We start from the raw sequence: 114656 nt of genomic DNA, 5'->3' as shown, positions 1-114656 counted from the left end.
TGGCTGCATGCGGGGATGATGGTGCAGCGCATATCGTCAAGGGCGCATCGACGACCTATGAACTGGCCTGGGCGGCAATCGGCGCTGGCATCAGCCTTGCAGAGCAGGTGGAGCGCAATGGCAAGGGCGAAGCCGTCGATATCGACGCTGCGCTAGCTGCGGGTCGCGTCGGCCTGCCGATCACCCATTCCGATCCGGCTCATCTGATCGTTGCAGGCACTGGCCTCACGCATCTTGGCTCCGCCGATGGTCGCGACAAGATGCACAAGGCGGCGCAGGCTGCCGAAAAGCCGACCGATTCGATGCGCATGTTCCTGATGGGCGTCGAAGGCGGCAAGCCGAAGCCCGGCGAAACCGGCGTTCAGCCGGAATGGTTCTACAAGGGTGATGGTTCCGCGCTGGTCGCGACCGGCGGCGAACTGGTGTCACCTTCCTTCGCCGAAGATGGCGGCGAAGAGCCGGAGCTTGCAGGCATTTATCTGATCGGCCCGGATGGTCAGCCGCATCGTCTCGGCTTCTGCCTCGCCAATGAATTTTCCGACCATGTGACCGAAAAGCAGAATTATCTCTGGCTCGCCCATTCCAAGCTGCGTCAGGCGTCGCTTGGACCGGAGCTTTATGTCGGCGCGCTGCCGGATCATGTGGAAGGCGTGTCGCGCATTCGGCGCGGTAATGAGGTGGTCTTCGAAAAGCCGTTCCTGTCGGGTGAAGCGAACATGTCGCACACCATCGCCAATCTGGAACATCATCACTTCAAATATGAGCTTTTCCGCCGCCCGGGCGATATTCACGTGCATTTTTTCGGCACGGCGACCCTGTCCTTCTCGGAAGGCGTGAAGACGCAAACGGGCGACCAGTTCGAGATTTCGGCCAAGCCGTTCCGTTATCCGCTGGTCAACAAGCTTGCCGAGGCGACAAAGACACAGGCTGCGGCGGAGAAAATCGCCGTCAGCGCATTGTGAGTGACAAGATGCCAGCTTCGTCCAACATCGCTTTAGCAATTGTCGGTCTTGGCAAGATTGCGCGCGACCAGCATCTCCCGTCCATCGAGGCGGTTAACGGGATTGCGCTAGCCGCTGTCGCCAGCCGCAATGCCGGGCTGGATAGTGTGCCGTCTTTCACGGATATCGACCAGCTATTGGCATCCGGTGTCGCCATCGACGCCGTGTCGCTGTGTACCCCGCCGCAGGGCCGTTTCGCTCAGGCCTATGCCGCGCTGAAGGCCCGCAAGCATGTGATGCTGGAAAAGCCTCCGGGTGCGACCATTTCCGAAGTGCAGGCGCTGGACCGTCTGGCCAAGGCGGAAGGGTTGACGCTTTATGCCACCTGGCATTCGCGCGAAGCCGCAGCGGTGGAACCGGCCCGTGATTTTCTGAAAGATGCGGTGATCCGTTCGGTCGCCGTTGCATGGAAGGAAGATGTGCGCCATTGGCATCCCGGCCAGCAATGGATCTGGGAGCCGGGCGGGCTCGGCGTGTTCGATCCTGGCATCAATGCGCTTTCCATCGTGACGCACATTCTGCCAGAGCGCTTTTTCCTCACGCAGTCGGACCTGTATTTCCCTGAAAATCGCGCAGCGCCGATTGCGGCTGACCTTCAGTTTCAGACGGAAAGCGGTATTCCGGTTTCGTTCGAGCTGGATTGGCGGCAGACCGGACCGCAGACCTGGGACATTCGTGTTGAAACCGACAAGGGCACGCTTTTGCTCACCCATGGCGGCAGCCGCCTGACCATTGCGGGCACGGAAAAAATGGCCGAGCCGGACCGCGAATATCAGCGCCTTTACAAGCATTTTGTGCAATTGATCGGCGAGGGGCGTTCGGATGTCGATCTCGCTCCGCTGACCCACGTCGCCGACGCCTTCCTGTTTGGAAAGCGGCACGCGGTTGAAGCTTTCGAAGATTAGGAAACGAGGTCGCCACGCGGCCTCTTACCCAGCAGGACAAAGACATGAACAAGCCCGTCACTCCGAAAACGCCAAAGTTCCGCTCGCGCGCATGGTTCGACAATCCTGACAATGTCGACATGACGGCGCTCTATCTTGAGCGCTACATGAATTATGGCCTGAGCCAGGAAGAATTGCAGTCGGGCCGTCCGATCATCGGCATCGCGCAGACGGGTTCGGACCTGTCGCCCTGCAACCGTCACCATCTGGAACTGGCCAATCGCGTTCGCGAAGGCGTGCGTGAGGCGGGCGGCATCGTCATCGAATTCCCTGTTCATCCAATCCAGGAAACCGGCAAGCGTCCGACCGCCGGTCTGGACCGTAACCTTGCCTATCTCGGCCTCGTGGAAGTGCTTTACGGCTATCCGCTCGACGGCGTTGTGTTGACGATTGGCTGCGACAAGACCACGCCTGCCTGCCTCATGGCTGCTGCGACCGTCAATATTCCGGCGATTGCGCTTTCGGTCGGCCCGATGCTCAATGGCTGGTTCCGTGGCGAACGCACGGGTTCGGGCACCATCGTCTGGAAGGCGCGTGAACTTCTGGCCAAGGGCGAGATCGACTATGCAGGCTTTATCAAGCTGGTTGCGTCTTCGGCACCATCGACCGGCTATTGCAACACGATGGGCACGGCCACCACGATGAACTCGCTTGCAGAAGCGCTGGGCATGCAGCTTCCGGGTTCCGCCGCTATTCCGGCGCCGTATCGTGACCGTCAGGAAGTGGCCTATCTGACTGGCCGCCGTATCGTCGAGATGGTCTATGAAGACCTCAAGCCTTCGGACGTTTTGACCAAGGACGCTTTTGTCAACGCCATCCGCGTCAATTCCGCCATTGGCGGTTCGACCAATGCGCCGATCCATCTGAACGCGCTCGCCCGCCATGTCGGCGTTGAGCTGACCGTGGACGACTGGCAGAAATACGGCGAGGAAATCCCGCTTCTGGTCAATCTCCAGCCAGCCGGTGAATATCTCGGCGAAGATTATTACCATGCTGGTGGTGTGCCAGCGGTCGTCAACCAGCTGATGGGGCAGGGCCTCATCAATGAGGATGCACTGACCGTCAACGGCAAGACCATTGGCGAAAACTGCAAGAACGCCACCATTGAAGACAGCAATGTCATCAAGACCTATGATCAGCCGCTGAAGAAGCATGCCGGTTTCCGCGTGCTGCGCGGCAACCTGTTCTCGTCGGCGATCATGAAGCTCAGCGTTATTTCGGACGAGTTCCGCAATCGCTACCTCTCCGACAGCAAGGACCCGAATGCCTTTGAAGGCAAGGCGGTCGTGTTCGACGGACCGGAAGATTACCATCACCGCATCGACGATCCGTCGCTGGAAATCGACGAGCATACGGTTCTGTTCATGCGCGGCGCTGGCCCTATCGGCTATCCGGGTGCAGCGGAAGTGGTCAATATGCGCGCACCGGATTACCTTCTGAAGAAGGGCATCAGCTCGCTGCCATGCATTGGCGACGGTCGCCAGTCGGGTACGTCGGGTTCGCCGTCGATCCTCAATGCCTCGCCGGAAGCTGCTGCTGGTGGCGGTCTGGCAATTCTCAAGACCGGCGACCGCGTGCGCATCGATCTTGGTCGCGGCACGGCTGATATTCTGATTTCGAATGAAGAACTGGCAGAGCGTCACAAGGCCTTGGAAGCCGCTGGCGGCTTCAAATATCCAGAAAGCCAGACGCCCTGGCAGGAAATCCAGCGTGCCGTTGTCGGCCAGATGGAAACCGGTGCAGTTCTCGAAAACGCGATCAAGTATCAGGATATCGCGCATACGCGCGGCCTGCCGCGTGACAACCACTAGAGCGGTTCCGGTTAAAATGGAATCGTGGAACCGCTCTATCTATTTGTTTTTACGCATTATCCTACGCAAAACCGCTACGCACTTTTGCTGGAAATGCTTTGAGGCTCGCCCATAATGGCTGTTGATAAAAAGCCTTTTGCTGCCGTCGCCGACTGGGGCACCACCCGGTTGCGGCTCTGGACGCTGGATGCGGACGGTGCCGTGCTGGGTGAAAGCCGGGGCGATGACGGTTTGCTGCGGGCAAAAGAAGGCGGTTTCGAGCCAACGCTCGAACGGCATCTGGCCACGCTCGGCGCGCCTGCCGATCTGCCGGTGGTGATCTGCGGCATGGCCGGTTCGCGGACCGGCTGGATCGAAGCACCCTATATGAGCCTGCCTGCCGGGCTGGACGGCATTGTGAAGGCTGCGGTGCGCGTGCCTGCGCGCCGTCACGTCATCATGCTGCCGGGCGTTGCGCGACGGGACGAAGCTGCTCCCGACGTCATGCGCGGCGAAGAGACAAAACTGCTCGGTCTGGTGCATGGGGGCACGCATGATGCCGTTGTCGTCATGCCCGGCACCCATGCCAAATGGGTGCTGATTGCCGATGGTGGTCTCGCCGATTACCGGACCTTCATGACGGGCGAATTGTTCGCTCTCCTGAAAGACAAGTCGGTGCTGGCCGGGGCGCTCGAAGGCGCTGGTGAGGTCGATCCGGACGGAGCAGCTTTTGCGGCTGGCGTCAGAGCCTCGCTCGAAACGCCGGAACTGATCGCCAATGCGCTGTTTTCGGTTCGCGCGGGCTGGCTCGTGCATGACCGCAAGCCGACCGACCAGCTGGCGCGGCTTTCCGGCCTGTTGATCGGGCTGGAAGTTGCGGGCGGGCGCACGCTTTACGGCAAGCCGCAGCAGGTGCTGCTGCTCTCGGACGGCATGATGGGTGCACTTTATGCCAGCGCGCTTGAAATTGCCGGGCTGACGGTCAAGCGCGTCGAGGCGGACGAACTGGTGCGCGATGGCCTGTTCATGGCGGCAAAGCACGCTTTTGCGGGAGGTGCCCAATGAGCGCGCGCGTTGCATGGCCGAAACTGCGCTATCCGCTGGTCGCGATCCTGCGCGGCATTCGCCCGGAGGAAAGCGAAGCAATCGTCGAGGCGCTGATCGAAACGGGCTTTGAAGCCATCGAAATCCCGCTCAATTCGCCCGATCCGTTCGTGTCGATTGGCAAGGCTGCGAAGCTTGCGCCTGCCAATGTGCTGATCGGTGCCGGCACTGTTTTGAGCGTCGAGGATGTCGACCGGCTGCACGATGTCGGCGGCAGGCTGATGGTCAGCCCCAATGTCGAGCCGGATGTCATTCGCCGCGCGGGCGGCCATGGCATGGTGACGATGCCGGGCGTGTTCACGCCGACGGAAGCCTTTGCGGCAATCCGTGCAGGGGCATCGGCGCTGAAATTCTTTCCGGCCAGCGTGCTGGGCGCAGACGGAATCAAGGCGGTTTCCGCCGTCCTGCCGAAGGATATTCCGTTTGGCGCCGTGGGCGGCGTATCGGAAAGCGATTTCGCAACCTATGTCGCGGCAGGCGTAAGCTGTTTTGGCCTTGGATCGAGCCTTTACAAAGCTGGTTTCACGGTGGCCGATGTGCGTGAGCGCGCCAAGCGCGCTGTTGCCGCATGGGAGGCAATTGCGGGCTGAAGGAGGCACGCAATTTGTTTGGGTTTAGGCATTTCCGAATAGGGGTTAAACCGTGTTCGGAAATGGTCTTGGAGGCATTCCGCAAACTGCTGGCCAACAATTTGGGCGGGGAGCGGGAGTTTGGGAGAACGGCAGGCTTCGTGGAGAAGTCTGTCCCAATTTTTGGGAGTGTAACAATGGCAGGCATGAAAACTCTAACCCTGGCAGTCGCGATGGCCGCGCTTGCCTTCACGGGCATCGCCCGCGCCGAAGACAAAGGTCTTGTGGCAGTCGCCATGCCGACGAAGTCGTCGGCTCGCTGGATCGCGGATGGCGACAACATGGTCAAGGTTCTGAAGGAACGCGGTTATCAGACCGATCTTCAGTATGCTGAAGACGATGTGCCGAACCAGCTGGCGCAGATCGAAAACATGGTGACCAAAGGCGCCAAGGTTCTCGTTGTCGCGTCCATCGACGGCACCACGCTGTCGGACGTGCTGGCCAAGGCGCATGATGCAGGCATCAAGGTCATCGCTTATGACCGCCTGATCCGTGATACGCCGAATGTCGATTACTATGCGACCTTCGACAATTTCCAGGTTGGCGTGCTGCAGGCACAGTCGATTGAAACGGCGCTGGACCTCAAGAACAAGCCGGGCCCGTTCAATATCGAACTCTTCGGCGGCTCGCCGGACGATAACAACGCCTACTTCTTCTACAACGGCGCCATGTCCGTATTCCAGCCTTACATCGACAGCGGCAAGGTTGTCGTTGCCAGCGGCCAGACCGGCATGGACAAGGTTGCAACGCTGCGTTGGGACGGTGCCACCGCTCAGGCCCGCATGGATTCCATCCTGTCCGCCTATTATTCGGACAAGCGCGTCGATGCAGTTCTGTCGCCTTATGACGGCATCTCCATCGGTATCCTGTCGTCGCTGAAGGGCGTCGGCTATGGCAGCGGCGACATGCCAATGCCAATCGTTTCCGGTCAGGACGCCGAAGTGCCTTCGGTCAAGTCGATCCTCGCCGGCGAACAGACCGCGACGATCTTCAAGGACACCCGCGAACTGGCCAAGGTCACCGTCGACATGGTTGACGCGCTGATGAGCGGCAAGGAACCGCAGGTCAACGACACCAAGACCTATGACAATGGCGTCAAGGTTGTACCGGCCTATCTTCTGAAGCCGGTCATCGTCGACAAGTCGAACTGGAAGCAGGTTCTGGTCGATAGCGGTTACTACAAGGAAGACCAGATCAAGTAATCTGGGCTTCTAAGGGATGGCGAGCGCGCCCGATGCTGCGGCTTGGCGGCGCGTTCGACAACCCTTGCATATGCGCGGTTTCGGGCCGAAAATCCGGCGGTTTTCCGGCTTCGTCCGAAACAGCATCGAATTTCTGTAATGCCATTGCTAATCCCAAGCTTACCTCAGTTTTCAACTGGGGTAGGCCGTAAGATTGACAGCGTTGTCTTTTTTAGCGTGTGCTTTGAGGCGCGTTCTAAAACAAGGCTTTAGCCTGGACGCAATGGCATTCGGAAATCCTGCGCCATCGATCGAAGCAACCGCAACGGCGCTTGGGATGGGCAGGTTCAACAGGGTTTGGAGCGTCGTGTTGAGCATCCGGAGGGATGCGAGGCGCTCTGTCGGGAGTGAGCGATGAATGTAGCCAATCCTGTCCCGCTTGAAGAGCAGGGAGGCCAGCTGAATGGGGCTGGCAAACCTATTCTTGAAATGCGCGGCATCAGCAAATCCTTCGGGGTCGTGAAGGCGTTGAGCGACGTCAATTTCACGGTCATGCCGGGGGAGATTCACGCATTTGTCGGCGAAAACGGCGCTGGCAAATCCACGCTCATGAAGGTGCTGTCGGGGGTCTATCCTCATGGCAGCTATGAAGGCTCGATCTTCTTCGACGGAGAAGAACGGCAGTTTCGCGACATCAACGATTCCGAAGCGCTCGGCATCGTCATCATCCATCAGGAACTGGCGCTGATCCCGCTGATGTCGATTGCGGAAAATATTTTCCTAGTCAATCCACCGGCGAGCCGTGGCGTCATTGACCGCAGTGCCGTGCATATGCGCACGCGGGAACTTTTGAAGAAAGTCGGCCTGTCGGAATCGCCCGATACGCTGATCACCGATATTGGTATCGGCAAGCAGCAGCTGGTGGAAATCGCCAAGGCCTTGTCAAAGCGCGTGCGCTTGCTGATCCTAGATGAGCCGACGGCCAGCCTGAACGAAACGGACAGTGCAGCGCTTCTGACGCTCCTGAAGGAGTTTCGTGCGCAGGGCATCACGTCGATCCTGATCTCGCACAAGCTCAATGAAATTCGCGAAGTCGCAGACAAGATCACCGTGTTGCGCGACGGCAAGGCTGTGGCGACGCTCGATTGTCATGAGGGCGAGGTCGAGGAAGACGATATCATCCGCAAGATGGTCGATCGCGATCTGGAAAGCCGCTATCCAAAGCGTGACCCGAAGATCGGGGACGTGATTTTGGAGGTCGACAACTGGTCGGTCTATCATCCGCTGCATCCGGAGCGGCATTCGGTCAAGAACGTGTCGTTCAAGGTCAAGGCGGGCGAAATCGTCGGCATTGCAGGCCTGATGGGTGCCGGCCGCACCGAATTTGCCATGAGCCTGTTCGGGCGCTCCTGGGGCACCAATATCACTGGCGATGCGCGCATTAACGGCAAGGCCGCAGATATTTCCACGGTGGCGCGGGCGATCAAGTCCGGGCTTGCCTATGTGACTGAGGATCGCAAGAAGCTCGGCCTCGTTCTGGGTGAAAACATTGCGCGCAACGTTTCGCTGGCCAATCTGCGTGGCGTTAGCCCGAAGGGCGTCATCGACGATATTCGCGAAATGAAGGTTGCCAGCGACTATCGCAACCAGATGAGCATTCGCAGCCACAATGTCTTTCAGCAGACCGGCACGCTTTCGGGCGGCAACCAGCAGAAGGTCGTGCTGTCGAAATGGCTGTTCACCGGACCGGATGTGCTGATCCTCGACGAGCCGACGCGCGGCATCGATGTCGGCGCGAAATACGACATTTACACCATCATCAATTCACTGGCGGAGAGCGGCAAGGGCGTGGTCGTCATTTCTTCGGAAATGCCGGAACTGATCGGCATCTGCGACCGCATCGTCGTCATGCATGAAGGCGCTTTCGTCGGCGAAGTCGCGGGCGAAGAGGCAACGCAGGAAAACATCATGCGCGCCATCATGCGGAACAAGGGAAAACGGCAATGAGCGAGAATATTATCGGAAGCAGCCAGACAAGCAGCGTGGGGCGTTATCTCAAGAACAATCTGCGCGAATCCGGGATGCTGCTCTCGCTCGTCGCGATCATGATCTTTTTCCAGATTGTCACGGGCGGCGTGCTGATGAAGCCGCTGAACCTGACCAATCTGGTCTTGCAGAACAGCTATATCGTCATCATGGCGCTCGGCATGCTGCTGATCATCGTGACCGGCCATATCGACCTGTCGGTCGGGTCGGTCTGCGGTTTCATCGGTGCACTGGCGGCGGTGATGATGGTGCATTGGGGCATCCCGTTCCCCATTGCCGCCATTCTCTGCCTGCTGGCAGGCGGTATAATCGGCGCGTTGCAGGGCTTCTGGGTCGCCTATTTCAACATACCGTCCTTCATTGTGACGCTGGCGGGCATGCTGGTGTTCAAGGGCCTGATGCTGGCCGTGCTCGGCGGCCAGTCGGTCGGCCCGTTCCCGGTCGTGTTCCAGAAGCTCTCATCGGGCTTCATTCCGGAAATTTTCGGCACCACGGCAGGCGGCGTTTATCTGACATCGCTGATCATCGGCGTGCTTCTGGCCGGTTTCATGATCTGGCAGAATGTGAAGTCGCGTCAGCGCCATATCGCGCATGAAGTGGAAACGGAGCCGTTTGGCCTGTTTGTCATCAAGAACATTCTGTTCTTTGCGGCTATTGCCTATCTGTCGCTCCTGATTTCCATGCATCGCGGCCTGCCGAATGTGTTGATCATCATGGCGGTGCTGATTGCGGCCTATGCGTTTCTCACCAACCGCACAGTGATCGGTCGCCAGATTTATGCGGTCGGCGGCAACCGTCATGCGGCCAAGCTTTCCGGTGTGAAAACCGAACGGCTGACCTTCCTCGCTTTCGTCAATATGGGCGTGCTGGCAGCTCTCGCCGGTCTGGTTTTCGCGGCGCGCCTGAATACGGCAACGCCCAAGGCCGGTATCGGCTTCGAGCTGGACGTGATCGCAGCCTGCTTCATCGGCGGTGCATCGGCTTATGGCGGTGTGGGCCGCGTGACGGGTGCAGTGATCGGCGCGCTTATCATGGGCGTCATGAATAACGGCATGTCGATCCTCGGCATCGGTATCGACTATCAGCAGGTCATCAAGGGTATCGTGCTGCTGGGTGCTGTCTGTATCGACGTCTACAACCAGAAGCGCTGATTATTTTGGCTCTGACGGCCTGCAAATGGCGTTGTTTTGCGCTTCCGGTGCTCACGTACCTTTAAGTACGCTGCGCGCCGGTTCTCAAACTCCACCATTTTCGGCTCGCCATAACCAAAATATGCCTCATGCTTCGCCGTCGGGGGGCGGGTGAAGCTCCAGGCCGCGCCGGAAGCAATTCCGGCGCGGTTCTGTTTTATTAGATCGCCGTGCGGCGGGCGTGGTCGAGATAAATCTCGCGCAGGCGTTGGGCGACCGGACCGGGCTTTCCCGTGCCAATGGTCTTGTCGTCGATGACCGTGATCGGAGTGACGAATGTGCCAGCGCTCGTAAGGAAGGCTTCCTTGGCCGCGTAGGCTTCGTCGATGGTGAAGAGGCGCTCTTCCAGCTTCATGCCGGTCTCGGCAATCAGTTGCAGCAGCGACAGGCGTGTGCAGCCGGGCAGGATGGCGTTGCTGTTGGGGCGCGTGACGACGACATCGTCGTTGGTGACAATATAGGCCGTGGACGATGCGCCTTCGGTGACATAGCCGTCCTCGATCATCCAGGCTTCGTCGCAACCGGCATTCTTGGCGATTTCCTTGGCCAGCGCTTGCGGCAGCAGGCACACCGTCTTGATATCGCGGCGCTTCCAGCGCAGATCATCCAGCGAGAGTACGCGCGCGCCGGTTTTCAGCGCGGGCTTGTCGAGCAGATTGGCTTCCTGCGTGAACAGAACGACCGATGGCTTGATACCTTTACCCGGCACAAAGTCGCGGTCGCGGCCATCGCCGCGGGTGATCTGGAGATAGACCATGCCTTCAACCAGATTGTTGCGGCGCACCAGCTCGCGCTCAATCGTGACAATCTCGTCTTCGCTCAACGGCATCGGAATCCCGATCTCACCGGTGGAACGGCGTAGGCGTGTCATATGCGGGCCGCTGTCGATCAACTTGCCTTCCAGCACAGCTGTCACTTCATAAATGCCGTCGCCGAAAAGGAAGCCTCGGTCGAAAATGGAAATGCGGGCATCGCGCGCGGCAACATAGTCACCGTTGACGTAGACAATACGGTTCTCGAGGTCTTCTGCTGTAACGGCCATGGTGGAATCTGTCCTGAAAAGAAAGGGCCGCGACGAATGTCGCAGCCCTTTCATAATTCACCCGATATTCTCAAGAAACCGTTATTTTCAGGCAGCCTGCCTGGCTGCTTCAATGGCTTCGCTGCGGATTTCTTCCGTCAGTTTGAGGCGCAGTTCGGAAAATTCCGGGCTTGCCTTGACGTGGTAGGAACGCGGATGCGCGATATCGACCGGCGTGATCGATTTGATCTTGCCCGGACGTGCGGTCATCGTGACCACGCGCGTGGCCATGAAGATTGCTTCTTCGATATCGTGCGTGACGAAAATCACAGTCTTGTGCTCGCGTTCCCAGATGCCCAGCAGCAGTTCCTGCATCAGGCCGCGTGTCTGGTTGTCGAGTGCGCCGAACGGCTCGTCGAGCAACAGGATTTTCGGATCGTTGGCCAGTGCGCGGGCAATGGCCGTGCGCTGCTGCATGCCGCCCGAAAGCTGCTTCGGCCAGTGATTTTCAAAGCCGCGCAGCCCCACCTTGTCGATATAGCTGTCGACGATTTCGCGGGCTTGCTTTTCCGGCATGCCCTTTTCACGCAGACCGAAGCCGACATTCTGACGAATGGTGAGCCATGGAAACAGCGTATAGGACTGGAACACCATGCCGCGATCAGCACCGGGGCCGGTGACCGGCTTTCCTTCCAGCGTCACTGTGCCCGTCGTCGGCTTGTCGAGACCGGCAATGATGCGCAGAAGCGTGGACTTGCCGCAGCCTGAAGGGCCGAGAATGGTGACGAAGTCGTTCTTCGGGATGATGAGATCGGTTGCTTGCAGCGCCAGCGTCGGCTTGCCGCCGTGCACGCCGGGGAAGGTGCGGCTGACGCCCTTAACAACCAGTTCCTGATCGGTCTTGGCAGCCATTACGCGAACCTCCATGCAAAGAGCCAGCGGTTGAAATATTTGAAGGCGAGGTCGGAAATCAGGCCGATCACGCCGATGATGATGATGCCGAAAATGATCTGGCCGGTGGCCATCAGCGCCTGACTGTTGATGATCATATAGCCGATGCCCGACGATGCGCCGATGAGTTCGGCGACGATCACATAGGTCCATGCCCAGCCGAGCACGAGACGCAGGGTTTCGGCAATATCCGGTGCGCTGGCAGGCGCGAGTACGCGGCGGATGATGCCGCTGTTGGACGCGCCCAGCGTATAGGCGGCTTCCACCAGATCGCGGCGTGTATTGGCGACGATGCCTGCGATCATCAGGATGATCTGGAACACGGCGCCGATGAAGATGACGAGCAGCTTCTGCGTTTCGCCGATGCCAGCCCAGAGGATCAGGAGCGGCACGAAAGCGGAAGCGGGCAGATAGCGCGCAAAGGAGACGAAAGGCTCCAGCAGCGCTTCGATGGGCTTGTAAGCGCCCATGGCCACACCGACCGGAATGGCAACGATGCTTGCCAGCACGAAGCCGCCCAGCACGCGCCAGACCGTCATGCCGATATCGGACAGGAAGCCCTGATTGGCGATGAGGTCATAGCCGTCCTTCACCATGGTGATGGGATCGGCAAGGAAGGTTGCGGAGACAAAGCCGCCAAGCGTGGCAATGCCCCAGAACACAAAAAATAGAATGAAAAACAGGATGCCCAGTAAGATCCGGGTCGTGTTGCCTATCGGCTGCAAAGGCTGCATGACATTGTCCGTTCAGTCGCGCGCCCGTCTTCGAAGAGAGACGGAAGGGGAGAGGTCGGTCCGGGCGTCGCCGCCCGGAACAGCACTCACTATCTGTTCTGAACACTTTGCCCGAAAGGTGTTTCAAACGTTTCGGGCAGTGTTCCAGAAAGCGATCTTACTTGATGAAGCTCGTATCCACGATCTCTTCGAGGTTCGGCTTCGTCTTGATCACACCAGCCTGCAACAGCAGATCAGCCGCTTCGGCGTTGAATTCTTTGAATTCGCTGTCGAAGAACTTGTGGTTGGCGGCCTTGTCCTGCCAGCGCAGATATTCAGCGGATTCGCCAAATTCCTTGCCCGACTGCTTCACGTCCTTGCCCATGATTTCATAGGCCTTGTCCTTGTCGGCGGCGATCATATCCAGCGCTTCGAAATAGCTGTCGGCAAGCGCCTTGGCTGCTTCCGGGTTCTTTTCGAGGAAGGCTGGGGTGCAGCCGACCGTGTCCATGATTGCCGGGTAGTCGAGCGTGGTAGCGAGGATCTTGCCCTTGTCAGGCGCAGCGCGCACGGTCGACAGATAAGGCTCATAGGTCATGGCGGCGTCGTTCTGGCCAGCGACAAAAGCCTGTGCTGCCGGTCCTGGCTCCATGTTGACGACCTTTACGTCCTTCATCGTCATGCCGTTCTTGGCGAGCATGAAAGCCAGCAGGAAGTAAGGCGAGGTGCCCGGCGCGGAGGCGGCAACCGTCTTGCCCTTCAGATCGGCGAAGGAGTTGACGTCGGCGCGAACTGCAATGCCGTCAGCACCATAGGACTTGTCCATCTGGAAAATCTGCTTGGACTTCACGCCCACTGCGTTCCAGACGATCCAGGTTTCGACAGTGGTGGCGGCGCACTGAATGTCGCCCGATGCCAGCGCCAGATGGCGGCTTGCCTGCGGGATTTTGTTCAGCGTGACGTCCAGTCCGTGCTTTTTGAAAATGCCGGCTTCCTTGGCCAGCGTCAGCGGCGCGAAGCCGGTCCAACCCGACAGGCCGATGGAAACGGCGGTCTCAGCCTGAGCAGCTGAGGCAAAGGCGAATGCTGCGAGCGCAACACCTGCAAACCACGATTTTTTCATGAATAGTACCCCTTTTATGTGTTTATAAGCCTATACATATCGATCTCAGCAAATTAGCAGGACCGTTTTTCCTGTCCAGAGAGGCCGACAAAGATTTCTTTGCGGGCATTTCTGGCGGGAATTTATTTAAGCAACTGATTCAATTGCGATAATTGTTATCAGGAACAGGTCTCCCTTACCCTTAAGTTCAACGGAATTTGTGACAGGCGCAGACAGGATCGCTGCATCATGCGGACCGAGATGCGCGAGTCCGGCGTCGGTGTGGAGTGCAAATTCTCCTTCTGCACAGAAAATAAGCAGTGTTTGGCCCTTGGTCCCCGGTTCCAAGGTCGCGGCAGCATTGCTCCCGGTGATGCGGCGGACGCGATGCGTATAGCGCGTGCGTCGGGTCATGACATTGAGGTCGGTGATGGCGGAGCCGATCAGGCGCGCAGCCGAATGGCTGTCTGCCGCAAAGGCCAAGGGTGCACTGTCGCGGGTGAGGGTGCTCTCCTCTCCTTCGACATCGAGCACAATGCCATCGCCTTCCAGCACCGACAAGGTGCGGTCGATGCCGGGAAAGACGGAAAACGGGCCGTCACTTGCGACGGTCGCCATGGAGATGCGCCAGTCGAAATCATCGACTGACGCGCCTTGCGGGTGGACGGCGATCTCAACCGTCACGCCGCCGCCGTTTTTCCACGGCATGCGGCGATGATTTTCGGCTTTGAGAAGAGTGACGGCCATTCGACCTCAGTTCCCCAGAATGCCGGGCAGGCGCAGGCCCTGCTGCTTGGCCCAATCGAGCGCTTCTTCATAGCCCGCATCGGCGTGGCGCATGACGCCGGTGGCCGGGTCGTTCCACAAAACGCGCTCCAAACGGCGGTCGGCATCTTCCGTACCGTCACAGCAGATGACCATGCCCGCATGCTGGCTGAAGCCCATGCCGACGCCGCCGCCGTGATGCAGCGACACCCATGTCGCGCCGGAAGCGGTGTTGAGTAGGGCGTTGAGGAGCGGCCAGTCGGACACGGCATCCGAACCGTCCTTCATGGCTTCCGTTTCGCGGTTCGGCGAGGCGACGGAGCCGCTGTCGAGATGGTCGCGACCGATGACGATAGGCGCTTTCAGCTCGCCATTGCGGACCATTTCGTTGAAGGCGAGTCCGAGGCGATGGCGGTCGCCAAGGCCGACCCAACAGATGCGCGCGGGCAGGCCCTGAAACGCGATGCGTTCTTTCGCCATGTCGAGCCAGTTGTGCAGATGCTTGTTGTCCGGCAGCAGTTCCTTCACCTTGGCATCGGTCTTCGCGATATCTTCCGGATCGCCGGAAAGGGCCGCCCAACGGAACGGGCCGATGCCGCGGCAGAACAGCGGACGAATATAGGCAGGCACGAAGCCGGGGAAGGCAAACGCGTCTTCAAGGCCTTCTTCCAGTGCCATCTGGCGGATATTGTTGCCATAGTCGAGGGTCGGGATGCCCATGTTCCAGAAATCGACCATCGCCTGCACATGCAGCTTCATCGAAGCGCGCGCGGCTTTTTCGACAGCTTTCGGATCGCTTTCCTGCTTGGCGCGCCATTCGGCGACGGTCCAGCCGAGCGGCAGATAGCCATGCACCGGATCATGCGCGGAGGTCTGGTCGGTCACGATGTCCGGTTTCACGCCACGCTTGACGAGTTCCGGGAAGATTTCAGCCGCATTGCCGATCAGGGCGATGGACTTTGCCTCGCCTGCCTTGGTCCAGGCATCGATCCTGGCCAGCGCTTCGTCGAGGCTGTGGGTCTTCTCATCGACATAACGGGTGCGCAGACGGAAATCGGCGCGGGTTTCGTCGCATTCCACGGCGAGGCAGCAGGCGCCAGCCATGACTGCGGCCAGAGGCTGCGCACCGCCCATGCCGCCGAGGCCGCCGGTCAGAATCCACTTGCCGGTGAGGTTGCCGTCAAAATGCTGGCGACCGGCTTCGACGAAGGTTTCGTAAGTGCCCTGAACGATGCCCTGCGCGCCGATATAGATCCACGAACCGGCGGTCATCTGGCCGTACATGGCGAGACCCTTCTTATCCAGTTCGTTGAAATGATCCCAGGTCGCCCAATGCGGCACGAGATTGGAATTGGCAATCAGAACACGCGGCGCATCCTTGTGGGTGCGGAAAACGCCAACCGGCTTGCCCGACTGCACGAGCAGGGTTTCGTCTTCATTGAGCGTCTTGAGGGTCGCAACGATGCGGTCGAAATCGTCCCATGTGCGGGCAGCGCGGCCAATGCCGCCATAGACCACCAGCTCATGCGGACGCTCGGCCACATCAGGGTCGAGATTGTTCATCAGCATGCGCAGCGGCGCTTCGGTCAGCCAGCTCTTGGCATTGAGTTCGTCTCCGCGCGGCGCTCGGACTTCGCGCTCGTTATGGCGTGGGTTCGACATGGTGTTCTCCTCAGGATTTCAGGTCGCGCGCAAGCTTTTCCAGCCGCTGCAAAAGGGTTTTGAGATGGACGCGCAGCTTGTCAGCCTTGGCCTCGTCATAGGCGAAGGGAACGGCTTCGGTCGCAAGATGGGTTGATTGGGCAAGCTCCATCTGGATGGCGTGGACTCCGGTTTCAGGCCTGCCGTAATGGCGCGTCGTCCAGCCGCCCTTGAAGCGGCCATTGAGGATCGACGTGTAACCTTGTGCCCCGGCGGTCACTTCGACAGCTGTGGCCTCGATCTTCGGATCGCAGGTCTTGCCCATATCCGTGCCGATGTTGAAATCGGGCAATTTGCCTTCAAACAGGAACGGAATATGCGAGCGGATCGAATGGCAGTCATAGAGGATGGCAACGCCGTGGATCGCCTTCACACGTTCGATTTCGGCAGCCATTGCCTCGTGATAGGGCTTGTGAAAACGCGCCGTGCGCTCGGCAATATCGGCCTCGGTCGGTGCCTCTCCATCCTTCCAGATCGAAAGCCCGTCAAAGTCGGTTTCCGGGATCAGCGCCGTCGTGTTTTGACCCGGATAGAGGCTTGCGCCCGCCGGATCGCGATTGGCGTCTATGCAATAGCGATGGAAGGTTGCACGCACCATGGTCGCGCCGTCGATGAGGCCGTCATAAAGCTTGTGAATGTGCCAGTCGGTATCGGCAAGAATTTTGCCAGTGTCGTTGAGACGCGCCCAGATATCCTGCGGCACATCGGTTCCGGTGTGCGGCAGGCCGATAATGACCGGCGATGTTCCCTGACGAACTTCAAACGGGCTCATGATCACGCCTCCAGCGCAGGTAGGATGCCGCTCGAAACCGCACCGGCAAGCGCACCGTCAGCCACCAGATCGGCGGCATTCTTGAGGTCGTCGGCCATATAGCGGTCGTCTTCCAGTGTCGGCACGCGCCCGCGCAACACGGCAATGACCTTGGCCAGTTCCGGGCTGGTGGTCAGTGGCTCGCGCAGCTCGACGCCCAGTCCGCCGGTCAAAGCCTCGATGCCGATGATGGCATTGAGATTGGCTGTCATCTGCAACAGGCGGCGCGCACCATGGCAGGCCATGGACACATGGTCTTCCTGATTTGCAGAGGTTGGCGTGGAATCGACGGACGCCGGATGCGCCATCTGCTTGTTTTCACTCATCAGCGCGGCAGAGGTGACTTCCGCAATCATCAGACCGGAATTCAGTCCCGGCTTGCGGGCAAGGAAGGCGGGCAGGCCGAAGGACAGCGCCGGATCGACCAGCAGCGCGATGCGGCGCTGGGCGATTGCGCCGATTTCACAGACGGCAAGCGCAATCTGGTCGGCGGCAAAGGCGACAGGCTCGGCGTGGAAATTGCCGCCCGATACGGCGCGTCCGTCCGAGAGAACCAGCGGATTGTCGGTAACCGCATTGGCTTCGATTTCCAGCGTGCGGGCGGCCTGTCGCAGAATGTCGAGGCAAGCGCCATCGACCTGCGGCTGGCAGCGGATGCAATAGGGGTCCTGGACGCGCTGATCGCCTTCAAGATGGCTCTGGCGAATGACCGAGCCTTCGAGCAGGGCGCGCAATGCACGACCGGCATCGATCTGGCCCTTATGGCCGCGCAGCGTGTGAATTTCCTCGTGGAAGGGCGCATCCGATCCCATGGCGGCATCGGTGGACAATGCGCCGGTGATCAGAGCCGTCTGCGCTGCGCGATGGGCGCGGAAAAGCCCGGCCAGTGCGAGGGCCGTCGATGTCTGCGTGCCGTTGATCAGCGCCAGCCCTTCCTTGGCTGCAAGCACGACCGGCTTCAGCCCAGCCTTTTCCAGCGCCTTTGCGCCGGAGAGGCGTTCACCCTGATAGAAGGCTTCGCCTTCGCCGATCATGGCCGCAGTCATATGGGCCAACGGCGCAAGGTCGCCCGACGCACCGACGGAACCCTTTTCCGGGATCATCGGGATCACGCCTTTTGCCAGCATGTCTTCGAGAAGCGTGATGACTTCAAGCCGCACGCCGGACGCGCCGCGACCGAGCGAGATCAGCTTCAGCGCCATGACGAGGCGTACGATATTGTCCGGCAGTGCGTCGCCGACGCCGCAGCAATGCGACAGGATCAGGTTGCGCTGGAGCGTGGCGACATCGCCGGGCGCAATGCGGATCGAGGCGAGTTTGCCGAAGCCGGTATTGATGCCGTAAACCGGCTCGTCGCCTGCTGCGATTTCTGCAATGCGCGCGGCTGCCTTTTCGACACCGGCATGAAATGCGGGGTCGATGCGGACGGGAACCGCATCGCGATAGATCGTTTCCAGCGTTTCAAGCGGAACAGAACCGGGCTTGAGGATAATGGTCATGAAAGGCTCCGTTGGGTTCCCGTATGGGCCATGCCCATACGGACGATATTGAAGCGCATCCCGAAAAGTGTGAAACGGTTTTCGGAAAAGATGCGCGTTAAAACAAAGAACTAGAGCGCCGATCTGATATAATCAGATCGAAATGCGCTCTAAATTTGGCCTTTGAAAACCCGCTTCCACAGCGGGTTGAAGCCGATACGGTAGACGAGTTCGGCGGGGCGCTCGACGTTCCAGATGGCCAGATCGGCATCCTTGCCAACTTCCAGCGTGCCGGTCTGGTCGAGAATGCCAAGGGCACGCGCGGCTTCACGGGTGACGCCCGCGATGCACTCGTCAACCGTCATGCGGAAGAGCGTTGCGCCCATATTCATGGTGAGCAAAAGCGAGGTCAGCGGCGATGTGCCCGGATTGTTGTCGGTGGCAAGCGCCATCTTCGTGCCCGCAGCGCGGAAGGCCTCGACCGGCGGCTTCTGCGTTTCGCGGATGAAGTAGTAAGCGCCGGGAAGCAGCACAGCCACTGTTCCGGCCTTGGCCATGGCGGCAGCACCTTCCGCATCGGTATATTCGAGGTGATCGGCGGACAATGCGCCATAGGACGCGGCGAGGGCTGCGCCATGCAGATTGGAAAGCTGGTCGGCGTGAAGCTTGACCGCGATGCCATGCGCCTTGGCTGCATCGAACACGCGGGCGATTTCATCCGGCAGGAAAGCGATGCCCTCGCAGAAACCATCCACCGCATCGGCCAGATGCTCGGCTGCAATGGCGGGCAGCATGTCATCGACGATCTTGTCGACATAGGCCGTCTTGTCGCCATTCATTTCCGGCGGCAGTGCGTGTGCACCTAGGAAAGTGGTGCGGATTGCCACGTCGCGTTCGTCGCCGAGCCGACGGGCGGCTTTCAGCGACTTGATTTCGCTGTCGCGGTCGAGACCGTAACCGGATTTGACCTCAACGGTGGTGACGCCTTCGGCAATCAGCGCATCGAGACGGGGCAGGGTTTCGCGCACCAGATCATCTTCGCTGGCAGCGCGCAGGTTCTTGACCGAGGAAACAATGCCGCCACCAGCCCGCGCGACTTCTTCATAGGAAGCGCCCTGCAAGCGCAACTCGAATTCGTGGGCGCGATTTCCGGCATGAACGAGATGGGTGTGGCAATCGACGAGGCCCGGCGTGATCAGCCGGTTTTCGCAATCGATTCTATTATAAGAGGCATAGGCATCGGGCAGAGCGGATTGCGGGCCGACATAGGCGATCAAGCCGTCCTTGACCGCAAGCGCCGCATTCTCGATGAGACCGAGACCGCCCGCGTCTTCGTCCAGCGTGGCAATGCGCGCATTGATAAAAACGATGCTTGAATTCTTGAGCATGAGCGTTTTCTCGCTTCCCCTGTTTTTTGATAATGTATATACATATTAGTGAAACAGCCAAGAGAAAAAATGCGCAGACAAGCGATCTGTTGAAAGATGGCATTCTAGCGCGAAAACTGTTCAACGGCTTTCGCGTTAAAATGCCCAAAACAATGAGCCAGTCTGTGCGGGAACATTCGAGGAGAACCGATCCATGTCAGCTGTCACGCCCGAACTGCGTTTTATCCATGCCGGTCAGGCGCTTCTCGACAATGGCTGGGCCGAGAATGTCCGCATTGGCATTGCCGGTGGAAAGATAGCCTCGCTGGAGGTGGATAAGGCTGCCGGGGCAGGGGATGAGCGCCACGCGGCGATTGTTGCAGGTGTGCCGAACCTGCACAGCCATGCGTTCCAGTATGGGATGGCCGGGCTCGCCGAAAAGCGCGGACCGTCTGCCGATTCGTTCTGGAGCTGGCGCGAGATCATGTACAAGTTTGCGCTCACCATGTCGCCTGAGCAGGCTGAAGCGGTGGCTCTGCGGCTTTATGTCGACATGCTGGAGGCCGGGTTCACCCGCGTCGGCGAGTTTCATTATCTGCACCATGATCGCGACGGCACGCCCTATGCCAATCTCTCCGAAATGGCTGACCGCATTGTCGCTGCCGCAAAGGCGGCGGGCATCGGCCTGACGCTGCTTCCGGTTTTCTATGCGCATTCGGGTTTCGGCGGCAGCGCGCCCAATGAAGGCCAGCGCCGTTTCATCAATGATCCGGACCGCTTTGCGCGGCTGATCGAAGGCTGCAAACAGGCACTGTCGGATTTCGACGGCGCGGTTTTAGGCGTCGCGCCGCACAGCCTGCGCGCGGTGACGCCGGATGAACTCAATCTGGTGACGAAGCTTCTGCCCGAGACGCCGGTGCATATCCATGTGGCTGAGCAGGTGAAGGAAGTGGAAGACAGCATCGCCTGGTCGGGCAAGCGTCCGGTCGAGTGGCTTCTCGATAATCAGGACCTGTCGTCGCGCTGGTGCCTGATCCACGCAACCCATATGACGGACGACGAAACCCGACGCATGGCCAGGGCCGGGGCGATTGCCGGTCTTTGCCCTGTGACGGAAGCCAATCTCGGCGACGGAACCTTCAATGCAACGGTGTTTGCGGAAGCGGGTGGCCAATTCGGCGTCGGTTCGGATTCGAATGTGCTGATTGGCATTGGCGATGAATTGCGCCAGCTGGAATATTCGCAGCGCCTCCATCATCGCGCCCGCAATGTGCTGGCCGAGAGTGAAGCTTCCACGGGACGCGCCTTGTTTGATGGTGCTGTGCGCGGCGGCAACATCGCGATGGGGCGCGCCGATGACGGGTTGAAGCCTGGTGCTTCGGCGGATCTTGTCGCGCTGGATACCGAACGTCTGCCGCACGCCAAGGGCGATGCCGTGCTGGATGGCTGGATTTTTGCCGGTCGCGCGCGGATCAACGATGTGTGGGTACGCGGCGTGAAACAGGTGCAGGACGGACGTCACCGCTTGCGCGATCAGGCCGAGCGTGCTTTCCAGAAGGCAATAGGCGAGTTGCTCGCCTGACGCATTTCCGGCAAAAGCGGGAAAACAGGGGAGAAGAGCATGGCGGATGACGGTTCAGCGACAAAAGACGGTCCGGTGCTTTCACTGCATCAGCGTATTTTGGACGATATTGAATCGCGCATCCTGTCGGGGGAATGGGCGCCGGGGCACCGTATCCCGTTCGAGCACGAGCTGACCGAACAATATGGCTGTTCGCGCATGACGGTGAACAAGGCGCTGACCCAGCTTGCCAAGGCTGGGCTGATTGAGCGCAAGCGCAAGTCCGGCAGCTTCGTTTCGTTCCCGCGTTCGCAGGCCGCCATTCTCGAAATTCATGATATTCGCGATGAGGTTGCGGCGCTCGGCGCACCATACCGGTTTGAACTGCTCAAGCGCTGGGACCGTCTGAGCGGGCCAGCCGATGCGCAGAAGATCGATATTCCGCGTCACACGCAGATCATTGATCTGGTCTGCCGCCATCACGCCGGACAGCGGGTTTTCGCGCTGGAAGAGCGCATCATCAATCTGGCTGCTGTGCCGGATGCGGCAGCGGCGGATTTTTCCGAACATTCGCCCGGTCCGTGGCTCGTGGCCTGCGTGCCCTGGAGCAGCGCACAGCACTCCATTCGCGCCACAGCGGCGACGCCGGAAAATGCTGCATTGCTCGATATTGCGCCGGGATCGCCCTGTCTGGTCGTCGAACGCCAGACATGGAATGCCGATCTGCCGGTAACGCATGTGCGCTTCACCTATCCCGGCGATAGCCACGCGCTGGTGGCCAGGTTCACGCCGTCGCAGGGATAATCCCAAAAAAGAAAAAAGCCGCCGCAATGGGAGCGGCGGCCAAGAGGCGGCGTGATCTGGGTGGTGATCACACCGCGGATTGGGTCGAAATTTTATGCGGCGCGCTTCAGGGCGTCGCGGATAACCGAAACGATCGTGTCGATCTGTTCCTTTTCCACGATCAGCGGCGGCGACAGTGCAATCACATCGCCTGTGACGCGGATCAGCAGGCCCTTCTTGAAGCAATCCACAAAGACGTCATAGGCGCGTGCGCCCGGTGCGTCCTTGCGCGACGACAATTCAATAGCGCCGACCAGACCGAGATTGCGGATGTCGACGACATTCGGCGCATCTTTCAGCGAATGCAGTGCTTCCTGCCAATGATCAGCAAGCTGTGCGCCACGGGTCAGCAGGCCCTCTTCGGCGTAGACTTCCAGTGTGGCAAGGCCAGCGGCACAAGCGACCGGATGGCCGGAATAGGTGTAGCCGTGGAACAGTTCGATGGCGTTTTCCGGGCCGGTCATCAGGCCGTCATAGACCTTGCGCGCGGCGAAGACTGCGCCCATCGGAATTGCACCGTTGGTCAGGCCCTTGGCGGTGGTGACGAGGTCTGGAACAACGCCGAAATAATCGACTGCAAACGGCGTGCCGAGACGACCGAAACCGGTGATGACTTCGTCGAAGATCAGCAGGATGCCGTATTTGTCGGCGGTGGCGCGGATGCGCTCCAGATAGCCCTTCGGCGGCAGAACGACGCCAGCCGAACCGGACATCGGCTCGATGATGACAGCGGCGATCTTTTCAGCGCCGTGCAGCTGAACCAGACGTTCCAGATCATCCGCCAGTTCAATGCCATGCGCAGGCAGGCCCTTCGAGAAGGCATTGCGCTCGATGTCGAGCGTGTGGCGCATATGATCGGCAGGGATCTGCGGGAAGACGCGGCGATTGTTGACCAGACCGCCAACTGAAATGCCGCCGAAACCAACGCCGTGATAGCCCTTCTCGCGACCCAGCACCATGGTGCGGGTACCCTGACCGATTGCGCGCTGATAGGCGATGGCGATCTTCAGCGCCGTATCGACCGATTCCGAACCAGAATTGGTGAAGAACACGCGGTCGAGCTGCGCAGCCGGACCACCCGGCGCGATGGCAGCGAGCTTTTCGGCAAAGTCGAATGCAATATTGTGGCCCATCTGGAAGGTGGGCGCGAAATCCATCGTGGAAATCTGGCGCTCAACGGCTTCGGTAATCCGCTTGCGGCCATGACCGGCATTGCAGCACCACAGACCAGCCGTCCCGTCGAGAACCTGATGGCCGTCGGTGTCGGTGTAATACATACCCGATGCGCTGGCGAGCAGGCGCGGAGCGGCCTTGAACTGCCGGTTTGCGGTGAACGGCATCCAGAAGTTTTCAAGGCTGGGCGCGTTGGTTTTGGTGAGCATGGTAACCTCCTATTTTCAGGCAGGAGGACACGCTTTGCGAAGGGCAACAAGCCCTTTTCTTCAAATGTTTAAGCTATTGATTTTATGGCGTTGATTTTGGAAAATTATGCTATATCGAACATCATAAACAGAAGGGGAATGTCCGATGAGTATCGATATCGGCGGAAGGTTGCGCTATGTGCGCATGCGGCAGAATCTGTCGCAGCGCGAGCTTGCAAAAAGGGCTGGCGTGACCAACTCGACCATATCGCTGATCGAGGCCAATCAGTCCAATCCGTCGGTCGGTGCGCTCAAGCGTATTCTCGATGGTATTCCGATCGGCATGGCCGAGTTTTTCGCGCTGGAGCCGGATACGCCGCACAAGGTATTCTATCAGGCGGAAGAGCTGGTGGAAATCGGCAAAGGTCCCATTTCCTATCGGCAGGTGGGCGACCACTTGTTTGCGCGCTCGTTGCAGATGTTGAAGGAGCGCTATGAGCCAGGCTCCGACACGGGCAAGGTGCTGCTGATGCATGAGGGCGAGGAGGGCGGTATCGTCATCTCGGGCCGCATCGAGGTGACAGTCGGCAGCGACCGGCGCATATTGGGGCCGGGTGACGCCTATTATTTTTCCTCAAAACTGCCGCATCGCTTTCGTTGCATCGGGCCAACAGCCTGCGAGGTGGTCAGCGCCTGCACGCCGCCGAGTTTCTGACGGCGCGCAGGAGAACGGTATTTAATTGTAGCGCGAGATACCGAGATCGTCGGCGCGGATATCCGGCTTGTTGCCGCTGACCAGATCGGCCAGAAGCTTGCCCGACCCGCAGGACATGGTCCAGCCCAGCGTGCCGTGACCGGCATTGATGAACACATTGTCGTAACGGGTTCCGCCGATGATCGGCGTGGAATCCGGCGTCATCGGGCGCAGACCCGACCAGAAGGTCGCAGCCTTGAGGTCGCCGCCGGGGAACAGATCGCTGACCGACAGGTCAAGCGTTGCGCGGCGGGCCGCCGGAAGATCCTTGGTGAAGCCGGACACTTCCGCCATGCCGCCGACGCGGATACGGTCACCCAAGCGGGTGATGGCGATCTTGTAGCTTTCGTCCAGAACCGTCGAGACCGGCGCGCGGTCCTCATCGATGATCGGTGCGGTGATCGAATAGCCCTTCACCGGATAGATCGGCGCATTGAGGCCAAGCGATTTGACGAGCGCAGGCGTATAGCTGCCGAGCGCAACCACATAACGGTCTGCCGTGAGAATGCCGTCTGAGGTTTCCACGCCGGAAACGCGACCTCCGGACAGAACCAGCGACTTGATATTCACGCCGAAGCGGAATTTGACGCCCATGCCTTCGGCAATCTTGGCCAGCGCATTGGTGAACTTGAAGCAGTCGCCGGTTTCGTCATGGGGCAGGCGAAGGCCGCCGACAAACTTGTCCTTCACGCGGGCCAGCGCCGGTTCAACCTTGGCGCAGTCGTCACGGTCGAGCACTTCGAACGGCACGCCGTCCTGGCGCAGCACTTCGATATCCTTGCCGATGCCATCGAGCTGATATTGCTCGCGGAAGAGCTGCAAGGTGCCCTGCGTGCGCTGGTCATATTCGATGCCGGTATCCTTGCGCAGATCGACAAGAACATCGCGGCTATATTCCGCCACGCGGACCATGCGGGTCTTGTTGACCTTGTAACGGCTGTCCGTGCAGTTGGCGAGCATCTGCGTCAGCCAGACATACTGCTTGGGATCGGATGTCGGGCGGATGATCAGCGGCGCATGCTTCTGGAACAGCCACTTTGCGGCTTTCAGCGGAATGCCGGGAGCCGCCCATGGCGAGGCATAGCCGGGCGAAACCTGACCGGCATTGGCGAAGCTGGTTTCCAGCGCCGGACCTTCCTCGCGGTCAATGACCGTCACTTCATGACCAAGCTTGGCCAGATAGTAAGCCGTTGTGACGCCGATGACGCCGCTGCCGAGTACGGTAATCTGCATGTTCGCCTCTTTTTTGTTATGCATTTTGGCTCGAACGCGCGCTATCCACGTAGAAACGGGCATAGCGGTTGCCGAGCGCTGTCAGAATTTCATAAGGGATCGTGTCACATTGGCTCGCCACGTCTTCCAGACGCTGATGCGGGCCGATCAGTTCCACGAGACTGCCAAGCTTGAGCGTGCCTTCCGGCAGCGCGCTGACATCAAGCGTGATGGAATCCATCGAAACACGTCCGACGATGGGCAGGCGGGTTTCGCCGTAAAAGGCCGAACCCTTGTTGCTGAGCGCGCGGAACCAGCCATCGGCATAGCCCACTGCGATGGTGGCGATCCGCATGGGCCCCTCGGCGATATAGGTGCCGCCATAACCGATGGCCGCACCTTTTTCCACGTCGCGCACCTGAATGACGCGCGCCGACAGCGTCAGCACCGGAACGATCGCGCTTTTGGGTCCGACGCCATAAAGCGCGACACCGGGGCGCGCGAGGTCGAAATAATAGGATTTGTCGAGAAAACTGCCGCCCGAATTGGCAAAGGCGACGGGCAGTTTCGGCAGGCGGGCCAGTGCGGCGCGCATGGCGGCAAGCTGGCTCGCATTGGCCGGGTTTGCCGGTTCATCGCCGCTCGCCAGATGGCTGATGATAAACCGCACATCAATGCCATCGAGCAGCGCAAGATTGTCGGCCAGCCGGTCCAGTTCCCTGGCTGAAAGGCCAAGACGCGACATGCCGGTATCGACTTGCAGCAGCGCTGGCAGTTTCTTGCCGCTGCTGGCCGCCAGATTGGCCCAGTTTTCCACTTGTTCCAGAGAATTGAGCACCGGCACAATGCCTTCGCGGGCGCAGGCGGCTTCTGTGCCGGGTTGCAGGCCGTTCAGCACATAAAGCGTCGCATCGGCGTTCAGCACAGGCCGCAGCGCGATGGCTTCGCTCAGATGCGCTACGAAGAAGTCCCGGCAGCCCGCTTCGTAAAAGGCGGGCGCAACGCGGTGTGCGCCAAGGCCATAGGCATCGGCTTTGACGACCGCTGCCGCGCGGGTCGGCGCGATATGCTGCGCAACGGCGGAATAATTGTGCCGCAGCGCCGCAAGATCGATGGTCAACAAGCCGCCTGCGGCGAGATCGCTTTGCTCTTTCGAAAAATGCATCGACATATCAACCATATCCATTGCGCAACGTTTATTGCCCCATACCCCCGGATGCGTTGCCGTATCCAAACGGGCATCGAGATATATTAATCGAAGACTATTCGAATGTTTTTGCTATCTGTCGCAGATTATGCGAATTTTGGCACATCCTGCGCACGTTTTAGCTTTTCATTCGAAGAATATGCATGGCGACACTCGACAGTATAGACCGAAACATCATTCGTTGTCTGCGCCGCGACGGGCGCATGACCAACAGCCAGCTTGCCGCCGAAGTGGGGCTGTCCCAGTCCGCCTGTCTGCGAAGGGTGCAGATTTTGGAGGAAGGCGGCGTCATCCGTGGCTATACGGCCATCGTCGGCTCATCGGGCGGTGACGAGCGACTGGTCGCCATTGTACGCATCACGCTCGACCGGCAGACCGAAGAATATCTCAACCGCTTTGAAGAAGCCGTGCGGCGGCATCCGGAAGTGCAGGAATGCTATCTGATGACGGGGGATGCAGATTATATTCTGCGCGTCGAAGCTGAAAACGCGGCGGCTTATGAAATCATTCACAAGGAAATCCTGTCGCGCCTGCCGGGCGTGGCGCGCATCCATTCCAGCTTCGCCATTCGCACGGTGCTGCTCTCGAAAGCGCCGTCATCGCGTGCGTAACAAGCAAAAGCCCGGCAGTGCCGGGCTTTTTCAACGCATGTGCTGATCATGTAGATCAGAAATTGACCGAATGCAGGACCGATGCGTCGATCGTGTTGATATCGCGCTTGCCGCATAGCGCCATGGTGACGTCGAGTTCCTTGCGGATGATCTCAAGCGCCAGCGTGACGCCTTCCTTGCCCATGGCGCCGAGGCCGTAGAGGAAGGGGCGACCGATGAAGACGCCCTGTGCGCCGAGCGCGCGGGCCTTCAGCACGTCCTGACCGGAACGAATGCCGCCATCAACATGCACTTCGATCTGATCACCCACGGCGTCGACAATCGGCTTCAGCATGGAAATGGATGACGGTGCGCCGTCGAGCTGGCGACCGCCATGGTTGGACACGATGATGGCATCTGCGCCGGTCTTGGCGGCCATCTTCGCATCTTCCACATCAAGGATACCCTTGAGGATCAGCTTGCCGCCCCATTGTTCCTTGATCCAGGCCACATCGCTCCAGTTCATCTGCGGGTCGAACTGTTCCGCAGTCCAGGAGGAAAGCGAGGAAAGATCGGTCACGTTTTTGGCGTGGCCGGCAATGTTGCGGAAGGTGCGGCGTTGCGTGCCCATCATGCCCAGGCACCAGCCGGGACGGGTCGCCATCTGCCAGATATGCTTCGGGGTGAACTTTGGCGGGGCGGACAGACCGTTGCGGATATCCTTGTGGCGCTGGCCGAGGATTTGCAGGTCGAGCGTCAGCACGAGGGCCGAGCAGCCTGCGGCCTTGGCGCGGCCAATCAGGTTCTTCACGAAGTCGCGGTCCTTCATCACATAAAGCTGGAACCAGAACGGCTTCTTCGTCACCGAGGCAACGTCCTCGATGGAGCAGATGCTCATCGTGGAGAGCGTGAAGGGCACGCCGAAAGCCTCAGCAGCCTGAGCGGCCAGCATTTCGCCATCGGCGTGCTGCATGCCGGTGAGGCCTGTCGGTGCGAGCGCGACCGGCATGGCCACATCCTGACCGATCATGGTCGTTGCGAGCGAACGGTTGGTCATGTCGACCAGCACGCGCTGGCGCAGCTTGATCTTCTTGAAGTCGTCCTCGTTGGCACGATAGGTCGACTCAGTCCAGGCGCCCGAATCCGCATAATCGAAAAACATTTTCGGGACGCGGCGCTGGGCGAGCCGCTTCAGATCGGCGATTTCAACGATGTTGGACATTACTCTTGCCCCTTGTGGTAAGTTTTCTTGACCACTCGCATGAAGGATCGCGCGACTGAAATCAAGTGCGAAGCTACAAAACACCGACATCAACTGGTCGTCAATTGAAGGTGATGGCTATTTTGCTTATGCTAATGCTCTGCGTAATACGTTCGCAATGGAACAAGGATTGAGACATGAGCAAGGATGGCAAGGGTTCCAAAACTGGTTTCATCGGCAAAAGCTCAAGTGCTGCCGGTGGCTGGGGGGCTCTGAAGAGCTGCGGCAAGCAGCTTCTGGCCAGCGGCGCGCCGCTGACGGGCGCGCGTGCCTTGCTCAAGGCCAATCAGCCTGATGGTTTCGACTGCCCCGGTTGCGCCTGGGGCGATCCGGAACATGGTTCGTCCTTTGAGTTCTGCGAAAACGGCGTCAAGGCGGTGGCCTGGGAGGCGACCGACCGGCGTACCACGCCCGCTTTCTTCCGGGATCATACGGTTTCGCAATTGCGCAAATGGACCGATTACGATCTGGAAAATACTGGCCGTCTGACGCATCCGCTTCGCTACAATGCGGCGACCGACAAATATGAGGCGGTTGAATGGGATGTGGCTCTGGAGCGCATTGGCGCGCTTCTGCGTGAGTTCGATCATCCCAACCGGGTTGAGTTCTACACGTCGGGCCGCGCTTCCAACGAGGCTGCCTTTCTCTACCAGCTTTTCGTGCGTGCCTATGGCACCAATAATTTCCCCGATTGCTCTAATATGTGCCACGAAGCCAGCGGTGTGGCGCTGAAACAATCGGTCGGCGTCGGCAAGGGCACGGTGCTGCTTGAGGATTTCGAACAGGCCGATGCGATTTTCGTCGTCGGGCAGAACCCCGGCACCAATCATCCGCGTATGCTGGGCGATTTGCGCCGTGCCGCCGAACGCGGCGCGCGCATCGCGGTGTTCAATCCGATCCGCGAGCGCGGGCTGGAGCGTTTTGCCGATCCGCAGAACAAGCTCGAAATGCTCCATGGCGGCAGCGAGGCGATTGCCAGCGATTATTTCCAGCCGCGTCTGGGCGGTGATCTGGCGGCGTTTCGCGGCATGGCAAAGGCGGTATTCGCGGCGGACGACGCAGCGCTTGCCGCAGGTGAGCCATCCATTCTCGCCCGGGATTTTCTGAGCGCCCATACCGCCGAACTCGAAGCCTATCGCGCTGCCGTGGATGCCACGACGTGGGAGGAGATCGAAGATCAGTCCGGTCTGTTGCGGCAGTCTCTGGAGCGGGCCGCGCAGATCTATATGGATGCAGAGCGCGTGATCTGCACCTGGGCCATGGGCGTGACCCAGCATCGCCATTCGGTGATCACCATTCGCGAGATCACCAATTTCATGCTGCTGCGCGGCAATATCGGCAGGCCGGGCGCTGGCCTGTGCCCGGTGCGCGGCCATTCCAATGTGCAGGGCGACCGCACGGTTGGCATTAACGAAAATCCGCCGCGCGCATTTCTCGATGCGCTGGAAAAGGAATTCGGTTTCGATGTGCCGCGTGAGCCGGGCCATAATGTCATCGGTGCCATTGGTGCCATGCTGGACGGCACGGCACAGGCCTTTATTGGCCTCGGCGGCAATTTTGCCCGCGCGACGCCGGACAGCCCGATCATCGCAAAAGCGCTGTCGAGCCAGCGTCTGACCGTGCATATCGCAACCAAGCTCAACCATTCGCATCTGGTGCCGGGGCAGGATTCGTTCATTCTGCCATGTCTCGGACGCACCGAGATCGATCTGAATTCCAAGGGCGTTGCCCAGATCGTCACGGTCGAAGATTCCATGAGCATGGTGCATGGATCGGGCGGCATCAACTCGCCAGCCTCGCCGCATCTGCGGTCGGAAGTGGCGATCATTGCTGGCATGGCCAATGCGACGCTCGGCCCCAAGCCTGTCAACTGGCTGGAAATGGCCGACGATTACGACCTGATCCGCGACCGCATTGCGCGGGTGCTGCCTGATTTCTACGACTTCAACAAGCGTGTGCGCGTGCCGCGTGGTTTCCATCTGCGCAACACGGCGCGTGAGCTGGAATGGAATACGACGAACGGCAAGGCCACGTTCTGGACCGGTGCGCTGCCGGAAGCCATCGAGCACCAGCAGGCACGCGGGCGTCCGGGTCGTTATGTGTTGCAGACTTTCCGCAGCCATGACCAGTACAACACGACCATCTACGGCATGGATGACCGCTATCGCGGCGTCTATGGCGAGCGGCAGGTCGTGTTCATGAACCCGCTCGACATGGCGGATATCGGTGTCGAAGCGGGCGACCGCGCCGATATTGTCGGCGACTTTGTCGATGGTCTGGAACGCGTCGCACGCGACTTCCGTTTTGTGCCCTATGACATTCCGCGCGGCTGTATCGCTGGCTATTATCCGGAGATGAATGTGCTCGTGCCGATTGGCAGCTCCGGCGACGAGAGCTTTACGCCGACCTCAAAATCGGTGATCGTCTCGTTCCGACCGGTACAGCCCGTCGCTGCTTGATGGAAGAAACAGCTGCCGAATATATGGCGCTTGTCGAGAGGCTGGTGGCCACTTCGGAAAATCTTTCCCCATTTAGCGCAGGCATTATTGCTGCGCTGACGCTGGGCGTTGCGTCCGACAGCCGGGCTTTCGCCCGGGTGCTGGGGATCGAGCATGCACTGGTGCTGCGTGAGGTGAACCTGCTTGGCGCAGACGGCGGCTATCTCCAGATCACGCAGCGCGATCCGCGCACCCAGCGCACGCGCTATGAACTTAGCCCCGCCGGTCAGCAGTTGGTTGAGAGAATCTAGAACCAATCCGCTTCCAATTTGAGCCGTCACTTGGTTGCGTCCCGCCGGGCGCGGCCCTGTTGCGCCCATGGACTGGCAAAAATCGTCAGCTGCAACGGGCGCTTGCGTATTTCATAAAAACATCACTTGCTATTGGTTCTATATAGGTTCTATCATACTCGTCATGAATAGAACCACCTTGATCACTTCCATTGAAGAGCGCGGCCTGCACGATCCGCAGCGGACGGGGCCGCTTTATCGCAATCTGGCGCGTATTCTCGGTGAACTGATTGAAGAGGGAAAGCTGGCACCTGCTGTCGGGTTGCCACCGGAGCGTGATCTGGCCGAGGAGCTTGGGCTTGGGCGCATCACGGTGCGCAACGCCTATAAGGAATTGCTGGCGCAAGGCGCGGTTGAATCCCGGCGTGGCAGCGGTACATTTGTTGCAGAGCGTCCGGCGCGCATCAGCCAGCATCTGTGGCGGCTGACATCGTTTTCGGAAGACATGCTTTCGCGTGGCAAGGAGCCGGGCGCGCGCGTGGTGACGAACCGTATCGACAAACCATCGCCAGACGAAGCCTTCCGGCTCGGCGTCGGCGTGGATACGTCCATTGTGCGGCTCGACCGTTTGCGCCTCGCCGATGGCGTGCCGATGGCTTTTGAGCGCGCCGTGGTGCCGCGTCATTATCTGGATACGGATCGCGTCGATGAAGCGTCGCTTTACGGTGCGCTGGCGCGGCGTGGTTACAAGCCGGTGCGCGCCTTGCAGCGACTGACCGCCGTTACACTCGATCCCGGCACGGCGCGCCTTCTTGGCGTGCATCGCGGCGCTCCGGCGCTTTTGATTGAACGCATCTCGCATCTCGATGACGACCGTATCGTCGAATACACCCGCTCGCATTATCGCGCCGACGCTTATGACTTCGTCGCTGAACTGAAAATTGGAGAATGATCATGGTGAACCAACCATCCCTCATGTTGCAGGAAACCGAGCAATCGCCTGCGGTGGTTGCAACGCTTCTGGAAAAGGAAGCCGGTACGCTGGCCGAGATCGCAAAGATTTTCGCGAAGAATGAACCGGCGGTCATCACGACAGCGGCGCGCGGTTCTTCCGATCACGCGGCGACATTCTTCAAATATCTGATGGAAATCACCATGGGCATTCCGGTCGCCTCCATCGGGCCTTCGGTTGCTTCCGTCTACGGCTCGAAGCTGAAGCTTGCCGGCGGCGTGCATTTCACCGTTTCGCAGTCTGGCGCCAGCCCCGACATCGTGGCGGCGCAGGCCGCTGCCAAAAAGGGCGGTGCGACGACAATTGCCGTGGTCAATGTGGTGGACAGCCCCCTTGCGAAAGAGGCGGATCTGGTTCTCGCGCTGAATGCAGGCGAGGAGAAGAGCGTCGCGGCCACAAAGTCTTTCATTGCAGCAGTGGCTGCCCTGTCAGGTGTGGTGGCTGCCGCCAGCGGCGATGCCGATTTGCGCGCCGGTTTGCAGCGTCTGCCGGAAGCGCTCGCCGCAACCCGCCCGGATGGGCGCGAAGCCGTGGAAAACCTCCTGTTCAATGCGCGCTCGCTTTATACCGGCGGTCGCGGCACGGCCTATGCCATTGCACTGGAATCAGCCCTGAAGGCCAAGGAAACCGCCAATATCCATGCCGAGGCTTTTTCGCTGGCCGAGCTGATGCACGGTCCGATGCGACTGGTTGAGGAGGGGTTCCCGATCCTGTCCTTCCTGCCGCGCGACGAAGCTTTCGACACCAATATTCAGGCCCTGAAGCGGCTGCATTCCTTCGGTGCGAGCATCGTGACACTGTCCGATGCCGAAACGCCGGGCTTCCGCCTACCATCGGCCAGCACGGGCAGCCCGCATCTTGATCCGCTGGTCTCGCTCATCAATTACTACCGCGTCATTGAAGCGGTGACGCGCCGCAAGGGTTTTGATCCCGACAAGCCGCGCAATCTCAACAAGGTCACGGTGACGGTATGACGAAAAAATCAGCAATCGCGGGGGCGCGGATTTTCGATGGCGACCGGTTTCATGACCAGTCTGCCCTTGTTTTCAGCGACGGCAAGGTTGAAGCCATTGTGCCGGAAGCGGCACTTGGCGAGGCCCATCAGGTCGAGCGCCTGAAGGGCGGCGTCATTGCGCCGGGTTTCATCGATGCGCAGGTGAATGGCGGCGGCGGGCGTATGCTCAATGATCAGCCGACGCCGGAAACTATGTTCGTGATTGCCGAAGGTCACCGTAAATACGGTACGACCAGCCTTTTGCCGACGCTCATTACCGATACGACGATTGTGCGTGACCGCGCCATTGAGGCGGCAGTCGAAGCGGTGAAAGCCGACAAGGGCGTCGCGGGCCTGCATCTTGAAGGGCCGCATCTGGCGCCTGCGCGCAAGGGTGCGCATCTGGCCGAGCTGATGCGTCCGGTCGATGACGCTGATATCGCGCTTTATATCCACACGGCGGAGCAGATCGGCACCTTGCTTGTGACCGTCGCTGCCGAACAGGTCACGCCCGAACAGGTGCGCCGTTTGAGCGATGCCGGTGTTGTGGTCAGCATTGGCCACAGCGACACGGCGGCGGAAGAAGCCTTCAAGCGCTTTGACGCCGGTGCGCGCAGCGTGACCCATCTCTTCAACGCCATGAGCCAGATCGGCCATCGCGCGCCGGGTCTGGCAGGCGCAGCGCTCGATCATCCGGATATCTGGTGTGGGATCGTTGCCGATGGTCATCATGTCGATCCAATGGCGCTGCGTCTGGCGCTGCGCGCCAAGCGCGGCGACGCCCATCTTTTCTTTGTGACGGATGCGATGTCGCTGGTTGGCTCCAATGCGGAGAGTTTTGAAATCAATGGTCGCGCCGTGCACCGCGTGCCAGGCGGCATCTGCTCCAAGCTGATCCTGTCCGATGGCACTATCGCCGGTTCCGACCTCGATATGGCCTCGGCGGTGCGCTTTGGCGTGGCCGAACTGGAGTTGACGCTGGCCGAAGCCCTGCGCATGGCGAGCCTTTATCCGGCACGGTATTTGCGGCTTGCAGATCGCGGATTGCTGCGTCCGGGCATGCGTATGGATGCCGTGCATCTCGATGACGGATTGTTTGCGAAAACAACCTGGCGCTCCGGCGTGAAACGGGCTGCGGGGTGAGGGGAAAGCAGATGACAGCTATTACTGACCGCTATTTCAACGATCTGATTGCCCGTTTGGCCACTCTGCGTGACCGTCTGGCCGAACCGATGGAAAAGGCAGCCGACCTGATTGCCGCCGCCGCGCGCGCTGACCGTCGGGTCTATGTGTTCGGAACCGGCCATTCCCACATGATGGCGGAAGAGTTGCATTATCGCGCCGGTGGTCTGGCGATCACCGTGCCGATCCTCTGCGGCGCGATCATGCTGCAGGATGGGGCGGTTGCCAGCTCGCATTTCGAGCGGATCGAAGGCGCGGTGCTGCCGATCCTCGACCGCTACGGCATTCAGGAAGGCGACGTGTTGATCGTCGTGTCCAATTCCGGCGTCAATGCTGCGCCAATCGAAGCGGCGCGCTATGCCCACGAGAAGGGGGCGGCGGTGATTGCGGTCACGTCGGTCACCTATTCCAGTGCGATTGCCAAGGGACGCACGCAACTGCTTTCACTTGCCGATGTCGTTCTCGACAATGATGCGCCTGCGGGCGATGCCGTGCTGGAAGTGGAAGGCAGCGCCCTGAAGGTGGGGCCGGTTTCCACCGCGCTTGGCGTGACGATCCTGAATGCGATCTTTGCCGATGTCGCATCCCGCCTGGTGGATGATGGCAGCGCGCCGGTCTATCTCAGCGCCAATATGCCGGGCTCCGGTGACGTCAACCGGGAACTGGTCGCGCGGTATCGGGATCGCAATCCGCATCTTTGATCAAATAAGAGCAATCTTTCTTCCAAAGTTGCTTGATAGCGCAATCCGGTCAGTGCATTACGCATTCTGGCATGGCGGAGACCGCATCGTGAACTAGTTTCAAGGCGCGCGCTTTGGCCCGCGCCTTCGAAAACTGAGGAAGTCCGATGCATAATTTTGTCCTGACCGTCACCTGCAAGTCCACCCGCGGCATCGTTGCTGCAATTTCGGGTTACCTTGCGGCCAAGGGTTGCAACATCATTGATAGCGCCCAGTTCGACGATCTCGATACGGGTCGTTTCTTCATGCGCGTCAGTTTCATTTCGGAAGAAGGCGTAGCGCTCGAGACCCTCAGCGAAGGCTTCCAGCCCATTGCGGCCCCGTTCGACATGGATTTCGATTTCCACGACAACGCCAAGCGCACCAAGACGCTTTTGATGGTCTCGCGCTTCGGCCATTGCCTCAATGATCTGCTTTATCGCTGGAAGATCGGCGCACTGCCGATCGATATTGTCGGCGTGGTGTCGAACCATTTCGATTACCAGAAGGTTGTCGTGAACCATGACATCCCCTTCCATCATGTGGCCGTCACCAAGGCCAACAAGCCGGAAGCCGAACAGCGCCTGATGGATATCGTCAACGATACCGGCACGGAGCTGGTCGTTCTTGCGCGTTATATGCAGGTTCTGTCCGACCAGCTTTGCAAGCAGATGTCCGGCAAGATCATCAATATCCACCACTCGTTCCTGCCGTCCTTCAAAGGCGCGAACCCATACAAGCAGGCCTATGAGCGCGGCGTGAAGCTGATTGGCGCTACGGCGCATTACGTCACCGCCGACCTCGACGAAGGCCCGATCATCGAGCAGGATGTGGCGCGCATCACGCATGCGCAGAGCGCCGCCGATTATGTTTCCATCGGTCGCGACGTCGAGGCACAGGTGCTGGCCCGCGCGGTCCACGCGCACATCCACCACCGTTCGTTCCTCAATGGCAACCGCACCGTGGTCTTCCCGGCTAGCCCCGGCTCGTTCGCCTCCGAACGCATGGGCTGATATTGCCGCTCTGGCGGCCTGCAAATCGCGCCTTGTTGCGCTTCCGGTGCTCACGTACTTAAGTACGCTGCGCGCCGGTTCTCAAAAGCCACGATTTTCGGCTCGCCATAACGACAATCTCGCTAATCGCCGATGCCCAGCTAATAAAGAACCCCGCTTTTGCGGGGTTACTTTGGCCCTTTATCAAACTGGTCGATTCCCGATGAGAAAATCCCGTGTAAACGTCAACAGTTTCGAATGGTCCTTTGATTGCGGCGGAGCTGAGTGGCGTAGGCACGTCTAAGTTCTTCGCGCTCTTGAATGCTATGCGCGCTCTGGATTTCCAGTATAGCTTGCCTCTGAGCGTAAGTATGATCTAACGTAAAAATGAAATATTATTATTCTGATGTGATCGTCATATCCATACTTTATGTTATAGTTTAATGATGTATTTTATATATATGCAAAATCGCCTCCATTTTTATGCAATAGTTATTTTATATTGTTTTTGGTAATTTTTTATTATCAAAAATAACGGAGATTGCTATGCGTAAATATTGTGTAATAGCCATTATCGCCTGTTCTATTTTCTCCATTGGGACTGCTTACGCTGGAAATGCCGCAATGAAGCAGAATGTGTCTTTAGACAAATCTGTCGTTAATCAATCAATATATAACGTAAATAAAGAGACTAGGAAGAAACCACTTTTTTCAAAGAATAATCAAAAAGTTGCCGGAGCATCTTGTATTTATCCAACGGGCATGGCGTGCGAACGAAGCTGCGCTAGCGACGGTGAAGGGCTGTGTATCAAATGCTCTAATGGTTATTACGGCTGTGTTAGGCTTTGAGAACGGAGTCAGAATAAAGCGTTTAACTGAAAAACCCCGCTTTCGCGGGGTTTTCTTTTGACCGTTATTCAAGATCAGTCGATGTCGAAGGAAACCCCCTGTGCAAGCGGCAGAGCCTTCGAATAGTTGATGGTGTTGGTTGCGCGGCGCATATAGCCCTTCCACGCATCCGAACCAGATTCACGGCCGCCGCCGGTTTCCTTTTCGCCGCCGAATGCACCGCCGATTTCGGCGCCCGAAGTGCCGATATTGACGTTGGCGATGCCGCAATCCGAACCTTCAGCCGAGAGGAAGCGTTCTGCTTCCTGCAGGTTCAGCGTGAAGATCGAGGACGACAGGCCTGCGCCGACTTCGTTATGGCTCGCCAGAACGTCGTCGAAGTCGGAATACTTCATCACATAAAGGATCGGTGCGAAGGTTTCTTCGAGAACCGGACCTTCCTGCTTTGGCATTTCGACGATGGCCGGACGCACGTAGTAAGCGTTTTCATGGCCGCTATCGACGCGCTCGCCACCCTGAACCTTGCCGCCATGGGCGGAAGCTTCCTTGAGGGCCTTCTGCATGTTGTCGAAGGCAACCTTGTCGATCAACGGACCGACCAGAGCAGTGGTTTCAAGCGGCGAGCCGACGGAAACGCTGGCATAGGCCTTCTGCAGGCGCGGGACGAGAGCGTCATAAACGCTTTCATGAACGAACAGGCGACGCAGCGTCGTGCAGCGCTGGCCAGCGGTGCCCATGGCGCCGAAAGCAATTGCGCGCAGAGCCATGTCGAGATCGGCCGACGGGCAGACGATACCGGCATTGTTGCCGCCGAGTTCGAGGATCGCGCGAGCGAAACGCTTGGCAAGACGCGGACCAACTTCGCGGCCCATGCGGGTCGAGCCGGTGGCCGAGAGAACCGGAACCTTCGGGCTGTCCACGAGGACTTCGCCGATTTCGCGGTCGCCGAGCAGTACCTGCGAGAGGCCTTCCGGCGCATCGCCGAAGCGCTTCAGGGCACGCTGGAAGATCGCATCGCAGGCGAGAGCCGTGAGGAGGGTCTTTTCAGACGGCTTCCAGACAACCGAGTTGCCGCAAACGATGGCGAGGGCGGCGTTCCACGACCAGACGGCCACGGGGAAGTTGAAGGCGGAGATGACGCCGACAACGCCGAGCGGATGCCAGGTTTCCATCATGCGATGGCCAGCGCGTTCGGTGGCAATCGTCAAGCCGTAGAGCTGGCGCGACAGACCGACAGCGAAATCGCAGATGTCGATCATTTCCTGGACTTCGCCGAGGCCTTCCGAAGTGATCTTGCCAGCTTCGATCGAAACGAGGCGGCCGAGATCTTCCTTGGAAGCGCGCAGTTCTTCGCCCAGAAGACGGATCAGTTCGCCGCGCTTCGGTGCCGGAACGTTGCGCCAGGCGCGAAAGGCTTCATCGCCCTTGTCGATGATCTTGGCAGCGTCGTCCTTGCTGTGGGTCTTGACCGATGCGATCTGCTCGCCCGAGACCGGGCTGAAACCAGCAAAGTTGCCTGCGGTGTAAACGGCAGCGTCAACACCGAGCTTGGCGAGAAGCTCTGCGGCTTCCTTCTTCACGTCGACTTTTCTGACAGCGGTGTTCATAGCTTTCCTCTCTATGTCTTAACTTTACTCTGCCGCTTCAAGGCCGCCGAGGCGGGCCTGTAGGGCTTCGATGGATTCACGTTCGATACGGGCGTAATGCTCGAATTCGTTGAGAACCTTGGCGCCAAGGTCTTCTTCAAAGCGCTTCTGGTTCGGGCTTTCCACGAATTCCTGCGTGTCGTCATCGCCCAGATTAGACTGGAATATACCGGCAGCGCTGACCGGCAGGAAGTCTTCATAGGTCAGCGGGTCGAACTGAACCGCACCAGCGGCTACAAGAAGCTCGATATCGGTGTTCGGCTTGAGGCTTGCAAGCTTTGCGGCATCCTTGACCGAATAGGCGAAGTAGCCGAGGCCCGCTTCACGAATGCCAGCCCATGTATCCGGGAAAGCCGCGAATGTGTCGCTTAGCGCCTTCACATAGGTGCTTGCATTGGAGCCATCCGGGGCCGGACGGGCAATAGCGCGGGTGTCGTTGAGAAGCTTGTCGTAAAGGCCGCGCCCCTTTGGCGTCAGGGCAATGCCGCGTTGTTCAATTTCACCGAAACGGGCGGTGTGCGAACCGGGGGTCCACTGACCGTCGCTGCCGATGAAGGATACTTCTTCTTCCAGCGCCTTGAACGAGGTCTGGCGCAGGAGGATCGGGCACTTGCGGGTTGGCGGGCCTTCGACAACAGCCTTCGGATTGATGCCGCGTTCCGGCATCTGCTCCTGCACGGCATCAATGTCGAGCGTGCGCGGCGTCAGATGGTTGATGTGCGGGCCCTTGAACGAAACAACGTCGGCAATCAGGCGGTGTGCATCATGCAGGCGATGGTAAAGCTCGGCCGAGACATTGGCGTGATCATGCCAGCGGAAGGTTTCCAGCACTTCAGCCACGAAAGCCGTCGCGTCGGCATCATTGAGGCCGCCTTCGGCTTCGGCTTTAGCAACCAGAGCAACGGCGCCTGCGGTGAAGATGTTGCGCTTGGCCAGAACTTCTTCCGATTCTGCACGCAGCTTCTCGTCGGCGATGAGGTCGAGACGAAGAAGCGAGGTGAAGACGCGGAACGGGTTGTGCTTCAGCGCGGCATCGTCAATCGGACGGAAAGCGGTGGAATGCACAGGAACGCCGGCGGCGCTCAGGTCGTAATAGCCGACCGGGAACATGCCCATCACCGCGAAGACGCGGCGCATCATGGAAAGTTCAGCAGCGGTGCCGAGGCGGATAGCGCCATGACGCTCTTCGGAAATACGCTCCAGTGAGTCGGTTTCCGTCAGGCGTTCGTGCAGATGGCTGTCGTCCGCCAGAACCTTGGCGTTCACATCTGCGACGAGTTCCATCAGCGTGCCATAGGCAGGCACTTCTTCCCTGTACATGCCGGACATCGCAGCCGAAAAGGCGGAGCGAATGGCGTCTGGCGATACGAATTTCTGCGCGTTCATGGCGTATGCTTCCGTGGAACTTGGATCGTCTTTGTAGGGGTCATATTCAGCATTGCGAAAACATGACGGGATTATGATGAAAATGTATCATATCAGCCGCTTTCCGGTTATGATTGCGCCGAAAGCAACTATGTTAATGCGAGATTGGAATGAAGCTAAGCAGGAGACTGATTCCGGACATCGCCACTTTGCAAGCCTTTGAATGTGCTGCACGGCATGGCAGCTTCACCCAGGCGGCCAATGAACTCAATCTCACCCAGAGCGCCGTCAGCCGTCAGATCAAGGATCTGGAAAGCCAGCTCGGCGTGCTTTTGTTCGAGCGTATCCGCCAGCGCATTCTCCTGTCCGATGCGGGGCGCAAGTTTCTGCCGGAAGTCCGGCGTCTTCTCAACCAGACCGAAGATACGATGTTGCGCGCCATGGCTTCGGCGCAGTCCACATCGTCGTTCAGCGTCGCGACCTTGCCGACATTCGGCACGCGCTGGCTGATGCCGCGTATTCCCGATTTTGTCGAGAAACATCCGGGCATTGCCATCAATGTGGCGTCGCGTTCGGGCGTTTTTGATTTCGAGGAACAGCCGCACGATCTTGCCATCCACTATGGGCAACCGGTCTGGGCGCACGCAACCTGCACTTTTCTGTGCAGCGAGGTGATCGTGCCCGTCGCAAGCCCACGCCTGCTGGAAGCGCGCCATCCTTCCGCGCCGGAAGATCTGGAAAGCGAGCCGCTTCTGCATCTCGCGACACGTCCGAAAATGTGGGCGCAATGGTTTGAGAGCTGCGGCGTCGAGGGGCAGTCCGCCTATCGGGGGCACCGTTTCGATCAGTTCTCGATGGTGATCGGGGCGGCGCTGGCCGGTCTCGGCTTTGCGCTTCTGCCGCTTTATCTGATCGAGCAGGAACTGCGCGATGGCGATCTGGTGCTGCTTTTCGAAAAGCCCATGCGTACCGAGAATGACTATTACCTTGTCGTGCCGGAAGGAAAACTGGAGAATCCGCTGACCCAGGTGTTCTGCCAGTGGATTGCCGGGCAGGTGGGTAACACGGACTATTCGGCACTGGTTCATTCCAAACCGGAATGAATTGTTGCGCAATTAGCGCTGTCCATCCGGCTTTCGCGGCGTGAAATAGAACTAATCCGGCACGCGATGTGCCTTCCACTATACGAAATGGTTGTTGCTCAAAATGTTGAACGATCCGCGCTCTCATGGTCTTTGGGAAAAGACCGCTCCGGCTGCTCCGAAGACCACGTCGCTGCAAGGTGACCTGACAGCGGACGTGGTGATTGTGGGCGGCGGTTTCTCCGGTCTTTCCACGGCTTTGCATCTGGCGGAAAAGGGCGTGAAGGCGATCGTCCTTGAAGGCATCGAGATCGGCTTTGGCGGTTCGGGGCGCAATGTGGGTCTGGTCAATGCCGGCATGTGGGTGATGCCCGATGATCTGCCGGGTGTTCTCGGCGAAAAATACGGTGCGCGTCTGCTCGATGTTCTGGGCAATGGTCCGAAGCTGGTTTTCGAAATCATTGAGAAAAACAAGATTGCCTGTGAAGTCGAAAAGCAGGGCACGCTGCATTGCGCCGTTGGCGCGAAGGGCCTGAAGGAACTGGAAGACCGCTGTGAGCAATGGGCGCGTCGTGGCGCCAATGTGAAGCTGCTGGACGCCAGGGAGACGGAAGCCAAGGTCGGCACCAAGGCCTATGCGGGTTCGCTGCTCGATCTGCGCGCCGGTACAATCCAGCCGCTGGCCTATGTGCGCGGTCTGGCCCATGCGGCAGTTGGTGCAGGCGCACAGATTTTCACGGGCAGCCCGGTAGTTGGCGCCAGCGAGCAGAACGGCAAGTGGACCGTCAAGACCGCCAAGGGTTCGGTCACGGCTGACTGGGTGGTCGTCGCTACCAATGCCTACACCAATGTGCCATGGGCTGAAGTCCGCGCCGAACTGGTGCATCTGCCCTATTTCAATTTTGCAACCACGCCGCTCTCCGACAATCTGAAAAAGAGCATTCTGCCGGAACGTCAGGGCGCGTGGGACACGAAGGAAGTTCTGTCGTCCTTCCGTTTCGATCAACAGGGTCGTCTGGTGTTCGGCAGCGTTGGTGCCTTGCGCAATACGGGCGCTTCCGTACACAAGGCCTGGGCGAAGAAGTCGCTCAAGCGCCTGTTCCCGCAGATCGGCAATGTCGAGTTTGAAGCGGAATGGTATGGCAAGATCGGCATGACCAATGACAGCCTGCCGAAGTTCCATCGTCTGGCCCGCAATGTGGTCGGCTTCTCCGGCTATAATGGTCGCGGCATTGTCCCGGGCACCGTGTTCGGCAAAATCCTGTCGCAGCTCGTTTCGGGCGAAATCAAGGAAGACGATCTGCCACTGCCGGTCAGCGATCCCAAGGCGCAGAATTTCCGTGGTGTTCGCGAAGCTTACTACGAAGCAGGCGCGCAGATCGCCCATGTGGCGGAAATGGTAATCTGATTTTTTGCGCCCCGGCGGCTTGTCATAAAACCGCAGCGCAAATCCTCTATTGCGATGCGCATCGTCTCCAGTTTGGAGGGATGCGGATCGCTGATGGCCATGAACATTCAATGCCTTATAAGCCTTCCGATGGACGTGATTCCGCCGGAAGGCTTTTTGCTTTCCAAGCATTTCCAGCAAAAGTGCGAAGCGGTTTTGCGTCGGACAATGCGTAAAGACAAATAACTGGAGCGGTTCCGACGATTTGCTAAAACAGGATCCGCTTCATGTTCCAAACCGCAGGATGTTTGACAGGTGCACCATGAATGGAAATGATCGTGCCTATCGCCATAACAGTATCTGCGCGCTATCAGTTCGCACGCGGCAGGGCTGCGCTGGCATTGCCGGCCATGCTGGCGAGCATTACACCGAAATTCGAGGAGCAAACCCCATGAACAAGATGCTGAAGCGGGCCGTCGCCGTACCTGCGCTTCTTGCTCTATCCATCGCTGTGGCACAGGCCGACACGCTGACGCTTTATACCTCGCAGCCCGAAGCGGATGCGACCAAGACCGTCGAGGCTTTCCGCAAAGCCAATCCGGAAACGGAAGTGCAGATTTTCCGCTCCGGCACCAGCGAACTCCTCACCAAGCTTGCCGCTGAATTTTCCGCCGGTGCGCCGCAGCCAGACGTGCTGCTGATTGCCGATGCGGTGACCATGGAAGGCCTGAAGAAGGACAAGCGCCTGCTCGCCTATCCGGAAGCCAAGGTCGACGGTTTTGCAGCCGACGCCTATGACGCCGACAAGACCTATTTCGGCTCCAAGCTGATCACTACCGGCATTGCCTACAATACCGGCGCGTCGCAGAAGCCGGAACATTGGGCCGATCTCGCCAAGGCCGATTATAAGGGCCAGGTGGTCATGCCGAGCCCGCTTTATTCGGGTGCTGCGGCCTATCTGCTGAGCGGCTTTGCGCTCAACAAGGATCTGGGCTGGGATTACTTCAAGAATCTCAAGGCCAATGAACTGGCAAGCGTGAAGGGCAACGGCGCTGTGCTGAAGTCTGTTGCCAGCGGTGAAAAGCCTTACGGCATCCTCGTTGACTTCATGGCGCTCAACGCCAAGGCCAAGGGCTCGCCGGTCGAGTTCGTGTTCCCGTCGGAAGGCGTGCCTGCCGTAACCGAGCCGGTCGCCATCATGGCCACCGCCAAGAATGTCGATGGTGCCAAGAAGTTCGTTGACTTCATCCTCTCCGACGACGGTCAGAAGCTCGCGCTGGATCAGGGTTATCTGCCTGCCAAGGAAGGCGTTGGCCGTCCGGCCTGGCTGCCGGAAGGCACCAAGATCAACATCATGTCTATCGACACCCAGAAGGTTCTCGATCAGACTGACGCCGACAAGAAGCAGTTCTCCGAGCTGTTTGGCGGATAAGGCATTTCGATGCGTATCATGAAAGACCTTCAGGGCCGCGATGCGGCCCTGATTGTTGGCGTAACACTGATCGTGGCGGTTCTGTCGCTTCTGCCGATGGGCCGACTGCTGGTGGAACTCGTTGCGCCGCAGGGGCAGTTTTCGACATCGGTTCTGGTTGAGACGCTAGGCAGCCAGTCGACATGGGTTGCGACATGGCATTCCCTGCAAATCGGCGTTGGCGGCACGTTGCTGGCACTTGCCTTCGGCATTGCTGCGGCCTTGCTGGTCGGCCTCACCAATATGCGCGGCCGCAATGTCTTCGTGCTTTTCTATGTAACGCCGCTGTTGATCGCACCGCAGGTAACGGCGCTGGCCTGGCTCCAGCTGTTCGGGCCGTCGAGCCAGTTTCTGAAACTCCTTGGCATGGCTCCGCCACTTGGAAGCCGCAATCCGCTCTATTCCGTCTGGGGCATTATCTTTCTGCTCGGCGTACAATATGGGCCGCTGGTTTTTCTCATCGTGCGGGCGGGCTTGCGCAAACTGCCGCGTGAACTGGTCGAAGCCGGTTTGAGCGCAGGTGCGAGCAAATGGACCGTGCTGCGCACCATCATATTGCCGCTGATGACGCCATCGATCATCGGCGCTGCCGCTCTGGCCTTTGTGTCCTGCGTTGGCAATTTCGGCATTCCAGCCTTTCTGGGCATTCCGTCGAATTATCTCGTCCTGCCGACCCTGATCTATCAGCGTCTTGCCGGTGGCGGTCCATCGGTCCTGTCGAGCGTCGCGGTTCTGTCGGTGCTGATCGGGCTGATCGCCATGGCGGGCATCGCAGCGCAGGATTATGCGTCGCGCAGGCGCGATTTCCGCATCGTTTCCACATCGCTTCCCGCAGCACCTTTCGCGCTCGGCCCCTGGCGTCTGCTGGCCGAAGTTGTGGCATGGCTGATGATTGTCGTCGTGCTCGCACTGCCATTGATCGGGTTGACGCTTTCGGCGCTGGTTCCGGCCTATGGTGTGCCTCTGACCTTCGCCACCGCGACATTCGAAAATTTCCGCTTCGTGCTCATGGAGCATGGCGGCGCGGCGCGGGCCTTCGGCAACAGCATCCTGTTGTCGCTGATCGCAGCACTCTTTGCGGTTCTGATCGCCGTGCCGCTCGCCTATATGCTGGCCTGGCGCAAGCGGCGCTGGACCCCGGTGCTCAATTTTGCAGCCGAGCTGCCCTATGCTCTTCCTGGCGTCGTGCTGGCGATTGCCTGTCTGCTGCTGTTCCTGAAACCGCTGCCTGTGATCGGCGTCAGCCTGTACAACACGCTCTGGATCATCCTGTTCGCCTATCTCGCGCGCTTCTTCGTGCTGGCGCTGCGGCCAACGGTTGCCGGTCTGCACCAGATTGACCGGGCGATGGAGGAAGCGGCACGCATTGCGGGCGCAGGGCTTTTCTATCGGCTGCGCACGATTATATTTCCTCTTGTCGCACCGGCGACGCTTGCTGGCGGCGTGCTCATCTTCATGACCGCGTTTTGCGAGCTGACGGTTTCGGCGCTTCTCTGGGCCTCGGGATCGGAAACGCTGGGTGTGGTGATGTTTTCTTTCGAACAGGCGGGTGATTCCGCCTATGCGGCTGCCTTGTCCATTGTGGCCGTTGCAGTGACATTCATGCTGATGCTTGCAACAAATCTGTTTGCGCGGCGTCTTCCAAACGGAGTCCTGCCATGGCGCGACTGAAGATCGACCAGGTATCAAAGACGTTCAACGGGTTTCAGGCCTTGTCCGGCGTGACGCTGGACGTGAATGATGGCGAGTTTGTTGCCATTCTCGGGCCTTCCGGCTGCGGTAAGACCACGTTGTTGCGTATGATTGCGGGTTTCGAGGAAGTCGATGGCGGTGAAATCAACATCGGCGACAAGCGCGTTTCCCATGCAAGCGGCAACGTGCCGCCCGAAAAGCGTCAGGTTGGCATCGTCTTCCAGAATTATGCGCTCTGGCCGCATATGACCGTGGCGGAGAATGTAGGCTACAGTCTGCGCGTGGCCAAGGTCGCCAGGGCCGAGCGGGAACGCCGGGTGCAAGAAGCGCTGGCGCTGGTCGATCTCGACGGTTTCGGTGATCGTCGCCCAGCCAATCTTTCCGGCGGGCAGCGCCAGCGCGTGGCGCTCGCCCGCTGTCTGGTGGCGGCGCCGTCGCTGGTGCTGTTCGATGAGCCGCTGGCCAATCTCGACGTACATCTGCGCGCCTCGATGGAAGACGAGTTCGCCGCGTTCCACAAGCGCACCGGCACGACGATCATCTACATCACCCATGATCAGGCGGAAGCCATGGCGCTTGCCGACCGCATCGCGGTGCTGGATCACGGCAAGCTTCAGCAGTTCGACACGCCGCGCAAACTTTATGAAGAGCCCGCAAGTGAGATGGTGGCCTCCTTCATCGCCCATGGCATGGTTCTGCCTGCCGAAGTGGTGTCTTTTGCACAAGCGGGCCATTGCGAAGCGCTGGTGCTGGGCAGCCGCGCGCAGGTGCGGTGTTCGGGCATTGAAATGCCGCGCGCGAATGCGCAGCTTTGCGTGCGGGCTGCCGATCTGAAACTCACCGAAACCGGCGGAATTCCGGTCCGCGTGAAGCGTTCTGTTTATCGCGGCGGCGGTTCGCGCATTGAGGCCGAAGTCATCAACAAGCCGGAAATCTCCCTTCATTTCGAAGTGCGCGATCCGGTTCGGCTGGAAGAGGGCGACGAGGTACGCATCGCGATCTGCGGCGGCTGGATCATCCCGACCGAAGATATGCCGGTGAGAAAAGCTTCAACCGGTTTTCCAATCGGCAATAAAATCTGACACTAACCAAAACATGTAAGTCTTCTTGTGAGAAGCGAGGTTGCCATATAAGCTCAGGCAAATATTTTTGCTGGAGGGGAGATGGCGGCAGCCCGTTTTTCCAATATTGATGGCTTGCGTGCGATAGCCGCAACATCAGTTGTGTTTCATCACTTCTTCGCCGATATACTGCATCACGCGACCTATAAGGACACGCCTTTATTCGGCATATTGATGTCCTTCGTCACAAGCTTCGACTTTGGCCGTTTTGGCGTGGTTCTGTTCTTTCTGATCAGCGGTTTCGTGGTACCGTTCAGTATCAGGAGCGGCAATAAGGGCGAGCATCCGATCCGGCGTTTTGCCATAGGGCGCTTCTTCCGCCTTTATCCGGCTTTCTGGCTCTCACTGGCTTGCATGTGGGCCTATCTGACGTTCACCGGTGACAGTCCGGAGCTGAAAACGCTGGCTGCCAATGTGACCATGGCGGCAAATATGTTCGGCCAGCCCTGGCTGTCGGGTGTGTACTGGACGCTCTTCATCGAGCTTGCCTTCTATATCCTGATCGCGCTGGCTTTCATGGCGGGCATCTTGCGTCAGCCGCTGATGATCTTCGCTGCCGGGCTGTTGCTGGCGGCTTCCACCGGCGTGCCGTTTATGTTGCGCTCGTTCGGCATCAATTTGCCGGTGATCTATATCGGGCTGCATTTGTCGTTTCTGTTTTGCGGCCTGCTCTTGCGTCTCGCCGTTATCGAAAAGGCGCCGCATGCGGTCTGGACCGCGCTGGTGCTGGCCATCGTGCAGATGAGCATTATCGGTTCGATTGGTGATTTCTCGCTGGCCCGGAACGACACATTCTTCATCGTCGGCAAGTTTCCGGTCATTGCCGCCTATATCGCGGCCTATGCGGTTTTTCTGCTGTCACTCTGGACCATGCGCCCGAAATCCGAAATTTTGGCAGCGACGGGCGAGATCAGCTATTCAATCTATCTCTTTCACGTGCCGGTGTTCTGGACGATCTTTCTGTTCCTGCCGCCGACCGGCTTGTGGAGCGACCTGATAACGATGGTGCTCTGCGTGGTGGCTGCCTTTGCCGTTTCCAGCCTGACCTATCGTTTTGTCGAAAAGCCGATGATAGCCGTTGGCCGCCGGTTGGCCGGGCAGGCAAAACGCCCGGTGCCGCAGGTGCAAAACTGAACGGCCTTCACGTGGGTGGTGAAGGCCGTCTGGTTCTTATTTCTTCTTCATCGCTTCCAGCAGCGCCGCGCCGAACCCGCCCGTTGAAGGCTGTTCCTGCTTGCGCTGCGGCGTGAAGTTTTTGGCAGGCCTTGGATCGCGTTGCGCATTGTTGCGCGGAGCAGGGGCTTCGCCACCATCTTTGCGCATAGAAAGACCGATACGCTTGCGCGGCACATCCACTTCCACCACACGCACCTTTACCACATCGCCCGCTTTCACCACTTCATGCGGGTCCTTGATGAAACGGTCTGCAAGCTGCGAGACGTGGACAAGACCATCCTGATGCACGCCGATATCCACGAAAGCGCCGAAGGCAGCCACATTGGTCACGGTGCCTTCCAGCATCATGCCGGGCTTCAGGTCCTTGATGTCATCGATACCGTCGGCAAAGGTCGCGGTCTTGAATTCCGGACGCGGATCGCGGCCCGGCTTGTCCAGTTCGGCAATGATGTCGCGTACTGTCGGCAGACCGAAACGTTCATCCACGAAAACCCGGGGATCGAGGCTTTTCAGCGCCACGCTGTCGCCCATCAGTGAGCGCACATCGCGACCGCAGGCGGCAACGATCTTCTTCGCCACGCCATAGGCTTCCGGGTGAACCGATGAAGCGTCGAGCGGCTCGCTGCCGTTCGGAATACGCAGGAAGCCCGCGCATTGCTCGAAAGTGCGGTTGCCGAGGCGGGCGACTTTCAAAAGTTCCTTGCGGTTCTTGAAAGCGCCTGTGGCATCGCGATGGGCCACAATGGCCTCGGCGATGGATGTGCCAAGCCCCGACACGCGGGCAAGCAACGAGGCGGATGCCGTGTTGAGATCGACACCAACCGCATTCACCGCGTCTTCGACAACGGCGTCGAGTGCGCGGGCAAGGCGTATCTGATCGACGTCATGCTGGTACTGGCCGACGCCAATGGATTTCGGCTCGATCTTAACGAGTTCGGCCAGCGGATCCTGCAGGCGGCGTGCAATGGAAACCGCACCGCGCAGCGAAACGTCCAGCTGCGGGAATTCGGATGCGGCGGCTTCCGATGCCGAATAGACCGATGCACCCGCTTCTGAAACGATGACCTTCAGCGGTTTTGGCGCTGGCATGTCCGACAGCATGTCCACGACGAGACGCTCCGTCTCGCGGCTGCCGGTGCCATTGCCAATCGCGATGAGTTCTATTCTGTGCTTGCGAACGAGGCTGGCCAGTTCAGCCTGTGTGCCGCGCACATCGTTTTTCGGCGGGAAGGGGTAGACCGTGGTGGTGTCGAGCAGCTTGCCCGTGCCGTCGACCACTGCCACCTTGACGCCGGTGCGGATGCCCGGATCGAGGCCCATCGTGGCGCGCGAACCGGCAGGTGCGGCCAGCAACAGGTCTTTCAGATTGCGGGCGAAAACATTGATCGCCTCTTCTTCGGCGCGCTCGCGCAGGTCGCGCATCAGGTCGAGCGAAAGCGAGAGCGACAACTTCACGCGCCATGCCCAGCCTGCCACTTCCATCAGCCACCGGTCACCCGGCAGCGTGCCGCCAATCGCATAGGCGGCAGCGATCTTGCGCTCGACAGGTTTCACAGGTGAGGCGTCGTCGGCATCGATTTCGATGTCGAGCGACAGAAAATCCTCGTTGCGTCCACGCAGCATGGCGAGCGCACGGTGACCGGCGACATTGGCCCAGCGTTCGAAATGATCGAAATAATCCGAGAACTTCGCGCCTGCCTCCTGCTTGCCATCAACGACACGCGAGCGCAGCACCGCGCGGTCTTTCAGATAGTTACGCAGATTGCCGATCAGCTCGGCATTTTCCGCAAAGCCTTCGGCGATGATGTCGCGCGCACCATCAAGTGCTGCTTTCACATCGGCGACCTCGCCGGTGACATAGGATGCGGCTATCTCGGCAGGCACAAGGCGACGGTCGGCAAGAATCGCTTCCGCCAAAGGTCCAAGGCCGCGTTCACGGGCGATTTCCGCACGGGTGCGGCGCTTCGGCTTGTAGGGCAGATAAAGATCTTCCAGTTCGGCCTTGGTCTGGACATTGGCGATCTTCAATTCCAGTTCGGGCGTCAGCTTTTCCTGACTACGGATCGATTCCAGAATGGATGTGCGGCGCGCTTCAAGTTCACGCAGATAGGCGAGGCGTTCGGACAACTGACGCAACTGCGTATCATCGAGCCCGCCGGTGACTTCCTTGCGGTAGCGCGCGACGAAGGGCACGGTCGAGCCTTCGTCTAGCAGACCGATAGCGGCGAGTGCCTGTTCCGGTTTTGCGTTGATTTCCGCCGCGATAATTCCGGCAATGCGCTTGCTGTCGTCCGCCATCTTCATTCCAATCTCAAATATTTGCAGCGAACATAGTCGGATGTCCGTTCGGCGCAATCAAGGCGGTATCGATGTTCCACAGGAAAGGCGGCAGTTTGGCCGTTCACGCCGATGTGAACAGGGCGCCTCTTTTTAAATCGGCTTTCAGCGATATCTATATCGTGAAATGACGATATGCATTAGATCAGCGAGGTGATTGCAATGTCGGACGTTCAAGCCGCAATCTCGGCGATACCTTCGCCGGTACCCTTGGATGAGATATTCAAGGCACTTGGCAATCCGGTGCGTCTCGAAATTTTGAGCTGGCTCAAAGAGCCGGAGAAACACTTCTCCGCTCAGCACATGTCTTTGGAGATGGGCGTGTGTGCGGGCCAGTTCGAACGGTGTGGTCTCTCTCAATCCACCGTTTCAGCCCATTTGTCCGTGCTGACAAAAGCGGGGCTGATAAAGCCCCATCGTGTCGGCCAATGGACGTTCTACAAACGCGACGAAGAGGCGATTGCCGCCTTCATCGCGATGCTATCCGATCTTTGACCAACTTTTCCAACTTGCCCAACTTTTCCAACTTGAAGGAAATGCACTATGGCCACCTTGTTTGATCCTGTCACCGTTGGTGATCTGAAGCTTGCCAATCGCGTTGTGATGGCGCCGCTGACGCGCAATCGCTCGCCACGCGCCGTGCCGAACGATCTCAACGTCACCTATTACGAGCAGCGCGCCAGCGCTGGCCTCATCATCACCGAGGCAACGCCGATCAGCCATCAGGGACAGGGCTATGCCGATGTTCCGGGCCTTTATTCGGCCGAGCAGCTCGCTGGCTGGAAACGCGTAACCGATGCCGTGCACACGGCCGGTGGCAAGATCGTCGTGCAGATGTGGCATGTTGGCCGTATTTCCCACAACACCTTGCAGCCGAATGGCGGCAAGCCGGTCGCACCTTCGGCGATTATCGCCAAGTCGAAGACCTATCTGGTTCATCCCGATGGCACGGGCGAATTCGCGCCGACCTCCGAGCCGCGCGCGCTGGAAAAGAGCGAGATTGCAGACATCGTCGCCACCTATGCCAAGGCTGCCAAGGATGCGATTGACGTTGCCGGTTTCGACGGCGTCGAAATTCATGCGGCCAATGGCTATCTGATCGACCAGTTCCTGCGTTCGGGCAGCAATCAGCGTACGGACGAATATGGCGGCTCGATTGAAAACCGCGCCCGCTTCTTGTTCGAAGTGGTCGATGCGATCACCAAGACGGTGGATGCAGGCAAGGTCGGTATCCGCCTTTCGCCAGTCACGCCCGCCAATGACGCATCGGATTCCGATCCACAGCCATTGTTCGATTATGTCATCGACAAGCTTGCCGCTTACGGCCTTGCCTATGTCCATATTATCGAAGGCGCGACCGGCGGTCCGCGTGACTTCCAGCAGGGCCCGCAGCCTTTCGACTATGCTCACCTGAAACAGGTCTATCGCGACGCTGGCGGCGATGCCGCCTGGATGGTCAATAATGGCTATGACCGCGAACTGGCCGAGGAAGAAATCGCCAGCGGTCGCGCTGATCTGGTGGCTTTCGGCAAGCCGTTCATTTCCAATCCGGACCTCGTGCGTCGTCTGAAGGAAAATGCGCCGCTCAACGAGCTGGACCAGCAGAACATGTATGGCGGCGGCGCGAAGGGCTATACGGATTATCCGGCGCTCGCCTGATATTGAAAACAGAAAAGCCCGGTCGCGAGACCGGGCTTTTTCTTTGCGATACTTGTATCGTTAGAGCCGCGCCCGGGTGGATCGCGGGGTGGCAAGCAGCAGGTTCGTTTCGCTGGCCTTGATGCCGGGCACAAGGCGGATACGGCGCAGCACGGCATCAAAGTCGGTGAGGGTGGCGGCCCCCAGTTCAACCACCAGATCGAAACGACCATTGGTGGTGTGGACGGCGGAGATTTCCGAGAAACCGCCCAGCGCCTTGACCACGCGGTCGGCGACATGGCCCTCGATTTCGATCATCATGATGCCGCGCACCGGCAGGTCGACAGCGTCCGAGCGCAGAATGACCGTATAGCCCAGAATATCGCCTGAACGTTCCAGCCGCTCCATGCGCGCACGTATCGTCGCGCGGGAAACGCCAAGGTCAATCGCAATGTCGGAAATGCTGCGGCGGCCATTATGACGCAAAAGCGTAATCAGCTTTTCATCCAGATCGTCCATAGTTTCTCCAATTTGAAAAGCCAATCCGACATTCTGATAAACCAAACCGATAAAATTGCCAATCCGGTTGGTTCACATCGCCAAATAAAAATGATGAATCTTGGGGCAATAATTCAGAAGGAACCCTGTTTAATGCATTGCAAGATTTTGGGACTACCCGTTCAGGAAGGCACTGGCCGCGCAGGCTGCAATATGGGTCCCGATTCCTACCGTGCTGCCGGTATTGCGGATGCCATCCGCGAGCTTGGTCACGGCTTTACGGATCTCGGCAATCTGGTTCCCAGTCCCGCTCTGGCTGCAAAGGCCCCGCAGGAACATCCAAACCCGGCGATCAAGGCGCTGCCAAGCGCGGTCGCCTGGATCGAGGCAATCAGCGACGCGGCTTTCCGCGAGAGCGAAGAGGGCTTTCCGATTTTCCTCGGCGGCGACCATCTTCTGGCTGCTGGAACGGTTCCGGGCATTGCGCGCCGCGCCGTCGCAAAGGGCCGCAAGCAGTTCGTGCTCTGGCTCGATGCGCATACGGATTTCCACACACTGGAAACCACAAGCAGCGGCAATCTGCATGGCACGCCAGTTGCCTATTACACCGGGCAGAAGGGCTTCGAAGGCTATTTCCCGAAGCTTGAAGCCGCTATCGATCCGCACAATGTCTGCATGCTCGGTATCCGAAGCGTCGATCCGGCGGAACGTCTGGCCATCCAGAAGACCAAGGTATCGGTTTTCGACATGCGCATGATTGACGAGCACGGCGTGGCCGCCCTGCTGCGTCGCTTCCTCGACCGCGTGAAGGCGGAAGACGGCCTTCTGCATGTCAGCCTCGACGTCGATTTCCTCGATCCATCGGTTGCACCAGCTGTCGGCACCACGGTTCCGGGCGGCGCGACGTTCCGCGAGGCGCATCTCATCATGGAAATGCTGCATGACAGCGCCCTGGTCACGAGTCTCGATTTGGTCGAGCTGAACCCATTCCTGGATGAACGTGGCCGCACTGCCACCGTCATGGTCGACCTGATGGCGAGCCTTCTGGGCCGCAGCGTCATGGATCGCCCGACGATCAGCTATTAAGGCGCATCATCTGTCGGCACGGGCCGTTGCTGCGGCCCAAGGCAACAGAATGACGCTCCGATCATTGTATCAATATGCAATGCGTTCCGAAGGTCGTTTCAGTCTTTCGGAGCGTGTTTAAGGAGAATTTGAATGACCCAGCCGAACCTCAACATCGTCCCCTTCGTCAGTGTCGACAACATGATGAAGCTGGTGCTTTCCATCGGCGTCGAGACCTTCCTGAAGGAACTCGCAGATTATGTGGAAGAGGATTTCCGTCGCTGGGAAAATTTCGACAAGACCCCGCGTGTTGCGTCCCACTCCCGCGAAGGCGTGATCGAGCTGATGCCGACGAGCGACGGTACGCTCTATGGCTTCAAATATGTCAACGGCCATCCGAAGAACACGCGTGAGGGTCTTCAGACTGTCACGGCTTTTGGCGTTCTGGCCGATGTCGGCAGCGGCTATCCGATGCTCCTGACCGAAATGACCATTCTGACGGCGCTGCGCACGGCTGCCACTTCTGCCGTTGCCGCCAAATATCTAGCGCCGAAGAATGCCCGTACGATGGCGATCATCGGCAATGGCGCGCAGAGCGAATTTCAGGCCATGGCGTTCAAGGCGCTGCTCGGCGTGAACAAGCTTCGCCTTTACGATCTTGACCCGGAAGCGACCGCAAAATGCATGCGCAACTTGGCCCGTGCAGGCTTCGACATCGTCGCCTGCAAGTCGGTTGAGGAAGTGGTCGAGGGTGCAGACATCATCACGACTGTGACGGCTGACAAGGCCAATGCCACCATCCTGACCGACAATACGGTTGGCGCTGGCGTCCATATCAATGCGGTCGGCGGCGATTGCCCGGGCAAGACTGAATTGCACGGCGATATTCTGCGCCGTTCCGACATTTTCGTTGAATATCCGCCGCAGACCCGGATTGAAGGTGAAATCCAGCAGTTGCCGGAAGACTATCCGGTTAACGAGCTGTGGGAAGTCATTGCCGGCAAGGCGGAAGGCCGTAAGGACTCACGCCAGATCACGCTGTTTGATTCCGTCGGCTTTGCAACGGAAGATTTCTCGGCGCTGCGTTATGTGCGCGACAAGCTGAAGGATACGGGCCTTTACGAACAGCTCGACCTGCTGGCCGATCCGGATGAGCCGCGCGATCTCTTCGGCATGCTGCTGCGTCACGAAAAGCAACTGGAAGCGGACAAGTCGAAGCCTGCCGCTTGAGTGTCGGACCCAAAAACCGCCATGCCGGTCTGCAAATGGCAATTTCTGCGCTTCCGGTGCTCACGTACCTTTAAGTACGGCTCAAGCTCCGGTTCTCGAAATCACCATTTTCGCCATGGCCTGTCGCTTTTTTGATTCAGACACTATAGCGGACGGCGAGCGTGACGCGGGGCGGCGATACGCCCCGCTTGCGTTGCGATCGCCATTTCGAAGCTGTCGGCGATGCGCCTTGCACGGTCGATGAAGATGATCGCCGCTTCCGCAGGATAAATATCGCGCGCGGTTTGCTCGAATAGAGCAAGCCAGCGGTCGAAATGCTCATTCTTCAAATTGAGCTTCAGATGCGGCGGCATGGGCCGTCCGTCATAACCGCCGGTCTTGAGAATGACCGACGACCAGAATTGCGCAATCTGCGCAATATGATGATCCCAGTCATGCACGGCCTCCGCAAAAATAGGCCCGAGCAGCTCATCCTCCCGTGCCCGTCCATAGAATGTGGCCACCAGTTCCTGAATAGAAGCAGGGTCTATCGATGGGTGCGGCTGGTTGATGAGCAGGGTCATAGCAAGGCTTTCAGGGTTGTTCCAGCCCGGATATAGGCGCTTGCCTCCTGCTTATCCAGCGCAGCTTTGCCGCATCCGTGCTCTATTCCTCGGAGCGGCCCGTATTCTCCCGGTCACGTTCATAGTGGTATTTGAGCGGAAATGGCGGCAACCAGCTCTCGCGGCGGATCGTCCAAAGCTCATAGGTCGGCACGAATTGATCGGGAGCGTCCAGAGAGCCCAGATTAACTTCGATCTCGTCACCGGAACGGCCAAAGACCGTGGAGCCGCAGCGCGGGCAGAAATGCCGCCCGGCATAGTCGCGCGTCTCGCCACTAACCGTGACGGAATCTTCGGGAAATATCGCCGAGGCGTGAAACAGCGCCCCGTGATGCTTGCGACAGTCGAGACAGTGGCAGAGGCCAACCCGATAGGGACGCCCTTTGGTCACAAACCGCACATTGCCGCACAGGCAGCCACCCGCAGACTGTTCCATGGGTCTCCTCCTCAATTCAGCAATCAAGCTCTCTATGATGAACTGCTCTTTTAGTAATTCAACCGGCGAAATGATTTTCTAGATCTCGCATTGCTAACGGTTTGAATTGCATTCGAATCTGGCTCTATCACCACGGTTGAGCAGAGCCAGAGGGCTGATATTACCCGTTGAAGGAATTTTATGCGCAACAATCTGTATTGATCGCTTATGGTAAATTTCAGATAGCACCGTTATTTATTGAAAAAAATCAATAACTTTCAGTTTTTTAAATAGCATAATCTAATATTTGCTTATCTGTTATAAACATCTGGATTAATCTGCTTTAAATTTAAGTATTGCCCCTCAAAATAAATTAGTTTCTTAATGGCCTGAGAGCTTCCAATGCAATGAACTGAGGGGTTTAGATGCATTCTGGTGTTCGCGGGTTGACGGCCGCCCAATTACTCTCCACGACAGCGCTTTTCACGGTTGGCGTTGTGCTTCTGCATACTGGCAGCGCCCAGGCTGCATGTTCGTTTTCACCGACAGCTGGCGACGATGTTTTCATCTGCGATAGCGGCACGTCCGCGGGCGGGCTGACCGACACAACGGGCAACAACACGCTCCTGCTGCCGGAAGGCGGCACCGGCACGGTCAACGGCAATGTGACCTTTGGTGCCGGGACGGACCGCATCGAGGTGCATTCCGGATCGATCATCGGCAATGTCGATCAGGGAAGTGGCGCGGATGCCTTCGTCATTACTGGCGGCTCGGTGACGGGCAATGTCCAGCAGGGCGCGGGTATAGACGATTTCCAGATGACTGGGGGCCAGATCGGGTCGCTCAATCAGGGTGATGCGCGCGACACGTTTTTCATGTCGGGCGGGCGGATTGTCGACGCCTTCGAAGATGGCGACTATGCCGTCATGACCGGCGGTCAGATCGGTCGCGTCGATATGAAGCTCGACAAGAACTACTTCAATATGTCGGGCGGTATCATCGACCGCAATCTGGTGACGGGCTTTGATACCGATACGATCATCATTTCCAACGGCAGCATTGGCGGCAATATCAGCGTCAGCGGTGGCGCGGACAGTGTGACGATCACCGGCGGCACGATTGGCGGCAATGTTCTCATGAGCGTCGGCAACGATCAGTTCACCTGGAACGGCGGCGGCGTCGTGAATGGCTTTGTCGATCTCGGCGGGGACGACGACGTTGCAGTGCTCGCCAACCTGACCGATGCCAATATCGGCGCAACACCGCGCATCACGGGCGGTGTGGGGATCGACAGCCTGACATTCGACAATGTTGTGGCAGGCCAGGTCAGCCGCTTCGACAGTTGGGAAACGGTCAATCTCACCAACAATACGCGCCTGACCTTCGATGCGCCGTTTACGCTGGGCGATAGCGGCACGGGCACTGGCGCGCTCAATATCGACGCGACGAGCACCATTCTGGGTGGCTCTGCGCAATCGAGCATCGTGCCGTTCACGGCGGGCCAATTGGCCCGTGTGGTCAATGCGGGCCGCATCGATCTGACCAACGGTGGCGCCAGCACCTCCGACAGTCTTACAATCACAGGCAACTACACCGGACAGAACGGACTGTTGCTCATCGACACGGTGCTGGCAGGCGATGGCTCGCCCTCAGACAAGCTGGTGATCGATAGCGGTGCTGCTTCCGGCAACACTACAATCGAGGTAAATAATGTCGGCGGCGCGGGCGCAAGGACCGCTGCTGACGGCATCATGGTGGTGCAAGCGCTCAATGGGGCGACCACGACTGCGAGCGCCTTTGCACTGAACGAGCCTCTCGCGGCGGGTGCTTATCAATATTACCTGTTCAAGGGCGGCGTCTCTGCCAATACGGCTGAAAACTGGTATCTGCGCTCGACCATCGTGCAGGGAATAACGCCGACCGCACCTGTGGTGCCGACCCCAGTGCCGCTTCCAGGTCCGGGTGTTGCCCCGCCTTCTGCGGATGCGACGCCCGCTGAAGGCGAGGTCGTCAATCTCTACCGCGAAGAAGTGCCGGTCTATTCCGCGCTGCCGCCGGTGGCGCATCATCTGGCGCTGACCACGCTTGGCACTTTCCATGAGCGCCGGGGCGAACAGGACCTGCTCGAGAGCGGCGGCTATCTGCCATCAAGCTGGGTTCGGGTTTTCGGGCAGGATGTAGATATGAAGTGGAAGGGCACGGTTGCGCCCGGTGTCGATGGTAGCCTTCTCGGCGTTCAGGCCGGGCAGGATCTGTTCGGTTATGAATCGAAGGGCGGCCATTTCGACCGTTTCGGCGTGTTCTTCGGTTATGCGCGTGCCACGGGCGACGTTACCGGACAAGCGCTTGGCTGGAACAATCTTGATGTCGGCGATCTGGACATTTCGGGCACCAGCTTCGGCGGCTACTGGACGCATATCGGTCCGCAGGGCTGGTATCTCGATGCCGTGTTGATGGGGACATGGTTCGACGGTAGCGCCAGCTCTAACGCGCTGCAAAGCATCGATGTTGGCGGTCATGGCGTGACGGTCTCGCTGGAAGGCGGGTATCCGGTGGCGCTTGGCGGCAACTGGACACTGGAGCCGCAGGCGCAGCTGATCTGGCAGCACCTGTCGTTTGATGATCGGGCCGACCGTTATTCCACAGTTACATTTGATACCGAAAATGCCTGGACTGGCCGTATCGGCATGCGGTTGCAGGGCATGCAAGAGACTTCACTTGGTAAGCTGCGGCCCTATCTGAAGGCCAATCTCTGGCAGAATTTTTCATCGGATCAAACCGTATCCTTCGGCCCCGATCCGATTGTGACCGATCTGAAGGGAACATCGCTGGAAGTGGGTGGCGGGGTGACTGTCGACATTACGGAAAAGGCCAGCCTTTTTGCGACGGCAGACTACACAACCAACCTCGGAGGGGAGCGAGCGCGTATCTGGGAAGGCAATATTGGACTGAATGTAAAATGGTAATTTTAGAGCACATCCCGAAAAGTGTGAAACGGTTTTCGGACAAGATGTGCGTCAAGACGCTCTAAGGACGGCTGACGGCGCTGTCCTAGTCATTTCAGGGAGAGGAAATAGAATAATGGGCAGACGCGCATATGATAAACTTGCGAAAATTTGTGCATCTCTGAATACGTCCGAACAGGAACTGGCTTATGCACTCGGCATATCGCGGGTCGCATTGAAGGCAATCGAACGTCCCGACGCCCCCCTTTATCTACGTCTGGCGCTCGCAGCACTGCTCTCGGACATGGACCCTGATGAAGTATTGAGTGCAACGCACTCGTCCACCCCAATCGACGTGCCTTTGCATCTCCTGTCCACGCGGTAGGCGCTCTGGACTTTCTTGTTTGAAGCATAATCTGACCGGCCCCCGTTCCATTCCAGTCAGATTATGCGCTCGTTTAAGACCGAAGGCTTGAAGGTGTTGTTGTGACAAAAACATTCACCCTGCTTCTCTTGATTGGCTTTCTTATCTATCCGCAACTGGCGTCGGCGGCCTGCTCGCAGGCTGCCAGTGCTTCCGAACTCATGGCGCAGCGACAGCTCACGGCCTTGCGCGCCATGGAGCGGGGGCGCGGCTGCAAGGGGGATAGTGGCGGCGGATTATTCAATGCCTGCCGTGACTTGTCGGTGCGCATCGCAGAAGTGCAGCGACAGATTTCGGCTGGGCTCGCCTCTAGGGCCTGCTCCGACGCATCGTCAGCTGCACAGACCACCAGGCTTGATCGGTCCAAGGCGGCGAGTGTAACCGCGAAGACAGATGGCCAGTCCGTGCCGTCCTGGGGCGGCAAGGGTGCGCTGACCTATTGCGTGCGCCTTTCTGACGGCTATCTGTTCCCAGCGCCGCATTCGCAGTTCGATAAGACTGAAAGCACATCGGAAACGCTGGCCCAGTGCCGGTTCATCTGCCAGAACCAAAATGTCGATCTTTATGTTCTGAGCGACCCGAATGGCGAAACGGCGGATATGATCTCCACCACCAGCGGCAAATCCTACGTCGATCTGCCGACGGCCTATAATTATCAAGGTGGCGGCGATTTCCGGAAATGCGACTGGGCGGGTTATGTCGCCAAGGTGAGCGAACTGCGCGCCAGCAATCGATCCGCCAAGGCCATGCGCAATGTGGTCATGCCAATGCCGGACAATCGTCCCGCGCGCAATGCCGATACGGTTGATGCGGTCGCCACGGCAGCCTTTGCTCCATTAACGGACCGAGCGGTTCGCGTCGTCGGCCCGGCCTTCATCTTCGATCAGGGGATGGCACCCGAAACCAGCCAGTGAAAGCTGCGATCAATTCATTTTGAATGCTGGGAGGGGACGATGGTAGCGGAGGAGGGATTCGAACCCCCGACACAAGGATTATGATTCCTCTGCTCTAACCTACTGAGCTACTCCGCCACGCGTCGCTTTGCAGAACTTTTTATCGTCACCGTTTCCGGTGGGACAAAGCATTGTTCCTGCAAGGAATGGCGGCGGTATATGTGGGGAATGAAAACCTGTCAAGCACTCTTCGCACAGGTTTCGTCTTGTTTTCCATCATTTGCACCGATAAGGAACTGTGCATAAGCAAAGGCATAGTTTCATGGCACCTCGTATTGCGGTTTTGGGTTGCGGCTATTGGGGCGGCAACCACATTCGTACCCTGAAGAGCCTCGGCGCCCTTCAGGCAGTCTCCGACGCCAATCCGGCAAATGCCGAACGATTCGCTTCCGAATTCGGCGTTCCCAATGTTCCGGTCGATGAATTGTTCACCCGTCCAGACATTGACGCTATCGTTCTGGCCCTGCCTGCACAGTTCCACGCGCAATATGCGACCGAAGCTGTGAAGAACGGCAAGGACGTTCTCGTCGAAAAGCCCATTGCGCTCGATGTCGCATCAGCGGAAGCGGAAGTGAAAGCTGCGCGCGAAAACGGTCGCATCTTCATGGTCGGGCACGTCCTGCGTTTCCATCCGGCTTTCGAGAAGCTTCTCGACATGGTCAAGAGCGGTGAACTCGGCGAGATCCGTTATGTTCATTCGCATCGCGTCGGTCTCGGCAAGTTCCATGCGCAGTTCGATGCGCTGTGGGATCTCGCGCCGCACGACCTGTCGATGATTCTCGCCATCACCGGCGAAGAGCCAAGCGCCATTCGTGGCGAAGGCACGGCCATCATCGATCATCTGAACGATTTTGCGCATGTGCACATGGAGTTTCCAAGTGGCATTCGCGGACATCTTTTTGCCTCACGGCTCAACGCATATCGCGAGCGTCGCCTCAGCGTGACCGGAACCAAGGGCATGGCCGTTTTCGATGACGGCGAACCGTGGGACCGCAAGCTTGCCCTCTACAAGCACGAAGTCTGGCGGGAAAATGATCAGTGGGCTTTCAAGTTCGTAGACCCGATCTATATACCGGTCGAGGAAGGCTTGCCGCTCACCCGCGAGTTGCAGCATTTCATGCATTGCATCGAAACGCGCGAGACGCCGCGGACTGATGGCAAGGAAGCGATCGATGTTCTGCGGATTCTGACCGAAGGCTCCGTGAAGCATCACAAGTAAGATTGTCCGCAGACGGAGCTTCCGTTTCGTCAAGTGGTGTTACAGCATTCGCAAAACTTTGAACGCCCCGGCCATGGCAGGGCGGGGCGCAAGCGAATAAATAGGTGCCAAGGATTCGCACGTGGTTCGTGCGAGGCCAACTCTATGGAGCCAACATGCAGTTTATTGATCTTGGAGCGCAGCGCGCGCGTATCGAAGACCGTCTCAATGCCGCCATTTCCAAGGTTGTTGCGGAAGGCCGCTATATTCTCGGGCCTGAAGTGGCAGAGTTCGAGAAGAAGCTCGGCGAATATCTGGGCGTCGAACATGTGATCGCCTGCGCCAACGGCACCGACGCCCTGCAGATGCCTCTGATGGCACGCGGCATCGGTCCCGGCGATGCAGTATTCGTTCCGTCCTTCACTTTCGCCGCGACGGCTGAAGTTGTGGCGCTTGTCGGCGCAGAGCCGGTTTTCGTCGATGTCGACGCGACCAGCTACAATATGAATGTCGAACAGCTTGAAGCCGCTGTTGCCGCTATCCGCAAGGAAGGCCGCCTGCAGCCGAAGGCAATCATTCCGGTCGATCTGTTCGGCCTTGCTGCCGACTATAACCGCATCACCGCGATTGCAGAGCGCGAAGGCCTGTTCATCATCGAAGACGCCGCGCAGTCCATTGGCGGTAAGCGCGACAACGTCATGTGCGGTGCTTTCGGTCATGTCGGTGCGACCAGCTTCTATCCGGCCAAGCCGCTTGGCTGCTATGGTGACGGCGGTGCAATGTTCACCAACGATGCCGAGCTTGCTGACACGCTGCGCTCCGTGCTGTTCCACGGCAAGGGCGAAACGCAGTATGACAATGTTCGCATTGGTCTCAACTCGCGCCTCGACACGATCCAGGCCGCTGTTCTTCTGGAAAAGCTTGCAATCCTCGAAGACGAAATGGAAGCGCGCGACCGTATTGCCAAGCGTTACAACGAAGCGCTGAAGGATGTGGTGAAGGTTCCGGCCTTGCCTGCCGGTAACCGTTCCGCCTGGGCGCAATATTCCATCGAAAGCGAGAACCGCGACGGGCTGAAGGCTCACCTTCAGGCTGAGGGCGTGCCGTCGGTGATCTATTATGTGAAGCCGCTGCACCAGCAGACGGCGTATAAGCACTATCCGGTTGCGCCGGGCGGTCTGCCGGTTTCGGAAGCCCTGCCATCGCGCATTCTGAGCCTGCCGATGCATCCGTATTTGTCGGAAGACGATCAGGACAAGATCATCGGCGCCATCCGTGGATTCCACGGCAAGAAGGCCTGATCTGGTTACTTCAGTTGAAGAAAAACCCGGCGAAAGCCGGGTTTTTTATTTGCCCGATCTTTGCGGACGTTTTGCCAGGCTTCTTTCCACGCGTTTGGCGACGAAGCGGGCAATGGCTGGCCCGGCAAAAAGCACGACGAAGAAACGGCTCGTCTGCATGGCGATGATAAAGGGCAGGTCGACATTGGTCGATGCGGCGATAATGGCAACCGTGTCCGCGCCGCCGGGGCTTGTCGCCAGATAGGCGGTCAAGGGATCGAGATCGAGCATGTGGCCAAGCGCCATGCCGAACAGGCCGCAGACAGCAATCAGGATCAGTGTGGAAGCCAGAACGGCCGGAAAGGCCCGCGCCGCATGGGCAATGATCGCACGCGAGAAGCCAAGCCCGATGCGCCAGCCAATCAGCGTATAGCTGATCGCCAGCAGCCATGGCGGCAGGTCAATGGTCATGATGCCGGTATCTTGAAGAAGCGCGCCCAGCACCAGCGGCACCAGCATGGAACCGGTGGGAATACGCGAGACCTGACCAAGCAGCGCACCAGCAACGACGAGAAGCAGCGTTGCGCCAAGGCTGGATGGGTTGAGCGGTGGAAACCAGTCCATTGCAGCGGGCGTGGCCATTTCCACGCCAGCGCCGAGGCGGACGACGAGCGATGCGGTGGTCGCGACCAGCACGACGCGCAGATATTGCATGAAGGCGACAAGCCGTGCGTCTGCGCCGAAGGATTCCGCCATCAGGGTCATCGCGGTGGCAGCACCGGGAGATGAGCCCCAGACGGCGGTTGTGCCGGGCAGGACGCGGAACCGCGCCAGCAGATAGCCAATCAGCGTGCTGGAAAACAGCACGAAGAGCATCGAGATCAGGATAATCGGCAGATGCCGTCCCATATTGGAGAAGAACTCAGGCGTTATCGCACGCGCAATCAAGAGGCCGACCACGGCCTGCGCAAGTGTCGAAAGCTGGCTGTGAACCCGCAAGCTGCTCTCGCCAGCCGCCATCAGAATGCCGCCGATCATGGCTCCCAGCAGCAAGGCTGCCGGAAGATGCAGCATTTCCCCGGCAAAGATCAGGACAGCCGACATCACCAGAAGCAGGCCCCACTGGACCGGCTTGGGCATCTTGCTCAAATTGAATTTGCTTGGGGCTGGCTTAAGCCCTGGCGGGGCGGATTTCTGCATTGCACGCCTTCCCTACATGCGGGTGCGGCGGGATGCAAACCAAGTTTTTATGTCGCTGGCGCCGATGGAGCGTGTTGGTTGTTATTTTCCGGCCCGACTTATGTACAGACGAAAAGACACTCCCCTTGCAAGAAGGGCAGTGTCTTGAAAATCGCAATCGTTTCGCCGTCGATCAGCCGATCATTGCGCGACGCTGGTTGGCCGGGCGCTCGACGACTTCGCGTGGCGCCTTGCCACCGTCGCGCTCTTCCAGCGCTTCGGCCTTGGAAAGCTCGATCTCGGCGACGGCCAGTTCTGCTTCTGCCGCTTCCTTCTGCGACATCAGATCGCCGATCGAACCGAACAGGTTGTCACGCCGCTGGCGCGCTGCCTTGGCGAAGGTCGGATAGGCAAAATGATTGATGTCGGTGATGCCGGCTTTCTTTTCTTCCGACAAAATCTGGGCGTCGAGTTCTCCAGCCATTCGCTCGAACTCGCCGATCATCAGGTCAAGCTGGCCCAGTTGACGGCGCTTTTCCTTCACCTGGAACAGTTTCAGCCTGACTAGGCTTTCACGTGGCTTCATACGCAATACTCCTTGAACACCAACCAGCTTCCATGTGTTGGGGCGTTCCCCCCTGAGTCTAGAAAACGGTTCGATCCTGCTTATCGGATCGGCGCTCTAAACAAATTCATTCGAAGCATAGCCTTGCCGACCTTCGTTTCACGCGATCGGACCATGCTTTATTAACAAGTGTGAATAAGCAAAACGCGCCCGTTCACACTGCGAATCCCCCGCGAATCCAGCCCCAAAGAGGGAAAGCGTCGCGGCCGTTGTCGGAAATCACCCTTCGTAGCGAAACAAAAAGTTAAGATTTCACCCGTTTGGTAACCATTCCTTTACCGGCGAGGTTAATCATACGCGTTAGGACTTAAGGCTCGGTAAACCTAATGTGGTTTTTGAGCAACAGGTGAAACCTAGAGTCGGATGAATCGCTTAGCGAGAATTCTTAAAGTGATGCTTTAGAGTCATGGGAAAGTGAATCTCCTTATGATTCAGATTGCTACGAGAATTTTCTAAACAGGGCATAAATATGCTTGCCAACCAGAATCATATTTTGTTAACCATTTGCTGGCACCTTCATACAGAGGCAACGACGGTTCCGTGTGCCGCCTTGAGGGACATCTGGTCGGCTGCGGAAAGGGGATAAGAGATGCGCGTCCTTTTGATTGAAGACGACAGTGCTATCGCACAGAGCATTGAGCTGATGCTCAAGTCCGAGAGTTTTAATGTCTACACGACCGATCTGGGCGAGGAAGGCATCGATCTCGGCAAGCTTTATGACTACGACATCATCCTGCTGGATTTGAATCTGCCGGATATGTCTGGTTACGAAGTTCTTCGTACGTTGCGCCTTTCCAAGGTGAAGACGCCGATCCTGATCCTCTCCGGCATGGCTGGTATTGAGGACAAGGTTCGCGGCCTCGGCTTCGGCGCTGACGACTACATGACCAAGCCTTTCCACAAGGATGAGCTGATCGCGCGTATTCATGCGATCGTTCGTCGCTCGAAGGGCCATGCACAGTCGGTTATCACCACGGGTGATCTGATCGTCAATCTGGACGCCAAGACGGTGGAAGTTTCCGGCCAGCGCGTTCACCTGACGGGCAAGGAATACCAGATGCTCGAGCTTCTGAGCTTGCGCAAGGGTACGACGCTCACCAAGGAAATGTTCCTCAACCACCTTTATGGCGGTATGGACGAGCCGGAACTGAAGATCATCGACGTCTTCATCTGCAAGCTGCGCAAGAAGCTTGACGCGGTTTCCGGTAGCCAGAGCTACATTGAAACCGTCTGGGGCCGCGGCTATGTGCTGCGCGAGCCGGATGCCGAGCTGCGCGAAAGCGCCTGATCGGCCCGGACCTTAAGGTCAACGAATAAAAAGCTCCGCTTCGGCGGAGCTTTTTGCTTTTTGGCGGCTAGAAGATGAGGTCGTTTGATCGCGACGTGTCGCCAAAGGTCGTGTCAGGCCAGGCGAGGGCGCTTCTGCGGCTCGGCGCTCATCAGGATAGCGAATTGCTCGGTGAGATAGGCACGGTCGAAAGGCTTCAATATGTAGCCATCTGCGCCGGAGCGTTTGGCACGCATGATGCGCGTGACGTCGAGTTCATAGAGACAAACGATAATACGCGGGTGCTGGCCATCGGGCAGGGCGCGCAGCTCGGGAATGACGTCGAGGGCGGTCATGTCCGGCAGGTCGAAATCCAGAAGGATGATATCCGGCATACGCGATGCGCAACTGTCGAGCGCGTCATGTCCGGTTGAGACTTCGGCAAATTCTGCGATGGAATCGGACAGGATACGGCGCGCGACCTTGCGGATGACGGATGAATCGTCAACCAGCAGGCAATAGCCGTCCATTGCTTCGTCTCCCATCGAAATTCCCCCAGAAAGGCAGCGGGCAGCCGCCTGAAACTCCTCACATCACACGACCGTTGTCTGCTGTCATCATGTCAGCAGGAGCGCGGGCGGGCCCGCGCTCCGAATTCACTTATTCGGCGGAGAATACGATATCTTCTGCCGTCGCGTGAATAGAAATAGTCATGCCAGCTTCCTCGGCGAGCAGCAGCGTATAATAAGGCTGCACGGAATGCGCATCAATCGGCTCTTCCGGGGTGGCGCCGGAATGCAGCTCCAGGAACTTTGGCGGAACGCGCAGCATACGGCCTTTGGCCGTGATGACAAAGCGCGGCTCGGTATCGCCGCCTTCCAGACGCACGGCAAGCGAGCCGCCACGCGGGATCGCACCATTGGCGATCAGCAGCATATTGAGCAGCAGCTTCACCTTGTTCTTGGGCAGAAGCACGCGCGTGCCTTCCCAGGTCAGTTCCGGCTTCTCGTTCTTGAAATATTCGGTAGCGACGGTCTGTGCGTCACCCGTATCGATCTGCACGCCTGCCGAACCGGCAGCGCCGAAGGCAATGCGGGCAAACTGGAGGCGGGCCGAGGCGTTGCGCGCGCTCGACTTGATCAGCGCCATCGCATCTTCGTCTGCGCCGCCTTCTTCCAGCAGTTCAAGACCGTTATTGATCGCGCCAACCGGCGAGATGATGTCATGACAGATCCTGCTGCACAGAAGCGCACCGAGGTCGAGTGCGGAAAGGGTAACGGGTAGTGGCATGGCGCTTTCTCCGGAACGCGGATGGACCCGGCTCCGCGGCGCTTCGGCCGGACGGTCGCGTCCTGATCGGTTAACGAAACCGCACGTAAAACCTGTCGTTTGACGCGCGGCATGAAGGTGGGCGAATCGCCCGGAATGTCGGTTTAACTGGATACACGCCACACTAGAAAGCCGCAACAAAGCTGTCTTTTGTGAGATCGTCTTATGAATGGAGGCGAGTTGAAAAAGACGCGGGATTTTCGCCTTTGTAACGCCAATTTCCGCTCATAAAGGTTTGGACAATAAATTAGCGCTTACAATATGCGCGATTCGACGCGAAAGCCCGGAAGAGGCGGCGTCATGCTTTTAACAGGGCGTCAGACAGAGAAGCGGTAGCCAGAAGGAAACAAAAAAATGGCCATACCATCCCTGTCGCAAACCAGTTTCCGCAATGCGGCGTATTACATCGCGTTTCTTGCGGCACTGTTTGTCTCCATCCTCGCTCTGCCGCATCAGGCACGGGCGCAGAACACCTACACCGCCGAGGAAATCGTCGATTCCGGTCATCGGTTCTTTGGCTCGGCTTCGGGCGGGCTTGCCAGCGCCGTCGAGAAAGCATTCCAGAGCTTCGGCCTACCGAACGGCTATGTTCTTGGTGAAGAAGGTTCCGGCGCGTTCATCGGCGGACTGACCTATGGCGAAGGCACGCTTTATACGAAGAATGCCGGTGACCATAAGACTTACTGGCAGGGCCCTTCGCTCGGCTGGGATTTCGGCGGTCAGGGCTCGCGCGTCATGATGCTCGTCTATAATCTGGACGATATCCAGAACCTTTACGGTCGTTACGCGGGCGTTGCCGGTTCGGCTTATGTGGTCGCAGGCGTCGGGTTCAACGTGCTGAAGCGCGAAAACATCGTGCTCGTACCAATCCGCACCGGCGTCGGCGCAAGGCTTGGCGTGAATATCGGCTATCTGAAAGTTTCCGCTGCTCCGACCTGGAACCCGTTCTAAGTCGTCGTGAATTGCTGGTTGCGCGAAGGCTCCTCTGCACCCGGAAATTGTTTCGGTGCAAGAAAGCCTTTTGCGCATCCCAAACCTATGCGCTACCATCCCTGATGGTTCTGTTTGGCTGCAAAAAGCTCAACTTCGTGTGAAACCTTGATCCAGTCCGCACTCTTCTTCCTGCTTGGCGTTCTTGTGACGGTTTTCGTCCTGATCCTGCTCGGGCCGTCGGTCTGGCGGCGCGCTTTCTTTCTGGCGCGACGACAGGTTCAGGCCGAGCTGCCGATCACGCTTGCTGAAATCCGCGCTGACAAGGACGGATTGCGCGCCGAATTTGCCTTGGCCATCAGCAAACTGGAGCAGCAATTGAAGCGGGAACGCCAGAAGGCCGCCGAACAGGCGGTCGCCCTTGGGCGTCAATATGATGAGCTGAAGCGCATTCCACTGCTCGAGGAAAGCCAGTCCACCATCGAGAAAAAACTGGCAGAGCAGGATCAGGCGCTGCTGGAGGCCAAGTCTTCGCAGGGAACAGCGTCGGAAAAGTCCGAGATTCTGCAAGCCGAGCTTGAACGCATTCAAAGCCATTACACTGCGCTGGAAGGGCTTGCGGATACGCTGCGTATCGAGATAAGCGCTAATGAGGCTGAACGTGGCCGCTTATCGAGCGAGATAACTGAAATGCGCCGTGACCGTAAGGAAGCAACTGCCCGCTACAACGAGCTTTCAACGCAGCTCACCTCGGCGCAGACTGAATTGAAGAGCGAGAAACGCCGGAACGGCGATTTGCAGCAGAAGCTGGAAAAGCTGATTTCCGAACTGTCCGATGCACAGGAAAAGCTGGAACGCTTTTCGCGGGGCGGTGCTGTCGCTGTTTCGCTGTCCGATCAGGATCAGGCGGAGATCACGCGGCAGAATGCGGCGCTTCGCGAGGAGATGGCGGAGCTTGCTGCCCGCATGGTCGCAGCAACCGCTGAAAAGGAAGGGCCTGATTCGCCTATTCCCGGCATTCTGCAAGCCGCAGAGACGGTGGCGGGCGGCAAAGGCGGAAAGAATGGCAAAGCCGTCTCCAAAAGCCTTGCAAGCCGCATTCAGGAATTGCCGAAAGGCTGATTGTTCGCTGATCCTATCACGCATGATTCGCGAAAACGCCGACCCGATAGCATCCGGTCGGCGTTTCCATTGTGTGCCGGGCGCTATCAGCCGTTGGTTATCACATCCGACCAATCGGGGTGACGCGTCGCCTGCGCATGCAAGAAGCTGCAGCGCGGAATGATTTTCCAGCCATTGCGGCGTGCATCAAGAATGGCGTTCTTGGCCAGCACCTGTGCGGCGCCCTTGCCGCGCATGGATTCCGGCACGCGGGTATGATCGACGGAAATGAGCGACGGCCCCAGCTTGGTGTAGGTCATTTCGGCTTCGCTGCCGTCCAGCGACGCCACATAGCGTCCGCCATCGGAACTGTCTTCCTTGCGAATCTCGATATTTCCGCTCATGCCATCCTCCAGATTGAACGCATACAGTCTTCAACATAGGAATGATTTGCGCAAACAAAAACCGGCCCAGAGGGCCGGTTTTCAATTTGTCAGATCAATGGGCTGAATCGTTCGAATGATTGAACGTCTGTTCAACCCGGCACGATCCATCAGTGCCGATATTGCTGAATTCTGGTCGTCCGGAGACCGGCGAGACCATGCTCATCGATCGAGGACTGCCAGCCAAGGAACTCTTCCACCGTCAATGTATAACGCTGGCATGCCTCCTCAAGGCTCAGAAGTCCGCCGCGAACAGCAGCGACAACTTCGGCCTTGCGGCGGATGACCCAGCGCCTTGTATTGGCGGGGGGAAGGTCCGCAATGGTCAGCGGACTGCCATCGGGACCAATTACATACTTTATACGCGGTCTTACCAGATCGGTCATTGTACTCTCTACACAACACTCAAGGACCTAATCGAGTGTGAGACTAGCGCCACAGCTTTAAAAATTACCTAAACTGCCGGTAACACTCTGGTAACACTTGAAAAATTTTCGAAGAAAAATGAAGGCCCCGACGATATTTCGGTGTTTTTGGGTGAATTTCACGGTGAAGTGTGCGGGGCAGGTCGCAATTCGACCAATGTTTATTCTGCGACACCTTGGCAAATTGCCGCAGTTTCGCCTATATAGGCCTTAGAAATCTGAATTTTGAGAAGCAGGGCGCATGCCCGGAAGCTGGAATCAATCATGAGCCTGAACAGCCTCGATCTGCCGGGAAAGCCGGAAGACACGCGCGTTGTCGTCGCCATGTCGGGCGGCGTCGATTCATCTGTTGTGGCCGGGATTCTCAAACGTGAAGGTTACGACGTCGTCGGCGTGACGCTGCAGCTTTATGATCATGGCGCAGCGGTTCATCGCGCCGGTTCCTGTTGTGCAGGACAGGACATTGAAGACGCCCGCCGCGTTTCGGAAAGCCTCGGCATTCCCCATTACGTTCTCGATTACGAAGCGCGTTTCCGCGAAGCCGTGATCGACCCGTTCGCGAATTCCTATGTCAGCGGTGAGACGCCGATCCCATGCGTCTCCTGCAACCAGACGGTCAAGTTTGCTGACCTTCTGCAGACCGCACGCGATCTTGGTGCGGATGCTCTGGCGACGGGTCACTATATTCGCAGCCGTGCAAATGGTGCGCACCGCTCGCTCTATCGTCCGGTCGATACGGATCGTGACCAGAGCTATTTCCTTTTCGCGACCACGCAGGAGCAGATCGACTATCTGCGCTTCCCGCTTGGCCATCTGCCAAAGGCGCAGGTGCGTGAAATTGCTGAGGAAATGGGCCTGACGGTTGCCAAGAAGCAGGATAGCCAGGATATCTGCTTCGTGCCGCAGGGCAAATATTCCGACATTATCTCCCGGCTGAAGCCGGAAGCCGCCAATCCAGGCGACATTGTCCATATCGACGGTCGCACGCTTGGCCGTCATGACGGTATCGTCCATTACACGGTTGGCCAGCGTCGCGGTATCGGTGTTGCCACTGGCGAGCCGCTTTATGTTGTGCATCTCGACGCCGCTAACGCGCGCGTCATCGTCGGCCCGCGTGAGGCGCTGGAAACGCACAAGGTGTTCCTGCGCGATATCAACTGGCTGGGCGATGGCCCAATCGGCGATCTGCCGGAAGGCGGATTGGAAGTTTTCGCCAAGGTTCGCTCCACGCGTCCGCCACGTCCGGCCGTTCTGCGCCATGCCGACGGAAAGACCTGGGTTGAACTGGTGGATGGCGAAAGCGGCATCGCTCCCGGACAGGCTTGTGTGCTGTATTCCGATGAGAGCAATACGGCGCGCGTTTTTGGCGGCGGCTTTATCGGTCGTTCGGAACGCGAACCGCAGGCAGAAGAAATGCTGCGCCGTCTGGTGGCTGGCACTGCGAGTGCGTCGGCGGCCTGAGCCGGTTTGAAAGACCAAACGAAATGATAGGTGGGTGTTTCACACCCGCCTATTTTTTTGCCTGCGACAGCACCCAGTCCCGGAATGCGGCCACGATCGGGCGTTCCAGCGCCGTTGCCGGATAGATCAGATGATAGGCGAAGCCCTTGGCGACTTCCTGACAGAAGGGCGCGACCAGAGCGCCGTCCTCCAGTTCACGCGCTACCAATGACCGGCGCACAAGCGCAAAGCCATGCCCGGCTTTCGCTGTTTCGATAGCGCCATTGCTGTCGAGAAAGATCGGCCCGTTCGATGCGTCGATGGTGTCCAGACCCGCTGCCTCCAGCCATAGACGCCAGTCATGCCGATGCTCGTCATGGAGCAGGGTGAAATTTTCAAGCAATGCGGGATCGCGATCTGCGCCCGTAAGAAGGGCAGGGCTGCACACCGGCGTCAGGTCATCATCGATCAGCCGCTCGCTTTCCAGTCCGGGATAGGTCCCGAAACCATGGCGTATCGCAACATCGATGCCGTCACGCTCAAGATCTACGATTCTGTTGGATGGGCTGATGCGCAGATCGACCTGCGGGTGAAGAGCTTCAAAAAGCGAGAGCCGAGGCGTCAGCCACTGGATGGCGAAGCTTGGCGTGCAACTGATCGTCAGTATGGGCAGGGCGCGGGTTTTGAGCTGCGCCGTTGCCTCGCGAATCGTGCGGAATGCCGTGCGCAAAGCCGCAAAATACTGTTCGCCGTCCTGTGTCAGGATGAGGCGGCGCGGCTTGCGCGTGAACAGCGAGATACCAAGCGACATTTCCAGCTCGCGCACCTGAAGGCTGACGGCGCCGGGCGTTACGTTCAGTTCCTGCGCTGCCAATGTTACGCTGCCGCGCCGGGCTGTGGCTTCAAACGCACGCAGTCCGTTGAGGGAGGGAAGCGGTGCATGCATGGTTTAGTTTTACTCACTCATTTTACGAGAAACACTCGTTTGCCAAGCGTTGAATTTAAAAGCGATAAACGGGAAGTCAATCCGGCCCTGTTCGCCTAATCTGGCTTTGAGCAGAGCCTCATTATTGAATTTCGGGAGTGCTAGCGATGGCAACGCAAAAGGTGATGGGCTGGAAAGAATGGGGCATGTTGCTCGTGCTTTCCGTGCTCTGGGGCGGGTCATTCTTCTTCAACGGCATTGCGGTTCGGGAACTGCCGCCATTCAGCATTGTCACGCTGCGCGTTGCTCTGGCGGCGCTGGCCCTGGTGGCGCTGATCCGCCTCATGGGCCTGTCCATGCCGAAGGACCGGCGCATTTGGGCGGCTTTTTTCGGTATGGGTTTTCTCAACAATCTGCTGCCGTTTTGTCTCATCGTCTACGGCCAGACGCAGATCGCCAGCGGGCTTGCTTCCATCCTCAATGCTACGACACCGCTGTTCGGCGTGATCGTTGCGCATTTCCTTACCGCAGACGAAAAGATCACCCGCAACAAGATTGCCGGTGTTCTGATCGGCTTCTGCGGTGTGGCGATCATGATCGGGCCAGACGCCATCGGCGGACTTGGGCATAATCTCTGGCCACAGCTTGCTGTTCTCTGCGCGGCGCTTTCCTATGCTTTTGCAGGTATTTTTGGACGCCGTTTCAAGGCGATGGGCGTCGCCCCGCTGATCACGGCCACCGGTCAGGTGACGGCAACGACGGTTATGCTCATTCCGGTTGCCCTGATCGTGGATCATCCGTGGACGCTGGCCGCACCAAGCGCCGCCACCTGGGGCGCGCTGGCCGGAATCGCACTGCTCTCAACTGCGCTTGCCTATGTGCTCTTCTTTCGCATCCTCTCGACGGCGGGTGCGGTCAATCTGATGCTGGTGACGTTTCTTATCCCGGTCAGCGCGATCCTGCTCGGCGTGCTTTTTCTGGGGGAGACCCTGCAAGCAAAGCATTTTTTTGGCATGGCGATGATCGCAGCCGGACTGGCGGCCATTGACGGGCGGCTGATCGCTGCACTTTTACCGTTTGCTGGGAGCCATCCCGAAAAGTGTGAAACGGTTTTCGGACAAGATGTGCGGAAAAACAAATAGCTAAGCGAGGTCTATTGAAACCGGCTAAAGCGTGACAGGGCGATACCGGACGCTGTGGCGACATTCAGGCTGTCGAATTCCTTCGACATCGGAATGCGTGCCGTCTGCAGCTTCTCTAGCAGCCGTTGTGGCAGCCCTTCACCTTCTGTACCGAGCAACAGCGCCTGACGATCATGCCCGGTTGCCTGATAGATGCTTGTTTCCGATGAAGGGCTGAGCGCCAGCACGTTGAAGTTGGCATCGTGCAGGGCGGCGAGAATCTCGTCGATGCGACCGCCATGGGAATAGGGGACTTTCAGCGTTGCACCGACAGAAACGCGAATGGCCTTGCGATAAAGCGGATCGCAGCAGGTTTCATCCATCAGCACGCAATCGGCCTCGAAGGCAGCAGCGTTGCGGAAGATGGATCCGACATTGTCATGATTGGATATGCCGCACAGCACGGTGACGAGCGACTGTTGCGGGAGGGTGGCCAGCAAGTCAGCCAATTCCGGCTGGGGCTTGCGGCGTCCGACGGCAAGAATGCCGCGGTGCACATGAAAACCAGCGACGGCATCCATCACGGCTTGCGGCACGCAATAAACCGGGGTGCCTGCGGGGATCTGCGCCAGCTGTTCTGTCAGCCCTTCGAGCCGATTTTCGAGCACGAGCAACGATTCTGTCTCAAAGCGGGCAGTGGAGGAGAACAGGACATTGATGACGACTTTGCCTTCCGCGATGAAACGCTTCTGGCGTCCAACGAGGTCTTTCTCGCGAATGTCACGATAAGGCGAAAGGCGGTCATCGTCCGCATCGTCTATGCGTTGGAGACAGCCGTGCAAATGATCTTCTGATTTCATTGCACGGCTGTAACCTCATGCTCAGGCGATGGCTAGTACCGGCTGTTCCTGCCGACGCGGTGTCGGACTCATATAGAGACTTGAGAGCGTCGACAACATCAACTCGATATGCGGTGACGAAACCATATAGTAGATGGTTTGGGCATCGCGTCGGGTCGAAACGAGGTCGAGAGCCCGCAATTTGGCCAGATGCTGGGACAAAGCCGACTGACTGAGGTCAATTGCCTTGGCGAGCGCGCCGACCGACATTTCATTGTGTAGCAGCTTGCATAAAATCAATAGTCGCTTGTTGTTTGCGAGTGCTGAAAGAAAATCTGCTGCCTGATCTGCGTTTTCTGTTAAATCACAAAAAGTATGTTCGTTATTCATTTGCTGTCATACCCCCGTAAGACCGCTGGTAGTTTCAAATGACGGTCCCTTTTTGGAACACGCAGGTCAAATTTAAAGGCTGCCATTTCGTTTGAAAAGGCCTTGCTTAAATTCGCAGGGGTTTAAATCGCGCAAATTTGTCCCAAAAAGAACGTGAATTTGTTTCAGTGGGGCAAATGGGTCATTTTTGACAGTTCGGTGCGTATTTCCGCAACGCTGGAACAGCGCCGCGAAAAGGAGAGTCGCACGATCTCATTGCCGACCGCAACGTCGATACCGTCGGGGTCTATTCCTGCCACCTTCAATGGCCTTGCGGCTGCACCGGTCACCTCAGTGATACGGGCTACAATCGCATCTTCTCCATTTTCCGTGACACTATCAAGAAAGTCCTGTTCGTTGGGAGCTATACTTTCGGCTATGTCAGCGGGGCAGATGAGGTCATCCGATGTGAGATTGAAGGCCTTGCCGAAGCCGCCGTTCAGACTTGCGCCAGCGACATGCAGCCGGAAAAACGCAAAGTCGCCGAGGTCGACATAAAGTGCGCCCTTGGGATTGTGGTTCAGGTAACGTCGGCGAATGCGCGGATAATCCTCCGCTGTCCGCTCGATCTTGGCGGCGTCACAGTGAAGCGTGATGCGCGGATGCGCAAGCGGATCGCCCTTGCCGGGTTCGCCCAGCAATAGTGAGCAGGCCGGATTGGCGAGCAGGCCCGGCGTATGGGCAGCCAGTCCCGAAACCAGAATGAGCGGTGTGCCGTCCATGTCGGTCGCAACCGCAACGCGGCTTGCCAGCGGACGGTGGGTTTTCACATCCAGCACGGCAAGTGCGCCATAGCGCGCCGTGCGCATCAATGTCTTCGCCAGCTGAATGGCTTCCGGCGTTGTCGGCCTGATAGGAGAATCAATCTGGTCCTTGGTCTCGGTCATCGGGCCACCGTAAATATGAGTATAGTAATCCAGTTATTAGCCGAGTTTTTAGCGATTAAACAGAGGGGATATCGCTTATATTGCCCGCAATTCCGGCGATTCCAGAGGCGCTATGCGACGATTGCATGACCCCATGCGAAAATTCACGCAAATAATATTATGATTTGACCGCGCTTAGCGCAATTTTCCGCAATATGGCGTTCTGAAGAAATTAAAATCTAAAAATATGGGTGGTAAACGCATAAGAACGTGAACTGGTTCTAACAATTGCGCTTGCAAAGTAGGGAACCAAGCGTTTCGATAGGCCAAGCTGCGGGCAATGGGGTGCGCGCGGCAGACTTTTCCGTGGAGGCGGACAATAAAATGAAAATGTACAAAACACTCCTGGCTGCAACCGCGCTGGTGGCTCTCATGAGCGGTGCTGCATCTGCCAAGACACTCGTTTACTGCTCGCCGGCTTCGCCTGAAGGCTTCGATCCGGCTGCCTATACGGGCGGGGATACGTTCGATGCTTCGTCGCGCACGGCTTATGACCGTCTCGTCGAGTTCAAGCATGGCGAAACCACGATTGAACCAGGTCTCGCCGAGAGCTGGGAAGTTTCGAAGGATGGTCTCGAATACACCTTCCACCTGCGCAAGGGTGTGAAGTTCCAGACGACCGACTTTTTCACGCCGACGCGCGAATTCAACGCCGACGACGTGATCTTCTCGTTCGAGCGTCAGGCCAAGAAGGACAATCCCTGGCACGAATATACTGCCGGTGTTTCCTACGAATATTTCGACAGCATGGAATTCCCGACGCTGATCAAGGAGATCAAGCGCGTGGACGACCATACCGTCACCTTCGTGCTGAGCCGTCCGGAAGCTCCGTTCCTCGCCGATCTGGCCATGGATTTCGCATCCATCCTGTCGAAGGAATATGCTGACAAGCTTCAGGCCGACAAGAAGATGGACGATCTCAACCAGTTCCCGCTCGGAACCGGCCCGTTCACCTTCGTCGCCTACCAGAAGGACGCTGTGATCCGCTACAAGGCTAACCCTGACTACTGGGGCGGCAAGGAAAAGATCGACGATCTCGTCTTCGCGATCACGACCGATCCTGCTGTGCGCGCGCAGAAGCTAAAGGCTGGCGAATGCCACATCATGTCCTATCCGGCTCCGGCAGACATTGAAGGTCTGAAGGCCGATTCGAGCCTCAAGGTTGACGAACAGCCAGGTCTGAACGTTGCCTATCTTGCCTACAACACGCTGGTCGCTCCGTTCGACAAGCCGGAAGTACGCAAGGCGCTGAACCAGGCCATCAACAAGAAGGCCATTGTCGACGCCGTGTTCCAGGGTTCGGGCGAAGTTGCCAAGAATCCGATCCCGCCGACAATGTGGGGCTATAACAACGACGTCAAGGACGACGAGTATAACCCGGAAGAAGCCAAGAAGGCGCTTGAAGCTGCTGGCGTCAAGGACCTGAAGATGAAGGTCTGGGCAATGCCGGTCAGCCGTCCGTACATGCCGAATGCCCGCCGCGTTGCCGAACTGATCCAGTCGGACTTCGCAAAGGTTGGCGTTGGCGTGGACATCGTTTCGATGGAATGGGGTGAATACCTCAAGAAGTCGTCCGACAAGGACCGTGACGGTGCGGCTATCATGGGCTGGACCGGCGACAATGGTGATCCGGACAACTTCCTCGGCGTTCTGCTCGGCTGCTCGGGCGTTGGCAACAACAACCGTGCCCAGTGGTGCTACAAGCCGTTTGAAGATCTGATCCAGAAGGCCAAGATCACTGCCGATCAGGGCGAACGCGCCAAGCTCTATGAGCAGGCGCAGGTCATCTTCAAGGAGCAGGCTCCTTGGGCAACTCTCGACCACTCGACCGTCTTCATGCCGATGTCCTCCAAGGTCTCCGGTTACAAGATGGACCCAGTGGGTATCCATCGCTTCACCGGCGTCGATATCGCAGAGTAATTCGTCTCAACACCAGCGGCCGGGAGCGGGGGGATAAACCCTCCGCTCCCGGTCGGAGTTTATTCTATGTTCCGTTTTTTTCTGAATAAGTTGGCCTATCTGGTGCCGACTTTCATCGGGATCACCATCGTCGCCTTCGGTTTCGTGCGCGTGTTGCCGGGCGATCCGGTGCTGTTGATGGCCGGTGAACGTGGTGTCAGTCCCGAGCGTCATGCTGCACTTATGGCGCAGTTCGGTTTCGACCGTCCGATCTGGCAGCAATATCTCGACTATGTCTGGAACCTGTTGCATGGCGATTTCGGCCTTTCGATCGTCACCAAGAAGCCGGTCCTGACCGAGTTCTTTTCGCTCTTCCCGGCCACCGTGGAATTGAGCGTCTGCGCAATCATTCTGGCCGTATTGATCGGCATTCCGGCGGGCGTCGTGGCAGCCGTCAAGCGCGGGTCGTGGTTCGACCAGTCGCTGATGGGTGTCGCCCTCGTCGGTTATTCCATGCCGATCTTCTGGTGGGGCCTGCTCCTCATCATTTTCTTCTCGAATTATCTGCAGCTGACCCCGGTATCGGGCCGTATTTCGCTGCTGTTTTTCTTCCCGCCCGTCACCGGCTTCATGCTGATCGACAGTCTGTTGTCGGGACAGAAGGGTGCTTTTGCATCGGCTGCGTCGCATCTTGTCCTGCCGACCATCGTGCTGGCCACCATTCCGCTTGCAGTCATCGCGCGCCAGACCCGTTCGGCGATGCTGGAAGTGCTGGGCGAAGACTATGTGCGCACGGCGCGTGCCAAGGGCCTGCCGACCCGCCGGGTTGTCGGACTGCATGCGCTTCGCAATGCACTCATTCCGGTGATCACGACGATCGGTCTGCAGGTTGGCGTACTTCTCGCCGGCGCAATCCTGACGGAAACGATCTTTTCCTGGCCGGGCATCGGCAAATGGATGCTCGATTCGATCTCTCGCCGCGACTATCCGGTCGTGCAAGGCGGACTTCTGCTGATTGCAGGGCTGGTCATGGCAGTCAATCTGATTGTCGATCTGCTCTACGGTCTGGTCAATCCGCGTATCCGGCACAGGTGAGGTTCCAATGAGCAATGTAACAAACACACCCGTCGCCACGGATACCGCCACGCCCGGCGTCAGCCGCATGGCGATGCTGAAGGACTTTTGGTTTTATTTCAGCGTCAATCGCGGCGCTGTCATCGGCCTCTGGGTTTTCATCGCTATCGTTCTGATGGCCATTTTCGCGCCGCTGATCGCGCCGCATGATCCGACGGAACAGTTTCGCGAATTCTTCCTGAAGCCTCCGGCATGGCAGGAAGGCGGCTCGACGTCGTTCCTTCTCGGCACCGACGCCGTGGGTCGCGATATCCTGTCCCGCCTGATCTATGGCGCGCAATATTCGCTGCTGGTCGGCTTCGTGATCGTTGTAATCTCGATGTGCGTGGGCATCACAATTGGCGTGCTGGCCGGTTATCTGGGCGGCGCGGTGGATGCCGCTTTCATGCGCGTCATGGATATCATGCTGTCCTTCCCGTCGCTGCTTCTGGCACTGGTGCTGGTGGCTATTCTCGGGCCGGGCCTGACCAATGCGGTCATCGCGATCACTCTGGTTCTGCTGCCGCACTTTTCGCGCCTGACGCGTGCTGCGGTGATGGCGGAAAAGGAGCGGGAATATGTGACGGCCGCCAAGCTTGCCGGTGCAAGCAGGCTGCGTCTGATGTTCAAGACCGTGCTGCCGAACTGTCTGGCGCCGCTGGTCGTTCAGGCCACCATGTCGTTCTCCAACGCCATTCTCGAAGTGGCGGCGCTCGGCTTCCTGAACATGGGCGCACAGCCGCCGACGCCGGAATGGGGCACCATGCTTGCCGAAGCGCGGGAATTCATCACGCGCGCCTGGTGGGTTGTGACCTTCCCGGGTCTGGCAATCCTGATCACTGTTCTCGCCATCAATCTGATCGGCGACGGTCTGCGCGATGCGCTTGACCCGAAACTCAAGAGGAGCTGATCGATGGCTTTGCTTGAAATCAAGAACCTTTCGGTTTCATTCGACACCTCGACCGGTCCTTTCAAGGCGGTCGACGGCATCGATATCAAGGTCGACAGCGGCGAAGTTCTGGCCATTGTTGGCGAGTCCGGTTCGGGCAAGTCGGTGGGCATGCTGGCCGTTATGGGCCTGCTGCCCAAGACGGCGACCGTTACCGCTGACCTTATGATGTTCGACGGCAAGGACTTGCAGGCGATGTCTGACAAGCAACGCCGCCAAATCATCGGTCGCGACATTTCGATGATTTTCCAGGAGCCGATCGCCAGTCTCAATCCGTGCTTCACGGTCGGCTACCAGCTTGAGGAAGTGCTCAAGCGGCACATGGGTCTTGGCGGTTCGGCCAGCCGTTCGCGCGCCATCGAGCTTCTTGAGCTTGTCGGTATCCGCGATGCTTCCGAGCGTTTGGGCAGCTTTCCGCATCAGATGTCGGGTGGCCAGTGCCAGCGCGTCATGATCGCCATGGCTATCGCCTGCAATCCGAAGCTTTTGATTGCTGACGAGCCGACCACGGCTCTTGATGTGACGATCCAGAAGCAGATCCTCGATCTCCTGATGCGGCTCCAGGTGGAGCATGGCATGGGTCTGATCATGATCACCCACGATATGGGTGTCGTCGCCGAAACGGCAGACCGGGTCATCGTGCAGTATAAGGGCCACAAGATGGAAGACGCCGACGTGCTGTCGCTGTTTTCCGCGCCGAAAAGCCCTTACACGCGCGCGCTTCTGTCGGCCTTGCCGGAAAATGCGACCGGCGACCGTCTGCCGACGGTGTCCGATTTCGTCTTTGACACCAGCAGTGCAGGAGAAGCGCGATGAGCGAGGTTGTTCTCGAAGCGCGTGATATCAAGCGCGACTATCATGTTGGCGGCGGCCTGTTCGGCAAGCCGAAGGTGGTTCACGCCGTCAAGGGCGTCAGCTTCAAGCTCGAAAAGGGCAAGACGCTGGCAATCGTGGGCGAATCCGGTTGTGGCAAGTCCACGCTGGCGCGCATCCTGACCATGATCGACCCACAGACTTCCGGCGATCTGAAAATCGGTGGCAAGGATGTGAACATCGCTCGTGACGGGCTGACGCCAGAAATGCGCCAGAAGGTGCAGATCGTGTTCCAGAACCCTTACGGTTCGCTCAATCCACGCCAGAAGATCGGCGATGTGCTGGCCGAACCGCTGCTGCTGAACACGAAAATGTCGGCAGAAGAGCGTCGCGCCAAGGCGATGCAGATGCTGTTGAAGGTTGGTCTCGGTCGCGAGCACTTCAACCGCTATCCGCATATGTTCTCGGGCGGTCAGCGCCAGCGTATCGCCATTGCGCGCGCGCTGATGCTCAATCCGAAGCTGTTGATTCTCGACGAGCCGGTATCCGCGCTCGATCTGTCGGTGCAGGCGCAGGTTCTCAACCTGTTGTCCGATCTGCAGGAAGAGTTCGGCCTGACCTATGTCTTCATCAGCCACGACCTTTCGGTGGTGCGCTATATCGCCGATGAGGTGATGGTGATGTATTTCGGTGAGGTGGTTGAATACGGGTCGCGTGACGACGTGTTCAACAATCCGCAGCACGATTATACGAAGAAGCTGTTTGCCGCGACGCCGCGTGCGGATGTCGATGCCATTCGCGCCCGTGTTGAAGCACGCGCTGCTGCCAGACAGGCAGCGCAGGCTTAAACTCGCTTCGATACTCATGAAAAACGCCGCCGTTTAGAGCGCCGACCTGATAAAATCAGGTCGGCGCTTTAAACTTTTTTACTTGAAGCATAATCTTATCGATCCTCGTTTCACTCCGGTCGGATTATGCTTTTGAGGCGGCGTTTTGTTTTTATCCAGCGCGCTGCTGGTGCCAGGCAAGAGCCCGGACGATATCGTCCGCCGCAACCTTGCCGACGATGTTGCCATTTTCGACGATGCCGACATCGCCGTTACTGTCCGCAACGGCGTTCATCAGCTCGCGCACCAGCGTTTCCCGGCGGGCAGTGGCTGCAAAGGGGCGCGGGGCGGCGTTGCGGTCGAACGGCGTCATGATATCGCCCGCACGCAGCACGCCGAGCGGGTTCATATGGGCGACGAAATCGGCGACATACTGATCGGCGGGTTGCAGCAGGATTTGCTGCGGCGTGCCGCATTGTACGATGCGTCCACCTTCCATGATGGCGATGCGGTTGCCGATTTTCATGGCCTCATCGAGATCGTGGCTCACAAAAACGATGGTTTTCTTCAGCCGCGACTGGAAGGCCAGAAGCTCGTCCTGCAACCTTGTGCGGATCAGCGGATCCAGCGCCGAGAACGGCTCGTCCATCAGCAGAATTGGCGCGCCGGTGGCAAAGGCTCGGGCGAGGCCGACACGCTGCTGCATACCGCCAGAGAGTTCACCGACCTTGCGCTTGGCCCAGTCCTGAAGGCCGACCAGTTCAAGCTGCTGGCGGGCCTTGTTGATGCGGTCCTCCTTGCCCATGCCGGAGATTTCCAGCCCGAAGGCCACATTCTCCTCAACGGTGCGCCACGGCAGCAGACCGAATTGCTGGAACACCATCGAGACAAGTTCGGTACGCAGGTGGCGAAGCGTATTGCGATCCGCTTTGCCGACATCAATGCCACGGTCACCGTCCTGTATCGTCACGCGACCGCGCGAGATCGGGTTGAGCCGGTTGATGGCGCGCAGCAGAGTGGATTTGCCGGAACCGGACAGGCCCATAAGAACAAGGATTTCGCCTTCTTCAATATCGAGCGTGCAATTATGGACGCCGAGCACATGACCGGTTTCGGCCTGAATCTTGGATCGCGTTGCGCCGCCATCGGCCAGCGCCAGCGCATTGTCCGTGTTCTTGCCGAAAATGATGCAGACGTCTTCGAGTGCGATAATGGTCATCCGCAATCTCCTGACTTTTGTTTGAGCATGATCTGAACCGAAAACCGGTTCCCACTTTTCGGGATCATGCTATTTTTCCCTGCCGGCGCGGAAGATGCGGTCGAGCACGATGGCGACCACGACGATGACAAGGCCTGCCTCGAAGCCGAGCGCGGTGTTGACTGAGTTCAGTGCGCGAACAACCGGAACACCAAGACCGTCTGCGCCGACGAGTGCCGCGATGACCACCATCGAAAGCGACAGCATGATCGTCTGGGTCAGGCCCGCCAGAATTTGCGGCATGGCATAGGGTAGCTCGATCTTCCAGAGAAGCTGTGATCGCGAGGCGCCGAAGGCCTCACCTGCTTCGATCAGTGAGGACGGAGTGGAAGAAACGCCAAGATGCGTCAGGCGCACAGGCGCAGGCAGAACGAAAATGGCTGTGGCAAGCAGGCCGGGCACCATGCCGATGCCGAAGAAAACGATGGCCGGGATCAGATAGACGAAGGTCGGCAGCGTCTGCATCAGATCGAGCACGGGGCGCATGGCGGCATAAAGGGTGGGGCGATGGGCTGCGGCAATACCGAGCGGAACGCCGATGGCCATGCAGAGAACGCAGGATGAAAGCACCAGCGTCAGCGTTTCCAGCGTCCGGTCCCAGTAACCCTGATTGAGGATGAACAGGAAGCCCAGGATCGTCAGTACGACGACCGAAATGCGCCGCTGGATAAACCAGGCAATCACCGCGAATATGGCGATCAGGAGCAGGGGATGGGGCAGTTTCAGGACGAAGAGCAGGGCGTCGATCATGCTCTGCATGACCGCTGCCAGCAGATCGAAAAATCCGCCCATATTGTTCGTCAGCCAGTCAACGACTGTTTTTGCAGTCGGTCCAACCGGGATTTTATAGTCCGTCAGCCAGTTCAACGATGAAGTCTCCTGCTGCGTGCTTGTAGGATAGGGTGCGGGGCATCCAGAGATGCAAAGGCCGCGGGTTTAGCCGCGGCCTGCGAGTACTGCGCGTCAGAGGCCGAGGGCCGATTTGACAGCAGGCAGACCTTCCTTGCCGTCAACGGTCGTCACGCCAGCGAGCCACGTGTCGAGCACAGCCGGGTTTGCCTTGAGCCAGTCGGTCGCGGCCTTTGAAGGCTCCTGACCGTCATCCAGAATCTTGCCCATGATCTCGTTTTCGAGATCGAGGTTGAATTCAAGATTGGTCAGGAACTTGCCGACATTCGGGCATTCCTGCGTATAGCCCTTGCGAACATTGGTTTCGACCTTGGCGCCGCCGAGATTCGGGCCGAAGAAATCATCGCCGCCGGTGAGATAGGTGATCTCGAAGCGCTTGTTCATCGGATGCGGTTCCCATGCGAGGAACACAATCGGCTCCTTGCTTTTGACGGCGCGCGCAACCTGCGCAAGCATGCCCTGTTCGGAGGATTCCGCCAGCTCGAACGACTTCAGGCCAAAGGCGTCCTTGTTGATCATGTCGAGGATCAGACGATTGCCGTCATTGCCCGGCTCGATGCCGTAAATCTTGCCGCCGAGCTTGTCCTTGAAGGTAGCGATATCTTTGAAGTCCTTGAGGCCTTCATTGGCGGCATATGTCGGCACGGCGAGCGTATATTTCGCGCCGGTCAGATTGGTGCGCAGCGTCTCGACGCTCTTGTCATCCAGATACGGCTTGAGATCGGCGCTCATGGAAGGGTTCCAGTAGCCGAGGAAGACATCAATGTCCTTCTTGCTCAGCGACGCATAGGTCACCGGCACGGAAAGAACCTTGATATCGGTCTTGTAGCCGAGGCCTTTGAGAATTTCGGTCGCAACCGCAGTTGTCGAGGTGATGTCGGTCCAGCCGACATCGGAGAAGCGCACCGTCGAGCAGCTTTTCGGCTCTTCCGCCAAGCTGACGCCGGGTGCTGCAAGCATTGCCGTTCCCGTGGCAAGCGCAGCAAAGGCAAGCGTATAGGTCAGTTTCATTGTTCTCTCCATTTCCGGGCCGTTTTGACGGTTTGCTTATTTTTCCGGTTCCGGCTTTAGCAAACACCAAAGATTACGCCGTTCAAGTACCACAGCGGCGAAAATATTCTCGATTGCGACGTCTGTCTCTTTTGTCGTGATGAGAATGAAAAATATCCCGCACTTTTTCTGGAACCGTTCGAAGTTGCGCCATGTTACGGATCGGCCCCCCGGTTTCAACCCTGCCACGCCAAAATGCCGGATAAAATCAGTTGGATGAGCGATCCCGGTTGTCGAAAAGACAAGCGCACTCTATTTGAAAGGGAACAACGTTTCTTGCTCACGCATTTTCGGGAAACGACGTTTTTACGGACGGATCGACGCGTGAGCGAAAATGGTGCGAAGCCCCGCAATTGCGGGCCAATGGAAGGATGATTGATAGTGTGGAATGCAGTGCGGGCCGTTTTCTCCTTCCTGGGTCGTATGATAGCGGGTCTGGCCCGGTTGATAGCCATTCCGCTGGCCGCTCTATGGCGGCTTTATCTTAAGTTCGGAATATTGTGGAAAGCCGTAATTGGCGTCGTCGTGGTCGGTCTGGCCGCGCTTTATATCTATTTTATCTGGCAGACTCAGGTCTGGACCAATTTCGATCCGGACTATCCGGCAAAGTATAGCTATCAGACCGCCAACACGCCCGGCGAGGAAGTAACATCGCAGCCAGCGCCTGCTGCGCCAGCGCAAGCTCCGGAACCTGCACCTTCCACCGGAACTGCGACCGGATCGGGCAATGACCAGCCGTCTTCCGAAACGCCGCAGACCGATCAGCCGGTTCAGGCGGCACAAATTCCGTCATCGGCGCGCAAGTGTTCGCGTTCGGCAATTGCCGAGGTTGCCGCAGACCTTACCGATTTCAATGTGAACCAGAATGCATGGATTTCCTCCATGCTGCTTTACAAGGCCGGTTTCTTCGGTCTCGACTGGGATCGCACACCGTTCCTCGACAACAAGGCCTCGTTCCAGCGTGGTATCAATGCCGCCGTGCGTCGTACGGCGATTGAACTGGTGGACAATATCGGCCGTCTGCGCGGCACATCGCAGATCGATGGCGATCTGCAAAAGGCGCGTGGCAATCTGCAGTTTGCCGAGGATTCCTGGTATTTCGGCCTGAGCCCGTTCGGTCCGAAGACCCCGACGCCGAGCTATTATCGTTCGGCAATCAAGGATCTGCGTTCGTTCAATACGCGCCTTGAAAATTGTCAGGCCACGTTTGATGCCCGCGCCGACAATCTGATCCAGTTTGTCGACCGTATCGCCAGTGATCTGGGCTCCACCTCGGCGATCCTCAAGGACCGCGCGGAGAACTATCATAATGGCTGGTTCGACACCCGTGCGGATGACCGCTTCTGGTTCGCCTATGGTCAGCTCTACGCCTATTACGGCCTGCTCCGCTCGGCCCATTCCGATTTCCGCGGCGTGCTGGCTGAAAAGCATCTCGACGGTGTGTGGGACGAGATGGAAAAGCAGATGCGTTCGGCGCTCGACATGCAGCCGTTCATCGTTTCCAACGGCAGCCCGGATGCGTGGTTTACACCGTCGCATCTGACCACAATGGGCTTCTATATCCTGCGCGTTCGTTCCAATCTGGTCGACGTGAAGCAGGTTCTGGAGCGCTGACGGGCAATGGAACTGCCTCCGATTTTGCGACAGGCGGTGGATGCCGCGCTTGAGGGCGTGGCATTGGCCGATCTCAAGCGCGCTTCAGAGCTGCTGTCGCGCCGCTACCGTGCCGAGACAAGGGATGGTCGCCTGCATATTTCCGACGATCTGGCTGCGAAGGCCTATCTCGCAGCGCGGCTGCCTGCCACTTATGCGGCGGTGCGTGCAAGCCTCGACAGCGCTGCGGAAGTCTGCCCGGATTTCGCGCCGCAATCGATGCTGGATGTCGGCGCTGGACCGGGTACGGCGCTATGGGCAGCCCGTGGATGCTGGCCGTCACTTGAAAACGCCACGATGATCGAAGCAAGCCCGGCCATTCGCGCTGTGGGTAGCAGTCTGGCCACACAGAGCGGTCTGGCATCGCTGGACTGGCGCGCCGGTGATGTGGTGAAGGAAAATCTCGATTTTCCGCAAGCCGATCTCGTCACCATTGCCTATGTGCTGGATGAGCTGGCGCCCGATGATCGGCGCAAGCTGGTTGCGCAGCTTTGGGCGTCTGCGCGGCAGATGTTCGTGATTGTCGAGCCGGGCACGCCTGCAGGCTGGCAGCGCATTCTCGGTGCGCGCACGGCGCTGATCGGACTGGGTGCGACGATTGCCGCGCCATGCCCGCACCAGCTGGACTGCCCGCTGGTCGCACCGGACTGGTGCCATTTCTCGCGTCGTGTTGCCCGTTCGCGCATTCATCGCATGACCAAGGATGCGGAAGTGCCGTGGGAGGATGAGAAGTTCATCTATCTCGCCGCCGTGCGTGAACCGTCCGATGCCGTTGAAGCGCGGGTTGTTGCGCCGACGAGGGTTGGCGGCGGCAAAGTTTCGGTTAAACTCTGCAAGGATGACGGCAGTTCCGAGGAACGCCTGCTGACCAAGCGCGACGGGGACCTGTTCCGCTGGGCGCGCCGCGCCGACTGGGGTGATGCCTTGTTGAGAGATTGAGTTGGAACCAAAGCGATGAAGATCAGTCTGGTTCAGTTACGTCTGCTGCAAACTGTCGCCGAAACCGGCAGCGTCGGTGCTGCGGCGCGCCAGCTTGGGCTGACGCAATCAGGAGCCAGTCAGGCGATAGCGACGCTGGAAAAGATACTGGGCCTCGATGTGCTGGCGCGCAAACGCGATGGCGCAACCCTGACCGCCTTTGGCCAGTCTATCCTCGACGATGCCAGGACCGCTCTTGCGGCGGTGGACAGGATAGAGCTGCAAGCGCGAAACAGTGTTTCAGCGGGCCCCGAACGGCTTCGTATTGCGGCCATTCCAAGCCAACTCGAATATGTTTTGCCCGGTTTGCGGAAAGTTTTTCAGCGGCTCTATCCGGGTATTGAACTCAGCGCCTTCGAGGGTGGGCATGATGTCGTGAGCCAGTGGGTGCGGGATGGCATTGCCGATCTTGGCATAACCTCGTTGCCCGAGCCGGAGCTGGAAGCATGCGACATCGGCCAGGAAGAGCTTGTCGTGGTGGGACGTAGCGACGATCCTTTCATGCGACATGACAGGATCGCCGTCGAGACCCTGCGGGATCGCCAGCTGATTGCTGCTGCGGGCTGTGAAATGATCATTGACCGCATCATTCATGGCGACGGTAAGACCTGCAGCGAGCAGGTGCGCACCCGTGATGTAGCCACCGTGCTGGAAATGGTGCGGCATGGCATCGGCACGACGCTTTTATCGGAGATCAGCCTGCCGGGTGCTGACCTGCACGGATTGCGGGCGCTCCGTCTCAATCCGCCGACATTTCGCACTGTCTATATCGTATTTCGGGCGGACAGTCCGGTTCGGCATCTGGTCGAACGGTTCTGCGATGTGGCGCAGGATGCCAAAAGCAAAGCGGCATAAGAAACTCTAATATCTCATATCTCGCTTATCCGTGGTGTCCGTCACGGCGAAGAGTGCAATAGTCCGGCTCTTCTTCGACCATCCCGCAGCGAGCAACCATGACCACCATTGCCGACAACAATCCGACACTTTCGACCTCCGATACCATACGCGGTCTGGCCTGGGGGCTTTCCGGGGTTCTGGTATGGTCCGGATCATTCGTTCTGACACGTTTCGGGTTCAAGACCGCGCTCACGCCTTTCGACATCATTGCTTTGCGTTTTGGCGTGGCGGGGCTGGTGCTGCTGCCGGTTGTTGTCCTGAAGGGCTTTGGCTTTCGGCAGCTTGGGCTGCTGGGCTTTGTGCTGCTGGTTTCCGGCGCAGGCGCGCCTTATGCCTTGATGACCGCCTATGGTCTGCAATTTGCCCCGGCATCCCATGCGGCAGCGCTCATTCCGGGCATCATGACAGTGCTCGTGGCCATTCTGGGCGTGATGCTTCTGGGAGAACGTCTTGCATTGTCGCGCTGGCTGGGGGTGGTTCTGATCCTGATCGGCAGCATGTTGATCGCCGGGCTGTCGCAACTGGGCGAGCAGGAAATGATCGGACACATCGCCTTCTTCGCAGCGGCGCTGATATGGGCGACTTATGTCATGGTGTTTCGCAGCAAGGGCATGGACGGGCTGCATGCGACGGCGATTTCAGCTGTCGCCTCGGCACTGTTCTATCTCCCCATCTATGCGCTTTTTCTGCCCAAGGGGCTCGGTGCAACATCCTTGGGCGATATTACCCTGCAAGGGTTTTATCAGGGCGTTCTCACGTCGGCCTTTGGCGTCTTCGCCTTCAACCGTGCCGTAGTCCTGCTGGGAACAGCGGCAGGGGCTGCACTTTCGGCGCTGATCCCCGTCATTACGCTGGTTCTTGCCCTTGTGCTGCTTGGTGAAGTGCCGGGCTTTGCCGACACGCTCGCCGCGCTCCTGATCAGTGCCGGTGTGTTGGCACTGAACAGGAAGGGCAAGAAGCCGGTCGCGTCATGATGCTTGCAGAACGACGCGCGGGGCAGGACGGTTGATGATGAACACCATCGCCGCCGCAGCAAGGCACATGGCGCCAGCCAGAACGAGTGCTGGTGTATAGCTGTCATAGTCGGTGCGGACAAAGCCCGCGAAACCGGCGGCGGCAGCAGCACCAATCTGGTGACCGGTGAACACCCAGCCAAAGACCAGACCGGCCTGTTCCGGGCCGAAACGTTCAGCGGCAAGCTTCACCGTTGGCGGCACGGTTGCGACCCAGTCCAGACCGTAGAAGACGGCAAACAGCGCCAGTTCATAGACCGAGAAGTCGGTGAAGGTCAGGTAGATCAGCGACAGGCCGCGTAGCGCATAGAACCAGAACAACAGCCAGCGATTGTCGAAGCGGTCGGAGAGCCAGCCGGACATGATCGTGCCGATCAGGTCGAATGCGCCGATGACCGCGAGGATGCCGGCTGCGCCGACCGGCGCGATGCCGTAGTCACCGCAAAGCGTGATCCAGTGGGTCTGAATGAGACCGTTTGTCGAGAAGCCGCAGACGAAGAAGGTCAGGAACAGCACCCAGAAAGTCGAGGTCGAAGACGCTTCGCGTAGGGTCACGAGTGGCGAGGCAAGCATTGCGCCAAAGCTCTTCTTCGGTTCAGGTGCTGGCAGCGGAGCCGTGCGGCCATAGGGCTTCAGCCCGATATCTGCCGGATGATCGCGCATCAAAGCGAGAACCAGCAACAGCGCAACGGTCAGGAATCCGATGACGATGGTGAGCGATGTGCGCCAGCCAATGGTCTGGCTGACACTGGCGAGGATCGGCATGAAAACCAGCTGACCGGTGGCATTGCTGGCCGTCATCAGGCCGACCACAAGGCCGCGGCGCTTTTCAAACCACCGTGCGGCAACCGTTGCACCCAGCACGAGCGCGGTCATGCCGGTGCCGACACCGATCACGACGCCCCAGAGGCCGACCATCTGCCATTCCTCCGTCATGAAGATTGAGCCGAGCAGGCCGCTGGCGATCAGGATCAGCGCTGCGGTCACAACGCGGCGCAGGCCGAACTGGTTCATGAAGGCGGCAGCAAACGGTCCCATCAGGCCGAACAGAACCAGACGAAGCGCCATGGCAAAGGAGATATTGGCGTTGGTCCAGCCGAATTCGCGCTGGAGCGGTTCGATCAATATGCCTGCCGAACCCATGGCGGCAGCCGTTGCCAGCATGGTCAGGAAGGTAATGGCGGCGACAACCCATCCGTAATGGATGTTTCTCTGTTCGAGAACGCGTGCGAGGCGGGCAGATATCATCTTGAGCGCTTTCGGTTAGGACCATTTTTGCAAAAATGGCCACGGATAGGAAGGCGAGCTTCTTTGCGCGTAGCCGCAGAAGCGCGCTCCGTCATTGTTTCCAGTCAAGTCAGTTCAGTTAGAGCCTGAATCAAAAAGCGGCATGTGTGTGCGAAAATGGTGATTTTCCAGTACCGGAGCGGAGCGTACATTTGGGTACGTGAGCACCGGAACGCAAAAAATTACCATTTGCAGCCACACAGGGCGACTTTTGGAACAGGCTCTTAGAGGGTCGTGTCCGGCTGGCCTCAAAGTGCTTGAAGCAGCGCCTGCAACTGTTCGACCCCGTCATTTCCAAGTTTTTCTTCGATTTCTTCCTGGGCTTTGTCCCAGAGCGAACCGCCACGGGTGAGAAGTTCCCGGCCCGTATCGGTCAATCTGATATTGGTTTCGCGATGGTCTTCACCCTGGCCGGGCTCAACCAGTCCCATGCGCTGCAACACCTTGGCATTGCGCCCCATCGTGGAGCGATCAAGCTCCGCCGTGCGCGCCAGTTCGGTAATCGACAGCGTTCCCGCGCGGTCAAGCCGACGCAGCAGGCTGAACTGTGCGACATTGATGCCAAGCGGAGCCAGCGCCTCGTCATAGATGGCCGAGGTTTTGCGCGATGCCTGACGCAGAAGGATGCAGAAACAAGAATGTGCCATGATGCGGGTATATACCCGCAAATGCATTCTGGCAAGCATTCATTGCTGGAACAGGAATGATCCTGTCAGCATGGTGCGGGCGATGAGAGGCCCTTTATACCGCGATATGCGCGGTTTCCTTGACTTCTTCCATGACGGCATAGGTGTGCGATTCCCGCACGCCCGGCAGCGAAAGAAGCGCTTCGGACAGAAAACGGCGATAATGATCCATGTCGGAAACGCGGGCCTTGACGAGATAATCGAAGCCGCCCGCCACCATATGGCATTCGAGAACGTCTGGATTGTTGCGCGTGAAAGTCGCGAAGGTCTCGAAGACCTCCGGCGTCGTGCGGTCGAGTTTGATCTCGATGAAAACCAGCATGGCGCGGTCGAGCATCTTGGGCGACAGCCGTGCCGAATAGCCCAGAATATAGCCTTCCCGGGTCAGGCGCTTGACGCGTTCGGCAGTCGCTGTCTGCGAGAGATTGATGCGATCGGCAAGCTCGGTATTGGTCAGGCGCCCGTTCTCCTGAAGGGCCTGTAGGATGTTCCTGTCCATGGCATCAAGGTTCTTCATGCGTGTTTCCCCAACTGGTCGCCTGTTTGCGGCGACTCTTTTCTTCATGCATTCATTCTGAATTAAGTCACGGGAATGAATCTGAAATCCGCGCTGGGCGCAAGATGAAACTTGTTCAGAAGGCTGACAAATTTGCGGGGGCTGGCGCTGCCTGTCCCAAATACGAACAGGCGGCCCCGAATCAATTACTAGTTGCCAAGTATATGCAACCCATGGTAGTGTTTAGCCATACTAAAAATCGTATTACACTTATAAATTTAGTCATTTGGGGGGCGAGGAGCCTCGTTGTGATCAGGCAAGGCACCCCGCTTCCTTGTCTGTATGTCCTCATTAAGGACAGGGAAAAGTCCGGCCCTTCCGTGGTGTCCGGACTTTTCTTTTTTCGGTTCCGAAGGCTTAGCATAATTCTGACAGGTATAGGCCTGACAACAATAACAGGGTCGCCTCGTAGGCACGGATACTGGCCTTGCTGCGAAAAATACGAGGCTGCAATTTTCCGGTTGCAAGGCACCCGGCGGAGCGCTAACACTAGCGCCCATGAACATTTCGCACATTCGCATCAACGGTTGGTGGTGGGCTCGCTAAAAGCGGCCACGCAGGCGTTTGCGCATATGCGTTCAGGAGACAGGGCCGCTGGGATTATCCGGGCGGCCTTTTTGTTTGGCTGCTCGAATGGGACCGAAGCCCGGAAATTATTCGAAAACCAAAGCAATTGGGATTAGCCGACCATGAATGCGAAGATAGCGGATAGCGAGATATTTCAGCACGAGACGGCTGGCGGCATTGTCGTCGAGCGCGTGCGCCATCTCACAACGTATAAGGGCGCCATCGAAACCTATATCGATGTGCTCAATGAAAGACGCGGTGCGGTGTTCTCGTCCAACTACGAATATCCGGGCCGCTATACGCGATGGGACACGGCAATCGTCGATCCGCCGGTGGTGATCACGTCGCGCCAGCGCGCGATGCGTATCGAGGCGTTGAACGCCCGTGGCGTGATCCTGCTACGCCCCATTCTCGATACGGTGCAGGCCTTGGGCGAAGTGACGGTGGATACCTCCACCGAAAATCGCATCGAGCTGACGATTGCAGAGCCGACCGGCACGTTTACCGAAGAAGAGCGTTCGCGCATGCCTTCGGTGTTCACGGTGCTGCGCGCCATTGTCGGGCTTTTCTTCTCGGAAGAAGATGCCAATCTCGGCCTTTATGGTGCCTTCGGTTACGATCTGGCGTTCCAGTTCGATCCGATCCAGTACAAGCTGAAGCGCCCCGAAACCCAGCGCGATCTGGTGCTGTTCATTCCCGACGAAATCTTCGTCGCCGACCATTATGCAGCACGCGCCTGGGTCGACCGCTATGAATTCACTTGCGGCGGTTCCTCGACGCATGGTCTTGCGCGGGAAACACCTGCCGAGGCGTTCAAGCCGTCGGAGCGCACATTGCCGCGTGGCGATCACAATCCGGGCGAATATGCCAAGCTGGTCGAGCGCGCCAAGGATAGCTTCAAGCGCGGCGATCTGTTCGAGGTCGTGCCGGGCCAGACCTTCTATGAGCGCTGCCACACCGCGCCGTCGGAAATCTTCCGCCGCCTGAAGACGATCAACCCGTCGCCTTATTCCTTCTTCATCAATCTGGGCGAGAACGAATATCTGGTCGGCGCATCGCCGGAAATGTTCGTGCGCGTCAATGGTCGCCGTATCGAAACCTGCCCGATTTCGGGCACGATCAAGCGCGGCGAGGATGCCATTTCGGACTCCGAGCAGATCCTGAAACTGCTCAATTCCAAAAAGGATGAATCCGAACTGACCATGTGTTCGGATGTGGACCGCAACGACAAAAGCCGCGTTTGCGAGCCGGGTTCGGTGCGGGTGATCGGTCGTCGCCAGATCGAAATGTATTCGCGTCTGATCCACACGGTTGATCATATTGAAGGTCGCCTGCGCGATGGCATGGATGCTTTCGACGGTTTCCTCAGCCATGCATGGGCCGTGACCGTGACTGGTGCGCCGAAATTGTGGGCGATGCGTTTCCTTGAGGAAAACGAGCGCAGCCCGCGTGCATGGTATGGCGGCGCCATCGGCATGATGCATTTCAACGGCGACATGAATACGGGTCTCACCTTGCGCACCATCCGCATCAAGGATGGCGTGGCTGAAATCCGCGCCGGTGCGACGCTGCTGTTCGATTCCAACCCGGAAGAGGAAGAGGCGGAAACAGAGCTGAAGGCTTCGGCGATGATCGCGGCTGTGCGTGAAGCGCAGAAGAGCAACCATGTCGCGGAAGAACGCGTTGCCGCCAAAGTGGGCGAGGGCATCTCGGTTCTGCTGGTGGATCATGAAGATTCCTTCGTACATACGCTGGCCAATTATTTCCGCCAGACGGGTGCAACGGTTTCGACGGTGCGCTCGCCGGTTGCCGACGATATTTTCGACCGCGTCAATCCTGATCTCGTCGTGCTTTCGCCGGGACCGGGCTCGCCGCAGGATTTCGACTGCAAGGCAACCATCGACAAGGCGCGCAAGCGCGAACTGCCGATCTTTGGCGTCTGCCTTGGTCTTCAGGCGCTGGCTGAAGCCTATGGCGGTACGCTGCGCCAGCTGCGCACTCCAATGCACGGCAAGCCGTCGCGCATTCGCGTGTCGAAGCCTGAACGCATTTTCTCCGGTCTGCCGAAGGAAGTGACGGTCGGACGCTACCATTCGATCTTCGCCGATCCGGAGCGTCTACCCGATGATTTCCTCGTCACGGCGGAAACCGAAGACGGTGTGATCATGGCTTTCGAGCATAAAAAGGAGCCGGTGGCGGCTGTTCAGTTCCATCCGGAATCGATCATGACGCTCGGTCACAATGCCGGTATGCGGATGATCGAGAATGTGGTGACGCATCTGGCGGGCAAACACAAAAAAGCGCGCCGCAGCAACTACTGAAAAGGCGCTTCATTGCCTTGATATTCAACCGGCCGCAATCACCCTGCGGCCGGTTTTGTTTTGGGGTTTCGACAGTGCGGTTTTCGCGGCTTGCTCTGGCAACGCATTTGCAACTGTAATGCCTTGCATTTGCAGGAAAAATTAAATGCGATAACTGAAAAAACAGGGGTACGAACTTCAATTGTTCTGGGGTATAGAGCGGTCATTAAAGCGCATCCCAAAAAGTGTGAAACGGTTTTTGGACAAGATGCGCGTAGAGAAAATGGCGCATCCCAAAAAGTGCGAAGCGGTTTTTTTGGGCAAGATGCGCTTTAGACAATGCAGTTGCATAGGACTGAACGGCTCTGAAAGCTTATTTCAGGATAAAGCCGGTGCGCATGAGCCCAATATGCATGAGCCTGAATTGATCACGGTCCGGTTTTTGGGCCTGTCTCGGGCAGTAATTAGATAAATCAAAGGTTCGTCATGGACGCGAGTGCAAGAGTTCGGCGGCTAGCCGCATGGTCGATTCCCATTGCCTTTGGGGTGATGGGGCTAAAATATGTGGCCTATATGCTCACCGGCTCGGTGGCGCTCTATTCCGATGCGCTCGAATCCATCGTCAATGTCATCGCGGCAGTGGGCGCCTGGTGGGCGATCAGCGTGAGCTATAAGCCCGCCGATGAAAATCACCCGTTCGGTCATCACAAGGCGGAATATATCTCGGCGGTTGTCGAGGGCGTGCTGATCACCGTTGCGGCGCTGTTGATCTTCCGCGAAGCGTGGTTTGCCTTACAGACCCCGCGCCAGCTCGAAGCACCATGGCTTGGCCTTGGCATCAATACAATCGCCGCCGTCATCAATGGTGTCTGGGCTACGCTCCTGATCCGTACCGGACGTGCGGCACGGTCTCCGGCGCTGGAAGCCGATGGCAAGCACATCATGACCGACGTATTCACGTCGCTGGGCGTGCTGGTTGGTCTGGTGGGGGCTGTCGTTACCGGCTGGGCTATCCTCGATCCGCTGCTCGCCATTGTCGTGGCGCTGAATATTCTGTGGCAGGGCTGGCATGTAATCAATTCGTCGGTGCAGGGCTTGATGGATATCGGCGTCGAACCTGCCGAGGAAATGCGCATCCGCGATGTCATTTCGGCCAATGCAGCAGGCGCCATTGAAGTGCACGATCTGAAAACCCGTATCGCCGGGCGCGTCACCTTCATCGAGTTTCATCTGGTTGTCGCAGCCGACATGAGCGTCGGCGATGCGCATGTGATCTGCGACCGCATTGAAGATGCGCTGAAAGAGCAGATCGGCAGCGCCCGCGTCGTCATCCATGTCGAGCCTGAAGACGAGGCGAAACTGCCTTTAGGCACAAGTGCGGTTCCCTTCGCCTGATTGAAATACCGTGCTGACCGAAGCAACTGGCGTAAATGCATCTTGCATCGGTCAAATCGCGCGTGTAAAAGCTTGGCCATGATGACGAAGAACGCAACATCTCTGGGACATTCGGCTGCCGCCACTGGCGCGCGCGTCGATGTTTGCGTTCTCAACTCGCTTCTTACCCTCGGCCTTAGCGGCGATCGCCGGGCTCGTTGAAGGAGCGTCCGGCGGTCGAAAACGGTCCCGCTGGCCTGTGCTCCTTTTCATAAAACCCTTATAATCGATCATGAATATCCGTGCTTGACGGGCTTTAATGCCGTCCAGAAGCCGGGAGGAAACGACAAATGAACCAGTCCGTTATCACGCCGCAATCCGCCGCCGAAGCCGATCGTAAAGGCATGCGGGATGCAGCCACCAAATATTCGCCATTCCCGGCTCCCAAGCTCGACGACCGTACCTGGCCATCGAAGCGGATTGAAAAAGCGCCGATCTGGTGCTCGGTCGATTTGCGCGACGGCAATCAGGCTTTGATCGACCCGATGGGCCATGATCGCAAGGAGCGCATGTTCCGCTTGCTGGTCGATATGGGTTTTCCGGAAATCGAAATCGGCTTTCCATCTGCCTCGCAGACGGATTTCGACTTCTGCCGCTGGGCTATCGAGCAGGGCAATGTGCCGGACGAGCTGGATTTGCAGGTTCTGGTGCAGTGCCGTCCTGAGCTGATCACCCGCACTTTCGAAGCTTTGGAAGGCGCAAAGACACCGATCATCCACTTCTACAATTCCACCAGTGAATTGCAGCGCCGCGTGGTTTTCGCCAAGGATGTCGGCGGGATCAAGCAGATCGCGACCGATGCCGCCAAGATGATCATGGATATGGCTGCTAAAGCAGGTGGCGGCTATCGCTTCCAGTATTCGCCGGAAAGCTTCACCGGCACCGAATTGGATGTGGCGCTGGAAATCTGCAATGCGGTCATCGAGATCGTAAAGCCGACAGCGGAGAACAAGCTGATCGTCAATTTGCCGTCCACGGTGGAAATGAACACGCCGAATGTCTATGCAGACCAGATCGAATGGATGTGCCGCAATCTCGACAATCGCGAAAACCTGATCATTTCGCTGCACCCGCATAATGACCGCGGCACGGGCATCGCTGCGACGGAACTGGGCCTGATGGCTGGTGCCGACCGCGTCGAAGGCACCCTGTTTGGCAATGGCGAGCGCACCGGCAATGTGGATGTGGTGACGCTGGCGTTGAACATGTACACGCAGGGCATCGATCCCGAGCTGGATTGCACGGACATCAATCGCATGAAAGATGTCTATGAATATTCGAACCAGCTGAAGATCGCGGAGCGTCACCCCTATGTCGGCGAGCTGGTCTATACCGCTTTCTCCGGCTCGCATCAGGATGCGATCAACAAGGGCATGAAGGCGCGCAAGTCGGCCAATTCGCCGGTTTGGGAAGTGCCTTATCTGCCGATCGATCCGCAGGATGTGGGACGTTCCTACGAAGCGATCATCCGCATAAATTCGCAGTCGGGCAAGGGCGGTATCGCCTATATCCTGCAGGCCGATTACGGCTTGAACCTGCCGCGCAATCTGCAGGTCGAGTTCCGCGAAATCATCCAGCAGATCACCGACGACGAAGGCAAGGAATTGCCGTCCAAGCGCATCCATGAAGAGTTCCAGAAGCTCTATGTGACGCAGCCGGATGCCCGCATCAAGTTCGTGGATCACCACACCATCCCGGATCCTGAACAGAAGGGCCGCCGCATTCTCACCGCCGAAATTACCGATAACGGCGTGACGAAGAATATTGAGGGCAAGGGCACCGGTCCGATTGACGGCTTTGTCGACGCGCTGTCCAAATATCTCGGCGTGAAGATGTCGGTCGTGGATTATTCCGAACATTCGCTCCAGCAGGGTTCGGATGCATCGGCTATTTCCTATGTGGAAATGGCGCATCCAGGCGGCAAGCTGTTCGGTGCCGGCATCAACGACAATATCGTCAGCGCATCGCTGGAAGCCATCGTATCGGCGGCCAACCGCGTGATCGGTCAGTGACCGAAGGCTATTGAATAAAAAGGCGGCACACTGTGCCGCCTTTTTTATTTGTAGAGTTCCTGCTCGGATATCTTGAAAATACGTTCGCTCGCATCTTCAATGCCGTGCTGCTCCCACAGGCAATGCCATCCGCCATCCGGCTTCCGCTCGATGTTGAAAATATTGTAGCGGGCAGGGGGCTTGTGGCCGCCATAGTTCTGGCTGGCCGACGGGACGCAGATCACCGGCACTTTGTTGCCATTCGATCCGTCGATTTCATATTTCGTCGCCAGATGCGTGTGGCCGTGAATGACCAGTTCCGCGCCGTGCTTGCGGATGACTTTCTGAAAACGGCGGATGCCGTAAAGCCGCTTGTGGGTCGGTGTCGCACCATGGATAGGCGGATGATGGATCATCACCACCCGGAAAAGCCCGCGCGCACCAGCCTCGTCGAGCGCGGCGGCGAGACGCTTAGCCTGGGCGGAGCGGAAATCGCCGCTTGCCATGAAAGGTGCTGTGGCGCGCGCCGAGGAAACGCCGATCATCGCGACATCATCGCGTGTGCGCATATAAGGAAATTGCGGCCGCTTGCCTTTGTTGTCGATGCCGTCACCGCGCATCCACGGCTCCCATTTGCGGCAGGACCTGTCCAGCGCGCCCGGAACATAGGCATCGTGATTGCCGGGCACGACCGAAACATCATCCGGGTTGCCCAGTTTCGACAGCCAGTCGGCGGCGATATCTATTTCCAGATTGAGAGCCAGATTGACCAGATCGCCAGTGACCGCAATGTGATTCGGCGACTGCGCCAGCATATCGTCCACAATTTTATCGAGTACCGTTCCGTGCATTGCACCTTTGCGGTTGCGCAGCCAGTTGATATAACCGGTGATGCGCTTCGATGCCAATTCGCGATATCTCACACGCGGCAGCGGCGAAAGATGGATATCGGAGATGTGAGCCAGGCGAAACATAAGGCCCGTTTACTGGATAATTTCTAAAATAGAAACCGTGTTTAGCGACTTTTTGTTGATGCGATTGCTGCATTGATAGCTGCATATAATGTTTGCTGGAGAGTCGGAATGCGCTTTCGTCATTTTATATTTCATTCATATTTTCTTTTGCGACGCCCCATGACACTTGGGGTGAGGGCAATTGTGTATGATGAAAAGATTAACTCTGTTTTTTTAGTAAGACATACTTACGTGCCGGGATGGCAGTTACCGGGTGGTGGTGTTGATAGTGGGGAGACTTTTCAGCAGGCGCTAGAAAAAGAACTGCGGGAAGAGGGAAATATTGTCTTGAAAGGGCGCCCCCAACTTCTTGCTCTTTACAAGAACGCCCATGCTTCTCCGCGCGATCATGTAGCGCTTTATGTATGCCGTTCTTTTGAACAACTTGCACCAAAAGTGCCCGATAGAGAAATTGCCGAGAGCGGTTTCTTTCCTCTCGACGATCTTCCCGAAGGGACGACGGCTTCAACCAAGCGGCGTTTGCAGGAAGCCCTCTATGATCTGGAACCGCTGCCGATGTGGTAGCGCCTGAGCCCGGCGGACGATGCTCGCCGGGTTTCGGTTAAATCTGCCGGAATACTCTGTAATACTTTGGTATAAAGGGCGCAGGATGCGCCCTTTATAGTAGCAGGCTTTAGAAGCGGTAGGTGATACCGGTGCCGATCAGCCACGGATTGAGCTTGGCCTTGCCGCTCAGTTCCTGCCCGCCAACGGTGACGTCGAATTTCGGTTCGAGGAACAGCTTCTTCACATCGAAGTTCAGGCCCCAATGTTCGTCGATCATATAATCGACGCCGAACTGGAGCGCGCCGCCAAACGTGTTCTTGACCTTGAGATAGTCGGCGCTGCCTGCATCCTGATTGTAGAAGATGGTGTAGTTGACGCCAGCACCGACATAGGGCTTGAACGAGCCGAAATTGGTGAAGTGGTATTGCAGTGTCAGGGTCGGCGGCAGAATCCAGGTCTTACCAACCTTGCCCAGACTGCTGATGGAGCCTGCGCCATTGATATTGGCGTAGGTCGTGCCGAGAATGAGTTCGGCGGCGATATTGTCCGTGAAGTAGTAGGTGATATCGAGTTCGGGCGTGATCGACTTCGAATAGTCGAGGTCGGAACCCGGAACACCATTCACATGGCCCTTGTTTTCCGCAATTACGCCGAGCGCGCGCACGCGGATCTGCCATGGTGAAAGCGCTTCTGGCACAGCCTGGATTTCAGAGGCTGGCTGGGCGACCACAGTATCGGCGGCAAAGGCGGCCGGGGCGGCAAATGTCAGCGCGGTTGCTGCGAGCAGCCCTTTCGCAAAACGGTTCATCAAATCTCTCCTTAGTCACAGTGCAGTCTTGGATGTCGTCCTGGGGGATGCATCCAATCTGAACTGCGTCGCCTTGCGCCCCATTGATCGAGATCAAAGGGGCGCAAGAGAATGAGAGAACGCTGATATTAGAAACTGCACTGTTGCAGGAAAAGCGCAGTCGCGGTCGGGGCGGTTAACTCTTCGAAAAACGATCCCTGTCATGCGGGGCGGCAAAGTCGATTTCCGGCCCCATGGGCACAACGCCGGTTGGGTTGATCGTCTTGTGGCTGCGGTAATAATGGCCCTTGATATGTTCCATGTTTACGGTCGAGGCCACGCCCGGCACCTGATACAGCTCACGCGTATAGTTCCACAGGTTCGGATAATCGGCGATCCGGCGCAGATTGCATTTGAAATGGCCGACATAGACCGGATCGAAGCGCAACAGCGTCGTGAACAGACGCCAATCCGCTTCCGTCTGGCTTGAGCCGGTCAGATAACGCTGGCGGGACAGGCGGTCTTCCAGTGTGTCGAGCGCGGCGAACAGCTGCTTGAATGCTTCTTCATAAGCATCTTGCTCGGTGGCAAAGCCAGCGCGGTAAACGCCATTGTTGATATTGGGATAGATGAAATCGTTGAGCGCATCGATCTCAGCCGCCAGCGCTTCAGGATAGAAGTCGAGCGAGGCATCGCCGAGTTCGTTGAAAGCCGTGTTGAGCATGCGGATGATTTCTGACGATTCGTTGGAAACGATCGTCTGGCGCTGCTTATCCCACAGGACCGGCACGGTGACGCGACCGGAATAGTTCGGGTCGGCGCGGGTGTAGATTTCATAAAGACGCTTGGAACCGTACAGATCATCACCGGTACTGCCGGTGGTGCCGTAAAAGGTCCAGCCTTCTTCCACCATCAGAAAATCCACGACGGAAACCGAAATGACAGCTTCCAGTTTCTTCAGCGCACGAAAAATCAGCGTGCGATGCGCCCATGGGCATGCATATGAAACATAGAGATGATAGCGGCCCGGCTCGGCCTTGAAGCCGCCTTCGCCAGTTGGACCGGCGCTGCCGTCTGCAGTGACCCAGTTGCGGAATTGCGATTTCGAGCGTTCAAAGCGGCCTTTTGTGCTTTTGGTGTCGTACCAGACATCCTGCCACTTGCCATCAACCAGAAGTCCCATGTGATTTCTCCTTTTGATAATAACCTAGATCGAAAAAGGGGCATTTACAGCATCTCAACTCGTAAACAGTGCGTCACGCTGCCAAAAAGAGAAGCCTGAGCTGCCATTTTGAAAAAAAAGGTTTTACCTCTGCTCAATTTGGTGTAATGGGAGTTCCAATTTGCGATCATCCAATGTTCGGTCGCCCGGGAGACACGTAATGGAAATGCTTTTCATCCGACGATGAAACTTGGACCGCACTGCCAGCGCGGAATGCATTCCATTGACCTGACGGTCCCTGAAGTCTCCAATTGTGATCTTAAGCCGATGCAGCAGCTTGAACTGACCTACGCGCAAGAATGCCCGGCGCACGACATTGAAATCGAAGCCATCAATGCCGAGGCTTTCGGACCGGGACGCTTTACCCGCGCCGCCCATTTCATCCGTGAAGGCGGCCCGCATGATCTGAACCTTTCCTTCGTTGCCCTGATGGGCGGCATAGTGGTGGGTTCCGTGCGGCTGACGCCGGTTGTTATCGGCAAGACACCAGCGCTGTTGCTGGGTCCGCTTGCCGTGCGGCCTGAATGGAAGAAGCGGGGCATTGGCGGCACACTGATGCGTCAGTCGCTGGAAGCGGCGGCGAAAGCCGGACACAAGCTGGTCATTCTGGTCGGTGACGAACCTTACTATGGTCCGTTCGGCTTCAAGATGGTGCCTCACGGCTCCATGGTCATGCCAGCACCGGTCGATCCGCGCCGGATGCTCGCCTGCGAACTCACAGTCGGTGCCGCAAACGGCGTCAGCGGCATCGTGCGCCATGCCGACCGGGCCTGATTTTCAGTTTAATCTTTGATTGGTTACTCCCCCTCATCCTGAGCAGGTGCGAAGCACCGTGTCGAAGGGCGAGGGGTGAGGTGTGCGAGGGCGGATTACCGCCCTTCGCGATACCACATGCCGCCGAAGACCAGGAGCAGAGCGGCGAGCGCCAGGAAGCCGGAGAACAACGGCAGGCGGTTGACGCTTTTGAGCTGCGTGTCGGTGGTTTCACGCAGGCCGATCCAGTCATTGCCGCTGGCCGAACGGTTGGCGGCGACTGCGGTGATTGACGGAACCCGCACGGCGCTGTCTGCACTTGCATGCACGCGATGGACCGAGCCGCCGGTCGCTTCAGCAATAGGCTTCAGGCGGTCCGTGGTCGAAATACTGTCGGCAAATTCCGGTGCGTCGACGGGCCCGACATGGGCCAAGGTTTCCAGATCGCCGTTCTTGATCCGGAAGACGCCAATCTCGTCGGTTTGCAGCGAACCGTCGAACAGGCCCGGCTTGTTCTGTGCGAGATTAACCTGCAACGTCTTGCCAGCAGGCGTCGTGACAGTCGCAGTGCCCGGATTATCACCCATCGTCTGACGGTGAATGCTCAAGGTGCGGCCATTGCCTGCGGCGGTGAGCGCTTCTTCTTCCAGCTCCGGTTCCTGCATCAGCCAGTGCGCAATGCGGCGATAGAGCGCCGCATAGGGACCGCCGCCTTCAAAGCCGCGTGCCCATAGCCAACCCTGATCGGACAGGAACATGCCGACGCGGCCTTTTCCGACGCGATTGAGAACCAGAAGCGGTTTGTTGTCGGCACCGCTCATCACTGTTTCGCCCTGTGGCGCGGTGATATCGATGGTGCGGAACCAGCGGCTCCAATGGGGCGGTTCCTGCTCGCTGCCATCAAGGCCGCGTGTGACGGGGTGGCGTTTGCCGAGATCGGTCAGGCGCGGATAGAACGCTTTTTCGGTCACCGTGCCGGTCGGCATGGCGGGCAGGGCGTTGTAAAGCGGCGTGCGGGCAATCGACATTTCGCCTGCATATTCCGGCCCGGCTGCGACCAGCAGCGCGCCGCCGTTTTCCACATACTGCGCGATGTAATCGTAATAGAGCAGCGGCAGCACATCGCGATGCTGGTAGCGATCCAGAATGATGAGATCGAACTCGTTGACCTTGTCCACGAAGAGCTCACGGGTCGGGAAGGCGATCAGCGACAATTCGTTGATTGGCGTGCCGTCCTGCTTTTCCGGCGGGCGCAAAATGGTGAAGTGGACGAGGTCCACGGCAGCGTCGGATTTCAGCAGATTGCGCCAGGTGCGTTCGCCATTGTGCGGTTCGCCCGAGACGAGCAGCACGCGCAGATTTTCGCGGATACCGTCGACGGTTGCCACTGCACGGTTGTTGGCGTCGGTCACTTCACCCGGAATCGCGGGCGTTGCAATTTCAACGATATTCACACCAGCGCGCGGCAAGGTGATGGTGACAGATGTTTCCTGCCCCACCTGCGCCTGTTCCTGAGAAACCGCTTCGCCATTGACGCGGATTTCCACCGGCGCTGGGCTGCCGAGGCTTTTGCCTTCGTCGATGACCGTGAACGACATTTCAAGCGGCTTGCCGCTGATGCCGTAGCGTGGAGCCTTGTTGAAGCGGATGCGGCGGTCGAATTCGTCCGGTTTGCCCGTCACCAGCCCATGCAAAGGCGCGTCGAAGCCCAGCGCATTCTTGTTGGCGGGCGTATCGTGCACCTGTCCGTCGGTGATCATGATCGCGCCCGCAACACGGGTTGGTGGCACGTCGAGCAGCGCACGCGCCAGCGGCCCGAAAAGCCGCGTCGCATAGCCATCCTCGTTTTCGTCCGGCTTGCCGGTTTCCACCACGCGCGTTTCAAATTGCGGCATGGTGGCAAGCTGATCCTGCACGGCTTTCAGCGCGGCATCGGTGTCGGCGCGGCGCTGCCCCAGTTCCTGGCTCTGGCTGCGGTCCACCACGACGGCGACAACGCTTTTTAGCGGCTCGCGTTCTTCATTGATCACGACAGGGTTGAAGAGAGCCAAGGCAAGGGCTGCGGCGGCCAGAAGACGGATCAACCCGCCACGCATGCGCAAGGCGACAGTCGCCAGAACCAGCAATGCCAGCGGCACGAGAATGCCGATGAGCCATGGCGTTGAGAGGAACGGTTCGAATTCGATATTCATGCCCGCTCCTCTCTTTTGTATTTGAGCATGTTTTTACCGGAAAACCGGTTCCCACTTTTCCGAAACATGCTCTAATTCCCCAGCCGCTCGAGCAGGGCCGGAACATGGACCTGATCGGACTTGTAATTGCCGGTGAGCATGTACATCACGATATTGACGCCGCCGCGAATGGCATAGATGCGCTGCATCGGGTCGTTTGGCACGGTGGGGAGCAGGGGGTTGCCCTGATCATCCACGGCCCATGCGCCTGCCAGATCATTGGCAGTGATCATGATCGGCGTCACGCCGTCGCCGGTTCTAACCGGGCGGTCATGCGGCGAGGCATTGGGTGCCGTTGCTTCCACCCAGAGCGGGCTTCCCTCATAACGCCCCGGAAAATCCGGCATGATGAAGAAGGATTTCGTCAGGACGTGGTCGTCCGGCACGGGTTCGAGCGGCGGCACATTCATGTCGTCGAGAATGGCCCGCAGGCGCTGGTTCGCTGGCGAGACCGATGGATCGAGGCTCGCGCCCGACTGCAACTGGTCGCGCGTGTCGAACAGCACTGTGCCGCCTTGCTGCATATAGGCGTCAACCCTGGCAATGGCTTCGGGGCTTGGCATCGGCGCATTCGGGTCTATCGGCCAATAGATCAGCGGATAGAAGGCCAGTTCATCCTTGGACGGGTCGACGCCGATCGGGTCGCCGGGTTCCAGCGCTGTCTTGTCGGTCAGCGCGAAGGTCAGACCTTTCAGACCAGCTTTGCTGATATTGTCGGTCTCGGCGCTGCCGGTGATGATATAGGCAAGATGGGTCTGCGAAACCGCGCCGATAATCGCTTCATCGCCGGGCTTGCTGTCGTCATGGATTTGTGGCGGCTGGGGCGATGGTGCTTGTGCAAAGGCGCGGTCATGACCCGCAGACAAGGCGGCAAGACTTCCCGCGAGCAGCAGAGCAACCCCCGCCGTTTTTGCGCGCACTTTCATGCGGCGGCGGAACGCGCCGCGCAGCCACAGCATCAGCAGGGAATCGAGCGCCAGAAGCATGGCGGCGGCGGCAAAGAATGGCCCCGCCAGCGATATGGACTGATCTGCCGTATAGGAGACGGGCGTGACGCCGACTGAGAGGGTCGGTTGGCGGATCGGCTCCAGCTTGGTGTTGCTATCGGCGAAAATGTTGAGTGCTTTCAAACCGTCCTCATTGCCGTAGAAACCGGGCGGCGTGTTGATGCTGACACTGGCCTCTCTGTTACGCTCGACGATCAGCGGCTTGGCTTCCGAAGTGGGCGGCGTCAGCGCACCGGCGGCTGAAAGCAGCTGGAACGGCGGCAGTGAAACGGCATCCTGATTGCCCTGCGCGCCAGTGCGCTGCGACAGCGAAACAATGCGGCGCAACATTTCCACGAAGGAGCCTGAAATCGGCAGGCTCGACCATGTGGCGTCCGGCGAAATATGGAACAGCACGATGTTACCGCGCCCGCGCTGTTGGCCCGTTACCAATGGGGTGCCGTCCTGAAGGATGGCATAGGCCTTGTCGTTGAGATCGAAAGACGGTTCGGCCAGCACCTGACGATTGACGTTGACATCATCAGGGATTGGCAGTCCGGCAAAAGGACCCTTTTCCGGAAACGCGCGCAGCTTCTGCGGTTCAGACCAGGACAAGGTGCCGCCAAGCGCACGCTCGCCCTTGCGCAACCGTACCGGAAGCAGCGGATCATTGTCGCTCGCGCCCGCCAGACGCGGACCGGCAAAGCGCACCAGCGTGCCGCCTTCTTCCACCCATACGGAAATCCGCTCTGCGACAGGCGGCGGCAAGTTGCCGATATCGGCCATGATGAGAATGGACGGCTTGGCATCCAGCAGTTCCGGCACCGACTGAAGCAGATCGGCGGAACGCGGTTCGATCAGATTGGCGTAGGGCGACAGAGCGCGCGTGATATAATGCAACGGTGACAGAAGCGGCTGCGCAAGATCGCCGTCACCGCTGGCAATCAGGCCGATGGTGCGCCGCTCGGACCCGGCATCGATCAGATGCGTTGCGCCCGCCTGTTCGACACCGTCGATGCGGATCAGGCGGAAATCGTTGCGCAGTTCGACCGGCAGGTTGAAGCGCGCCGTGCCTTCGGCGCTGCCCAGCGCAAAGGATAGCGGCGCTTCGGCGATGCGGCGTCCCTTGTCGTCATAGGCCGCCGCCGTCAGGCTGCGCGGCATGGTCACGCCTTCCGGGCGGATTGCAGTGGCTTCGAGGCTGTCGGCCTTGTTATCCACCCCGATCAGCGCAAGGCTGCGGTCAAGATTGGCGCCATACCAGAGGACATTTGCCAGATGGCCGGTCTTGTCCAGTGCGGCAAAGGTTTCTTCGTCGGCAACTGTCGCCAACCCGTCATTCATGAAGGCGAGGCGAACTTTGACACCGTCCGACAGGGCGGATGCCAGCCGTTCCATCGTCGCCTTGCGGTCGACAGGGATCGGGCGTGGCTGCATAGCCTGTAACCGTTCCGTGGCGCGGATACCGTCATAGGGACCGATCTCCGCATTGGCGGGTTCGGCGGTGCCAAGGATGTAAATCTGCGCGTTGGAACCTTCCGCGTCGTCGATCAGCTTTTCAGCGGCGTTGACACGCTGCTGCCAGTCTTCGGCGGCGGCCCAGCCATTATCCACTACAATGGCCAGTGGCTCCTGACCGGTCAGCGCGACAGGACGCGGGTTCCAGATCGGCGCTGCCAGCGCCATGATCACGAGTGCGGCGATTAGCACCCGCAGAAGCGTCATCCACCACGGGCTTTTTGAGGGCACTTCCTCGCGCTTGAAAACCTGCGCCAGAATGCGCAGCGGCGGAAAAGTTTCTTCCTGCGGGCGCGGCGGCGTCATGCGCAGCAGCCACCAGATCACCGGCAAGGCGACCAGACCGGCGAGGATCAGCGGCGAACCGAAGGCAAGCGGCAGAAAATTCATGCGCCAGCCCCCGTTGCGCTCAATGCATTATGCAGACGCGCCAGCGCTTCCGCCGCCGGACGGTCGGTGCGATGCACGGAATAGCTCCAGCCGAGCCGCTTGCAGAAGTCCGACAGGGTTTCGCGCCGGGCCGTGTAAAGACGGCGATAATCCTCGGCATAGGTTTCAGCGCGACCGGCAACCAGCGTTGCACCCGTCTCGGGATCGCGAAATTCGGTACGGCCGGAATATGGGAAGGTTTCTTCTGCGGGGTCGGCAACTTCGACCAGATGCGCACGCACGCCGCGTTTCGCAAGCCGGTCGAGAAGTTTGGTCAGCTCATCGAACGGGTGCAGGAAATCGGAGACGAGCACGACTTCCGAAAAACGGCGGATCTGCGCGATATCCGGCAATGCGCTTTCAGGCGCTTCATGCATGAGAGCGCCGGCAAGACGCTCTGCGCCGTTGCGGGCAGCGAAAGGCGGGATCAGTGCTGGAAAGGCGATGCGCTCGCCGGAGCGTGACAGGATTTCCGCCAGCGCCAGCGTCAGCACCAGCGCGCGGGCTTCCTTGGAAACAGGCGACATTTGCGAGCGGTAAAGCATGGAGGGCGAGAAATCGCACCACAGCCACACGGTATGGGCCGATTCCCACTCGCGGTCGCGAACATAGGTATGGTCGTCGCGGGCGGAGCGTCGCCAGTCGATACGCGAAAGCTGCTCGCCCTGCACATAGGGGCGAAACTGCCAGAAATTCTCGCCTGGGCCGCGTTTGCGCCGTCCGTGCCAGCCATTCATGACAGTATTGACGACACGCTGTGCTTCAACCAGCAGATCGGGGATCGCCGCTGCCCGCGCGCGCGCGCGGGCCAGCGTATCCTTGCGATCTGCGGTGGAAACTTGCGTGCCGATGACCATCAGACAGCAGCCTTTACCAGATTGGCGATGACATCACGGATGTGCATGCCATCAGCGCGAGCGGCGAAATTGAGCGCCATGCGATGTTGCAGCACCGGCTCTGCCAGCGCCTTCACATCGTCCACCGACGGGGCGAGGCGGCCATCATAGAGCGCACGGGCGCGGGCGCAGAGCATCAGCGCCTGGCTTGCGCGCGGACCGGGGCCCCATGCGATATGCTGCCTGGCATGATCATTGTCAGCGTCGGGACGCGCCGAGCGGACAAGCTTCAGGATCGCTTCGACGACGCTTTCCGAAACCGGCATACGGCGCACCAGTGTCTGCATCTGCTTCAGACGTTCCGCATCGAGAATCTCGTAGGGCTTCGCTTCGGCGACGCCTGTAGTTTCGAGAAGAATGCGGCGCTCGGCGTCGAGTTCCGGATAGAGAATGTCGATCTGCATCAGGAAACGGTCGAGCTGGGCTTCCGGCAGCGGATAGGTGCCTTCCTGTTCCAGCGGGTTCTGCGTTGCAAGAACGTGGAATGGCGCAGGCAGGTCATAGCGCTGGCCAGCGACCGTGACGTGATATTCCTGCATGGCCTGCAACAGCGCGGACTGGGTGCGTGGGCTGGCGCGGTTGATTTCGTCGGCCATCAGAAGCTGTGCGAAAATCGGCCCTTTGAGATAGCGGAACGAGCGGCGACCATCGGCGTCCTGTTCCATGACTTCCGAACCGATGATGTCGGAAGGCATCAGGTCAGGTGTGAACTGGATGCGCTGGCCGGAGAGGCCGAGCACCACGCCCAGCGTTTCCACCAGCTTGGTCTTGGCAAGGCCGGGCACGCCGACCAGCAGCGCATGGCCGCCTGCCAGAATGGCGACGAGCGTGCGCTCGATCACACTTTCTTGTCCGAAGATAACCGTGCCGACGCCTTCCTTGATGCGGGCAATATCTGCGAGCGCCCGTTCGGCTTCCGCAACAATCTGCTCGGAGTTGGCGGTTTCAGGCGTGATGACGACGCTCATGGTGACCTCGCAATATTTGACCGCTCTGGCGGACGTGCCTTGGTGTCTTATCTAAAAGTCGCCATGCCTTGCTGCAAATGGCATTTTTCTGCGCTTCCGGTGCTCATGTACTGAGGTACACTGCGCTCCGGTTCTCGAAAACCACCATTTTCGCTACGGCCTGACGCTTTTTGATTCAGACACTTATAAATCGCATATAATGCTGACAAGCCGCGAAACGGTGACTATTTCATGACTTCCATCATATTAAACACATTCGAACAGGAATAACCGAGTCGGATGACAAAGAGCACCCCTATAGGCAAAGTTGCGCAGCAAAACGCGATGCAAAGCGCCGGGACGACGGGCGGTCTGGAAGACCTGATTGCGCGCGCCCATGCCGATGCGCAAAGCGGTCCGTCAACGAAAGAGCGCGGTATTCCGCCTGTCGAGCGGTGGAACCCCGATTTCTGCGGTGACCTCGACATGGAGATCAAGGCCGACGGTACCTGGTTCTATATGGGAACGCCGATTGGCCGCAAACAGCTGGTGCGCCTGTTCTCCACCGTGCTGCGCAAGGACGAGGACGGCAAGACCTATCTCGTCACACCGGTCGAAAAGGTCGGTATCCGGGTTGAAGATGCGCCGTTCATTGCCGTTGAAATGCAGATTTCCGGTGAGGGCGTGGAACAGACGCTGACGTTCCGCACCAATGTCGGCGATGTGGTGGAAGTCGATGCGGAGCATCCGTTGCGGTTCGTCGTTGAAGAAGAAAGCGACGGATTGAAACCCTATGTGCTTGTTCGCGGGCGTCTGGAAGCGCTGGTGACGCGCTCCGTGATGTATGATCTGGTCGGGCTTGGCGAGGAAATCGAGATCGACGGCGTGACGATGTTTGCTGTGCGGTCCGGCGGCGCCGTCTTCCCGATCATGCCAGCGGATGCGCTGGAAGCAGCCCAGAAATGATGGTGTACTGATGGATCGTGGCCTGAAATCCCTTTCGGCTTTTTCAGCCGGTGATTTTGCCGAGCGCGTTCGCAGCTGGCAGCCGGATCACAGCGAGATTACCGGCGACCATTCGCTCAATCCTGACTTCACGCAGGCCATGGTTACGTCCCAGATGCGCGACGCAGCTGTGCTGGTGCCTGTGGTGGATCGCGGTCCTGATGCGACGGTGCTTCTCACCCAGCGCACCGATACGTTGCGAAAACATTCGGGCCAGATCGCGTTTCCGGGCGGGGCCATCGATCCGGGCGACGGAACGGCGGAACATGCAGCGCTTCGCGAGGCCAATGAGGAAATCGGCCTTGCAGCCGAGCGCGCCGAAATCATCGGCAATCTGCCACGCTATCTGACTGGCAGCGGCTTTTCGATCACGCCGGTTCTGGCTGTGGTCAAGACACCGTTCGACCTGCATCCGAACCCGGATGAGGTGGCCGATATTTTCGAGGTGCCATTGTCTTTCCTGATGAATCCGGCCAATCACCGGCGCGAAAGCAGGGTGCTCAATGGTAAGGAACGCTTTTATTACGCCATGCCCTATCACGAGCGATTCATCTGGGGGATTACCGCCGGAATCATTCGCGGACTTTATGAAAGGCTCTACGTTTGAGCGACAATGTGAACATTTCCGACACGGCGAGCTGGTTGAAGTCGAAGTCTCTGCAGGCGCTGTTCAAGGCCTTGAACCGCGACGGCGGGGAAGCGCGCGTGGTCGGCGGTGCGGTGCGCAACACATTGCTGGGCACATCCGTCAGCGATGTCGATCTTGCCACCACGCATGTGCCGCAGGAAACGGTTCGCTTGGTCGAGGAAGCAGGGTTCAAACCTGTCCCGACAGGCATCGAACACGGCACGATCACCGTTGTCGTGCAGGGGCATGCCTATGAAGTGACGACATTGCGCAAGGATGTCGAGACCGATGGCCGCCATGCCAAGGTTGCCTTTGGAACCGACTGGAAAACCGATGCCGAGCGGCGCGATTTCACCATCAATGCGCTTTATGCGACGGCGGATGGCAAAATCATCGATCATGTCGGCGGGCTCGCCGATATTGAAACCCGGACACTGCGTTTCATTGGCGATGCCGAGCAGCGCATTCGCGAGGATTACCTGCGTATCCTGCGTTTTTTCCGCTTCTTCGCCTGGTATGGTTCCGGGCGTCCGGAAGCCGAAGGCCTGCGCGCCAGTGCTAGGCTGAAGGACGGCATCGAGCAGCTTTCAGCCGAACGCGTGTGGTCGGAACTGAAGAAACTGCTGTCCGCTCCCGATCCGTCGCGCGCGCTTTTGTGGATGCGACAGGGCGGTGTACTGAATCTCGTTTTGCCTGAAAGCGAGAAGTGGGGCATCGACGCCATTCATGGCCTCGTGCGATCGGAAGGCGATCTCGGCTGGTCGCCTGATCCGCTGTTGCGGCTCGAAAGCATCGTGCCGCCGGATGCCGTGCGCATGGAAGAAATGGGCAAGCGCCTGAAAATGTCTAATGCCGAGCGGGCGCGACTGGAAGCCTGGGCACGGGCAGATGCAGTGAAGCCGGAGCTGTCCGAACAGGCCTTGAAGAAGGTGATTTACCGCGGCAGCAAACAGGCGGTGGTGGACCGGATCAAGCTTGCTTATGCGGCGGCGCGTGCCGATGCGGCTGGCAGCGATGACGCCATGATCCGCGCTGGCGGCTTTTCCCGTTTGCTCGAAACGGCGGAACATTATGAAGCCCCTGTCTTTCCCGTGACGGGCGGCGATCTTCTGGCGCTTGGCGTGGAAAAAGGTCCGGGTCTGGGTGTGGCGCTGCGGTCGCTTGAAACTTTCTGGATCGACTCCGGTTTTAGCCTTGACCGTGCCACGCTTCTGGAGAAACTTGATCGCGATAAAATGAACAGCTGACCGCTTGTGTGCAAAATTCAGCCGTAGTTTCATCAGTTTATGGCTGGGAATCTTTTCAGCGCCGATTTGAAAGAGCATGAAATGTCCAATCCCGATACATCGATCCAAGATAAGGCAGCCTCTGATCCGAAACAGAAATTCGGCACTGAAGGTCTTGCCGCAATGGACCGCCCGAGCAAAATCACCCGGTTTTTCATGGGGATCGTCTCCTGGGCGGAAAGCCTCAATCTGAAATATGCAAAGCTCGGCAATCCGCCTGTTTATGACAATGCGACCTTCCCATGGGCGGCGGAGATAGAAAAGGAATGGCCCGCCATTCGCAAGGAGCTGGACACGATCCTGCTGCGCCAGAGCGAGCTGCCGTCCTTTCAGGATATTTCGACCGACGTGAAGACGATTTCCACCGATAATCGCTGGAAGACATTCTTCCTGCTCGGCTTCGGTGTGAAGTCGGAGCAGAACATCAAGACCTGCCCGGAAACCTGGCGCATCGTGAACAAGATCCCGGGCCTGACTACGGCAATGTTCTCGATCTTCGAGCCGGGCAAGCATCTGCCGCCGCATCGCGGCCCTTATAATGGCGTGCTGCGCCTGCATCTCGGCCTCATCGTGCCTGAGCCCAATGAAAAGCTGGCCATTCGCGTCGACAAGCAGGTTTGCCATTGGCATGAGGGCAAGGTTCTCATCTTCGACGACGCCTATGAGCATGAGGCGTGGAACCACAGCGACAAGACGCGCGTGGTTCTGTTTGTCGATTTCGTGAAGCCGCTGAAATTCCCGGCCCGTTTCGTCAACTGGTGCCTGATGAACCTCGCGATCTTCACACCCTTCATCAAGGAAGGGCTGGATAACCACAATGAGTGGGAAAAGAAGTTCTACGCAGAAGCCGAGAAGCTGCGTAACCAGCCGAAGGCCTGATAGGGGGTTGATGCCGGTTTGACTTTAGATCGGTGCGATCTTAGATAACGGATAGAGGGTCATGTGGCCCTTTATCCTTTTCACCTCTGAAAGAGGAATTGTTGATGCTGGAGATTGTTGGAAGCCTTTAATCGTTCCGAACAAGAACTGCGATGACGGACGCTGAGAGCGTCTGATCGGGCAGTAGTTCAGGGACGGGAACGGCATTGGCCGTGGATAGCTATACGCTGTCCGCGAGTGCTGATGCTTGTTATGGTTTCCATCCAGGCATGAACAACAATGAATATCTCACGTATCGAACAGCGCGTGTTGCACGTGCTGGCACAAGGCGGCGTTATCCGCCATTTGCGCGAAGACGGACGCGTCTGCGACATCGAATGCTATACCCGTGAGGGTTACCTGCTCGCCGATTGTACGATGGCTGTGTTCCAGCAATTGCGGCGCAAACGACTGATCGAATCCCGATCAGGCAGTCCGTATCGCATTTCGCTTAAAGGGCGCGAAAATGTTCGCGCTCAACTCAATAACCGTTGAGGGAGGGCGTCATGTATCTTCGCAAGGAAAAGCCCGGTGATAGTGCTGCAATCCGTCAGCTGACGGAGGAAGCATTCAGCAGGGTTCCTTATAGCAACCAGAGGGAAGGGGAGATCGTCGATGCACTTCGTGCGGCTTCGGGGCTCACTTTGTCGCTGGTTGCAGTGGACGGGGACGAGATTCTCGGCCATGTCGCCTTCTCGCCGGTTCAGATCGGCGGGGAGGACAAGGGCTGGTATGCGCTTGGTCCCATCTCGGTCCGACCCGAAAGGCAAGGCGAGGGGATCGGTGGGGCACTCGTCCGTGAAGGTCTTGCCCTATTGCAGGCCGACGGTGCGAAAGGCTGTGTTCTGGTGGGTGACCCCGGCTATTACAGGCGGTTCGGCTTCAAAGCTGATCCGCTGCTTAAAATGCCGGGCATAGCTGCGGAATATGTCCAGTGTCTGGCTTTCGGGCCGGATATGCCGCAAGGCGACATCATCCATCACCCCGCCTTTGGCGTATAAAAAAGGGCCGGTTATCCGGCCCTTTTCTTTTCCAAATAATTACGGCCATTTCACCACAGGCGGCATGGATGACAGTATGGAATTCACATTGCCGCCGGTCTTCAGGCCGAAGATTGTGCCGCGATCATAGAGCAGGTTGAACTCGACATAGCGGCCACGGCGCACGAGCTGCTCGTCGCGGTCGGCCTGCGTCCAGTCCTGATTGAAGTTCTGGCGCACCAGATGCGGATAGACGACGGAAAAGCCGCGACCCACATCGCGCGTATAGGCGAAATCGGCGTCCCAGCCGCCATTTTCATCTGACGAATGCAGCCAGTCATAGAAGATGCCGCCGGTGCCGCGCGGTTCATTGCGATGCGGCAGGAAGAAATACTCGTCGCACCAGTCCTTCACGCGCTGATAGTCGACGACATTCTTGTGCTTTTCGCAGATGAAGCGAAATGCCTTATGGAAAGCGAGCGTGTCCGCATCTTCCTGTGTGCGCCGACGATCCAGAACCGGGGTCAGGTCAGCACCTCCGCCGAACCACTGACGGCTGGTCACGACCATGCGCGTGTTCATATGCACGGCTGGCACATTGGGGTTTTGCGGATGCGCGATCAGAGAAATGCCGCTTGCCCAATAGCGCGGGTCTTCTTCCGCACCGGGGATCTGCTTGCGGAATTCCGGCGAGAATTCGCCATAGACGGTAGAGACGTGAACGCCGACTTTTTCGAAAACGCGCCCGTGCATGATCGACATGACACCGCCGCCGCCTTTGCCTTCTTCCTTCAGCCAGGGCGTGCG

General features: G+C 58.4%; 103 protein-coding genes and 1 tRNA gene (2 of these 104 cut by a window edge). 60 read left to right on the top strand and 44 right to left on the bottom strand.

Annotation, left to right across the window (positions count from 1 at the left end; translation table 11 throughout):
• The 8 genes from araD1 to mmsB form a co-directional block, all read left to right on the top strand.
• Positions 1 to 962, top strand: the 3' portion of a protein-coding gene (gene araD1 / locus QBD01_RS20165) for an AraD1 family protein (protein WP_280994247.1). 46 nt of this gene lie to the left of the window's left edge; 962 of the gene's 1008 nt are visible here — the last part of the coding sequence; its start codon lies off the left edge, out of view; the stop codon is at positions 960 to 962.
• Between the two features lie 8 nt (positions 963 to 970).
• Positions 971 to 1906 (top strand): Gfo/Idh/MocA family oxidoreductase, encoded by a 936-nt coding sequence (locus QBD01_RS20160; RefSeq protein ID WP_280994246.1) that lies wholly within the window; start codon positions 971 to 973, stop codon positions 1904 to 1906.
• A 44-nt stretch (positions 1907 to 1950) separates the two neighbouring features.
• On the top strand, positions 1951 to 3756 hold the full coding sequence (locus tag QBD01_RS20155) for an IlvD/Edd family dehydratase (protein ID WP_280994245.1): 1806 nt from the start codon (positions 1951 to 1953) through the stop codon (positions 3754 to 3756).
• 114 nt (positions 3757 to 3870) lie between these two features.
• Complete coding sequence (locus QBD01_RS20150; RefSeq protein WP_280994244.1) at positions 3871 to 4800, top strand: 2-dehydro-3-deoxygalactonokinase; 930 nt, start codon at positions 3871 to 3873, stop codon at positions 4798 to 4800.
• On the top strand, positions 4797 to 5429 hold the full coding sequence (locus QBD01_RS20145; RefSeq protein ID WP_280994243.1) for a 2-dehydro-3-deoxy-6-phosphogalactonate aldolase: 633 nt from the start codon (positions 4797 to 4799) through the stop codon (positions 5427 to 5429). Before QBD01_RS20150 ends, QBD01_RS20145 begins: the two co-directional genes overlap by 4 nt.
• 176 nt (positions 5430 to 5605) lie before the next feature.
• Positions 5606 to 6670 (top strand): multiple monosaccharide ABC transporter substrate-binding protein, encoded by a 1065-nt coding sequence (chvE, locus tag QBD01_RS20140; protein ID WP_182520879.1) that lies wholly within the window; start codon positions 5606 to 5608, stop codon positions 6668 to 6670.
• A 393-nt stretch (positions 6671 to 7063) separates the two neighbouring features.
• Positions 7064 to 8656: a multiple monosaccharide ABC transporter ATP-binding protein gene (gene mmsA / locus QBD01_RS20135; protein ID WP_280994242.1), complete on the top strand. Its 1593-nt coding sequence runs from the start codon at positions 7064 to 7066 to the stop codon at positions 8654 to 8656.
• Positions 8653 to 9846, top strand: coding sequence for a multiple monosaccharide ABC transporter permease (gene mmsB, locus QBD01_RS20130; protein WP_182520881.1), 1194 nt, complete (start codon positions 8653 to 8655; stop codon positions 9844 to 9846). Before mmsA ends, mmsB begins: the two co-directional genes overlap by 4 nt.
• Before the next feature lie 199 nt (positions 9847 to 10045).
• Here mmsB and QBD01_RS20125 read toward each other — a convergent pair whose 3' ends face one another.
• The 9 genes from QBD01_RS20125 to hutI form a co-directional block, all read right to left on the bottom strand.
• Positions 10046 to 10927 (bottom strand): D-amino-acid transaminase, encoded by an 882-nt coding sequence (locus tag QBD01_RS20125; protein ID WP_280994241.1) that lies wholly within the window; start codon positions 10925 to 10927, stop codon positions 10046 to 10048.
• An 87-nt stretch (positions 10928 to 11014) separates the two neighbouring features.
• The gene (locus QBD01_RS20120; RefSeq protein ID WP_280994240.1) at positions 11015 to 11818 is read right to left on the bottom strand and encodes an ABC transporter ATP-binding protein; all 804 of its coding nucleotides are present in this window, start codon (positions 11816 to 11818) and stop codon (positions 11015 to 11017) included.
• Positions 11818 to 12591, bottom strand: coding sequence for an ABC transporter permease (locus QBD01_RS20115; protein ID WP_280994239.1), 774 nt, complete (start codon positions 12589 to 12591; stop codon positions 11818 to 11820). Before QBD01_RS20115 ends, QBD01_RS20120 begins: the two co-directional genes overlap by 1 nt.
• Before the next feature lie 157 nt (positions 12592 to 12748).
• A complete protein-coding gene (locus QBD01_RS20110; protein WP_280994238.1) occupies positions 12749 to 13693 on the bottom strand; it encodes an ABC transporter substrate-binding protein in 945 nt (314 codons plus the stop codon).
• Between the two features lie 126 nt (positions 13694 to 13819).
• Positions 13820 to 14419 (bottom strand): HutD family protein, encoded by a 600-nt coding sequence (locus tag QBD01_RS20105; protein WP_280994237.1) that lies wholly within the window; start codon positions 14417 to 14419, stop codon positions 13820 to 13822.
• Between the two features lie 6 nt (positions 14420 to 14425).
• Positions 14426 to 16099, bottom strand: a complete 1674-nt coding sequence (hutU, locus tag QBD01_RS20100) for a urocanate hydratase (protein WP_151591125.1) — start codon at positions 16097 to 16099, stop codon at positions 14426 to 14428.
• 10 nt (positions 16100 to 16109) lie between these two features.
• Positions 16110 to 16910 carry an N-formylglutamate deformylase gene (gene hutG, locus QBD01_RS20095; RefSeq protein WP_280994236.1) on the bottom strand — a complete coding sequence of 267 codons (801 nt, stop codon included), beginning with the start codon at positions 16908 to 16910 and terminating at the stop codon, positions 16110 to 16112.
• A gap of 2 nt (positions 16911 to 16912) precedes the next feature.
• A complete protein-coding gene (hutH, locus tag QBD01_RS20090; protein ID WP_280994235.1) occupies positions 16913 to 18448 on the bottom strand; it encodes a histidine ammonia-lyase in 1536 nt (511 codons plus the stop codon).
• 149 nt (positions 18449 to 18597) lie between these two features.
• Positions 18598 to 19815 carry an imidazolonepropionase gene (gene hutI / locus QBD01_RS20085; protein ID WP_280994234.1) on the bottom strand — a complete coding sequence of 406 codons (1218 nt, stop codon included), beginning with the start codon at positions 19813 to 19815 and terminating at the stop codon, positions 18598 to 18600.
• A gap of 193 nt (positions 19816 to 20008) precedes the next feature.
• On the opposite strand from hutI, the gene QBD01_RS20080 reads away from it, so the two are divergent.
• Positions 20009 to 21376 carry a formimidoylglutamate deiminase gene (locus QBD01_RS20080; protein ID WP_280994233.1) on the top strand — a complete coding sequence of 456 codons (1368 nt, stop codon included), beginning with the start codon at positions 20009 to 20011 and terminating at the stop codon, positions 21374 to 21376.
• A gap of 39 nt (positions 21377 to 21415) precedes the next feature.
• On the top strand, positions 21416 to 22159 hold the full coding sequence (hutC, locus tag QBD01_RS20075) for a histidine utilization repressor (protein WP_280994232.1): 744 nt from the start codon (positions 21416 to 21418) through the stop codon (positions 22157 to 22159).
• A 92-nt stretch (positions 22160 to 22251) separates the two neighbouring features.
• Here hutC and QBD01_RS20070 read toward each other — a convergent pair whose 3' ends face one another.
• Positions 22252 to 23580 carry an aspartate aminotransferase family protein gene (locus QBD01_RS20070; protein WP_078338832.1) on the bottom strand — a complete coding sequence of 443 codons (1329 nt, stop codon included), beginning with the start codon at positions 23578 to 23580 and terminating at the stop codon, positions 22252 to 22254.
• Between the two features lie 145 nt (positions 23581 to 23725).
• Here QBD01_RS20070 and QBD01_RS20065 point away from each other — a divergent pair, with 145 nt between their 5' ends.
• Complete coding sequence (locus tag QBD01_RS20065) at positions 23726 to 24274, top strand: cupin domain-containing protein (RefSeq protein WP_280994231.1); 549 nt, start codon at positions 23726 to 23728, stop codon at positions 24272 to 24274.
• A gap of 21 nt (positions 24275 to 24295) precedes the next feature.
• On the opposite strand, the gene QBD01_RS20060 is transcribed toward QBD01_RS20065, so the two are convergent.
• Together QBD01_RS20060 and alr are read right to left on the bottom strand one after the other, a co-directional pair.
• Positions 24296 to 25546: a D-amino acid dehydrogenase gene (locus QBD01_RS20060; RefSeq protein ID WP_280994230.1), complete on the bottom strand. Its 1251-nt coding sequence runs from the start codon at positions 25544 to 25546 to the stop codon at positions 24296 to 24298.
• A 16-nt stretch (positions 25547 to 25562) separates the two neighbouring features.
• Complete coding sequence (gene alr / locus QBD01_RS20055; RefSeq protein ID WP_280994267.1) at positions 25563 to 26705, bottom strand: alanine racemase; 1143 nt, start codon at positions 26703 to 26705, stop codon at positions 25563 to 25565.
• Positions 26706 to 26875: 170 nt separating this feature from the next.
• Between alr and QBD01_RS20050 the strand changes: the two genes are divergently transcribed.
• On the top strand, positions 26876 to 27343 hold the full coding sequence (locus tag QBD01_RS20050) for an Lrp/AsnC family transcriptional regulator (RefSeq protein ID WP_078338830.1): 468 nt from the start codon (positions 26876 to 26878) through the stop codon (positions 27341 to 27343).
• Between the two features lie 55 nt (positions 27344 to 27398).
• Here the strand turns inward: QBD01_RS20050 and QBD01_RS20045 are convergent, their stop codons facing one another.
• Complete coding sequence (locus tag QBD01_RS20045; RefSeq protein WP_280994229.1) at positions 27399 to 28544, bottom strand: alpha-hydroxy acid oxidase; 1146 nt, start codon at positions 28542 to 28544, stop codon at positions 27399 to 27401.
• A gap of 176 nt (positions 28545 to 28720) precedes the next feature.
• Between QBD01_RS20045 and QBD01_RS20040 the strand changes: the two genes are divergently transcribed.
• The 7 genes from QBD01_RS20040 (at position 28721) to purU (ending at position 36231) form a co-directional block, all read left to right on the top strand.
• On the top strand, positions 28721 to 31042 hold the full coding sequence (locus QBD01_RS20040) for an FdhF/YdeP family oxidoreductase (protein WP_280994228.1): 2322 nt from the start codon (positions 28721 to 28723) through the stop codon (positions 31040 to 31042).
• Positions 31039 to 31332, top strand: coding sequence for a hypothetical protein (locus QBD01_RS20035; RefSeq protein WP_280994227.1), 294 nt, complete (start codon positions 31039 to 31041; stop codon positions 31330 to 31332). The genes QBD01_RS20040 and QBD01_RS20035 overlap by 4 nt, the downstream gene beginning before the upstream one ends.
• A 163-nt stretch (positions 31333 to 31495) precedes the next feature.
• The gene (locus QBD01_RS20030) at positions 31496 to 32263 is read left to right on the top strand and encodes a GntR family transcriptional regulator (RefSeq protein WP_078338879.1); all 768 of its coding nucleotides are present in this window, start codon (positions 31496 to 31498) and stop codon (positions 32261 to 32263) included.
• A gap of 5 nt (positions 32264 to 32268) precedes the next feature.
• Complete coding sequence (locus tag QBD01_RS20025; protein ID WP_280994266.1) at positions 32269 to 33297, top strand: SIS domain-containing protein; 1029 nt, start codon at positions 32269 to 32271, stop codon at positions 33295 to 33297.
• Positions 33294 to 34460: an N-acetylglucosamine-6-phosphate deacetylase gene (gene nagA, locus QBD01_RS20020; RefSeq protein WP_280994226.1), complete on the top strand. Its 1167-nt coding sequence runs from the start codon at positions 33294 to 33296 to the stop codon at positions 34458 to 34460. The genes QBD01_RS20025 and nagA overlap by 4 nt, the downstream gene beginning before the upstream one ends.
• A gap of 11 nt (positions 34461 to 34471) precedes the next feature.
• Positions 34472 to 35200, top strand: a complete 729-nt coding sequence (locus tag QBD01_RS20015) for a sugar isomerase domain-containing protein (RefSeq protein ID WP_280994225.1) — start codon at positions 34472 to 34474, stop codon at positions 35198 to 35200.
• Between the two features lie 146 nt (positions 35201 to 35346).
• Positions 35347 to 36231: a formyltetrahydrofolate deformylase gene (gene purU, locus QBD01_RS20010; protein WP_280994224.1), complete on the top strand. Its 885-nt coding sequence runs from the start codon at positions 35347 to 35349 to the stop codon at positions 36229 to 36231.
• A gap of 902 nt (positions 36232 to 37133) precedes the next feature.
• On the opposite strand, the gene QBD01_RS20005 is transcribed toward purU, so the two are convergent.
• Together QBD01_RS20005 and QBD01_RS20000 are read right to left on the bottom strand one after the other, a co-directional pair.
• Positions 37134 to 38666 (bottom strand): aldehyde dehydrogenase family protein, encoded by a 1533-nt coding sequence (locus QBD01_RS20005; protein ID WP_182520903.1) that lies wholly within the window; start codon positions 38664 to 38666, stop codon positions 37134 to 37136.
• 24 nt (positions 38667 to 38690) lie between these two features.
• Positions 38691 to 40091, bottom strand: coding sequence for a VOC family protein (locus QBD01_RS20000; RefSeq protein WP_280994223.1), 1401 nt, complete (start codon positions 40089 to 40091; stop codon positions 38691 to 38693).
• 149 nt (positions 40092 to 40240) lie between these two features.
• Here QBD01_RS20000 and QBD01_RS19995 point away from each other — a divergent pair, with 149 nt between their 5' ends.
• The 7 genes from QBD01_RS19995 to QBD01_RS19965 all read left to right on the top strand — a co-directional run bounded on the left by QBD01_RS19995 (position 40241) and on the right by QBD01_RS19965 (position 47957).
• A complete protein-coding gene (locus QBD01_RS19995; protein WP_280994222.1) occupies positions 40241 to 41173 on the top strand; it encodes a LysR family transcriptional regulator in 933 nt (310 codons plus the stop codon).
• Positions 41174 to 41276: 103 nt separating this feature from the next.
• Positions 41277 to 42560 (top strand): FAD-binding oxidoreductase, encoded by a 1284-nt coding sequence (locus QBD01_RS19990; protein ID WP_280994221.1) that lies wholly within the window; start codon positions 41277 to 41279, stop codon positions 42558 to 42560.
• Positions 42561 to 42865: 305 nt separating this feature from the next.
• Entirely contained in the window at positions 42866 to 42994 is a 129-nt protein-coding gene (locus QBD01_RS19985) for a hypothetical protein (protein WP_268898820.1), read from the top strand.
• The gene (locus QBD01_RS19980) at positions 42991 to 43971 is read left to right on the top strand and encodes an ABC transporter substrate-binding protein (protein WP_280994220.1); all 981 of its coding nucleotides are present in this window, start codon (positions 42991 to 42993) and stop codon (positions 43969 to 43971) included. Before QBD01_RS19985 ends, QBD01_RS19980 begins: the two co-directional genes overlap by 4 nt.
• 9 nt (positions 43972 to 43980) lie before the next feature.
• On the top strand, positions 43981 to 45681 hold the full coding sequence (locus tag QBD01_RS19975) for an iron ABC transporter permease (protein ID WP_280994219.1): 1701 nt from the start codon (positions 43981 to 43983) through the stop codon (positions 45679 to 45681).
• On the top strand, positions 45669 to 46784 hold the full coding sequence (locus tag QBD01_RS19970) for an ABC transporter ATP-binding protein (protein ID WP_280994218.1): 1116 nt from the start codon (positions 45669 to 45671) through the stop codon (positions 46782 to 46784). Before QBD01_RS19975 ends, QBD01_RS19970 begins: the two co-directional genes overlap by 13 nt.
• Before the next feature lie 81 nt (positions 46785 to 46865).
• Complete coding sequence (locus QBD01_RS19965; RefSeq protein WP_280994217.1) at positions 46866 to 47957, top strand: acyltransferase; 1092 nt, start codon at positions 46866 to 46868, stop codon at positions 47955 to 47957.
• Between the two features lie 36 nt (positions 47958 to 47993).
• Here the strand turns inward: QBD01_RS19965 and QBD01_RS19960 are convergent, their stop codons facing one another.
• Positions 47994 to 50297: a Tex family protein gene (locus QBD01_RS19960; RefSeq protein ID WP_280994216.1), complete on the bottom strand. Its 2304-nt coding sequence runs from the start codon at positions 50295 to 50297 to the stop codon at positions 47994 to 47996.
• A 201-nt stretch (positions 50298 to 50498) separates the two neighbouring features.
• On the opposite strand from QBD01_RS19960, the gene QBD01_RS19955 reads away from it, so the two are divergent.
• Both QBD01_RS19955 and QBD01_RS19950 read left to right on the top strand, forming a co-directional pair.
• Entirely contained in the window at positions 50499 to 50831 is a 333-nt protein-coding gene (locus QBD01_RS19955) for a metalloregulator ArsR/SmtB family transcription factor (RefSeq protein ID WP_280994215.1), read from the top strand.
• 48 nt (positions 50832 to 50879) lie between these two features.
• Positions 50880 to 51995, top strand: a complete 1116-nt coding sequence (locus QBD01_RS19950) for an alkene reductase (protein ID WP_280994214.1) — start codon at positions 50880 to 50882, stop codon at positions 51993 to 51995.
• A 60-nt stretch (positions 51996 to 52055) separates the two neighbouring features.
• On the opposite strand, the gene QBD01_RS19945 is transcribed toward QBD01_RS19950, so the two are convergent.
• The gene (locus QBD01_RS19945) at positions 52056 to 52493 is read right to left on the bottom strand and encodes an Lrp/AsnC family transcriptional regulator (RefSeq protein WP_078338814.1); all 438 of its coding nucleotides are present in this window, start codon (positions 52491 to 52493) and stop codon (positions 52056 to 52058) included.
• Positions 52494 to 52625: 132 nt separating this feature from the next.
• Between QBD01_RS19945 and rocF the strand changes: the two genes are divergently transcribed.
• Together rocF and QBD01_RS19935 are read left to right on the top strand one after the other, a co-directional pair.
• Positions 52626 to 53558, top strand: coding sequence for an arginase (gene rocF / locus QBD01_RS19940; RefSeq protein ID WP_280994213.1), 933 nt, complete (start codon positions 52626 to 52628; stop codon positions 53556 to 53558).
• Positions 53559 to 53690: 132 nt separating this feature from the next.
• A complete protein-coding gene (locus QBD01_RS19935) occupies positions 53691 to 54767 on the top strand; it encodes an ornithine cyclodeaminase (protein WP_280994212.1) in 1077 nt (358 codons plus the stop codon).
• Positions 54768 to 54910: 143 nt separating this feature from the next.
• On the opposite strand, the gene QBD01_RS19930 is transcribed toward QBD01_RS19935, so the two are convergent.
• Together QBD01_RS19930 and QBD01_RS19925 are read right to left on the bottom strand one after the other, a co-directional pair.
• Positions 54911 to 55330 carry a group III truncated hemoglobin gene (locus QBD01_RS19930; protein ID WP_280994211.1) on the bottom strand — a complete coding sequence of 140 codons (420 nt, stop codon included), beginning with the start codon at positions 55328 to 55330 and terminating at the stop codon, positions 54911 to 54913.
• Between the two features lie 82 nt (positions 55331 to 55412).
• Positions 55413 to 55805 (bottom strand): GFA family protein, encoded by a 393-nt coding sequence (locus tag QBD01_RS19925; protein WP_280994210.1) that lies wholly within the window; start codon positions 55803 to 55805, stop codon positions 55413 to 55415.
• Positions 55806 to 56209: 404 nt separating this feature from the next.
• Here QBD01_RS19925 and QBD01_RS19920 point away from each other — a divergent pair, with 404 nt between their 5' ends.
• The 3 genes from QBD01_RS19920 (at position 56210) to QBD01_RS19910 (ending at position 60067) form a co-directional block, all read left to right on the top strand.
• The gene (locus QBD01_RS19920) at positions 56210 to 58750 is read left to right on the top strand and encodes an autotransporter outer membrane beta-barrel domain-containing protein (RefSeq protein WP_280994209.1); all 2541 of its coding nucleotides are present in this window, start codon (positions 56210 to 56212) and stop codon (positions 58748 to 58750) included.
• A 115-nt stretch (positions 58751 to 58865) separates the two neighbouring features.
• Entirely contained in the window at positions 58866 to 59114 is a 249-nt protein-coding gene (locus QBD01_RS19915; RefSeq protein ID WP_182520918.1) for a hypothetical protein, read from the top strand.
• A gap of 101 nt (positions 59115 to 59215) precedes the next feature.
• A complete protein-coding gene (locus QBD01_RS19910) occupies positions 59216 to 60067 on the top strand; it encodes a DUF2865 domain-containing protein (protein WP_280994208.1) in 852 nt (283 codons plus the stop codon).
• Between the two features lie 40 nt (positions 60068 to 60107).
• Here QBD01_RS19910 and QBD01_RS19905 read toward each other — a convergent pair.
• A tRNA-Met gene (locus QBD01_RS19905) sits at positions 60108 to 60184 on the bottom strand.
• A gap of 184 nt (positions 60185 to 60368) precedes the next feature.
• On the opposite strand from QBD01_RS19905, the gene QBD01_RS19900 reads away from it, so the two are divergent.
• Together QBD01_RS19900 and QBD01_RS19895 are read left to right on the top strand one after the other, a co-directional pair.
• The gene (locus QBD01_RS19900; RefSeq protein WP_280994207.1) at positions 60369 to 61325 is read left to right on the top strand and encodes a Gfo/Idh/MocA family oxidoreductase; all 957 of its coding nucleotides are present in this window, start codon (positions 60369 to 60371) and stop codon (positions 61323 to 61325) included.
• 155 nt (positions 61326 to 61480) lie between these two features.
• Positions 61481 to 62605, top strand: coding sequence for a DegT/DnrJ/EryC1/StrS aminotransferase family protein (locus tag QBD01_RS19895; protein WP_280994206.1), 1125 nt, complete (start codon positions 61481 to 61483; stop codon positions 62603 to 62605).
• Positions 62606 to 62650: 45 nt separating this feature from the next.
• On the opposite strand, the gene QBD01_RS19890 is transcribed toward QBD01_RS19895, so the two are convergent.
• Both QBD01_RS19890 and QBD01_RS19885 read right to left on the bottom strand, forming a co-directional pair.
• Positions 62651 to 63724 (bottom strand): AbrB family transcriptional regulator, encoded by a 1074-nt coding sequence (locus QBD01_RS19890; RefSeq protein ID WP_280994265.1) that lies wholly within the window; start codon positions 63722 to 63724, stop codon positions 62651 to 62653.
• A 232-nt stretch (positions 63725 to 63956) separates the two neighbouring features.
• Positions 63957 to 64349 (bottom strand): flagellar export protein FliJ, encoded by a 393-nt coding sequence (locus tag QBD01_RS19885; protein WP_078338800.1) that lies wholly within the window; start codon positions 64347 to 64349, stop codon positions 63957 to 63959.
• Positions 64350 to 64977: 628 nt separating this feature from the next.
• On the opposite strand from QBD01_RS19885, the gene ctrA reads away from it, so the two are divergent.
• Positions 64978 to 65676, top strand: a complete 699-nt coding sequence (gene ctrA / locus QBD01_RS19880; RefSeq protein ID WP_078338799.1) for a response regulator transcription factor CtrA — start codon at positions 64978 to 64980, stop codon at positions 65674 to 65676.
• 113 nt (positions 65677 to 65789) lie between these two features.
• On the opposite strand, the gene QBD01_RS19875 is transcribed toward ctrA, so the two are convergent.
• Both QBD01_RS19875 and chpT read right to left on the bottom strand, forming a co-directional pair.
• Positions 65790 to 66200 carry a response regulator gene (locus tag QBD01_RS19875; RefSeq protein WP_280994205.1) on the bottom strand — a complete coding sequence of 137 codons (411 nt, stop codon included), beginning with the start codon at positions 66198 to 66200 and terminating at the stop codon, positions 65790 to 65792.
• Between the two features lie 115 nt (positions 66201 to 66315).
• The gene (gene chpT / locus QBD01_RS19870; RefSeq protein ID WP_182520926.1) at positions 66316 to 66945 is read right to left on the bottom strand and encodes a histidine phosphotransferase ChpT; all 630 of its coding nucleotides are present in this window, start codon (positions 66943 to 66945) and stop codon (positions 66316 to 66318) included.
• A gap of 393 nt (positions 66946 to 67338) precedes the next feature.
• Between chpT and QBD01_RS19865 the strand changes: the two genes are divergently transcribed.
• Both QBD01_RS19865 and QBD01_RS19860 read left to right on the top strand, forming a co-directional pair.
• Positions 67339 to 67935 carry a DUF1134 domain-containing protein gene (locus QBD01_RS19865; protein ID WP_078338797.1) on the top strand — a complete coding sequence of 199 codons (597 nt, stop codon included), beginning with the start codon at positions 67339 to 67341 and terminating at the stop codon, positions 67933 to 67935.
• Between the two features lie 171 nt (positions 67936 to 68106).
• Positions 68107 to 69036 carry a hypothetical protein gene (locus tag QBD01_RS19860; protein ID WP_280994264.1) on the top strand — a complete coding sequence of 310 codons (930 nt, stop codon included), beginning with the start codon at positions 68107 to 68109 and terminating at the stop codon, positions 69034 to 69036.
• An 86-nt stretch (positions 69037 to 69122) separates the two neighbouring features.
• On the opposite strand, the gene QBD01_RS19855 is transcribed toward QBD01_RS19860, so the two are convergent.
• Both QBD01_RS19855 and QBD01_RS19850 read right to left on the bottom strand, forming a co-directional pair.
• A complete protein-coding gene (locus QBD01_RS19855) occupies positions 69123 to 69419 on the bottom strand; it encodes a GNAT family N-acetyltransferase (protein ID WP_280994204.1) in 297 nt (98 codons plus the stop codon).
• 149 nt (positions 69420 to 69568) lie between these two features.
• Complete coding sequence (locus QBD01_RS19850) at positions 69569 to 69844, bottom strand: DUF1153 domain-containing protein (protein WP_010659559.1); 276 nt, start codon at positions 69842 to 69844, stop codon at positions 69569 to 69571.
• Between the two features lie 303 nt (positions 69845 to 70147).
• Between QBD01_RS19850 and mnmA the strand changes: the two genes are divergently transcribed.
• Positions 70148 to 71344 carry a tRNA 2-thiouridine(34) synthase MnmA gene (gene mnmA / locus QBD01_RS19845; RefSeq protein WP_280994203.1) on the top strand — a complete coding sequence of 399 codons (1197 nt, stop codon included), beginning with the start codon at positions 70148 to 70150 and terminating at the stop codon, positions 71342 to 71344.
• 49 nt (positions 71345 to 71393) lie between these two features.
• On the opposite strand, the gene gcvA is transcribed toward mnmA, so the two are convergent.
• Entirely contained in the window at positions 71394 to 72269 is an 876-nt protein-coding gene (gene gcvA, locus QBD01_RS19840; protein WP_280994202.1) for a transcriptional regulator GcvA, read from the bottom strand.
• Between the two features lie 146 nt (positions 72270 to 72415).
• Here gcvA and QBD01_RS19835 point away from each other — a divergent pair, with 146 nt between their 5' ends.
• Positions 72416 to 73390, top strand: a complete 975-nt coding sequence (locus tag QBD01_RS19835) for a DMT family transporter (RefSeq protein WP_280994201.1) — start codon at positions 72416 to 72418, stop codon at positions 73388 to 73390.
• A gap of 11 nt (positions 73391 to 73401) precedes the next feature.
• Here the strand turns inward: QBD01_RS19835 and QBD01_RS19830 are convergent, their stop codons facing one another.
• The 3 genes from QBD01_RS19830 to QBD01_RS19820 form a co-directional block, all read right to left on the bottom strand.
• Positions 73402 to 74229 carry an RNA methyltransferase gene (locus tag QBD01_RS19830; RefSeq protein ID WP_280994200.1) on the bottom strand — a complete coding sequence of 276 codons (828 nt, stop codon included), beginning with the start codon at positions 74227 to 74229 and terminating at the stop codon, positions 73402 to 73404.
• Between the two features lie 21 nt (positions 74230 to 74250).
• Complete coding sequence (locus QBD01_RS19825; protein WP_280994199.1) at positions 74251 to 74598, bottom strand: metalloregulator ArsR/SmtB family transcription factor; 348 nt, start codon at positions 74596 to 74598, stop codon at positions 74251 to 74253.
• 164 nt (positions 74599 to 74762) lie between these two features.
• On the bottom strand, positions 74763 to 75524 hold the full coding sequence (locus QBD01_RS19820; protein WP_280994198.1) for a DUF2470 domain-containing protein: 762 nt from the start codon (positions 75522 to 75524) through the stop codon (positions 74763 to 74765).
• Between the two features lie 363 nt (positions 75525 to 75887).
• Between QBD01_RS19820 and QBD01_RS19815 the strand changes: the two genes are divergently transcribed.
• The 5 genes from QBD01_RS19815 to QBD01_RS19795 all read left to right on the top strand — a co-directional run bounded on the left by QBD01_RS19815 (position 75888) and on the right by QBD01_RS19795 (position 81185).
• A complete protein-coding gene (locus QBD01_RS19815) occupies positions 75888 to 77483 on the top strand; it encodes an ABC transporter substrate-binding protein (RefSeq protein WP_280994197.1) in 1596 nt (531 codons plus the stop codon).
• Between the two features lie 66 nt (positions 77484 to 77549).
• Positions 77550 to 78557, top strand: coding sequence for an ABC transporter permease subunit (locus tag QBD01_RS19810; RefSeq protein ID WP_182520935.1), 1008 nt, complete (start codon positions 77550 to 77552; stop codon positions 78555 to 78557).
• Between the two features lie 67 nt (positions 78558 to 78624).
• A complete protein-coding gene (locus tag QBD01_RS19805; protein WP_162762627.1) occupies positions 78625 to 79485 on the top strand; it encodes an ABC transporter permease subunit in 861 nt (286 codons plus the stop codon).
• Between the two features lie 3 nt (positions 79486 to 79488).
• Positions 79489 to 80340 (top strand): ABC transporter ATP-binding protein, encoded by an 852-nt coding sequence (locus QBD01_RS19800; RefSeq protein ID WP_280994196.1) that lies wholly within the window; start codon positions 79489 to 79491, stop codon positions 80338 to 80340.
• A complete protein-coding gene (locus tag QBD01_RS19795; protein ID WP_280994195.1) occupies positions 80337 to 81185 on the top strand; it encodes a dipeptide ABC transporter ATP-binding protein in 849 nt (282 codons plus the stop codon). The genes QBD01_RS19800 and QBD01_RS19795 overlap by 4 nt, the downstream gene beginning before the upstream one ends.
• A gap of 151 nt (positions 81186 to 81336) precedes the next feature.
• On the opposite strand, the gene choV is transcribed toward QBD01_RS19795, so the two are convergent.
• The 3 genes from choV to QBD01_RS19780 form a co-directional block, all read right to left on the bottom strand.
• Positions 81337 to 82383, bottom strand: coding sequence for a choline ABC transporter ATP-binding protein (gene choV / locus QBD01_RS19790; protein ID WP_280994194.1), 1047 nt, complete (start codon positions 82381 to 82383; stop codon positions 81337 to 81339).
• 69 nt (positions 82384 to 82452) lie between these two features.
• The gene (choW, locus tag QBD01_RS19785; protein ID WP_078338784.1) at positions 82453 to 83289 is read right to left on the bottom strand and encodes a choline ABC transporter permease subunit; all 837 of its coding nucleotides are present in this window, start codon (positions 83287 to 83289) and stop codon (positions 82453 to 82455) included.
• 96 nt (positions 83290 to 83385) lie between these two features.
• On the bottom strand, positions 83386 to 84354 hold the full coding sequence (locus tag QBD01_RS19780; protein ID WP_280994193.1) for a choline ABC transporter substrate-binding protein: 969 nt from the start codon (positions 84352 to 84354) through the stop codon (positions 83386 to 83388).
• Between the two features lie 450 nt (positions 84355 to 84804).
• Between QBD01_RS19780 and QBD01_RS19775 the strand changes: the two genes are divergently transcribed.
• The 4 genes from QBD01_RS19775 (at position 84805) to QBD01_RS19760 (ending at position 88883) form a co-directional block, all read left to right on the top strand.
• Entirely contained in the window at positions 84805 to 85995 is a 1191-nt protein-coding gene (locus QBD01_RS19775) for a DUF2333 family protein (RefSeq protein ID WP_392391450.1), read from the top strand.
• 6 nt (positions 85996 to 86001) lie between these two features.
• Positions 86002 to 86973 carry a small ribosomal subunit Rsm22 family protein gene (locus QBD01_RS19770; protein ID WP_280994191.1) on the top strand — a complete coding sequence of 324 codons (972 nt, stop codon included), beginning with the start codon at positions 86002 to 86004 and terminating at the stop codon, positions 86971 to 86973.
• Positions 86974 to 86988: 15 nt separating this feature from the next.
• Entirely contained in the window at positions 86989 to 87867 is an 879-nt protein-coding gene (locus tag QBD01_RS19765) for a LysR family transcriptional regulator (protein ID WP_280994190.1), read from the top strand.
• 98 nt (positions 87868 to 87965) lie between these two features.
• Positions 87966 to 88883, top strand: a complete 918-nt coding sequence (locus QBD01_RS19760; RefSeq protein ID WP_280994189.1) for a DMT family transporter — start codon at positions 87966 to 87968, stop codon at positions 88881 to 88883.
• Here the strand turns inward: QBD01_RS19760 and QBD01_RS19755 are convergent.
• From QBD01_RS19755 to QBD01_RS19745, 3 genes are all read right to left on the bottom strand, one after another.
• Positions 88878 to 90170 carry an MFS transporter gene (locus tag QBD01_RS19755; protein ID WP_151591979.1) on the bottom strand — a complete coding sequence of 431 codons (1293 nt, stop codon included), beginning with the start codon at positions 90168 to 90170 and terminating at the stop codon, positions 88878 to 88880. The two genes, QBD01_RS19760 and QBD01_RS19755, sit on opposite strands and share 6 nt — an antisense overlap.
• Before the next feature lie 287 nt (positions 90171 to 90457).
• The gene (locus tag QBD01_RS19750; RefSeq protein ID WP_280994188.1) at positions 90458 to 90856 is read right to left on the bottom strand and encodes a MarR family winged helix-turn-helix transcriptional regulator; all 399 of its coding nucleotides are present in this window, start codon (positions 90854 to 90856) and stop codon (positions 90458 to 90460) included.
• 94 nt (positions 90857 to 90950) lie between these two features.
• Positions 90951 to 91412 carry an Lrp/AsnC ligand binding domain-containing protein gene (locus QBD01_RS19745; RefSeq protein WP_078338776.1) on the bottom strand — a complete coding sequence of 154 codons (462 nt, stop codon included), beginning with the start codon at positions 91410 to 91412 and terminating at the stop codon, positions 90951 to 90953.
• Positions 91413 to 92140: 728 nt separating this feature from the next.
• Here QBD01_RS19745 and QBD01_RS19740 point away from each other — a divergent pair.
• The 3 genes from QBD01_RS19740 (at position 92141) to leuA (ending at position 97764) form a co-directional block, all read left to right on the top strand.
• Positions 92141 to 94339: an anthranilate synthase component I gene (locus QBD01_RS19740; RefSeq protein WP_280994187.1), complete on the top strand. Its 2199-nt coding sequence runs from the start codon at positions 92141 to 92143 to the stop codon at positions 94337 to 94339.
• 465 nt (positions 94340 to 94804) lie between these two features.
• The gene (locus tag QBD01_RS19735; RefSeq protein ID WP_280994186.1) at positions 94805 to 95713 is read left to right on the top strand and encodes a cation diffusion facilitator family transporter; all 909 of its coding nucleotides are present in this window, start codon (positions 94805 to 94807) and stop codon (positions 95711 to 95713) included.
• A gap of 329 nt (positions 95714 to 96042) precedes the next feature.
• Positions 96043 to 97764, top strand: coding sequence for a 2-isopropylmalate synthase (gene leuA / locus QBD01_RS19730; RefSeq protein WP_182520948.1), 1722 nt, complete (start codon positions 96043 to 96045; stop codon positions 97762 to 97764).
• Positions 97765 to 97808: 44 nt separating this feature from the next.
• Here the strand turns inward: leuA and QBD01_RS19725 are convergent, their stop codons facing one another.
• Positions 97809 to 98717, bottom strand: a complete 909-nt coding sequence (locus QBD01_RS19725) for a metallophosphoesterase (protein WP_280994185.1) — start codon at positions 98715 to 98717, stop codon at positions 97809 to 97811.
• 108 nt (positions 98718 to 98825) lie between these two features.
• Between QBD01_RS19725 and QBD01_RS19720 the strand changes: the two genes are divergently transcribed.
• Positions 98826 to 99281 carry an NUDIX domain-containing protein gene (locus QBD01_RS19720; protein ID WP_078338771.1) on the top strand — a complete coding sequence of 152 codons (456 nt, stop codon included), beginning with the start codon at positions 98826 to 98828 and terminating at the stop codon, positions 99279 to 99281.
• A gap of 109 nt (positions 99282 to 99390) precedes the next feature.
• Here the strand turns inward: QBD01_RS19720 and QBD01_RS19715 are convergent, their stop codons facing one another.
• Together QBD01_RS19715 and QBD01_RS19710 are read right to left on the bottom strand one after the other, a co-directional pair.
• Positions 99391 to 100071: an OmpW family protein gene (locus QBD01_RS19715; RefSeq protein WP_182520951.1), complete on the bottom strand. Its 681-nt coding sequence runs from the start codon at positions 100069 to 100071 to the stop codon at positions 99391 to 99393.
• A 175-nt stretch (positions 100072 to 100246) separates the two neighbouring features.
• A complete protein-coding gene (locus QBD01_RS19710; protein ID WP_280994184.1) occupies positions 100247 to 101233 on the bottom strand; it encodes a glutathione S-transferase family protein in 987 nt (328 codons plus the stop codon).
• A 306-nt stretch (positions 101234 to 101539) separates the two neighbouring features.
• On the opposite strand from QBD01_RS19710, the gene QBD01_RS19705 reads away from it, so the two are divergent.
• Entirely contained in the window at positions 101540 to 102046 is a 507-nt protein-coding gene (locus tag QBD01_RS19705; protein ID WP_280994263.1) for an N-acetyltransferase, read from the top strand.
• A gap of 95 nt (positions 102047 to 102141) precedes the next feature.
• Here QBD01_RS19705 and QBD01_RS19700 read toward each other — a convergent pair whose 3' ends face one another.
• The 4 genes from QBD01_RS19700 to QBD01_RS19685 all read right to left on the bottom strand — a co-directional run bounded on the left by QBD01_RS19700 (position 102142) and on the right by QBD01_RS19685 (position 109053).
• Positions 102142 to 104217: a hypothetical protein gene (locus QBD01_RS19700; RefSeq protein ID WP_280994183.1), complete on the bottom strand. Its 2076-nt coding sequence runs from the start codon at positions 104215 to 104217 to the stop codon at positions 102142 to 102144.
• Positions 104218 to 104288: 71 nt separating this feature from the next.
• Entirely contained in the window at positions 104289 to 107150 is a 2862-nt protein-coding gene (locus tag QBD01_RS19695; RefSeq protein WP_280994182.1) for a DUF4159 domain-containing protein, read from the bottom strand.
• Entirely contained in the window at positions 107147 to 108046 is a 900-nt protein-coding gene (locus tag QBD01_RS19690; protein WP_280994181.1) for a DUF58 domain-containing protein, read from the bottom strand. The genes QBD01_RS19695 and QBD01_RS19690 overlap by 4 nt, the downstream gene beginning before the upstream one ends.
• Positions 108046 to 109053, bottom strand: a complete 1008-nt coding sequence (locus QBD01_RS19685) for a MoxR family ATPase (protein WP_138785270.1) — start codon at positions 109051 to 109053, stop codon at positions 108046 to 108048. Before QBD01_RS19685 ends, QBD01_RS19690 begins: the two co-directional genes overlap by 1 nt.
• Positions 109054 to 109332: 279 nt before the next feature.
• On the opposite strand from QBD01_RS19685, the gene QBD01_RS19680 reads away from it, so the two are divergent.
• From QBD01_RS19680 to QBD01_RS19655, 6 genes are all read left to right on the top strand, one after another.
• Entirely contained in the window at positions 109333 to 109998 is a 666-nt protein-coding gene (locus QBD01_RS19680; RefSeq protein ID WP_280994180.1) for a DUF1285 domain-containing protein, read from the top strand.
• 10 nt (positions 109999 to 110008) lie between these two features.
• Positions 110009 to 110644: a CoA pyrophosphatase gene (locus QBD01_RS19675; RefSeq protein WP_280994179.1), complete on the top strand. Its 636-nt coding sequence runs from the start codon at positions 110009 to 110011 to the stop codon at positions 110642 to 110644.
• Complete coding sequence (locus tag QBD01_RS19670) at positions 110641 to 111912, top strand: CCA tRNA nucleotidyltransferase (protein WP_182520960.1); 1272 nt, start codon at positions 110641 to 110643, stop codon at positions 111910 to 111912. Before QBD01_RS19675 ends, QBD01_RS19670 begins: the two co-directional genes overlap by 4 nt.
• An 81-nt stretch (positions 111913 to 111993) precedes the next feature.
• Positions 111994 to 112830 (top strand): aspartyl/asparaginyl beta-hydroxylase domain-containing protein, encoded by an 837-nt coding sequence (locus QBD01_RS19665; protein WP_151591953.1) that lies wholly within the window; start codon positions 111994 to 111996, stop codon positions 112828 to 112830.
• A 279-nt stretch (positions 112831 to 113109) separates the two neighbouring features.
• Positions 113110 to 113364, top strand: a complete 255-nt coding sequence (locus tag QBD01_RS19660; RefSeq protein WP_280994178.1) for a YjhX family toxin — start codon at positions 113110 to 113112, stop codon at positions 113362 to 113364.
• An 11-nt stretch (positions 113365 to 113375) separates the two neighbouring features.
• Complete coding sequence (locus tag QBD01_RS19655; RefSeq protein WP_280994177.1) at positions 113376 to 113870, top strand: N-acetyltransferase; 495 nt, start codon at positions 113376 to 113378, stop codon at positions 113868 to 113870.
• 39 nt (positions 113871 to 113909) lie between these two features.
• Here the strand turns inward: QBD01_RS19655 and hemF are convergent, their stop codons facing one another.
• On the bottom strand, positions 113910 to 114656 hold the 3' portion of the coding sequence (hemF, locus tag QBD01_RS19650) for an oxygen-dependent coproporphyrinogen oxidase (RefSeq protein ID WP_280994176.1). The gene runs 168 nt beyond the window's last position; only the last 747 of its 915 coding nucleotides appear in the window; its start codon lies beyond the right edge, outside the window; it ends in the stop codon at positions 113910 to 113912.

Origin of the sequence: Ochrobactrum sp. 19YEA23 (assembly GCF_029909865.1) — a bacterium.
GTDB classification, from domain to species: Bacteria; Pseudomonadota; Alphaproteobacteria; order Rhizobiales; family Rhizobiaceae; genus Brucella; species Brucella gambitense.
The sequence above is the reverse complement of the archived record's forward strand: the minus strand, read 5'-3'. Positions and strand labels throughout refer to the sequence as shown.

Bases quoted from the DNA above. Each gene is read 5' to 3' on its own strand.
- QBD01_RS19720 (WP_078338771.1), top strand. From the start codon at position 98,826: ATGCGCTTTCGTCATTTTATATTTCATTCATATTTTCTTTTGCGACGC.
- QBD01_RS19970 (WP_280994218.1), top strand. From the start codon at position 45,669: ATGGCGCGACTGAAGATCGACCAGGTATCAAAGACGTTCAACGGGTTT.
- QBD01_RS19980 (WP_280994220.1), top strand. From the start codon at position 42,991: ATGAACAAGATGCTGAAGCGGGCCGTCGCCGTACCTGCGCTTCTTGCT.
- chpT (WP_182520926.1), bottom strand. From the start codon at position 66,945: ATGCCACTACCCGTTACCCTTTCCGCACTCGACCTCGGTGCGCTTCTG.
- QBD01_RS20080 (WP_280994233.1), top strand. From the start codon at position 20,009: ATGTCAGCTGTCACGCCCGAACTGCGTTTTATCCATGCCGGTCAGGCG.
- QBD01_RS19865 (WP_078338797.1), top strand. From the start codon at position 67,339: ATGGCCATACCATCCCTGTCGCAAACCAGTTTCCGCAATGCGGCGTAT.
- leuA (WP_182520948.1), top strand. From the start codon at position 96,043: ATGAACCAGTCCGTTATCACGCCGCAATCCGCCGCCGAAGCCGATCGT.
- chvE (WP_182520879.1), top strand. From the start codon at position 5,606: ATGGCAGGCATGAAAACTCTAACCCTGGCAGTCGCGATGGCCGCGCTT.
- QBD01_RS19875 (WP_280994205.1), bottom strand. From the start codon at position 66,200: ATGGGAGACGAAGCAATGGACGGCTATTGCCTGCTGGTTGACGATTCA.
- QBD01_RS20065 (WP_280994231.1), top strand. From the start codon at position 23,726: ATGAGTATCGATATCGGCGGAAGGTTGCGCTATGTGCGCATGCGGCAG.
- QBD01_RS20015 (WP_280994225.1), top strand. From the start codon at position 34,472: ATGACAGCTATTACTGACCGCTATTTCAACGATCTGATTGCCCGTTTG.
- QBD01_RS19780 (WP_280994193.1), bottom strand. From the start codon at position 84,354: ATGGAGAGAACAATGAAACTGACCTATACGCTTGCCTTTGCTGCGCTT.
- QBD01_RS20030 (WP_078338879.1), top strand. From the start codon at position 31,496: ATGAATAGAACCACCTTGATCACTTCCATTGAAGAGCGCGGCCTGCAC.
- ctrA (WP_078338799.1), top strand. From the start codon at position 64,978: ATGCGCGTCCTTTTGATTGAAGACGACAGTGCTATCGCACAGAGCATT.
- QBD01_RS19855 (WP_280994204.1), bottom strand. From the start codon at position 69,419: ATGAGCGGAAATATCGAGATTCGCAAGGAAGACAGTTCCGATGGCGGA.
- QBD01_RS19735 (WP_280994186.1), top strand. From the start codon at position 94,805: ATGGACGCGAGTGCAAGAGTTCGGCGGCTAGCCGCATGGTCGATTCCC.
- QBD01_RS19975 (WP_280994219.1), top strand. From the start codon at position 43,981: ATGCGTATCATGAAAGACCTTCAGGGCCGCGATGCGGCCCTGATTGTT.
- QBD01_RS20070 (WP_078338832.1), bottom strand. From the start codon at position 23,580: ATGCTCACCAAAACCAACGCGCCCAGCCTTGAAAACTTCTGGATGCCG.
- QBD01_RS19900 (WP_280994207.1), top strand. From the start codon at position 60,369: ATGGCACCTCGTATTGCGGTTTTGGGTTGCGGCTATTGGGGCGGCAAC.
- QBD01_RS19990 (WP_280994221.1), top strand. From the start codon at position 41,277: ATGTTGAACGATCCGCGCTCTCATGGTCTTTGGGAAAAGACCGCTCCG.
- QBD01_RS19760 (WP_280994189.1), top strand. From the start codon at position 87,966: ATGACCACCATTGCCGACAACAATCCGACACTTTCGACCTCCGATACC.
- QBD01_RS19810 (WP_182520935.1), top strand. From the start codon at position 77,550: ATGTTCCGTTTTTTTCTGAATAAGTTGGCCTATCTGGTGCCGACTTTC.
- QBD01_RS20115 (WP_280994239.1), bottom strand. From the start codon at position 12,591: ATGCAGCCTTTGCAGCCGATAGGCAACACGACCCGGATCTTACTGGGC.
- QBD01_RS19680 (WP_280994180.1), top strand. From the start codon at position 109,333: ATGACAAAGAGCACCCCTATAGGCAAAGTTGCGCAGCAAAACGCGATG.
- QBD01_RS20145 (WP_280994243.1), top strand. From the start codon at position 4,797: ATGAGCGCGCGCGTTGCATGGCCGAAACTGCGCTATCCGCTGGTCGCG.
- mmsB (WP_182520881.1), top strand. From the start codon at position 8,653: ATGAGCGAGAATATTATCGGAAGCAGCCAGACAAGCAGCGTGGGGCGT.
- QBD01_RS19815 (WP_280994197.1), top strand. From the start codon at position 75,888: ATGAAAATGTACAAAACACTCCTGGCTGCAACCGCGCTGGTGGCTCTC.
- hutU (WP_151591125.1), bottom strand. From the start codon at position 16,099: ATGTCGAACCCACGCCATAACGAGCGCGAAGTCCGAGCGCCGCGCGGA.
- purU (WP_280994224.1), top strand. From the start codon at position 35,347: ATGCATAATTTTGTCCTGACCGTCACCTGCAAGTCCACCCGCGGCATC.
- QBD01_RS19985 (WP_268898820.1), top strand. From the start codon at position 42,866: ATGGAAATGATCGTGCCTATCGCCATAACAGTATCTGCGCGCTATCAG.
- QBD01_RS19820 (WP_280994198.1), bottom strand. From the start codon at position 75,524: ATGACCGAGACCAAGGACCAGATTGATTCTCCTATCAGGCCGACAACG.
- QBD01_RS19660 (WP_280994178.1), top strand. From the start codon at position 113,110: ATGAATATCTCACGTATCGAACAGCGCGTGTTGCACGTGCTGGCACAA.
- QBD01_RS20040 (WP_280994228.1), top strand. From the start codon at position 28,721: ATGAGCAAGGATGGCAAGGGTTCCAAAACTGGTTTCATCGGCAAAAGC.
- QBD01_RS20110 (WP_280994238.1), bottom strand. From the start codon at position 13,693: ATGAAAAAATCGTGGTTTGCAGGTGTTGCGCTCGCAGCATTCGCCTTT.
- QBD01_RS19965 (WP_280994217.1), top strand. From the start codon at position 46,866: ATGGCGGCAGCCCGTTTTTCCAATATTGATGGCTTGCGTGCGATAGCC.
- mnmA (WP_280994203.1), top strand. From the start codon at position 70,148: ATGAGCCTGAACAGCCTCGATCTGCCGGGAAAGCCGGAAGACACGCGC.
- QBD01_RS19740 (WP_280994187.1), top strand. From the start codon at position 92,141: ATGAATGCGAAGATAGCGGATAGCGAGATATTTCAGCACGAGACGGCT.
- QBD01_RS19920 (WP_280994209.1), top strand. From the start codon at position 56,210: ATGCATTCTGGTGTTCGCGGGTTGACGGCCGCCCAATTACTCTCCACG.
- QBD01_RS20050 (WP_078338830.1), top strand. From the start codon at position 26,876: ATGGCGACACTCGACAGTATAGACCGAAACATCATTCGTTGTCTGCGC.
- QBD01_RS19995 (WP_280994222.1), top strand. From the start codon at position 40,241: ATGAAGCTAAGCAGGAGACTGATTCCGGACATCGCCACTTTGCAAGCC.
- QBD01_RS19755 (WP_151591979.1), bottom strand. From the start codon at position 90,170: ATGATATCTGCCCGCCTCGCACGCGTTCTCGAACAGAGAAACATCCAT.
- QBD01_RS19700 (WP_280994183.1), bottom strand. From the start codon at position 104,217: ATGAATATCGAATTCGAACCGTTCCTCTCAACGCCATGGCTCATCGGC.
- QBD01_RS20000 (WP_280994223.1), bottom strand. From the start codon at position 40,091: ATGAACGCGCAGAAATTCGTATCGCCAGACGCCATTCGCTCCGCCTTT.
- QBD01_RS19705 (WP_280994263.1), top strand. From the start codon at position 101,540: ATGCAGCAGCTTGAACTGACCTACGCGCAAGAATGCCCGGCGCACGAC.
- QBD01_RS19750 (WP_280994188.1), bottom strand. From the start codon at position 90,856: ATGGCACATTCTTGTTTCTGCATCCTTCTGCGTCAGGCATCGCGCAAA.
- rocF (WP_280994213.1), top strand. From the start codon at position 52,626: ATGCATTGCAAGATTTTGGGACTACCCGTTCAGGAAGGCACTGGCCGC.
- QBD01_RS19915 (WP_182520918.1), top strand. From the start codon at position 58,866: ATGGGCAGACGCGCATATGATAAACTTGCGAAAATTTGTGCATCTCTG.
- QBD01_RS19685 (WP_138785270.1), bottom strand. From the start codon at position 109,053: ATGAGCGTCGTCATCACGCCTGAAACCGCCAACTCCGAGCAGATTGTT.
- QBD01_RS19935 (WP_280994212.1), top strand. From the start codon at position 53,691: ATGACCCAGCCGAACCTCAACATCGTCCCCTTCGTCAGTGTCGACAAC.
- QBD01_RS19835 (WP_280994201.1), top strand. From the start codon at position 72,416: ATGGCAACGCAAAAGGTGATGGGCTGGAAAGAATGGGGCATGTTGCTC.
- QBD01_RS20160 (WP_280994246.1), top strand. From the start codon at position 971: ATGCCAGCTTCGTCCAACATCGCTTTAGCAATTGTCGGTCTTGGCAAG.
- nagA (WP_280994226.1), top strand. From the start codon at position 33,294: ATGACGAAAAAATCAGCAATCGCGGGGGCGCGGATTTTCGATGGCGAC.
- QBD01_RS19895 (WP_280994206.1), top strand. From the start codon at position 61,481: ATGCAGTTTATTGATCTTGGAGCGCAGCGCGCGCGTATCGAAGACCGT.
- QBD01_RS19800 (WP_280994196.1), top strand. From the start codon at position 79,489: ATGGCTTTGCTTGAAATCAAGAACCTTTCGGTTTCATTCGACACCTCG.
- gcvA (WP_280994202.1), bottom strand. From the start codon at position 72,269: ATGCATGCACCGCTTCCCTCCCTCAACGGACTGCGTGCGTTTGAAGCC.
- QBD01_RS19955 (WP_280994215.1), top strand. From the start codon at position 50,499: ATGTCGGACGTTCAAGCCGCAATCTCGGCGATACCTTCGCCGGTACCC.
- hutC (WP_280994232.1), top strand. From the start codon at position 21,416: ATGGCGGATGACGGTTCAGCGACAAAAGACGGTCCGGTGCTTTCACTG.
- QBD01_RS19830 (WP_280994200.1), bottom strand. From the start codon at position 74,229: ATGAAATCAGAAGATCATTTGCACGGCTGTCTCCAACGCATAGACGAT.
- hutH (WP_280994235.1), bottom strand. From the start codon at position 18,448: ATGACCATTATCCTCAAGCCCGGTTCTGTTCCGCTTGAAACGCTGGAA.
- QBD01_RS19655 (WP_280994177.1), top strand. From the start codon at position 113,376: ATGTATCTTCGCAAGGAAAAGCCCGGTGATAGTGCTGCAATCCGTCAG.
- mmsA (WP_280994242.1), top strand. From the start codon at position 7,064: ATGAATGTAGCCAATCCTGTCCCGCTTGAAGAGCAGGGAGGCCAGCTG.
- QBD01_RS20005 (WP_182520903.1), bottom strand. From the start codon at position 38,666: ATGAACACCGCTGTCAGAAAAGTCGACGTGAAGAAGGAAGCCGCAGAG.
- hutG (WP_280994236.1), bottom strand. From the start codon at position 16,910: ATGAGCCCGTTTGAAGTTCGTCAGGGAACATCGCCGGTCATTATCGGC.
- QBD01_RS19770 (WP_280994191.1), top strand. From the start codon at position 86,002: ATGGAACTGCCTCCGATTTTGCGACAGGCGGTGGATGCCGCGCTTGAG.
- QBD01_RS19850 (WP_010659559.1), bottom strand. From the start codon at position 69,844: ATGACCGATCTGGTAAGACCGCGTATAAAGTATGTAATTGGTCCCGAT.
- QBD01_RS19665 (WP_151591953.1), top strand. From the start codon at position 111,994: ATGTCCAATCCCGATACATCGATCCAAGATAAGGCAGCCTCTGATCCG.
- QBD01_RS19885 (WP_078338800.1), bottom strand. From the start codon at position 64,349: ATGAAGCCACGTGAAAGCCTAGTCAGGCTGAAACTGTTCCAGGTGAAG.
- QBD01_RS19945 (WP_078338814.1), bottom strand. From the start codon at position 52,493: ATGGACGATCTGGATGAAAAGCTGATTACGCTTTTGCGTCATAATGGC.
- QBD01_RS19775 (WP_392391450.1), top strand. From the start codon at position 84,805: ATGATAGCGGGTCTGGCCCGGTTGATAGCCATTCCGCTGGCCGCTCTA.
- QBD01_RS19805 (WP_162762627.1), top strand. From the start codon at position 78,625: ATGGCGATGCTGAAGGACTTTTGGTTTTATTTCAGCGTCAATCGCGGC.
- QBD01_RS19925 (WP_280994210.1), bottom strand. From the start codon at position 55,805: ATGGAACAGTCTGCGGGTGGCTGCCTGTGCGGCAATGTGCGGTTTGTG.
- QBD01_RS19715 (WP_182520951.1), bottom strand. From the start codon at position 100,071: ATGAACCGTTTTGCGAAAGGGCTGCTCGCAGCAACCGCGCTGACATTT.
- QBD01_RS19930 (WP_280994211.1), bottom strand. From the start codon at position 55,330: ATGACCCTGCTCATCAACCAGCCGCACCCATCGATAGACCCTGCTTCT.
- QBD01_RS19890 (WP_280994265.1), bottom strand. From the start codon at position 63,724: ATGCCCAAGCCGGTCCAGTGGGGCCTGCTTCTGGTGATGTCGGCTGTC.
- QBD01_RS19745 (WP_078338776.1), bottom strand. From the start codon at position 91,412: ATGAAGAACCTTGATGCCATGGACAGGAACATCCTACAGGCCCTTCAG.
- hutI (WP_280994234.1), bottom strand. From the start codon at position 19,815: ATGCTCAAGAATTCAAGCATCGTTTTTATCAATGCGCGCATTGCCACG.
- QBD01_RS19675 (WP_280994179.1), top strand. From the start codon at position 110,009: ATGGATCGTGGCCTGAAATCCCTTTCGGCTTTTTCAGCCGGTGATTTT.
- QBD01_RS19825 (WP_280994199.1), bottom strand. From the start codon at position 74,598: ATGAATAACGAACATACTTTTTGTGATTTAACAGAAAACGCAGATCAG.
- QBD01_RS19795 (WP_280994195.1), top strand. From the start codon at position 80,337: ATGAGCGAGGTTGTTCTCGAAGCGCGTGATATCAAGCGCGACTATCAT.
- QBD01_RS20045 (WP_280994229.1), bottom strand. From the start codon at position 28,544: ATGTCCAACATCGTTGAAATCGCCGATCTGAAGCGGCTCGCCCAGCGC.
- QBD01_RS19960 (WP_280994216.1), bottom strand. From the start codon at position 50,297: ATGGCGGACGACAGCAAGCGCATTGCCGGAATTATCGCGGCGGAAATC.
- QBD01_RS20155 (WP_280994245.1), top strand. From the start codon at position 1,951: ATGAACAAGCCCGTCACTCCGAAAACGCCAAAGTTCCGCTCGCGCGCA.
- alr (WP_280994267.1), bottom strand. From the start codon at position 26,705: ATGGTTGATATGTCGATGCATTTTTCGAAAGAGCAAAGCGATCTCGCC.
- choV (WP_280994194.1), bottom strand. From the start codon at position 82,383: ATGACCATTATCGCACTCGAAGACGTCTGCATCATTTTCGGCAAGAAC.
- QBD01_RS19695 (WP_280994182.1), bottom strand. From the start codon at position 107,150: ATGAATTTTCTGCCGCTTGCCTTCGGTTCGCCGCTGATCCTCGCCGGT.
- QBD01_RS19690 (WP_280994181.1), bottom strand. From the start codon at position 108,046: ATGGTCATCGGCACGCAAGTTTCCACCGCAGATCGCAAGGATACGCTG.
- QBD01_RS19950 (WP_280994214.1), top strand. From the start codon at position 50,880: ATGGCCACCTTGTTTGATCCTGTCACCGTTGGTGATCTGAAGCTTGCC.
- QBD01_RS19710 (WP_280994184.1), bottom strand. From the start codon at position 101,233: ATGGGACTTCTGGTTGATGGCAAGTGGCAGGATGTCTGGTACGACACC.
- QBD01_RS19725 (WP_280994185.1), bottom strand. From the start codon at position 98,717: ATGTTTCGCCTGGCTCACATCTCCGATATCCATCTTTCGCCGCTGCCG.
- QBD01_RS19765 (WP_280994190.1), top strand. From the start codon at position 86,989: ATGAAGATCAGTCTGGTTCAGTTACGTCTGCTGCAAACTGTCGCCGAA.
- QBD01_RS20060 (WP_280994230.1), bottom strand. From the start codon at position 25,546: ATGCAGATTACCGTACTCGGCAGCGGCGTCATCGGCGTCACAACGGCT.
- QBD01_RS20120 (WP_280994240.1), bottom strand. From the start codon at position 11,818: ATGGCTGCCAAGACCGATCAGGAACTGGTTGTTAAGGGCGTCAGCCGC.
- QBD01_RS20125 (WP_280994241.1), bottom strand. From the start codon at position 10,927: ATGGCCGTTACAGCAGAAGACCTCGAGAACCGTATTGTCTACGTCAAC.
- QBD01_RS20105 (WP_280994237.1), bottom strand. From the start codon at position 14,419: ATGGCCGTCACTCTTCTCAAAGCCGAAAATCATCGCCGCATGCCGTGG.
- QBD01_RS20150 (WP_280994244.1), top strand. From the start codon at position 3,871: ATGGCTGTTGATAAAAAGCCTTTTGCTGCCGTCGCCGACTGGGGCACC.